Consider the following 115,343-nt stretch of genomic DNA (forward strand, 5'->3'; position numbering starts at 1 on the left):
TCCGCTCTTTCAGGCGGCTTCCCATTTCTTCCGAACCGGGCTGCAAAGGTAGCGATCTTTTTCTTTTCCGCAAATTTATTTTAAAGTAAATTTTTGGCCTTTTCCACTCTCACATTCCCCAGATCCAGCTTTTCATTGCAACCGTTTCCTCCGAAGCGGGATGCAAAAGTAGAAAAAAATCCGCTCCCGGCAAATATTCAATCCCCTTTTTTCCATCCTTTACTGTAAACGCCTGTTTTTCAAGCCGAAAATTTTTAGGGAACGCCAAAACAAAAAGGGCGATCGGGTGTACGTTCGGGAAATCAAAGCCCGCAGGAGCCGGGTAGAAATATAGGGAGCAGGGAGACATACGATGGCCTGATGCTGCAGAATGTTAGCTATTATAGGTTTTGAATCATATATTACACATAGAGAACATATAGGTTACCTAACGGGGCAAAGCTTTTAAGTATTCAGCAGACGCCGTGATTTTTGCTTTCGCCCACGAGCTTTTTGTTTTATGAACCATATAGGAGAGATATATAGAATAGACGGCGTATCAGCGGTAAAAACTAAATACAACGGAAAGGGTTTCGGTATCGTGGTTTTTGGGTTGATGGTGGAATAGGGTTTGTTTCTTCAAATGCTGCGCCATGTAAGGCCGTCCGAGTTAGAAAATACTGCCTGCAGCTGGCAAGCGCAGCATCACATTTCCGGAGGGGCATTTGAAAAAAAGGAGGGGCTGAAGTTCGAGGATAACAGGAACAGCGCTTTCTCAATCAATATTGACCTGTACTTAGCATCACTAATGTACAAGCTCTAACCGGTTCAATTCCATGCTGATCTAATAACTTTTCGAGCTCGAAGTTTTCGGTACCAGGATTGAAAATTACCCGCTTTGGCTTGGTGTCTAGTATATAATTATGATATTGAGGCTGCAAAGCTGGCCCGATATAAAGTGTAACAGTGTCAATATCATCATGGATTACTCCAGGCTTTTCGATCTCGATGCCAGCAACTTCACCTTTTTTGATGCCAACATTGACAAAATCGTGATTGAAGCGCTTTAACATGTGGGCGGCTTTATAAGCGTATCTTGATGGATCTGGTGAAGCTCCTATTATTAATGTCTTTTTCATTTCTTAAAGTTAAGCATTATTAAATTTTGATAACAGCGCAATTTGGCCAGCATGATAAGCGTGGTGTTGTATCAAGCCATTTAACAACTCTGCTTTGGTTATTGCTGAACCTGAAATTGGAGTGATTTCATTTAATGTTTCTGAATCCCATTGACTATCTGAAAATTCAGTACATTGCCTGATAAGTTCTTCATTGGCTACCTTGAAATCAAAAATAATTCTTTCCCACGCTTGAGCAGATTTTGTTTCAGGAATTGGCCAATCTCCTTTTACTGGTTCACCCGATGGAGCGCCCATCAATCTAGAAGTCACTTCTTCTGTCCAAGAGGTAAGGTGAAGTGCAATTTCTGCAATAGAATGTGCTCCGGGAATGAAATGTTCGAATGCATTTTCTGCCAGAACATTATTTAAAATCTGCATGGAATGATTACCATGCCAAGCATCGCCATTAAAGGCCCTTTGCATTTCGTTTAAAATATTCAGCATATCTTAAATAACAAGCCTAGCATTATAATGTTTTATAGCGAGTTTAGGATTGCGTTGGCACAATTAATTCCATCAATAGCGGCTGAAACAATTCCGCCAGCATACCCAGCACCTTCTGCGCAGGGATACAAACCCTTGATCTGAGGATGCTGATAGGATTCTTTATCTCGTGGAATACGAACGGGCGACGAGGTTCGGCTTTCTACACCAACCAAGATTGCCTCATTTGTATAATAGCCTTTCATTTTTTTTCCAAACAATGGCAGTGCGGCTTTTAGACTCTCTGATACGAATTGTGGAAGAATATTATCTAACATTACGCTTTTGGTACCTGGCAAATAAGAATTTCTTGGCAAATCTATCGATAGCTTATTATTAACGAAATCTATCATGCGTTGTGCCGGGGCTACTAGGTTTCCTCCGCCAGCTTCGAAAGCAAGCTTTTCTATTTCCGATTGAAAGTTTAGCATTCTCAGCGGATCATAACCCTGAACATCATCTAAAGTAACCTGAACGACGGTGCCAGAATTTGCAAATGGATTATTCCTTTTTGAAGGCGACCAGCCATTTACCACGATTTCGTTTTCGCCCGTAGCACAAGGTGCTATGATGCCGCCGGGACACATACAAAATGAAAATACACCACGTGCCCCCACCTGCTCTACCAAGCTATAATAAGCAGGCGGCAAAAATTCAGACCGGTTATCGCAGTGATATTGGGCTGCATCGATAATTTCCTGAGGGTGTTCAATTCTTACTCCTAATGCAAATGGCTTTGCTTCGATTAAAATATTCTTTCCATGCAATAATTCATACACATCTCTTGCAGAGTGACCGGTAGCAAGAATGAGATGTTCTGCATATATCTTATCTTCAAAATTTACTTCAATGCCTTTTACTTTACCAAATTCGGTGATGATGTCTGTCATCTGTGTATCGAAGAAAACTTCTCCACCAGCATTTAATATGGTATCTTTTATTGCGGTAATAATGTGTGGCAATTTGTTTGTACCAATGTGCGGCCGAGCATCTATCCTGATATCCTTCTCAGCACCGTGATCAACAAAAACCTGTAATACTTTGTTTATGTCCCCCCTTTTATTAGAGCGTGTATAAAGTTTCCCATCAGAATAGGTACCGGCACCACCTTCTCCATAACAGTAATTTGATTCGGTATTGACCAAACCTTGTTTATTTATAGCTGCTAAATCTCTGCGGCGCTGCTTCACATCTTTTCCACGCTCAATTATGATGGGTTTTAAACCATTCTCAATACATTGTAAGGCGGCGAATAATCCGGCGGGCCCGGCCCCAATAATTAATACAGGTTGTGCATTGCTTACATCTTGATAAGTGATCATTGAGATATCTATTGCAGGTTCTTCATCTATAAAAACCCTGACTTGCAGGCGGAAAATAACCTTTCTGGAGCGGGCATCAATAGAACGTTTCAAAATCTCGAAAGCCTTGATTCGGTTTTCTGCCATTTTTAAGGATTCTGAAAGCTTGTTTTTGATGATTTCATCCTGATCGAGCTGATGAGGAAGAAGCGTAATTTCGATGTCTTTTTGCATATATCATTGCTCAGGTATTTATCCCAAGAAAGTACAAAAATACAAAATCGGAGCAATAAATAGTATTCTGATTGTGCTGTTAAATTATCATATTGCTAGAGTTTTTAGTGATGCTAAAAGCTGTTATTATGACAGTTTGTAACAAAGGCATACAATTTGATATCTAATTTGTAAATTGAATAAAATTTAATTGGAACAAAGACAAAAAACATAAATATGAAAAAATTAGTATTTGGAATTATTGCTGCTGTAATTGCGGTAAGCACTTTAAGCTCATGCGGATACAATAGTATGGTGAGCCTGGACGAGAATGTGAAATCGAAATGGGGAACGGTACAAACACAGTATCAAAGAAGAGCGGATTTGATTCCGAACCTGGTAGCGACCGTTAAAGGTGCAGCAAAATTTGAACAGGGAACATTGACAGCAGTTACCGAAGCAAGAGCAAAGGCAACTCAAATGACTGTTAAAGCAGATGATTTGACTCCTGAAAATATTCAAAAATATCAAGCTGCACAAGGCCAGTTAAGTCAGGCTTTGGGTAAGTTACTATCCATTACCGAAAACTATCCAGAACTTAGGGCTACCCAGCAGTTTAGTGATCTATCTGCCCAATTGGAAAGTACCGAAAACAGAATTACTGTGGCACGTAAAGACTTTAATGATGCCGTTCAACAATATAATGGTAAGATCAGATCTTTCCCTACTAATCTAACAGCAGGGATGTTTGGGTTTAAACCTAAAGGTTATTTTGAAGCAGATGCCACTGCAAAAGACGCACCAAAGGTAGAATTCTAACTATAGGAACATAACATTTCGGGGTAATACGTGTTTAATTGTTTTAACATGTATTACCCTTTTTTACTTCTAAAACCAAAGACATGTCGTTATTTTCAGAGTTGGAACAAGACAGAATTGCAAAGGCCATTGCCGATGCCGAAAAAGCAACCTCGGGTGAAATCAGGATTGCGATAGAAAAGCACTGCCCTGATGATCCGTTTACCAGAGCTACACAATATTTCTCTGACCTGGATATGGACAAAACATCGCGAAGAAATGGCGTTTTGATTTACCTGGCAAATGCCGATCATAAATTTGCGATCATCGGTGACTTAGGGATTAATGCTCTGGTACCGGAAAATTTCTGGGAAACTACTAAAGTTGCCATGACTGCCCATTTTGCCAAAGGCAATTTAGCCGATGGCATAATTGCAGGAGTAGCTTTGGCTGGAGAAAAGCTAGCATTATTTTTTCCTCCTCAAAATGGAGATATAAATGAATTGCCAAATGATATTGTTTATATGGACAACAAAAAAAAAATTAAGAGATGAGAAAAATATTCCTTTTATTTTTATTTCTCTTCACCGCAAGCATTGGCTTTGCCCAGGATTTTCCTGAAAAACCATCTACTTTGGTTAACGATTATGCTGGTGTGCTTTCTATTGAACAAAGAGCGTCCCTGGAGAAAAAACTTGTAGCTTTTGATGATTCTTCCTCCACTCAAATAGCGATTGCGGTATTAAAATCGGTTGGGGATTATGACATTAACGAATATGCAGTAGAATTAGGCAGAACGTGGGGCGTGGGCCAGGGAGGTAAAAACAACGGAATCATGATTGTAGTGGCAGTTGGAGATCGCAAAATTTCCATTCAAACTGGCTACGGCCTGGAGGGGGCCTTACCCGATGTTTACGCAAAGCGAATTATAGATGAAGATATCAAGCCAAATTTTAAAACCGGTGATTACTATACGGGATTAGACCAGGCAACCACAGAAATAATAAATTATACCAAGGGAGAATATAAGAATGATAAACCTCGAACGTCGAATGCATCAAAAAAAGGCGGCGTTGGTAGTATTGCTGTAATTATTATTATTGTTATTGTAGTGATAATCATTATGCGTAAAGGCGGTGGAGGCGGCGGCAGCGAAATTATAGGCGGCCGTGGTGCTTCAAATGCGCTTTTTTGGGCTATGCTTTTCGGAAGCGGAAGTGGCCGAGGTAGCGGAAGCAGTTGGGGTAGCGGTGGCTTTGGCGGCGGTTCTTCTGGAGGTGGCGGTGGATTTGGTGGCTTCGGCGGTGGAAGCTTTGGCGGTGGCGGATCAAGCGGTAGCTGGTAGATTTGAGTTATAGGTTATAGGTTTGGAATACCTGCTTAACTATTGTTACTAGCACCTATTGTTTTTAGGCAATTAAACATTGAATTAAATGTATAGAAAAGACTTAATCACCGCGGAGATACAAAAGCTTGCTGAAGTTTTAGCCCGGATTATGGGGTTGAAATTAGAAGGTAAAATTCGAGACGCTCAAGCAATGTTTGACGAAACAATGGAAAAAAGTTTCACTTTAGCAACCGGAAGCTTAGAAGATACCGATCTAGCTATTTTTAAAAACTGGCTCGAATCGGTAAATTTTGCCCCGGAGAAGCTTGATTCGCTAAGCGAATTTCTATATTATGAACTGGGAGTAAGCGCTGAAAGAAATAAGCTGATCGCCCCTAAACTAAATATGATCTATAATTATTTATCAGATAAACACAAGGTTGTACATTTGGTTAATCTGCATCGACAGAAAACGATTCAACAATATATTTAATTTACGATTTCAGATTGAAGAAATATGAATAAAATTGAAAAGTGGCGAAAGCTCGCTTCTAAATATTTAGTGAAAGAAAAGTGGGCTACGCTAAGGGTAGACGAAGTGATGCTTCCTAACGGAACTGTGAAAGATGATTATTTCGTACTCGAATATCCTGATTGGGCCACTGCGATCGCCTTAACTGAAGAAGGCAAAATGATATTGGTTCGGCAATACCGCCATGCTGCTGATATCGTTTCTTTGGAAGTTCCGGGCGGAGTAATAGATGGAGATGAAGGTCCGGAGGCGGGTGTAAAGCGTGAGTTATTGGAAGAAACTGGTTATACCTTCAAAACCTGCAAACTGGTTGCTGAGCTCTATCCTAATCCGGCTACAGCAAATAACAGAACATTTACTTATGTATTAACAGGCGGGATTAAAACGCATGAACAACATTTAGATGAACACGAAATTCTAAGCGTTGAAGAATATACGATTGATGAAGTAAAACTATTACTTAAGGAAAATAAGATTGCTCAATGTATACATGTGGCTGCAATGCATTATGGTTTAGCTGCGCTAGAGGAGATGAAAGAGGTATAAAACTGCTTTCCATATTTGGGAACCTAGGAATGTAGAAGTACAAAAAAGAGGCCTGATTTTCAAAATGAAACAAGGCCTCTTTTTTTAGTGCTGGATATAAAATATTCTTTGATAGATCTTCTTCCTTAAAACCTGCTTAGCTCATTTTCAATTTCTTCTGGATATCATGAACATAGGCTTTAAATTTCTTATCCGTATCTATTAAATCTTCTACCGTTTGGCAAGCATAAATTACCGTACTATGATCGCGACCACCAAAGAAAGCACCAATAGTTTTTAGTGATGATTTGGTATGGCTCTTTGAAAGATACATTGAAATTTGGCGGGCCTGTACAATTTCCCGTTTCCGGGTTTGCGACTTTACCATATCAACCGGAACCTCAAAATATTCGCAAACCAATTTCTGGATATACTCCATTGAAATTTCTTTCGATGTATTTTTGATAAAATTCTTTAACATTTGTTTGGCTAACGCTAAATCAATCTCTTTCTTATTCAACGTTGCTTGAGCAAGTAAAGAAACCATAGCACCTTCCAACTCCCGAACGTTATTATCAATGTTATGCGCAACGTATTCAACTACCTCACCGGGCAATTCAATTCCATCAGCATACATTTTCTTCCTTAAGATAGCAATACGGGTTTCCAAATCGGGGATCTGCAAATCGGCAGATAAACCCCATTTGAAACGACTTAAAAGGCGCTCTTCCAATCCAGCTAAATCTTTTGGCGCTTTATCTGAAGTCAAGATCACCTGCTTACCAGATTGGTGCAGATGGTTGAAAATATGGAAGAAAATATCCTGGGTTTTCTCTTTACCGGCAAAATTGTGTACATCATCCATAATGATGACGTCCATTGCCTGATAGAAATTCACAAAATCGTTAATGGTATTATTCTTTAATGAATCTACAAACTGCTGGCAAAATTTCTCGCAGCTTACATAAATCACCAGTTTATCTGGCATACTGCGTTTAATTTCGTTACCAATTGCTTGCGCTAAGTGAGTTTTACCTAAACCAACCCCACCATAGATCATCAATGGGTTGAATGATGTACCACCTGGTTTTGCCGCTACGGCATATCCTGCAGAACGAGCTAAACGGTTGCAATCTCCTTCTATATAATTTTCAAAAGTATAATTGGAATTTAATTGTGGATCAACATTTAACTTTTTTAATCCAGGGATGATGAAAGGGTTTTTGATATCCTTATTTATTGATACGGGGATTGGCATTGATTGTACTTTTGCCTCTGCCCCATTTCCATTTGATGGCATGTTGGTGGTATATGGACTACCACTATTGGATGATTTATCAACTACGATATTATATTCCAACCGGCCATCCTCTCCAAGTTGTTTTTTTACTGTTTTACGTAGTAAGCCTACATAATGTTCTTCAAGCCATTCGTAAAAGAACAAACTTGGTACTTGTATGGTTAAAACCTTACCTTCCAATTTAAGGGCTGTGATAGGCTCGAACCAAGTTTTGAAACTTTGGTTCGGGATGTTATCCTTAATAATTTGAAGACAGTTCTTCCACACTTCTGTACAAGTTTTTTCCATTGCGATTTTTATAATTTATTGGTTTACAGTACCGATTCGAATTAAAAGGATGGTCCGTTTCGGGACTACGAATATTGAGAAAATTATCAACATTTTAAACAAAAATCTCAAATAAATCGTAACGTACTGATAAGGAATATGGTAGACTGCTTAATCTCAATTTTTTGTGTTGATAACTATTTATTAACATAGGTTTTCCACATTTCCCTCCATTTGACTCCAATATTCTACCTCGTTTAAATCTCCCTTACAAAAGCAAAATCCAAGCCACTATACCAGATTGTTGGGCGATTTGTTATAGTTTTTGTTTTGGAAAAACCAAAAAGCTGACTATCAAAGCAATTATTTTAAAGTAAATAAATTGACATTAAATTTGCCAGCTGAAACGGAATAAATTGTGGTACTATTTCGCTTTTTACAACATTAGCAAAGTAGATTTCTATTTAATATCCGATGCCAGTTTAGTCATAGAATACGTAGTTCCATTTGTAGCGTTATAGCTGTATAATCGAAAACATACAACCAGACCGAAAGCGCTGACTATATAAAAAGCTCTGGTTTAAAAATGAAGCATCTATTGTTAATACTCTCCAAATACTTTGCGCAAGACATTGGCAATTTCTCCTAATGTTGCATATTTTTCAACGGCATCAATAATGAGCGGCATCAAATTTTTCGTACCGCTCGCTGTTTCTTCCAATGCATTCAATGCTTCAGCTACCACATCGTTGTTACGCTCGCTTTTTAAGCGGTGCAGTTTTTCAGTTTGCAACACGCGAATAGAATCATCAATATTAAAAACCTCTGTTAAACCCTCCTCTTGTTGGGTAAATTTATTTACCCCCACCGAAATCCGCTCACCTGTTTCAATTTCTTTTTGATATTGATAAGATGCACTGGCAATCTCATTCTGCATGTAATCACTTTCTATGGCATTTACCGAGCCACCCATCGCATCGATCTTATCAACGTAACTCCAGGCCGCAGCTTCAACTTCATCAGTCAGATTTTCGATAAAGAATGAGCCCGCTAAAGGGTCGACTGTATCGGTTACGCCACTTTCAAATGCTATTATTTGCTGTGTACGCAAAGCGATTTTTGCTGCGGCTTCGGTGGGTAATGAAAGTGCCTCATCATAGCCATTGGTATGAAGCGACTGTGTTCCGCCTAATACCGCAGCCATGGCTTGGTTGGATACTCTGATTACATTGTTAAGTGGTTGCTGCGCAGTTAACGTTGAGCCGCCCGTTTGAGTATGAAAACGCAACATTTGAGCCTTTTCATCGGTAGCGCCCAGGTCTTTCGTTATCTTTGCCCACATTCTTCGGGCTGCCCTAAACTTGGCAATCTCTTCAAAGAAGTTATTGTGGCAATTAAAGAAAAACGACAAACGTTTTGCAAATACATTAATATCTAAACTCTTATCTATCGCAGCTTTCAAATAGGTTTTGCCATTGGCTAGCGTAAATGCCAATTCTTGTACTGCAGAAGATCCCGCTTCGCGGATATGGTAACCAGAAATAGATATCGTGTTCCATTTTGGCACTTCCTTACTGCAAAACTCAAAAATATCAGTAATTAACCTCATCGATGGCTTTGGAGGATAGATATATGTTCCTCGTGCAGCGTACTCTTTTAAAATATCGTTTTGGATGGTACCAGATATCTGTTTCAAATCTGCTCCCTGTTTTTTAGCTAATGCAATGTACATGGCCAATAAAATTGATGCAGTCGCATTGATCGTCATCGAAGTGGTAATGTTTTTTAATTCAATACCATCGAAAAGAATCTCTATATCTTTAAGTGAATCGATGGCAACACCAACTTTTCCAACCTCTCCATCTGACATTTCATGATCAGAATCGTAACCGATTTGAGTAGGTAAATCGAATGCTACCGACAACCCGGTAGTTCCCTGGGCTAATAAATAATGGTAACGTCTATTTGATTCTTCTGCAGTTGAAAACCCCGCGTATTGACGCATGGTCCATAACCTTCCGCGATACATATCTTTCTGAATTCCTCGGGTAAATGGAAATTCACCAGCCTTTTCTTCCATCGGCTTTGCCGAAGTATAAATCTCCTTAATTTCGATGCCGGAAGTGGTTGTATGTTTGTTATCGCTCATATTCGGTTAGTTCAATAGCCACTTGTTCATTGTTTAACTGATAGCTACTTGTAATATCACTAAATCAATTAATACTTTTTTTAAAATTGATCAACTTCGCAGCTAATCGCTTATCATCAATTTAAAATAGCTTCTGAATATCTTTTTTGACCAACTCTATCGTCAAATCATAGGGATTTTCATCAATGCTGGTCATGTGCTGCAAAATTGCTTTGCTTAGCTCAATACCATTTGCATCAGCAGGTAATCCATGCACAGCATTATTAATCATGGCAATGGTATCATCCTTAAGTTTTCGTACTACATTCCAGGTTACGCTATCTACATAGAGCTGCTGCGAAATGTTGTGTTGATACTCAGACCGTACCTCATTTAAAATTCCGGCTTGCAATGTTCCAATGCCTATCCCCTGCTGGTGGAGGCGTATCAATAAATTAGCAGGATTAATGCGGTCAGTAAAAATGATTAATCGTTCGTGCGCCTGTAAGCGCAACGGTAACAAATGTGCTCTACTTTCCTTATTAAGTTCAATATTTTTTAAGTCGAAAAAACGCTGTATATCGTTCTTTAAAATATAATAAACTCCCATCAAGGCTAAAAAGACACCTGCAAAGAGAATCACTATATCTGTTAAAATCTGTTGAATATTCATACTATTGTTTAAATACGGTAATATTAACCTACCACTAAAAGCAAAAATGTGCATTATTATTTATATTTGTAACAGATAAAATTTAAATAACATGAGCACAACAGTTGATACATCATTTGCACCAGTTACTTTTTCAGAAGGTGCAGCAAAAGAGTTATATAAATTAAAAGATCAGCAGGAGATTAGTGAGGATTATGGTTTACGTGTAGGCGTTGAAGGTGGTGGCTGCGCTGGAATGAATTACGTTTTAGGCTTCGACCAGAAAAAAGAAGGCGATCAGGAATTTTTTATTGATGGCATTAAGGTTTTTATGAACAAAGCACATCAAATGTACCTCATGGGTATGATGATTGACTGGCAAGATGGTTTAAATTCTCGCGGTTTTACATTTGTTAACCCGAATGCAACAAGTACTTGCGGTTGCGGAACGAGTTTCTCAGCATAAATAAAATATTATTGTAACATATAGTGCGGTCCCTTTGTCTAAACATCGGGACTTTTTTTATTTTTACAGGCTTTGTCCGCCAAACGCTTATCGCAATACTAAATGAACTACAGAGAAAACATCAGACTGGCATTAGAATCTATCAAGGGCAATCGCTTACGCACCATGCTTACTGCCCTAATTATTGCCATAGGTTTGATGGCTCTAGTAGGTATTTTAACCACGCTTGATGCTGTAAAGAAAAGTATGACTGATGCCTTTAGTAGCATGGGCGCTAATTCTTTTACGATTAGAAACCGCGGAACAGGAATTAGAATTGGAAACGGAAAAAGACCAAAACCTTTTAAATCTATCCGTTACGAAGATGCTGTTAAATTTAAAAATGGCCTGAATGCCCCGGCAACAGTTGCTGTTAGTGTTTTTGCAAGCGGTGGCTCAACGGTAAAGTATGGTACATTAAAAACAAATCCGAACATTAACGTTCAGGGTATAGATGAGAATGGCTTAGCTTCTCAAGGCTTGAGTTTATCAGAAGGTAGAAATTTCGGACTTTCAGAAGTCGCCATGGGAAGCAATGTGTGCATTGTTGGAGGAGAAGTTATAGAACGACTTTTTAAAGATTCTGATCCGATGGATAAGTTGATCAACGTTGGAAACAATCGTTTCAAAATTATCGGCGTTTTAGCAAAAAAAGGTTCTAGCATGGGTTTTAGTGGAGATAGGGCTGTATATGTACCCCTGCTAAAGGCCAAACAGATTAATGCAAATGCTAATCCATCTTACACCATCACCGTTATGGTATCTGATAATAATGATCAGGAAAATGTAATTGGCGAATCGACCGCGTTATTTAGAAATATCCGTAAAGTAAAAATTGGGGAAGGGAATAATTTTGAAATTACCAAGAGCGACGCCGTTGCGCAAACCTTGTTCGAAAACCTAGCTTTTGTTGCCGTTGGCGGCGTAGCTATTGGTATTATCACTTTACTAGGTGCTTCTATTGGTTTGATGAATATTATGCTAGTAAGTGTAACAGAGCGTACACGGGAAATTGGAATTAGAAAAGCCATTGGTGCAAATCCTCAGGTTATTCGTAGACAGTTTTTGATTGAGGCTGTGGTAATTTGCTTAATGGGTGGGGTATTAGGAATATTCTTAGGCATCGTTTTAGGAAATGTGATATCTTTAGCCATGGGTGGCGCTTTTATTATTCCATGGTTTTTTATTATCGGAGGCTTTGCCCTTTGTGTATTGGTAGGAATCGTTTCCGGATATTATCCAGCAAAAAAAGCCTCAAAATTAGATCCTGTTGAGGCATTGCGATATGAATAAGCCCCAATTTCGGGAGCTGGCTGATTAAATCAACACATTATTTAGCTGATGCTCGCTTAGTAGGCGCTGCATTATTGGAGTATTCAAACTTTCTTCGAGCGCAGCGGCATGTTTTAAATGATGCATGTCGCTTCCAATAAAATCTACCCAATGGTTTTCTGCCATTTCTTCAGCAACTTTTTTGGCTCCAGAACCATAATATCCTGTTAAGGCAATTGAATTCATTTGCAACAAACAACCAGTTTCTTTGATCTGGCTATAATTTTCTAAACTGACGTAGTAGTATGGATACCGCTCGGGATGAGCAAGCACCGGCTTATAGCCTGCATCTTGCATCATTTTTATAGTGTCGAAAAGATTTTGAGGCGCATTGATATAAGAAAGTTCGAAGAGCAAGTAATTACTACCAAAAGTGAGAACTTCTTTTTGCTTAACTTTCTTTTCTAAAGTTTCATCCAGATAATATTCGGCGGCGGCATCAATTTCTAAATCAAGCTGAATTTCTTGTATACCTTTCCTCAAAAGATCTAAATTGCGATTGATGGTATCAGGCGTATTGCGAAAATAATCGGCCATGATATGCGGGGTGGCAATCAGTTTTTTAAATCCTAATGATTTGAATTTTTTAGCCAATAGAATCGAATCGTTTATGGTTTGTGCACCATCATCTATCCCAGGAATAATATGAGAGTGCATATCAGTTCCAATATTTGAAAAGTTAAATTCGGGAACTATTTTTTTCTTCTTAAACAATCCGAACATAGCGATAGATCATGACTTTAACTTAATTCTTTTGGCAAATTCGATGCTTCGGCTGCCGATGCTAATTTAGAAGAATAGATTCTATCGAGCAAATTATTTAAGTTTTCCCTCAAATCAAACTGCAAATCTTCATGCAATTTATTGTACTTGTTAAAGGTTATTGTAACTGTTTTAATGTAAAACGCTGAAAACAAAATCATGTAATCTCTATAGCCAAAAATAGATTTACGGTAATCGAAAGGAATGATATTTAAAATGAAAAGCTTGAGTTCTACTTCTCCAATAGGATCTTTTGTAACCTTGTAAAAATGGTTAACCGATGTGATCATTTTCCGCACTTTAACTAAAGCCTCTTTTGCATTCAGTATTTTAAGTTCAGAAACTTGTTCGGTCGCATCGGTTTTGATTTTTTCTTTGCGGTCTTCCAGATCACTTTCGCTTTCTAAAAGTTTGTAGTGGAGATGTTCTGTGAGCACTTTATCTTTGGCTATTAAACGCAATAAGAGCTTATCTTTTTCTTTGATAGGCAAATCTGTAATGGCCGTTTTTAATTCTTTGTGCTCTGATAATTTCATTTAAAAAAGATTAGCCATAATGTATTTTTCCCACTTCCAAGCCGAACGCATCATTTCATTGATATCAAGATTCACTTTCCAGCCTGATTCATTATTTGATTTTTGCACATCGCCAAAAATCTGTACAATATCACCAGCTCTTCTTGGGCCGATTTTATAGTTAAGCTTTTCACTGGTAACATTTTCAAAGGCTGAATAATTTTCCAAACACATCGTTTGCTGTCTAGGATAAAAATGTTCCGGTAACCAACCCTACATATCCGCTACCAATAACGGCTATCTTGATATATTTTTAAGCTTTTTAAATATATTCGTTTTATCTTGGCCACGAAGATAGGAATTTACAACAATGCTTTTGCTTTACAGATTAGGAATTAGAGTTTACCAGGTGATTATTTTGATTTTTTCGCTATTTAATAGCAAAGCGAAATTATTTATAAAAGGCCGTAAAAACCTTTTTAATGAAATAAAACAACAGGTGGATGCCGGAGAAAAACATGTTTGGTTTCACTTTGCTTCATTGGGAGAATTTGAACAAGGAAGGCCGGTATTAGAAAAACTTTTGGCCCTTTTTCCAGCAAAAAAGATTGTAGTGACGTTTTTTTCTCCTTCGGGATATGAGATTAGAAAAAACTATCCGCTCGCAGATGTTTTTTACCTTCCAATTGACACCGCTCAAAACTCCAAGCGATTCCTGGAATTGATCAATCCAGAGATGGTTATCTTTACCAAATATGAATTCTGGTATTTTTATTTCGAAGAATTAAGAAATCGCAATATTCCACTCTATGTAATCTCGGGAATTTTTAGACCAAACCAAGTTTTTTTCAAATGGTATGGAGGTTTTTATCGCCAGATTTTAAAAGCAGTTTCCTATTTCTTTGTTCAGAATGAGGAAAGTAAAAGACTTTTGATCTCGATTGGATTGGTTAATGCAGTAGTGAGTGGCGATACGCGTTTCGATCGGGTGTATGAAAACGCTAAATCTCCTAAAAAGCTTACTGAAGTAGAAGCTTTCATCGGCAGTTCGCCAACATTAATTTGCGGAAGTACGTGGCTTGAAGACGAAAAATTATTATCGGCTTTACCTGAAAATTATCCTGATTGGAAATTTATTATTGCACCGCATGAAATTCATGAAAGCCATATCGAAAGTATCGAGAAGCAGTTTCCTTTGGGCAGTGTGCGGTTTTCGGTTCTCAATTCCAATAATCGAAGGCCAACCGCCGAATACCAAACGCTAATCGTAGACAACATTGGCATGCTTTCTTCTTTGTATCATTATGGGAAACTGGCTTATATTGGTGGCGGCTTTGGGGCTGGAATACATAATACACTCGAAGCTGCGGCATTTGGTCTACCTGTAATTTTCGGCCCGAAGTATGATAAATTCCAGGAAGCTAAAGATTTGATTGTACTCGGTGCGGCAAAAAGTATTTCTTCTGGTGAAGAGTTACTAACTGCATTCGAATTGTTTGCAGCAAACGAAACTGCTTCGATTGCTGCTAAAAAATATGTAGATGATCAAAAAGGAGCTACAGAAATTATCATTCAGCACATTTTATGAAAACCAAATTTATTGCATTTATCGGGCTTCTATTTGTCTTTCACACCAGCTTCGCTCAACGAATCGAATACACAAAAATTGCACTTGACAGCGTAATGATCGTCACGCCAATAGTTGATGCAGCTAAAAGGGACTATAGTGATTCTAACGTATTTATGCCGAATTAAGTTCAAAAATATCTAAAATGTTGTTCAATGTCATAAGAGAAAAACTTCCAAATACACGGTATGAGCAGGTATCTCATCTTGAAACACTTCCACAAAAAGAATATGTCAACATTACTCATAATTATCTCGCCTGGGCCAGATTGAAAAAAGCAAAAGATTTTTTCGATGCTCCGGCAAGTTTAATTCAACCCAATAGTAGGCATACACTTCACATCGCTTTCTCGGGCTACTATGGACCATCTTCGGAAAATGAAATTTTCGCCAATCTCTTCATATTAGATAACAAAATGAGGAAAATAATCTACTGTGACCTACTAAGCAGGAGCTTTACCGAAATCACAGATCAAAAAGCCGTGACGAAAGCAACCATTGAACTTATTGATAAGTACCTCGCTTATAAGGAAAACTAAACCAAATCAGCCTTAACAATATCATCCACAATTTCTGAAATTTCCTTATCTATAGAGACAATAAACACATCCTTTTCATCGGCTTGCGGTTCTTCCAAAGTATCAAACTGGCTTTGCAGTAAACTACTAGGCATATATTGGTGTGAGCGTTTCGAAATCCTATCAAAGATTAGCTCATAACTTCCCTTCAAATAGATGAAACCCATTTTCGGATTGGTTGTTCTTAGAATATCACGGTATTTACGTTTCAATGCCGAGCACGCAATAATACAAGTGGTTCCATGTTCGGCATGATCATGACCAACCTTTGCGATAAGATCTAACCAATCCAACCGATCTTCATCAGTAAGCGGAATGCCGGCAGCCATTTTATCTACATTTCGTTGAGTATGCAAATTATCACCGTCAATAAATTCAGCGTTGAGGTTTGGGGAAAGGGATTTACCAATAACCGTTTTGCCACTACCAGAAACCCCCATTAAAATGATAAATCTTGCCATTCTTAATTTATTTAATCATCCCGGCAAGTGCCTCAATAAATACCGGACTATCATTTAAACTTTCTACCAACTGAACATGTTCGCCACCTAAAGCTTTAAATTCTTCCTGGTATTCCACTGTAATTTCGTAGAGTGTTTCTAAGCAATCGGCTACAAAAGCAGGACTGAAAACAAGTAACCGTTTTTTTCCCTCAGCGGCTAATTTCTTTAAAACATCGGTTGTGTAAGGCTGCACCCAAGGTTCTTTACCTAAACGAGATTGAAAACAAACAGTATATTTTTCTTTTGGCAAGTTCAATTCGGCCGCAATTAATCTCGCGGTATCATGGCCTTGCGCTGAGTAACAAAATTTATTTGTATCGTTTAATGTCTTGCAGCAATCAGCGCTTTTTAAGCAGTAGTTTCCGGTATGATCACATTTAAGCAATTGTCTTTCCGGTAATCCATGAAAACTAAATAATACATGATCATAATTTGCTACTCCATGACGACGGGCATTTTCTGCGAACAGTTTAATCATCAGCTCATTATCATGAAATGAATTAACAAAAGATATTGGTGGTACAGTTTGCCACTTGCTTACCAGCTCCATCACCAATTGGATAACGGAACCAGAACTCGCTGAAGCATATTGAGGAAACATTGGGATCACTTGAATGCTTTCTACCAAACCCGCCTTCAAGTTTCCCAGCGCCGAAGATATGGAAGGACTTTGGTAACGCATGGCTAACTCCACATGATAATCATCACCTAATCTATCTTGCAACATTTTTGCCTGCAAGCGACTATAATACAATAGTGGGGAACCATTTTCATTCCAAATTTCCTTGTATAATTTGGCTGTTTTAGGGCTACGGAACGGAACAATAATGCCTTTCACCAATAATGTTCTGTTCAACTTAGGAATATCGATTACCCTTTCGTCCATCAAAAATTGATCGAGATATTTTCTAACATCTGCGGTTTGTGGACTATCAGGCGTTCCTAAATTTACCAGTAAAATTCCCTTCTTGCTCATTTAATTATAGAATATGTTTAGTACCGCAAATATCGCCTTTTTGGCGTCAAATATGGTGTTGTAAGTATCAAGATTTGGTAAAAACCTTTGCTGAATTTATTTGGTTTTGTACAATTGCCACCAAGGCATATGCGGCTTCTGATGATGTTCTAAATGATAACCGAAAAAATAGCAGGTAATAAAAGCTATAGAATGATTTTTTTGCAAGGTTGATGCATGATGCTCGTTGTCATGTTCACCTTTATGAGGTACGTAAGTACCGAAATAGAAAAGTTGAAAGGTGCTGAGCAACGATGGCAATACCCAAAAAAGCAGCAAATTTTCTTGTTTCACCCAGATTTGAAGAACATTGAAAGCAACCGCCATGATAACCAACTGAATAATGGTAACGTAGTTCATCATGAAGCTAAAATACCATTTCCAAAAACCATGAGGTGCAAAATCAGGATCATTGACCGTGTGAACGTGATTATGATGATTGTGGTGTTTTGAGTAGAGTTTATTGTAGAAAAAACCTGCGTAAAGAAATACCGATAAATAGCCGAAAAAATTATTGATGTTTTTATTTGCAGATATAGTACCATGCATTGCATCATGAGCCGTGATAAACAAACCGGTGTATAAGTGCATTTGTACAAAAATCATTATATAGACTAATGGATTGTTCCAATTGAAATCCCACCTCAAAAGAAAATACAACGAAATAAACCAGCATAAAATTACGATAGAAGCTACTATTACACCAAGAAACGAGCTTTGATTTTTTCCCACGAGGATACCTTTAGTATGATTTATAGCTGAACTGCAATAATTTAAACAGTTAACATTCAAAAAGGTTATCTAAAAATTTGAATTAGTAGTGCTCCAATGCAACCTTTACCTTTTCCATTAACCACATTGGAGTTGATGTAGCGCCACAAATCCCCACTTTATTATTTGCTGCAAACCAGTTTTGATCCACCTCCTCTACATTGGAAACGAAATAGGAATTATCATTATACTTTTTGCAAACATCATAAAGCACCTTTCCGTTGGATGATTTTTTACCCGAAACAAAAACGATTTTATCATAATTACTTACAAAATTTTCCAATTCTTCGTAACGGTTAGATACTTGTCTGCAAATGGTATCATTTGCTTTAACTTCATAACCTCTGGATATGAGTTCATCTTTAATATGATAGAACTTATCAGTACTCTTTGTAGTTTGGCTATAAAGGGTAAATTTTGAAGGCAGATCTACCTGATCAAGTTCTGCTAAATCCTGGAAAACAATTGCTTTTCCATCCGTCTGGCCTTGCAGACCAATCACTTCAGCATGACCGTGTTTCCCAAAAATCAAAACTTGTTCGTCATCATCATGAGAGTTTTTAATCCTGTTTTGTAATTTTAATACAACCGGACAAGAAGCATCGATAAGGGTTAGATTATTTTCTAAAGCCAATTGGTACGTTGAAGGTGCCTCGCCATGCGCCCTAATTAAAACTTTCTCATTTTTAAGGTTTTTCAAAACATCATGATCGATGATTTTCAACCCTTTTTTAGTTAACCTTTCAACTTCTTCGTCGTTATGGACAATATCGCCAAGGCAATACAGATAGCCTTCACTTTCTAAAATATCTTCGGCCATTTCTATGGCGTAAACCACGCCGAAGCAAAAGCCTGATGATTTATCGATATTGACCTGTAAGTTTAAATTGCTCATTTTATCTCAGGATTAGTTATTTATCGTGGTAATGTCCTCTAGCAGAAATTACAAATACAGTAATAATCTCTTCATCGATTCTATAGACTAACCTATCTTTTTATTTATTTGTCTTGACCAATAGCCAGAAAATTCAAATTTTAATTTTTCAGGTTTACCTACACCTGATGCTGGATGAATACTTAATTCTATAAAAATTTGCTGGTTTTTTTTAATGGCAGCTTTATCTCCTTATTTAAGTATCTCAGTTAATTGCTTTTAGCTTGATCTGTAATGTCTACAAAATACTTCCCCATATATTTTGAACATCCTTAACCCTGGTTAGACGTCCATTTTTTATATCCTCTTCCCCTTTGGCTATTTCAATTATAAATTCAGGACTATAGCTGTTCTCTTTTTTAAAAGTTACATTCAATGCTTGTAACACGCCTCAATAACCAAAAGCTGCTTTTTATTCTTAGGCTGTACGATTAGTGTTTCCATAATATAAAATTACTTAAATAACTTCACAAAATTAAGCAAAAATATTTGTTCCGGTTGTCATGTATAAAACAACAAAAAAAATTAATTGCGAAGCAAACATAGTAACACCAATATATTTCTGTTGTTTTAAACCTAAGGCATAGTAAAACTTAAGCAATATCACAGAAACGATAAACCAAGCCACAAAGTTCTGTCCCGGAATTTCGTGCAGGTCCCAGTGCCAATAATCAAATTTCATGGCTACGGGTTCAATAAAATAATCGAGTGTTACCAGCGCCACAGCACCAAGTAATGATGCGATAATGGTATTTCTAACCTTAAAGTTTTTCATCATCTGGCCGATGCTGAAAATTAAAATCACCCAGTTAACTCCCATCAATAGTGGAACTGCTGCAATTTTATAGCCTAATGTATCTCCGTAATAGTAGCATCCGAAAATTTTACCCGTGTGTACGCCTAAAACTTCTACTAAATAGCCACTGAGGAAAACGCCTGAAACGAATAGCAGTAAACGTTTGACATCTGCATTGTAAGAAAAAATAATCACAGCAAACATCAACAACAAATGGAACGGAACCAATCGAGTAAAATAGGGTTGGGTAGCTGGAATCAGAAAGCCAATCATCCCTACCAAATGGAATATAACAATAATAGCAACTGCAATTCTTTTAATTTTTAAATCGCTTTGATCGTTCTGCCCTTCCATGTGCCTTGTTTAAGAATGTGTTTTTTTATAGAGATTAGTGATATTACCAAAAACAATAACATCTGTAAAGGATGTAAAATCAAATTTATAAAAACATTTTGTCCTGATAAATAAGAGATCATCATTCTACTTAAAATGATTAATGTTATTGGCAAGGCAAGCAGATCAAAGTTAAAGTTAAACAACAATATGATTGGCCCTACAATTACCAAAAGCTGGTAAATTAGTAATATTAAAATGTTATTACCAAAACCTGCAAGCAAATTTTTACTAAAGCCGGAAAGGCACTCAGCAAGGTTTTTATACATGCGGCAATGAATCAGCTGGTTACCTAAGAGTGCTTCTGCTGTGTAATTTGATTGTTTCACCAATTTTATGATCTCTACATCCTCTACAACCTGTTTCTTTACCTGTTCATGCCACTGATTTTCGTGGTAGTTTTTAGCATTGAAAAACATGCATTGTCCACTGGCCGCGGCAAAAGCCGGATTGGCAGAGAATTTAACCAACCGCAGTGGGAGTAAGTTTAACAGGATAAAATGCATTAATGGAACGGTTAGTTTTTCGCCAAGTGTTTTCATTACCTGATTGGTAAAAACACTCAGCAATGCTAGTTGGCCAACCTCCATTCGTTCAATTAAGCTATTTATCAATCCACGTTTTATTGATTCATCTGCATCGAGGAAAAAAAAATATTTTCCAGTAGCTAATTCAGCCAGCTGATAGCAAGCGTAGTTTTTTCCCAGCCATCCCGTTGGAAGCACTTTGCCCTTAACAACCCTGAAATTTTGATTCTTATTGGCGAAGTTTTCAACTAAGTTGTAGGTATCGTCGGTACTATCGTCATCAAGAACAATTACCTCATAATTTTTATAATCCTGGTTGCGAATAGATTCTAGCAAAAGAACTATATTTTCAGCTTCATTTCTTGCAGGAATGAGCATCGAAACCTTATCGTGATAGTGCTTAACTGTTCGTGGCAGCTTCGGATTAGACAAAAAGTTGAATACCGTGACCGAAAACCTAATCACCAGGAAAATTAAAACTGCGTAAATAAAAATTGTCATTCAGTAATTTGTGTTTGTTTAACAAGCGACTGATAGTAATGTTTATTGTATTCGCTTTTTAATAACTGCAAGCTTACATACTCTTCGTTAGTCCAATTTTGCAGATAAGTATAAGCAGAAGGTTTTCGTTTTGAAAAATAGTCAATAAATGTTGCGGCGAACACAACGTTAAGCTTCTTTTTACTGGCATTGATTACCTGCATCACTCCTTTTTCAAATTTGACAGTCTTTTCATGATTCGAATGTAATTTCCCCTGCGGAAAAATAAGAACCAAATTCTGTGGATCATCTAGCAGTTTACCAGCATAATCAAGTGTGGCCAATACATCTTTACCCCTCGTTTCTGGCGCAAAGGCTCCGAGGTATTTTAAAAACCCAACTTTTTTATAGTTATCAGCATTAACCAACACATAAAATTGTTTCTTGAAAACTTTCTTATTGAGATAAAATATAAAAAAACCATCCCACCAACTGAAATGATTACTCAGAATTAGAATAGAAGACGCTGTATCCAATGCTGCTTCATCATATTTAAATGCGGCAAAATCTTTCCTGATGATGAATTGAATATACCAGGAAAAAAAATTAAAAATGATTGTATTCTTTTTGGGCTGATACATGCATGAAAGTTGCAAAAAATTGAGGTGAATTGCAAACTGGAGTGTGAGATATTAATGATTAAAGAGAATATGAAAGGGATAAAGATTAACTTAAGTAAACCCGATCCTCTTCGCCTTCTACATCCATTACCACATCTACATGTTCTTTTAAAATCGTAGCTAATTCTAAGCCAACAAAATCAGTTGCTATCGGGAAAATTTTATGACTTCTATCTACTAAAACTACCGTACGAATTTTTTTATGTGGCGTATTGAGGAATACACCAAGGCCATAGGCCAGTGTTTTACCACTATTGAGCACATCATCAACAATAATTACCACCTTATTTTTCCAATAACTTTCATCCAAATCGGTACTGGCAATTAGCCTACTGCTCTCTTTCTGTAAATCAATACGTAACAAAGTCAGCTTAAAAGGGGAAATTTTCTTCAAAACCTTTTCTAAACGAAGCGCAAGTTTATATCCCCGATCCCAAATTCCAGCCAGTACAATCTCTTTTTCGTTCAAATTATCTTCTAAAATTTGGTAAGCGATACGATCTATCTTTTGTTGGATTTGTTTTTTATTAAGAATAAGTAGTTGCGATGCCATTGTATAAAAAGGTTGAATACAAAAAGAACGATTTTAAGGCTGAAATTCAAACTATTTGAAAAATAATTTCGATTGCTTGCAACGTTTTGGCTATGGATGCGTCTAATCAATAACCAAAAACAAAACCCATGAAGTCATTAATTAAATCATCCGCCTTTTTGTTCATTATAGTGATGAGCTATATGGCAAAGGCACAAGAGTCAAAAAATTATCCCGTAAAAAACTTTAACAGTGTCGGAGTAAGTAGTGGCATAGATTTGTATTTAACTCAAGGCGGTAGTGAAGCAGTTACCATAAAATCGGATGCAGAAACCCTGAAAGATCTTATTGTTGAACAAAACGGCAGTAACATTTCTATCAAATTTAAGGATGGGATTAACTGGAGCGGGATGTTTAAAAACCGAATAATTAAGGCTTATGTGAATTATAAAACCTTAAACGCTTTAGCGGCTTCAGGTGGATCTGATGTTTTCACTCAAAATCAGCTAAAAACCGATAAGTTGGCTATCCAATCTTCTGGCGGATCAGATTTGAAGCTGAATGTAGTTTGTAAGGATTTAACCATCCAATCTAGCGGTGGTAGCGATATCGATTTAACAGGAAAAGCTGAAAATATGAGCATTCAATCAAGCGGCGGAAGCGACATTGATGCTTACGAATTTGTTACGGATTATGCCAAGGTACAAGCCTCAGGGGGTTCTGACGTAAACTTATATGTAAATAAAGGTTTAGAAGCTTCAGCCAGCGGCGGTGGCGATGTGAGTTATAAAGGAAATGCTTCTTTGAAGAAAACCTCAAAGTCAAAAAGTGGCGATGTACACCACGTCAATTAAGAACTTAGTTTAGTTAATGATAAAATTAGCCGCTTTGTGGATGCAAAGCGGCTCTTTTTTAAAACTGATTTTAGATTTTAATTCAACACATCTATAATAATCCTTACACCTTAACCCTCTACCCCTTTTTATAAGGATAATAGATAAAATTAGCGCCTTCGGGTACCACTACAAATACGCACATAAAATCTTCGGGCCTCTTGTAAACCTTTAAAAAAGCTTCCTTTTTATCTTTCTTAATGATCCCTTTTTCTACGAATTCTTCCAAAGTAGAGGCTTGTATTGTCCAATCTGTATTCAACTCTTCTTTATTTAGAATTAACTCTCCAATATTAACCTCATGTTGATGTGCAATAAAAATTGGATGCGCAGAAATTCCCTCCACCATAATTTCTATTGAAACTTCTTTAATGGCATCAGCATAAAATTCAAGGTCCTTTTCTAAACTTACCAGAGGACTCTCCTGCTTTTTCTGCGGTTGTCCACTATCTTCTGGTGTTGCACTTAATAATTCTTCTCTATCCATTTTTAATGTTGAATTTTGAATGTTTGATTGAATGAATTTTAACAAGCAATCTTCACATTCAGTCATTTATCATACACCAATTCTATCCTTTTAATTTCAACAGAACTACATTTTCTACGTGTTGCGTATGTGGAAACATATCAACGGGCTTGATTCGGGCAACGTCATATTTAGCGCTTAACAGTTCCAAATCTCGGGCCTGGGTTGCTGCATTGCAACTTACATATACAATTTTTTCCGATTCCATCTCCAGCAAGCGCTGCACCACATCTGCATGCATCCCTGCTCTTGGCGGATCGGTAATCACTACATCAGGTTTACCATGAGTCAAGATAAATTCTGAAGTTAAAATGTCTTTCATATCGCCAGCGTAAAAAATGATATTATCAATTCCATTCAATTGCGCATTGAATTTAGCATCCTCGATGGCTGTTGGCACATATTCTACCCCAACCACTTGTTTTACATGTTTAGCAATGAAGTTAGCAATGGTTCCGGCTCCGGTATATAAATCGTAAACCAGTTCATCGCCTTTAAACCCTGCAAAATCTCTTGTAATCTTATACAATTCGAAAGCTTGTTCCGAATTGGTCTGGTAAAAAGATTTCACCCCAATTTTGAAGCGGATAGCTTCCTCTCCTGGCAAACCAGAAGGCATTTCTTCGAAAATATGATCGCGACCAGCAAAAACATTGACGTTCTGATCAAAAATAGTATCATTTTTCTTCTGGTTGATGATATACAGAAGTGAGGTAATTTGAGGAAATTCTGTTTTCAGGAAGTTCATTAAGCCATCAATCTGCTCTTGTTCAGGATAAGCAAATACCACTGCAACCATCACCTCTCCTGTGCTAGAAGTACGAATGATCAGATTTCTTAAAACCCCTTCATGATTACGTAAATCATAAAACGATAATCCTTTTTCTAAAGCAAATTTACGTACGGAATTCCTGATGGAATTTGATGGTTCATCTTGCAGATAACAATGTTGAATATCCAAAATTTTATCAAACCGCAAAGGAACGTGAAAACCCAGTGCATTCATATCAAAATCTTCATCCCGCTCCACATCGGTTCTTTCTAACCAACGTTTATTCGAAAAAGTAAATTCTAACTTATTGCGGTAATATCTATTTTTAACAGAACCTAAAATAGGCTCAGCATTGGAAGTATCTATCTTACCCAGTCGCTGTAAAGCTGCCTCCACATTTTTCTGCTTAAACTTCAATTGCGAATCGTAACCCATGTGTTGCCATTTGCAACCGCCGCAAGTTCCGAAATGAGGACAAAAAGGATCGGTGCGCAATGCTGATTTCTCATGCAATTGATCAATAACTGCTTCAGCAAAATTCTTTTTCTTTTTAGTTAAACGAACGTCGACCACATCGCCTGGAACGGCTTTATCAACAAATATAACCAACTCATCGGCTTTGCCTACACCTTTTCCTTCTTCAGCAATATCAATTATATGTACGTTTGGAACTATTGTTACCGTACCTGGTTTTCTTCTACTCATTATTTTGCAAAGATAGAAAAAAGAGGCTAAAGGTTGAAGATAGAAAGGTCAAAGCCAGAAAAACCTAGACACAGGGGTGCAACATTCCACTTGAACAGGAACTGTTACTTTAGAAAATTTGATTTGAAAAAATTATTTCCCAAAAATTTTAAATGCGGTTTCCCAGAAACCTTCAAGCCAATTAAATTTTAGGTCGAACTTTTCATCTACCAATACAGAAAACTCTAATATTTCTTTGCTCATGATAAAAAACCTATCTATTTACACAATAATACAAAATTCATACCGAAAACCATAACGGTATTAGTTAACTTTATGTTAATTTTACATCAGTTGGTTAAAAGTTTATTTGTGCTTCAGATTTTATTCATGTGGCAGGCCTTTAGCTGCAAAGCGGAGAACAATTTTAGTCACAACTGAATATTCTTAGTATATTTCACCTTTTAATTCGAAATGAAAATAAGGATACTTTTCGCTCTTCTTCTTGCGGGATTGGCAGGATTTGCTCAAAATACTACTGACGGCTATTTCATATTAACCAGAAATGGTTTCAAAGAAAAAAACGCTTACGAAACCACAGCTTTTATTGAGAAATATTTTCGCGTTCCTGGAAATAGCGGCTTCAATGCAAGTATTTATTATGTAGAAAACATTCTTAAAAGAGCGGGATTTGTTGCAGAAACACAAAACGAATTAGAGGCACCCCTGACCTACCGAATTGAAAAGCGACCGCTCAAAAACAATACCTGGGAACCTATAGATGCGAGTGTAGAAATTCTTGGAGAACAGCAGCCGTTAATTTCTTTTAAAACCAACCGGAACATGATTCCTATAAACTGCAAATCTACATCTCTTGGTGGCGTTACGGCAGATGTGATATTGGTAAATAATTTAAAACCGCCTGAGTTAGAAAAGCTGGATCTTCAAGGGAAAATTATTTTTTCTGAGAATCATCCAGGGCGATTATTGGCTATTGCAACAAAAGCAGGCGCAATTGGTGTTCTTGGCTATTCCATGCCGAAATATACGCAACCAGAAGTACATCAAACCTCCATACAATTTGGGAGTATGAAGGCCGATAGTGAAGTTTGGACTTTACTTTTATCTTATGCTGCCAAAGAGAAACTTAAGGCGGCTTGTTTAAAAGGTTCGACAAAGTTGAAAGTTAATATTCAAACCAAAATCTATCCTTCGGAAGAATTAACAATTGTAGCAAATGTAAGAGGCGCAGTGAAAGCTAATGAACGATTCGTTTTCAGTGCGCATGTGCAAGAACCTGGTGCTAACGACAATGCGAGTGGCGTAGGCACATTAGCCGAAATGGCCAGACTAACAGCCGAACTTTATCAAACGAAAAAACTTATACCACAACGAACCCTAACTTTTTTATGGGGCGATGAAATTGTATCGACAAAGCGATACATTGTTGAAGATACCACCCGGGCAAAAGGCATTATGTGGGGAATGAGTTTAGATATGGTTGGCGAGGATACCAAAAAAACAGGCGGATCATTCTTGATCGAAAAAATGCCTGACCCATCAGCCATTTGGACGAGAGGAATAGATAAACATACTGAATGGGGCGCTGGCGAAGTTTCGGAGAAGAACCTGTTTCCACATTATTTCAACGATTTTATTTTTGATATCTGCAAAGCTCAAGGAAAATTTGCCAACTGGACGGTAAATTACAATCCTTTTGAAGGAGGAAGTGATCACACCCCATTTCTTCAAAACAAAATTCCAGGATTGCTGATGTGGCACTTCACCGATGTATTTTACCATACAGATAATGACCGATTAGACAAAGTTTCTCCAACGGAAATGAAAAACGTAGGCATTAGCGGATTAACCGCAGCTTACACCCTAATTTCTGCAGATGAAAATACCGCTCTAACCACCGTTAAACAAGTTAAATCTGATGCATTGATTCGTTTAAAAACGGAATTCGAACTCAGTAAAAAAGCAATAACTGAAGGAAAATCGGCAGCCGATGAAAAACACATTTTAGAAGTATGGAGCAAATGGTACGTTGACGCCTTGGCCACTATTAATAAAATGCCAGTTAAAGCTGAAACCACCCGTGTAGGTTCGACAATAAAGTTTGCAACGAATGAAATTGAGAACCAAACAAAAGTTTATCTCGAAGAGTTGAAGTAAGATGCCTGAGCAAAAAGCCATTGTTATTGGAGCAGGAATTGCAGGAATAGCTTCTGCAATTAGATATGCTGTAAAAGGTTTTGATGTAGAGGTTTTCGAAGCCAATGCTTATGCTGGTGGAAAACTCGCTGAAATCAATTTTCAAGGTTTTAGGTTTGATGCCGGTCCGAGTTTGTTTACCATGCCACAATATGTGGATGAACTTTTCCAGCTGGCCGGGAAAAACCCGAAAGATTATTTTGAGTACGAACGCCTGGATGAAGTTTGCAGATATTTTTATGAAGATGGTTTACGGCTAACTGCGCATACTGACGCAAATAAATTCGCCGCGGAAATTGAAGCGAAAACAAAATCTGATGCCAAAGAAATCCATCAGTTTCTTAGAAAAAGTAAAACCATTTATGAAGTCACGAATAAAGTATTTTTACAAAGATCACTTCATAAGATCAAAAGTTATTTGCACTGGGATACGCTTAAATCGGTTTTTCGTTTCGGACAAATCGATGCTTTTAGAACCCAGGCAAAGGCAAACCAAAGCTTTTTTAAAGATGAGCGAATTGTACAGCTTTTTAACAGATACGCTACTTACAACGGTTCAAACCCGTATCGGGCACCTGCGACTTTAAATGTGATACCGCATTTCGAATATCATTTCGGCGCTTTTATTCCAAAAAAAGGAATGTACAGCATTACGACTTCATTGGTAAAGCTAGCAGAAGATCTGGGTGTTAAATTTCATTTTAACTCCAAAGTAAGCGAAGTTGTTTATACCAAAAAGAATGGAACGTTAGTGGTTGAAGGCATCATTTGCAACGAACAAAAAAGTGCTGCGCGAGTGGTTATTTCTAACCTCGACGTTTGGTTTACCTATCGGAACTTACTAAAGAATTTTCCAGCGCCGGAAAAATTATTAATTCAGGAACGGAGCAGTTCTGCCTTAATTTTTTACTTGGGAGTTAAAGGGAGTTACCCAGAACTGGATTTGCACAATATCCTTTTCGCGGGAGACTACAAAGCTGAGTTTGATACCATTTGGAAAGACAAGACCATTTACGCTGACCCAACAATTTACATCAATATCACTTCAAAATACATTAAAACGGATGCTCCTGATGGCTGTGAAAATTGGTTTGTGATGATTAATGTTCCTGCAAACGTTGGCCAAAACTGGGAGGAGTTGATCGCTACTGCCAGGCGAAATATCACCGATAAAATAAAGAGGATTTTAAAAGTTGATATTGGTGAGCTCATCGTAGCTGAGCAAATCCTGGACCCAAGAAGCATAGAATCCAAAACCGGATCTTATCAGGGATCTTTATATGGAAATAGCTCAAATAACCAGTTTGCTGCATTTCTGCGGCATGCAAATTTTAGTTCTACAATAAAGGGGCTTTATTTTTGCGGCGGTAGTGTTCACCCAGGAGGTGGAATTCCGTTGGCACTACTTTCGGCTAAAATAATAGATCAGGATTTAACGAATTAGCTAATTAATAAATAAGCCAATTAGCTAATTTTATTTTTTATTGTTTCTTCCAATTGCTCAGCATCCAGATCAAAAGCATCGACAATTATTCTAGCCTTCATGTAAAAAGGGTTGCGCTCTTCTAACTTTACTTCAATAAAAGCTAAAAGCTCTTCATCGTTCAAATCTTTAATCAATGGTCGTTTTTGGCGGTTATGTAGTCGTGAAACCAGAGCTGCAGGTTCCATTTGGAGGTAAACCGTTGTTCCGTTGGCATTCATCCAATCCATATTATCGAAAAAGCAAGGCAAGCCGCCACCTGTTGCAACCACACAAGTCTTAGGATAATCAAAAGTTTTAAGCATCTCACTTTCAAAATTCCTAAACCCACTTTCGCCAAATTCTATAAAATATTCGGCGATCGTTTTGCCTGATTTGCTTACAATTTCAGCATCCAGATCAACAACAGGACATTCTAACCGATGCGCCAACTGTTTTGCTTTGGTACTTTTACCGCAACCCATATATCCAATGAGGAAAATTAATCCCTCAGCCCTTAAATGGGAATTTGAATTGCTAACCACTAAATCCCCTAAAGGGGACTTCTCCTTTTTATCGTACCCTGAATTTTCATCAGCCATATATAATGTTTAATTTTTTATTTCTTTTTTATGTTGTCGCTATTTCCATCTCGCCTGCGGTTCCCCCTTCGGGGGGTTGGGCGCTAAGCCAATTTTACTCTTGGATCAACGTAAGCATAAAGTATATCTACCAGAATATTGATTACCACAAACACAAAAGCGATAAATAAGATAGAGCCCATGACTACTGGAAAATCTGACATTTCTAACGCAGTTACAGTAGTTCTGCCTAAACCATTATAGCCAAAAATATATTCTACAAAGAAAGAACCGGCAAGCAATGAAGCAAACCAACCCGAAATGGCGGTAATTACCGGATTCATAGCATTCTTTAAAGCATGTTTGTAAATGATTGCGTTTTTACTTAGTCCTTTGGCTCTTGCTGTTCTGATATAATCCTGTGCTAAAACATCAAGCATAGCGCTTCTGGTAAGCTGTACAATGATGGCAAGTGGCCTCAAACCCAGCGTAATCATTGGTAACCAAAGATTTCTTAGTGTTAAAATTTCTCCACTAAAAGGATCGTAAGAATACAGGCTTCCGCTCATTTTCAAACCCGTATAGTCGCTTAATACGAAACCAAAAAGCCAGGCTATGATGATTCCGGCAAAGAAAGAGGGTGCCGAAATACCCAGAATGGCGAAAGCATTGGCAGCTTTATCAATCCATGAATCTTTGTAAACGGCAGACAATACGCCTAAAAACACACCAATAATGGTCGCAAAAATCATTGCGGTAAGCGCTAATACAAAGGTATTTGGAACGGTTTCTGATAAAATTGCCGTTACATCGCGTTTAGTCTGGTAAGAGCTTCGCAGATAAGGCCACTTTAATACCATTGCTTTTTGATCGAATCCGATTAATTTGGCGTAATGATATTTGGCTTGAGTTACACTATCATTGTCCAAAATGCTTATCGGTGAAAGATCATTTACATAAAGTACAAATTGCATGGGCTTTGAACGATCTAAACCAAATTCCTTTCTCACTGCTTCCAGCGATTGAACATCAGCTCGCTGACCCATCGTCATCCGGGCCGGATCGCCCGGCAAAATATTAAAGAGTACAAAAACAACCAATACTACGCCCGCCATTACCAGCAAGCCATACATCAGTTTTTTTATAGCATATGCAATCATTATCTATCGAAATATTTTCGGCTCAGTTGATCAAAGGTAGGCACATTGTGATAGTGCCATTTGTTAATCACTACGCCATTTTTGAGTAACAGAATTCCTGGGTTTGCCCGCACCATGCTTTTCAATGGAACAGCATCAGCGTAAAAAACCTCTGAGAAAAGGTTATTCTTTTTAATAAACGCTTCTGCATCCTGAGCTGAATTTGCCGTTAATAAAACCGTGCGAATATTAAACTGTTGCGTCGCATTTATTGCCAGTGCATTGAGCTTTCCAACTGCAGCCTGGTTGGCATTTTTTAAATCATAAGCAACGAAAATCAAAGTATAGTATGGATTTTCAATGAGCTCTTTTGTATAATCGGTGCCGGAAGCATCAGTAATTTTTAAATCTTTTATCTTCGGCTCATAGCCTTTTTTAACCAGGCGCTGCACCGGCTCACCAACGATTTCCCAATTATTATCTTTCCAAATTTCGGTTTTTAGATAGGCTTTATCGCTCATATCCTTCTCTTCTTTGGTTTTCTTATTTACCAGATGATACATAATTTCATACTCATCTGGTTTTTCGCCTGGCGGAATAATCATTTGAGACGGGATGTGCACTCCCACTTTATACGGTAAAAAATCTATTATCGGTAAAACGTTATAAGTGAAAATTCCAAAACCTAAAGCCACGAGCATGATGAGGATTGCAATATTTCGCTGAATAGCTGGCTTGGTAAAAACTGGTTTAATTTGGTGTTTATTGAAGAAAATAACCAATATCAAAGCGAGCAAAATTAAATCTTTACTGAACGACTGCCACGGTGTAAGCGGTATGGCATCGCCAAAGCAACCGCAACTGGTAACCACCTTAAATGCAGCTGATACGAAAGTAAGTAAGGTAAAAAAAATGATAAGGACAAGTAAACCCCAGGCCACTTTTCTGCTCCAGAAACCTAAAAGAAGCAGTGCGCCAAGTATAATCTCAAGTGTGCAGAGCAAAATCGCAATCCCTGTTGCTGCACCACTCAAAAAATTTAGATGGAAAACTTCAAAATACTCCTGCAACTTATAGCCGAAACCCAATGGATCGTTAGCCTTTATTAGACCTGAAAATATAAAGAGAACACCAACGAAAATTCTTGAAATATTTAAGATTATATTCTTCATCTACTTTACGCCTAGTTTAATTAATGCAAACACGGAGTAGTTTAGCATATCCTGATAGTTTGCTTTTACACCTTCTGAAGCAAGTGTTTGGCCTTCGTTGTCTTCAATTTGCTTTACGCGAAAAACCTTCATCAATATTAAATCAGTTAAAGAACTGATCCGCATGTCTCTCCAGGCTTCGCCATAATCATGGTTTTTTGCAAACATCAGGTTTTTGGTTTCCTCAATCTTTGCATCGAATTGGAGTTCAACCTCGCCGTAAGGCATTTCATTTGGGTCAGTTTCCGATAACTCCATTTGCATCATCGCAATAACGCAATAATTTACAATTCCAATATATTCAGAGATGATGCCTTCGCCTACCAGACTAACTTTTTTCTCCTCTAAAGTGCGGATGCGTTGTGCTTTGATAAAAATCTGATCAGTGATTGAACTTAACCTTAAAATACGCCAGGCCGTTCCATAATCCTTTGTTTTTTTTAGAAATAAAGATCTGCAAACCGCGATCACTTCATCAAATTCTTCAGCAGTATTTGTTTGTATCAAAATCAATAAATTATTAGTTTTAGTGTATTTTTGTCTAGATTGAACAAAAGCTAAAGATACATTTTTATAGCGAAACCCAAATCCCGAAAGGGTTTATTATGTCAGAAAAAAACTTTTTAGAAGCCCAGCAAAGTATAAACGCTAAGGGACGAATAATTGATTTAAGTGAGCCTAAAGTGATGGGGATACTAAACATTACCCCAGATTCTTTTTTCGGTGAAAGCAGAACCAAATCAATTCATGAAGCGCTTTCCAAAGCAGAAAAATTTTTGAAAGAAGGCGCTACGTTTATTGATATTGGCGGATATTCATCGAGACCCGGAGCTGCTGATGTATCAATTGAAGAAGAGTTATATCGCACTGTTTCAGTAGTTGAGGCCATTTCAACCATGCTTCCGGAAGCAGTTATTTCTATCGATACTTTTAGAGCCAAAGTGGCCGAAGAAACTGTTTATGCTGGGGCACACATTGTCAATGATATTTCTGCTGGCGATCTGGACGAGGGAATGTTCGAAATGGTAGCCACGCTAAAAGTTCCATACATGATGATGCATATGCAGGGCACACCACAAACCATGCATCAAAACCCTCATTACGAAAATGTAACCTTAGAAGTCGTAGATTATCTGGCTAAGAAAGTGGCCCAACTTCGAGCACTTAAGATACACGACCTAATTATTGACCCAGGTTTTGGTTTTGGAAAAACACTCGAACACAATTATCAATTGCTTAAGGAAATGGAAGCTTTCAAACTATTTAAACTCCCGGTTTTAGTTGGTTTCTCAAGGAAGGGTATGATTCATAAAGTATTGGGGACAACTGCAGCGGATGCATTAAACGGCACCACGGTTTTAAATACCATTGCTTTGCAAAAAGGAGCTAAAATATTAAGGGTTCATGATGTAAAGGAAGCTGTTGAATGTGTGAAATTGGTCGAAAGGCTTCAGGGTTAATCTCACATATCATACTGAAAATTGTAAACTGATAACTGTTTTAGTATCTTGTGACTGATGAAAGGTTTTGATTTTGATTTTCTTAAGGTATCGCCAACAGATGTAGTAGACATTGTACTTGTTGCAATATTGATTTACTACGTTTACACACTGATACGCAATACGTTGGCGGTAAACTTATTGGTCGGCATGTTTATTATCACAGTTTTTTACTGGATAGTAAAGGCCCTTCACATGGAATTACTCACTACCATCATAGAGAAATTTATGAGCGTTGGGATCATTGCGCTGATTGTTATTTTTCACCCTGAAATCAGACGTTTTCTTTTGCTTATCGGCAAAAATGCATTTCTGCAAAAAAATAAAGCTTGGTGGGGTTACTTATTTGGCCGCAAGGAAATTGAGCGGAATAATTTAACCCGGATAAAACCCATTATCGATGCCTGTAAAACAATGAAAAAAACTCGTACAGGGGCGTTGATTGTGTTTGTAAAATTTTACGACGAACAATTTTTTGCCAATAGCTGTGAGGTTGTTGATGCGAAAATTTCGAAAAGGCTCCTGGAAAGTATTTTTCAAAAAAACAGTCCGTTGCATGATGGCGCTGTTGTGATTTCGGAAAATAAAATTAAAAGTGCCAGTTGTATTTTGCCTTTAACAGATAACGACCAACTGCCTTCTCAATTTGGGTTAAGACACCGGGCTGGTATTGGTGTGTCTGAAACTACTGACGCAGTAGCGGTAATTATTTCAGAGGAGACAGGAGAAATTTCTTATGCCAAACAAGGACGAGTGAGAATGAATGTTTCTTTCGGAGAGCTGGAGAAATTGCTTAATAAAGATTTTTAAGAGAAAAGAACAAAAATTAAAGAGCAAGGAACAAAGAACAAAGATCCAAAAGCTAAAAAAGCTGGTAAAATAAAAGAGCAAGGATTTATAGACATTGAATCTTTAATCCTTACTCTTTTATCCTTGTTCCTAACTAGCAATATTGTTCAAAAGCGCCAATCAGGTTATCTGCAATCATTTGTGCAGGGCGACCTTCAATTTGATGACGCTCGATCATATGAACCAATTTACCATCTTTAAATAAGGCCATTGCAGGAGATGACGGAGGAAAAGGCATCATGTAATTTCTAGCCTGATCTACAGCTTCTTTTTCCATTCCGGCAAAAACTGTTACCAATTTATCTGGATGTTTTTCGTGAGCTGCTGCTGCTCTTGCTGCAGGCCGGGCATTAGCCGCGGCACAACCGCAAACCGAATTCACTACAACCAACACAGTGCCCTCGCCTTTAATGGCTTGGTCAACATCTTCTGCGTTTTTTAACTCTTGAAAACCTACGTTAGTTAATTCCTTACGCATTGGTTCTACTAAATATTCTGGATACATTATCGTTAGTTTTTATTTACAATTTGAATGGTACAAAAATAAGAAAATCGGATGGTATGCACCATCCAATTTATATTTTTAAGGTAAAATTAGCACCTAGTTAAATCCTTTGAAAAATCTATCGTAAGCCTCTGGGTGGGTAATGGCACCAGCTATAATTAACACGAAGAAGATAATAAAAAGTAAACTCAATATCGTCGCAATCATCCCGCAGATTTTACCTGCTTTAGCATTTTTAAATGATGATTCAGTATACATGGTTGGGTTTAAATGATATTTTTTTACATCGCTACCACCAAGTGCCCAGGCAATGATACCAAATATTAGACCGAAAATGCCATAGAAACAACATGCCGGAAGCGCCAAAATCCCTAAAACTAAAGCTACCGTAGCATTTGGAAGATTTTGCTGACCGCCCATTCCACCGAATTGACCAAATGGAGGTGGTTGCTGAAAAGGTGGTGGAGTTATTGGTCCAAAACCAGAAGGAGGAGTGTTAGGTTGTTCTGGTTTATTTAAATCAATTGGATTATTTTGTGGCGGATTTTGCTGTTCTTCTGACATAGTCAAGCGATAAGTTGATGGGTATATATTTTGTAAATGTAGTTTATAAACACAATTGCTGCAATACCTAAAAATGCGAATTTTATTACAGAAGCGCCCAATTTAAAATCGAATTTTAAATGAAATGCGGTAAAGATGATGATGAAAATTAAAGGAATGGTGGCCGGATAATACTTAAATGAAGCAAGGAAATCGCCTTCCAGAAGTGAAACTATAGACCGCTGCAAACCACAACCCGGGCAATCATAACCGAAATAGCTTTTGAAAGGGCAAGCTAAAAGATGGTGGCTTAGCCAATCGATAAAACTAAGTTGTTGAAGGATCATCTAATTTGCCGATAACTTTCAGTTGAGCATCTTTCCATATTTTGTACTTTTCCAGGTCTTTTAAAACTTGTTTATATACTAAATTAAGTACAAAAATATCGTCCATAAAACCTAAAAGTGGAACAAAATCCGGAACGATATCCAAAGGAGAAAGAAAATATATAATTCCTCCCAAAATAGCAACGATAGATCTTTTTGGGATTTCGGTATAGTCGCCGTTTACATAATCTTTTGCCACGCCAAATAGCAAAACCATTTTAGTCCAAACCCCATCAAGATCGCTTTTATTATTTATGGCTTTGCCCAAAGCATCTTTAATTGTGCCACTTGCTTTAGATTTGTCGTTCAAAATCAACGTTGCTCTGTTTTCAGATTTCTTAAAAAAATCTAAAACTCTCTTCCTGTTAAATCTCATAAATAATGCTTTACAAATTAACGTCCAAAAAAGTTAAACCATATGCTATTTAAATAAATAGTCAGCTTCAATTATTTTTGATCAAACAATAAAAGCAATTTTTTATCGAAGGAAATCGGCACCAGCTTATCATTTGCAGTGTCTTCTTCAAACAACTGCCTTTTTACAGGATCAAAGATGAATCTGGCAATGATGGGCATCCGGTCACGATAGCTTTCGTGTAAGTTAAAATCATAGGTTTTGGAATAGCTTTGGGAAGGATCTGTTTTAGGATTTGGGCTAGATTCTAACATTACACCATAAGATGTTCCTCCATTTTTCTTTATCCTTTCGAACAAGCCTTTAGTAAGTTGTTTACATCTGGGCGAGGTTTCTACAATTTTATAAGCGACTTTTGCTTTCTTACTCTCACTAATCTGGACAAATGTTTTTAAACCTGAAGAGGCCAGAAAAAACAAACTCAATATCAGTTGTTTAGCACTCATCATATTTTAAGCTGCTGATGCGTTCATCATCTCAAGAATATCATCAATATATTTTCGCTCATTGGCCAAACGCGGAACCTTATGCTGGCCGCCCAATTTATCCCGGCTTTTTAACCAATTGTAAAAGGTGTTGGCTGGTGCGTTATGCACTGTAGGCCTACACAAAGCCATATCTTTAAATCGTTTGGCATCATAATCAGAATTTACCTCACGCAAAGTACTATCCATTACATCGATAAACTTTTCAAAGTCGCTTGGTTGTTTGTCAAACTCGATAATCCATTCATGACCTCCGGCTTTCTCACCTTCAAAATAAATCGGACCGGCAGTGTAATCCCTAATTTCGGCACCAGTGGCAAGGCAAGCCTTTGTCAAGGCCTGTTCAGCATTATCTATAATTACTTCTTCGCCAAAAGCATTTATAAAATGTTTCGTACGACCAGTAATTTTTATCCGATAAGGAGAAAGTGAGGTGAACTGAATAGTGTCGCCAATCATATAGCGCCATAAACCACCATTCGTTGAGATTATAATCGCGTAATTTTTATGCAATTCAACTTCACCCAATAAAAGTGCTTTTGGATTATCTTCTCCAATGTTTTCCAGCGGAACAAACTCATAGAAAATACCATAATCAAGCATTAATAGCATTTCATCAGAATCATCCTGATCCTGGATTCCAAAAAATCCTTCAGAAGCATTGTAGGTTTCCAGGTAGTACATTTCGTTGGATGGAATGAGCTGTTTAAACTGCTCACGATATGGGGCAAAATTTACGGCGCCGTGGATATAAACTTCCAGATTTGGCCATACTTCCAATAAATTATTTTTGCCGGTAAGTTCTAAAACCTTCTTTGCCAAAACAATGGTCCAGGTTGGTACGCCTGAAATACTGGTTACATTTTCATGAATAGTAGCCTCTGCCATCCTATCCATTTTTACTTCATAGTTATCCATCAATGCGATAGACATATCGGGAGTGCGGTAAAACTCAGCCCAGATGGGCAGGTTTTTAATCAATACTGCTGATAAATCGCCATAAAAACAGTCTTCATTGAGTTGATTCACCTGATGGCTACCACCAAGCACTAAACCTTTTCCGGTAAACATTTGATTGTCTGGGCGATTATTGCAGTAGATGGAAAGCATGTCTTTACCACCTTTGAAGTGGCACTCTTCCAAACTTTCTGCCGAAACAGGAATGAATTTACTTCTATCGCTTGTAGTTCCAGATGACTTGGCAAACCATTTGATATCTGATGGCCACAAAATATTTTGTTCGCCAGCCAGCATTCTTTCAATAAATGGCTTTAATGTATCATAGTTTTGAATGGGAACCCGTTCCTGGTATTGTTGCGGGGTTAAAATAGATTTGTAATCATATAACTTACCCCATTCTGTATTTTCTGCACTATCAATTAAAGTATGAAACCACTCTTGTTGAACATCGTGTGGATATTTCATAAAAAGCTCGATCTGATGGATCCGCTTTTTCATTAACCAGGTAAAAATTGAATTTACGATTGCCATGCTTTATTTTTTTCCACAGATAAACACAGATCTGGCAATGAACCAGATTTATCATCAATTCTCAAAATACTCTTATTTACGTTCATTTTTTTTCAATGGGATTTCAAATATTAAAAATGTGTCTATCCTATATCTCTGCAGTTAATATTTAAACATCAAATTTCTTGCGTTTCAATACGAAGTTAGACCCTAAATATACTTTCCTTACCATTTCGTTTTCTGCCAAAACCTCCGGAACACCTTGCTCTAAAATTTTTCCTTCGAAAAGCAAATAAGCCCTATCAGTAATGGAAAGCGTTTCCTGTACATTATGGTCGGTTATTAGTATACCAATATTTTTATGTTTTAGTTTTGCAACAATGCTTTGAATTTCTTCCACAGCAATTGGATCTACCCCGGCAAATGGTTCATCTAAGAGAATAAAGTTCGGGTTTGCCGCTAAAGCACGGGCGATTTCGGTTCTTCTACGCTCTCCGCCTGATAATAAATCGCCTCGGTTTTTCCGAACCTTGTGTAAGCTAAACTCATTGATCAATTCTTCAAGCTTGTCTCTCTGTTCTTCTTTGGTCAGGTTACTCATTTCTAGAATGGCAAGAATATTATCCTCAACGGTTAGCTTTCTAAAAACAGAAGCTTCCTGGGCCAAATAGCCGATACCTTTCTGTGCCCTGCGGTACATGGCATCTTCCGTAATATCTTCATCCTCCAAGAAAATGCGACCTTCATTTGGCTTAATCAAACCTACAATCATGTAAAAAGAAGTCGTTTTACCGGCGCCATTCGGGCCAAGCAAACCCACAATTTCCCCTTGACTCACATTAAATGAAACATCGTTTACAACAGTGCGTTGCTTATATTTTTTTACCAGATTTTCGGCTCTTAATATCATTCTTTATCAATTTTTAGATAAAAGAACAAAGATCAATGAATAAAGATTGGGCTGTTCATTCCTCATTCTTAAGTCTTGTCTTTTCTCTTTGATCTTTACTTTTTATTCTTTACGCTTTGCTCCTTTATCCTTGCTCTTTTATCCTTGTTCTTTCATCCCTGCTCCTTTATCTTTATCCCTTTAATATTGAGCTGCAATCGCTTTTTATCTCGCCACACATTTTCTTCAATAGTATAACAAACAGAAAATGGCACTTTTGGTTGTAAGAGATTTTGAAATTCAGCCAGACCAAAACCAATGCCTTCAAAAATAAGTGAATTTTGTTGCTTTATATTTATTTTAAGGTGGTTTGCACCTACTGCCATTGCGACCCGATCTGAGTATACGTTATGTGTAATAAAAATCGGAGCCATGTTTTCAGGTCCGAATGGACCCATTTGCGCCAATACGCGATAAAATTTACCGTCAATTTGAGCAAGATCTATTTCTGCATCAATTCTTATCATCGGTGTTAACAATTCATCAGTGATACTTGAAGAAACAATTTCCTCAAATTTATCGGCAAAAGCGGTAACGTTTTGCTCCTGCATGGTTAAACCAGCTGCAAATTTATGACCACCATATTGGTCGAGTAAATCAGCGCAGCCACTTAACGCTTCATACAAATCGAAGCCTACAACTGATCGGCAAGAACCTGCCACATGGCCGTTTGATTTAGTCAAAACGATTGTTGGGCGGTAATATTTTTCTGTTAACCGCGAAGCTACAATGCCAATAACACCCTTGTGCCAATTTTCGTTAAATACGACAGTGGTTTTTCGGTTAATAAGCACCTCGCTTTCCCCTATTAAAGCCAATGCTTCCCGGGTAATATCCTGATCGTATGTTTTGCGCTCTGTATTTTTCAGGTTTATTAGTTCACTCTGCTCTGAAGAATTTCCATCTACCTGGCAAAGCAACATCGCTACGGCATGTTTTGCATGATCTATACGGCCTGCGGCATTTATCCGCGGACCCAAAGTAAAAACAACATCCGTGATGGTGTAATTTTCAGTTTTACCCGAAACCTCCATTAAAGCCCTTAAGCCCTCACATGGATTGGTATTTAATTTTTTTAACCCATAATAAGCTAAAATTCTATTTTCGCCAACTACCGGAACAATATCTGCGGCAATGCTTACCATTACCAAATCAAGATACTGCAGGTAGGTTTCTGTTGGAAGATGATGTTTTTGAGCATAGGCTTGTGCCAGTTTGAAGCCTATCCCGCAGCCTGCCAATTCTTTAAACGGATACTCACAATCCAATCTTTTTGGATCTAAAACCGCTATTGCCTTTGGCAACTCATCACCAGGTAAATGGTGATCACAAATGATAAAATCGATTCCTAAGCCATTTGCATAATCAACCTTATCGATGGATTTTATACCACAATCTAAAGCAATAATCAGAGAAAATCCGTTCTCATTTGCATAATCGATACCCGCGGTAGAAATTCCATATCCTTCCTGGTACCTATCCGGAATATAGTATTCGATGTTTTTTGTGAGTTGAGAAAAGAAACTAAAAGCCAATGCTACCGATGTGGTTCCATCAACATCATAATCACCGTAGATCAGAATTTTTTCGTGAGTTGCTAATGCATTTTCGATTCTTTCTATGGCTTTATCCATATCTTTCATCAAGAATGGATCGTGAAGATGATTTAAATCAGGCCTGAAAAAATACTTTGCCTGGTCAAAATCACAAACATTGCGTTGAACTAAAATTTGTGAAAGCGATTGATCTATATTGAGTTGTTCTGCTAATTTCTTTACCGTGTCATCATTACAATTTGATGTCAGCACCCATCTTTTTTCCATTATATTTGTTTCCGAACAGTAAATATACTTTTTTAATTTAAATCTCTACATTTTGCAAGTTCATACCTTATTCGAAGGCACCTATTCTGTAGATGCCTCAAAAAAATTCATACCGTTTGATTCATCCATTCACAACTATAAAGATCGCCCGGCTTCGTTGTTTATCAACGTCCAACCTTTTCTGGTAGAACTTAAGAATGATTTAGTCCTTTTTGATACCGGTTTAGGTTTCAGTGATGACCATGGCGAACTGATTTTACACAAAAACATCCGGAATGCTGGGTTTGACCCAACAGATGTTACCAAGGTTTTGATGTCGCATTTGCACTACGATCACTCTGGTGGAATGATTCACAAATTAGGCGATCAAACAGAGCTCAGTTTCCCGGATGCAGAATATGTAATCAATCGTGGCGAATGGGAAACGGCATTTAGCAGTACATCAAGCTCTTACCACACCGATATTTTCGAATACCTGCAACGTAATGCACAGCTGAAATTTGTAGAAGGCGATGGAAATCTGGATGAAACTATTGCATTTGAATTTACAGGTGCCCATTGCCCAAACCACCAGGTTTTTCTATTAACTGAGGGGAATCAGAAAGTTTTTTTTGGAGGCGATGTATTGCCAGAACCTGGAGAACTGATTAAAAACTTCATTGCCAAATACGATTTCGATGGCCGCAAAGCAATGGAATTACGAAAGGAATTTGGAAAAAGAGCTGCTGCTGAAAACTGGGAATGTTTATTTTACCACAGCAAAGATCAGGCTACGGGTTTTGTTGATGAAATTGACGGCGGGTTTAGGATAAGATAATTGAATTGTTATCCGTTGGCTGAAGCCAACGGCAATGAAATGCAAGTCGAAAAAACTAGTCACAGGAAAAGCTTAAAGACCAAAGCTGAAAGCTTAAAAGCTAAAGTAAAAGGATTAAAGCCGGCAAAAACCGCTTGGCAATAAATTTCATTGCAGTGAAAATACTTTTGATTAAACCTATAAGGTTTTAAAAACCTTATAGGTTTGAAAAAGATTGTAGCGAATGGCGGGAATAAACTTTAATAATTATACCGCAATTGCTTTCCAGAACCAAGATAGAATTCATAAAAAGTCTACTACAGGCGTGCAAGGATTGCTTCGTAACTCGCTATGAGGATAACAAAAAAAGGTCCCGATAAAATCGAGACCTTTCTTTTTAAAGTCCTCACTTTCAGAGGAGGGTTGGGAGGTTTTATTTCTTAGCTACTAATTTCACGCCGATTTCGAAGTTATCATCAATTGCTTTGTCGCCAATGCTATCGAAGAAAGATTTTGAACCGTAACGAATGTCATATTTAGTTCTATCCACTAAGATTTTACCAGCTAAAGCAGAAACAGTTCCATCTGCATTTACAGAAATAGTTGCAGGGAAAGTTACTGGTTTGGTAATACCTTTAATGGTTAAGTTACCTGTTACATTGTTTCCAGCAACTTTGGTAATTACGAAAGTTGAAGTTGGATATTTCGCCGTTCCGAAGAAATCGTCTGCTTTTAAGTGACCTTCTAATTTCGCACTGCCATCAGCATCTTTAATAGAATTCATATCGATTGTGAAAGTACCACCTGTTACTTTTTTGCCATCAACATTTAAAGTTCCTGATTGCAAAGCGATAGTTCCGTTGTGAGAACCTGTTACTTTTTTACCAATCCAGGTGATGGTTGATTTTGCTGCATCTACAGTGTAAGTAACTGGTTTAATAGTTGTAAAAGCTGATAATGACACAACTGCAACTAACAAAAGGATGGAAGAGATTTTTAATTTCATGTTTGATTTTTTAATTTATTTTGCAAATATAAGTTTAAGATAGAATGTTTGTTATTGATGTATGTTAACTTTTTCAAAAACGATCGATTTATCTGAAAGCACTCTATTGACTAAGGATTGCACTCGAGGTTTAATTAGTTTATTTTAATTTAAAGTTTTTATTTGATAATAATTTAAAAAAATATTGTATTCGGCTTAAAACACATAAGAAAGAAATTTTTCCCTATATTAAAAGAAATAATTCCGTATATTTAAAACAAACATTTGCATATATGTCGATCGCAACTTTAGATAAAAGACAACAGAAAATTTTAGAGGAGATTCCGACTTTAAATGATTTTTCAAAAATTTATTTCTACACCGTACAAAGTAAATTTGATAATGATTTTGTCAAAACTTTAGATAGTATGATCGGACTTAATGATACTATCTTATCTGATTGGTTAAGCATTACACCAAGAACATTTAGGAATTATAAAAAAAATACCGATTTAATACTAAAAGGCAATATTAAAGAACACATTGTATTAATTATTTCATTATATAAACACGGCATAGAGGTATTTGGAGATACCGATAATTTCGAGAAGTGGCTCTCTATGAAAAACCACTTATTGGATAATAAAGCTCCAACTTCATTTCTAGATACTGTTTCAGGGATAAAATTTATTGATAACAGATTGTCGGCTCTTGAATATGGTGAAAATGTTTAACTATGTTAATTTATAACATTAGAAAAGAAAAATACGCCAATAGGTTGGTTGCGTCTGGTATTGCAAACAGATGGAATAGAGATGATGAGTTTATAATCTATACAGGCAGTTCCATAGCATTATCTGCATTAGAATTGATTGCCCATCGAAGCGCAATTAATATTGATCATCAATACAAACTCTTATCGATTAAGGTAAATGCAGATAAAGGTGATGTTTCAGAAATCCAATTAAAGAATTTACCCACAGATTGGAAGAGCGTGAAATCTTATCCTCGACTACAGGAGATTGGGTCTGACTGGTACAAAAATAATAAGAGCTTATTATTGAAAGTTCCATCCGCATTGGTTCAAAACGAGTACAATTATTTAATAAATACCAAACACCCTGATTTTTTAAATAAGGTAGCTATATATTCAATTGAAAATTTTGAATGGGATAATAGATTACTTTAGTTTAAACTTCGTTTGAGGCCGTCAATTAAATATCAAAATAAAACCATGAATCACAGCGCAAAATCACTTCGACCATTTATTGGAGCTAAAAATTTCGAAACGTCAAGAAAATTCTACCGCAATCTTGGTTTTGAAGAAGTAACTCTGGGCGAAAGCATGTCGGTTTTCAAAAGCGGCAACCTCGCTTTTTATCTACAAAATGCCTACGTTAAAGATTGGATAGATAACACCATGATTTTTATGGAGGTGGATAACGTGAATCAGTTTTACAATGAACTTTCAGCGCTTGATTTACCTGCGAAATATGAAAATGTAAAGCTAAGTCCAATCAGAATTGAAAGCTGGGGAAGTGAATGTTTCCTCCACGATCCATCGGGGATTCTTTGGCATTTTGGGGAGTTTAGTTAACTTTTTTATTTCACAATCAAAAGTCGTCTTTTCGACTGAACGTAGTGAAATGGAGAAATCTTTTCACATAGGTTTAATTACAAAAATTTCTCGCCTTCACTCGAAATGACGGGCAAAAAAAATCTGCAAGCTGTATGAAAATGAATTCATAAAACTTGCAGATGATTTATCTAATTAGATTGCCACGTTGGCTGAAAAAGCCTCCTCGCAATGACGAATAGTGAGCGTTACGGCACTATTTCTTCCAAATAACTTTCTACCGGTGGGCACGCACAAATTAATGATCTATCGCCATGGCTATCATTTACACGACCAACTGATGGCCAGAACTTGCGTTCCAACACATAAGGAAGTGGAAAAGCTGCTGTTTGGCGGCTGTAAGCGTGTCCCCAATCGTTGGCGGTAATTACAGCAACAGTATGAGGTGCGTTTTTCAATGGATTATCAACCTTATCAAAAGTTAAATTTTCAACCTGATCTATTTCTTTTTTAATCGCGATCAGTGCATCACAAAAACGATCTAATTCATGTTTAGGCTCCGATTCTGTAGGTTCAACCATTAACGTACCTGCAACCGGGAATGAAACCGTTGGGGCGTGGAAACCATAATCCATTAAACGTTTGGCGATATCAGTAACTTCAATTCCGAAAGCTTTGAATGAACGACAATCTAAAATCATCTCGTGTGCACAACGACCCTGAGCACCTGAATAAAGTACTGGGTAGTGTTGCTCTAAACGAGCTTTCATGTAATTGGCGTTTAAAATCGCATATTTAGTCGCATTGGTTAATCCCTCAGCACCCATCATAGCGATGTAAGCATGAGAAATAATCAAGATCGAAGCTGAACCCCAAGGTGCAGAAGAAACCGCAGAAATCGATTTTCCTTTGTCGATATCAACCACAGCATGACCAGGAAGATAAGGAACCAAGTGTTTCGCCACACCAATTGGGCCCATACCTGGACCGCCACCACCGTGAGGGATACAGAAAGTTTTGTGCAAGTTTAAATGGCAAACATCGGCACCAATATTAGCTGGGCTAGTTAAACCAACCTGTGCATTCATGTTTGCACCATCCATATAAACTTGTCCGCCGTTAGCGTGGATCGTTTCACAAATTTCGATGATGCTCTCTTCGAATACACCATGAGTTGATGGATAAGTCACCATCAAACAAGATAAATTGTCTTTATGTAACTCTGCTTTTGCTTTTAAATCTTCAACATCAATGTTACCATTTTCTAAAGATTTCACAACAACGATTTTCATATCAGCCATTGCTGCAGAAGCAGGATTTGTACCGTGAGCAGATGCAGGAATTAGCGCAACGTTACGGTGGAAATCGCCTCTATCGTGGTGATAAGCACGAATAACCATTAAACCTGCATATTCACCTTGAGCACCAGCGTTTGGCTGTAAACTCATCGCAGCAAAACCGGTAATCTCACTTAACCATTTATCAAGCTCGTTAAAAACCGAATAGTAACCCAAAACCTGATCTGCTGGAGCGAATGGGTGAATACGACCAAAGTGAGACCAGGTTACCGGAATCATTTCTGCAGTAGCATTCAATTTCATAGTACAACTTCCCAAAGCAATCATCGAGTGGCATAGCGATAAATCTTTCGCCTCTAATGATTTGATGTAACGCAACATTTCATGCTCTGAATGGTGCGAATTGAAAATTGGGTGACTTAAGTACGCTGAAGTACGTTGTAAAGCTGATGGAATTACGGTTTCAACATTTTCTACTACCTCAACCTGATCAGCAGCAACTGCTTTTACTTTAGCGAAAATTTTAGCAATTAATGCAACATCTTCAAAAGCAGTGGTTTCATCGATAGAGATGGTAGCCACGTTACCCACATAATTCAAGTTGATTTCGTTATCTAAACAACCTGAATGAATGCCACCTTTTAAGTCCCCTAAATCGAAACGAATGGTATCGAAATAAGCTGAATTTAATTGCTCGTAACCTAAACTTTTTAACGTTGACGCTAAACTAACCGCCAAACCATGCGTACGTTCTGCAATGGCTTTTAATCCTTTCGGGCCGTGATAAGCTGCATAGAAGCCAGCCATAATCGCCAATAATGCTTGCGCCGTACAAATGTTCGAAGTTGCTTTATCTCTACGGATGTGTTGCTCGCGGGTTTGCAAAGCCATACGTAAAGCATAATCGCCGTGGCTATCGATGGTTACACCAATAATACGACCTGGGATTGAGCGTTTATATTCTTCTTTAGTTGCGAAAAATGCTGCGTGTGGACCGCCAAAACCCATCGGAATACCGAAACGTTGCGTTGTACCTACCACGATATCAGCACCCCATTCGCCTGGAGGCGCTAATAAGGTTAAGCTTAAAATATCAGCTGCAACCGTTAATTTAATATTTTTATTGTGTAATTCAGAAGCAAAGTTTTTGTAATCGAAAACTTCTCCATTACCTGCGGGATATTGAACAATCGCACCAAAGAAATCTTCGGTAGCTACGAAATCCAAATGATGGCCGATGACTAATTCAATACCGTAAGGATTAGCTCGGGTTTTTAAAATATCTATCGTTTGAGGAAAAACTAAATCTGAAACGAAATACTTCTTTGCAGCTTGATTTTTACGCGTACTGTATTGCATAAACATCGCCTCTGCCGCAGCCGTACCTTCGTCTAAAAGTGACGCATTGGCAATTTCCATTCCGGTTAAATCGATTACCATCGTTTGGAAATTTAATAACGCCTGTAAACGACCTTGTGCAATTTCGGCCTGGTATGGTGTATATTGGGTATACCATCCTGGATTTTCAAATACGTTACGTAAAATTACACCCGGGGTAATGGTATCATAATAACCCTGTCCAATAAAGCTCTTGAAAACTTTATTTAACAATGAGGTTTGTTTTAAAGTACCCAAATATTCAGTTTCTGAATTCGCCGCAGGCAGATTTAATGGTTGTTTTAACCTAATTGCCGTAGGAACAGTTTGTTCAATCAGCTCATCAATAGAATTTACGCCAACAGCTTGCAACATTTCAGCAGTATTTGCCTCATTTGGTGCAATATGACGATTTTGAAAATCTTCCTTGTAGTGGATATTTAAGCTCATGCAGGTATGAATAATAATTTGCTGCAAAGGTAGGAAAAACGATATTGTATTTTGCTATATATCAGTGTAAAAAAGGTGTCTTATTTACGCTTAAAGGCGACAAAATCGGTAGATTTTAAATTTGTATTTAATGACAAACGTTTGTTCATTCAAGAAGAAATTTCATTTAGTTGGAAAGCAGTAACGCTACAAAATTAAAGTTTGTTCCCGCCATTTGCTACAATCTTTTTTCAGGTTTTCTGTTATGCTGAGGCACGAAGCATCCCTGCCTACCGCAGGCAGGTGTTTCATCGCTTGCAGATGCTTCGTACCTGCCATTAACGTTTTTAACTTTCCGTCTTTGATTGCCTGCGGCAGGCAGGCGATCCCGATTCTTTATCGGGAGAAGCTCCCGAGGAATGCCTTTGGCACAATCTAATTTCTGGAGTTATTTTCTTAAATGAGATTGCTTCGTGCCTCGCAAGGACGACCGTCAGCAAGTCCGGAAAGCTCGCGAGCCGAATTTATCAGGCAAAACAGAGGCTGAAATAAATTCAGCATGACGACTTATAATTCATTTCCTTACTTCTGCACTTTCCAACCTTCATCTTTACTCAACTTCAACTTGTAAGTCTTCGTAATGAAGTTGCTGTTTTTATTGGCGTCTTTATCAAAAGGTTCAAAATCGGTAGTCACCATTTTTAAGGAAACGGTAACCTTAGCTGTGCTCGAATTTACCTGTTCAAAATTTACCGGCTTTTCATCTGCTAAAACATAGGTAACGGCTTTAACAGTAGCTTTATCGGCATCTTGTTTCAAAACCAGCGGACTAGCTTTATCAGTTAAAGTTATTTGATATACGAAACTGCTATCTTTAGAAAGGAACTTCTTTTTCGCTTCTTTTAAATTCAAAGTTACCAATCCTTTACTTGCTAATGATTTGTATTTCCCTAACTCAAACATGTCATTCGTGCTGTTAAACTTAATTTGTCCAAAGTTGAAACGAATGGTTTTATACTCAGGGTTGGCTTTTAAGTAATCTGTAATCACTTCTCCCGCCTCATCTTGATTGATGGTTGTTTTAGTTTTACATCCGGCGAAGCCGATAATTAGAAAAGAGAGAATATAAAGAATTTGCTTTTTCATGTTTTTGTTTTTGCTTTTTAAAGGTATTTATTTTTTATTCTAACCGCAAAGAACACTAAGTTTTTCGCAAAGGAAGAGAAGTAAAAATTTGAGCACCCAGATTTGTAATCTTTGCACCTTGTCTTTGCGTCCTTTACGGTAAAACATCAACGTCTCTTCAAATACTTCAAATTGGGCAACACCATTGCCGACAAGATGACACACACGCCTACCCAACGCAATAATGAAACCTGTTCTTGCAGCACAAAGCCAGCCATCATTACCGCAACAGGCAATTCTGCTGCACTTAAAATTGAGCTCAACGCTGTTCCAATGCGGGGAACACCTTCAGCATAAAATAACGGTGGAATTACTGTTCCGAAAAAGGCAATAATAAGCCCCCATTTAAGCAAAGTTCCGTTTAATGCGCCATTAAACAGAAACGCAGGTGGAAACAGGATAAAGATCAAAATACATGCTCCAGTAATCATTAATGCACTTTTCTGCAGTGGTGGATACTCGTTTCCGATTCTTCCGCTTAACATTAAAAAGCCCGCATAACATACTGCAGCGAGCAAACCAAAGCCGATACCTTTGTAGCTCAAACTTGAAATAGTTGTTTCTAACATACCACTTGCTAAAACTGTTCCACCCAAAACCAAAAGGATCGCTAAAAACTGTAATCCCGTCGGCTTCTTTTTGTAGATGATAAACTCCAGTAAAATACTCATCCAAATAAATTGCATGAGCAAAATGATAGCCACTGAGTTTGGCACAAGTTTAACTGACTGATAATAGAAAATACTTACCAAACCTGTACAAGTTCCAGCTAGAATCATCTTCCATTTAGGTGTAATTAGCTTTATTTCTTGTGCCTTATACTTTGAAGTCCTGCTTTGAAAGGAAAATAAAACCCAAAGAATTACTGCACCAAAAAATGCCTGCGCACCGGTAACATCTCCGAGAGAATATCCATCGTGATAGGCCAATTTTACAAAAGTAGAAAGGATACCGAAACTGCAGGCACCAAAAAAAACAAGGAGAATTCCTTTTAACATGTTACGGGTATAGAAATAATTTTGAGTGAAGGTTTAATTTGTCAGGTGTTTTTTTTTGCCAAGCCAGCCAACTCAAAACCTTTAACTCGTAACTAAGCGAGTTGTTGTAAATATTTTTGAACTGTAGTTTCTAAACCCAAATAAAGCGCATCGCTAATTAAAGCGTGACCAATGGAAACTTCCAATAAACCAGGAATGCTTTGGGCAAAGTAATGAAGGTTGTGCAAATCTAAATCATGACCAGCATTTATTCCTAAATCTAATCTATTTGCGTGGTGTGCAGCTGCGATGTAGTTAACAATTGCTTTTTCTCTATCAGCGTAATAATTATGAGCATAAGCCTCGGTGTATAATTCGATTCGATCTGTACCTGTTTCTGCAGCTCCCTCAACCATTTCAACTACCGGATCAACAAAAATGGAAACGCGAATGCCTTCTTTTTGAAAAACCGAAACCATCTCTTTTAAATACTCTCTATGTTTTATCGTATCCCAACCGTGGTTAGAAGTAATTTGTCCTTCGGCATCGGGCACTAATGTAACTTGTGCCGGTTTATTAGCCAAAACAAGATCAACAAATTTATCTTCACGGCAATTGCCTTCAATATTAAATTCAGTGGCAATAACCGCTTTCAAATCGTAAACATCCTGGTAACGAATATGGCGTTCATCTGGGCGTGGATGCACCGTAATTCCTTGTGCACCGAAACGTTCACAATCTAAGGCAACTTTCACTAAGTCAGGATTATTACCTCCACGACTGTTCCTTAAGGTAGCAATTTTATTGATGTTTACCGATAACTTTGTCATGCAACAAAGATAAGGCTTTGGCTTTGTTAATCTTTAAAGGTTCAAAAAAATTGACTTATTTTTACTCATATTTGCTTTCAGTAAATGAAATCGAAAGACATCACTCTATATAAAATTCTAATCGGAATTATTACTGTAATCAGTTCGCTGGCACTCTTTGGTGGGATTATTGAACCGGATTCTGCGCTATATGCATCAATAGCCAAAAATATGGTTTTGCGTGATGATTGGATTAACATCTACGTTCGCGGTGCAGATTGGCTTGACAAACCGCATTTAACTTTTTGGCTGGCAGCAGCCTCTTTCAAAATTTTCGGCATCAATGCCTTTGCTTATAAGCTGCCTTCGTTTTTGTTTGGTTTGCTCGGAGCAGGTTATCTCTATAAGTTGGCGAAAGACATTTATAACCATAAAACGGGCTTGATAAGTGCGGTAATCTTCCTAAGTTCATTACACATCTTAATATCAACTTTTGATGTAAGGGCCGAAGTTTACATTACAACATTTACTTTGGCAGCGATTTACCATTACTACAAAGCACATTTAGGGTCTTTCTGGCATATCGTTTTTGGTTCACTCTTCGCTGCATGCGCCATCATGATCAAAGGAATCTTTGTTTTGATTCCGGTTTTTGGTGGTTTTATCCTTTATTGGCTCATCACCAAACAATATAAAGAGTTATTAAAACTGAAATGGTGGCTTGCGATAGTGCTAATTCTAGTTTTCATCATTCCCGAACTTTACACCTTGTATGTGCAGTTTGATTTACATCCAGAAAAAATTGTATTTGGAAAAACGGGAGTTTCGGGATTAAAATTCTTTTTCTGGGACAGTCAGTTTGGTCGCTTTTTTAATAACGGACCAATAAAAGGCAAAGGCGATATCTCATTTTTCTTACACACCACCATTTGGGCTTTTTTACCTTGGTCTATCTTACTTTATACTGCGGTAATTAATCTTTTCAAAAAGAAAAACAGAGTTTCTTTGCCCCCCGAAAGTATTATAATCTGGACAAGTGCCGCCATCACTTTTCTGCTTTTTTCACTGTCCAAATTTCAATTGCCACATTATATATTGATTGTTTTGCCACAATTTGCCATGATCACGGCCTTGTATTTACAGAAACTAGAAGGAAAGAGTCTGAAAATATTTCTCGCCGCTCAAACGGTTTTGGCAGTTTTAATTGTAGCGATATTAATCTGCGTTTCGATACTTTTCAAATTCGATTACTTCTTCGTTGCAAACGCCCTGCTAGTCGTTTTGCTATTTTTATCTGTATTATTTTTTCGAGGATTAAAAATTGAAACCATCATTGCCAGAAGTAGCGTGATCTCCATTGGCTTGATGATTTTTCTTTCAGGTTTTTTTTATCCTGCTTTACTCAAATATGAATCGGGAATGGAAGCAGGCATTTGGCTAAAGGAAAACTACCAGAATGCTAAACCTGCAGTATTGATGTATCCTGATGCTTATTCTTTTGATTTCTATGCAAATGGAGAACCTCAGTATTTTTGGGATTTTGAGACATTGAACAAACATAGGACAGATAAGAACATGGTCATTTATGTTTGGGAGCCGGAAATGGAGCGATTGAAAAAGGATTACAATACGCAAATCCTCAAATCATTTGAATACTTTCACATCACAAAACTGACGGGAAAGTTTATTAATTCTAAAACACGCCCTCAGGTTTTAGAACGTTTTTATCTGGTAAGAATACAATAGCATGGAGTTATTTTTTCGCATTCTGAAATTTGGTATAACGGGCTTGCTTGGAATGGCAATTGATTTCGGCGTGACCTGGCTTTGCAAAGAGAAAATTAAAATAAATAAATACGTGGCCAATGCGCTAGGCTTCATTTTCGCTGTCACTAACAATTATCTAATTAATCGCGTTTGGACTTTTCAAAGCACCAACATCCACTGGGGAACCGAGTTTAGCAAATTTATTGTGGTAAGTGTAATTGGATTGGCATTAAACACCGTTATTATATATCTTTTCCACCAACGTAAAAACGGCACAAACTTTTATGTGGCTAAGTTTTTTGCTATCGCGATTGTTTTTGTTTGGAACTTTATCGCCAACCTGATGTTTACTTTTAGGTAACGTTTTTGCCGATAAAATAGAATACCACCAACCAGATTAATCCTTTTATCAGGAAGAATAAAAACCCGATTAAGCCCACACGCTTAAACCATAATTTTAGTTTTTCTTTGTTCATGGCGATGTGGTAAAGATAAAATTTTTGCCTTAAATTAGAAAGATTTTAAATAAGCAAAAGATGAAATGCTCCAGGTTCTTTTATTTTATTATTTCTATTCTTCTTCTCAGTACCAGTTCGAGTTTGGGTCAAACTTTTAAATCTATTAAGAAATACAAGATGGAATATTTTGTAGCGAATAAGGGTACTGAAAAACTAATCGGTATTCGAAGTTTCGCGAATGATGGGCAACGATATTTATTGCTTATTAATCCGCAGACGCTTGATAGCAAAGTTGACCTCGCTTCAAATTATGTTATAAGTAAAACATCATGGACACAGATCTTAACCGAATTTAAAACCAGCCCATACATAAAATCTTTAACTGCAGCTGCCGCAAAAGATTTTCAAATACAAGATGCAGGCATCGATAATGCTATACCAGAAGAACAAGGAATAACATTAACGATTGATCTTTGCCCCTCTCACAAACCCTTAGAAAGAATTATTTTTCAATCGGTATTCGATGAATTTAAAAAGATAGTGCAGCCAGCGCCTCTAGCCATTTCGGTTTCGGGAAAATGGATGCTTAAACACCAGGACGACCTAAATTGGCTAAAAAGTTTGGTCAACAAAAAAGACTTAGATATCACCTGGATAAATCATTCTTATAATCATGAGGTAAACAATCTGCCTCTGGCCGAAAATTTTTTACTAGCACCTGGCACCAACCTGGATACAGAGGTTTTAGAAAACGAAAAACTAATGCTCAAAAATGGGCTGACACCTTCTATTTTTTTCCGTTTTCCAGGTTTAGTTTCCGATAGAAGTATTGTGCAAAAAATTGAAGCTTATGGCTTAATCCCAATTGGAAGCGATGCCTGGTTAGCAAAAGGACAACAAGCAAATAATGGAAGTATTGTGCTTATCCATGGTAATGGAAATGAAGAGCTTGGTGTTAAAGACTTTCTGGAGTTATTGAAAACGAAAAAGGAAGAAGTTATCAGCAAACAATGGCTGTTGTTTGATTTGAGAAAAGGATTGCAAAAAGTATATGAGTAAACGCTATTTATGAAAAGTATCTAAAAACAAATCTTCAACTTTTTTACGAGCCCAAGGCATTCTACGCAAAAAGTTGAGGCTTGATTTAATGCTTTGATTGTTGTTAAAACAGTCGATTCTAATTAGCGACCCTAACTGCTCCCACCCATAATGCGCTTGCAAATCAGTAACGATTTTCTCAAGAGTGATTCCATGAAGAGGATTATTTTTCTGTTGATCGGCCATGCACAAAGCTAAATAAATTATAAAACTATTGCGGATTAAATTGTGAGAGCCAAACCGTTGCATTGCCGCACGAAGGATCATTTACGGTTTGATTTAAAATTTTAAATTGGTTTTTAACCAGCAAGTTGTGGTATTCGTCGGTATCAAGCGAAGCATGGAAAAGATTTTCGCCACCATTTATTCCCCACGCCTCTCCTCTTTTGGTGCCCGAGGTAAATAAAATTATTCCATTTGGAAGGAGATGATTGGCAAATATCTCAAACATTTTCGGCTGATCCTCCGTGGGTAAATGAAAAAAACTATGCCAGGCAATGATTGCATTAAATTTGGTTTCAAGTTTAAGCTTGCGCATATCTTGCAAGAGAAATTCTTCTGACGGAAAATTTTGTTTAGCCAGTGTCAACATTTTTTCACTTGCATCAACACCTGTTACCATAAACCCTGATTGCAGGAAATATTCCATAATAGGTTTTCCGTTTCCACAGCCTAAATCTAGCAGGCTTGCACCCTTTGGTATTAACTCAATAACTGTATCCAAATAACGTTTCTCCATTAAATTACGAGGCCTGTTTTCCCCAAACCAATCGGCAATTTCATTATAAACTTGAAAAACGTTCTTTTTTTCATTCATCACCATAAAAATAAAAGCCCTTAAATTTGCATTTAAGGGCTTTGAAAAACTGAATATTACTTTCCTGCGATCCAGGTATTATTTTCAGGATTCGAATCTGGTAAAACCTTATTTGGATCTAAGGTAACTGATACTATTTCTTCAGTGGTTGGGAAACGCACCAACCAGGAGGTATTTTTCATCCAAACATCAACAGGTACTTTTACAATACTTTTTTTACCACTTTTAGTTTCTACCTGAAGGATAATTGGCATTGGCATTTTTTCCAAATTATTTACACGGATAGAATATCCTGATAAGTTTCCATCTTGTCTAATTTCCTCAACCGAACCAATGGCCTGATCCATTTTCCAGCTATTTAAAAACCAACTTCTCCAAAACCACGCTAAATCCTCACCTGCTGCATTTTCCATCGAGCGGAAAAAATCATAAGGAGTTGGGTGTTTGTAAGCCCAGTTTTTGATGTATTGACGAAACGCATAATCGAATCGGTCCTCACCTAAAATTTCATTTCTCAAAATATCTAGTCCCCAGCCTGGTTTAGAGTATAAGTTAATGCCAATATTTGCCTCCGTCATTCCATCAGGCATTTGCATAATGTTTTCATACTTAGGATTACCGATATAGTTTTTGCCTATAAAGTTCATGTTGGTTGGGCGACCAATATATTCTCCATTATTGAAGTTTTTAGCCGAAATGCCGTTGATAAATGTATTGAAACCTTCATCCATCCAACCGAATTTGCGTTCGTTCGAACCCACAATCATTGGGAACCAGGTGTGACCAAATTCGTGATCGATCACGCCCCAGGCACTGCCTTTTTTAGCCTTCCAACCACAAAAAACAATCCCTGGATACTCCATACCACCAATATTTGTAGCAACGTTAACTGCCATTGGATAAGGATATTCGAACCATTGTTTGGAATAATGTTCGATACTGGCTTTAACATATTCTACCCCGCGGCCATAACCATCAGCTCCATTACTTTCTACAGGTTGCGCAGAAACTGCTAATGATTTTTTTCCACTTGGTAAGTTGATGCGAGCAGCATCTAAAACAAAAGCTTTCGATGAAGCCCAAGCCGCATCGCGGGCATTTAAAATTTTAAACTTCCAGGTTAATTTATCTTTCGCCGGACGAGATTTAGGATCGGTAACCTCCGCCTCAGAACGGATGTGAACTGTTGCATCGCTATTTTTAGCAGCATTCCATCTTTGCAATTGTTGTGCAGTAAAAACTTCTTGTGGGTTTAAGAGTTCTCCAGAGGCCATTAAAATATGGGTTGCTGGTGCTGTTAAAGCCATAGTAATATCGCCATATTCGCAGTAAAACTCTCCACCGCCCCAATACGGTAAAGTATTCCAGCCAATTACATCATCGTAAACACACATGCGTGGAAACCATTGTGCAATGGCATAAATTTCGCCGTTTTTAGTAGTTAAATGACCAGTTCTATCCGATCCTTCTTTAGGAACAGTATAAGAATAGTCGATTTTAATAGTTGCTACATCGCCATTGGCAGCCATCGGCTGATCCAAACGAATCTGCATACGGGTGTCTTCAACAATAGAAGTGAATTTTACTGCCGCAGCTTTTTGAGATACACTTACATTTTGAATTTTGTAACCTCCATCAAATTTTTCGCCTTGCGCACCATAACGACTACGGGCTGGAGTAACTTGTTTGCCACGAGAATCTTCCTTAAATGTATTTTGATCTAGTTGTAACCATAAATACGGTAACTTATCCGGGCTGTTATTCTTATAGGTTATGGTAACTGTTCCGGTAACCAAACTTTTTGCTTCATCCAAATTGGCTGTAATGTTATAATCAACACGATTTTGCCAATACTTTGGCCCTGGGATTCCCATTGCTGAACGAAACTCGTTTCCGTTTTGAGTGTAAAACAAAGGCCCGAAAGCTTCAGCAGGATTGTAATTTGTAGCAGGAGCGGTTTGCTGAGCATTTGCCGAAATAACAAAAGCGCAACAAACAACACACAAAGTGAATAATTTATTAATTTTCATGAGTTTAATAAGTTGTTATTTGATCGTAAAGATAAAAAATAACCACATATAGCGCTATATGTGGTTATAATATTGATACATGAAAGTTTTAGTTACCTAATTTGGCTTTAACTTCGGCAAATCTTGTAGTTTTCTTTGCTGAGGAGTTAATTTTTGCCAAGCAACAAAGGCTTTTGAGATGTGATAATCATATCTGAAAGGTCTTTCTGCTTTGACCGACTCTATTGACGGCCTATAAATGATCATAAAATGTTTGAGATCTTCGCCTTGAAGCTTTGTTAAATCGATAATAGTTTTCTCACTAAAACCAGCGTCAATTTCTTCCTGGTACATTTCTTTTTCTTCTAGCTCGGCTTCTTTTCTTTGCTCCCGCTTGTATTTTCCGTAACCAAGATTCAGGTTTAAACCACCAACTTTATCTTTCATGCGCTTTCTACCTAAATTACCGCCGGTATTAAGTAGCGTGTATTTTTCTGCCAATGGGTCTTTTGCATCTGTAATCTGGCTATTCATTCTCACCCCTTTTACATCAACATCCATCAGGCTGGTCGATTTTACCGGAAGATAAATGCTTCTATTCAATAAGCTGGTTAAGTAAAGCGTATCGGTATGGTAACCAACGGCAGAAAACTCAATTAAATCTCCTACAGAAGCAGGAATGGTGTACTTACCTGTACTTGAGGTGGTGGTTACCTTTTTGCTATTTAAATTTCTGACAGAGACACCTGGTAACGTGAGCGATTTTTTATTGTAATCGAATACAGTACCAGTGGTAATTGTTTGCGCAAAAACACCAACAGGAAGGGCAATTAAAAGAAAAATAATCAGCTTATACATAAATCAAAAGTAAGTATTAAAATGTTCCAAAGCTGTAATTAACAAACTTTAACACTATAACAACTGGATCAGCCAAGTGTTTGCGTATAGCGATCCTCATCAAAAGAAATTAATATTGCTTTACCATCTTTCTCTATAATCGGGCGTTTAATTGCGCTGGTATTTTCCATCAGATAGGCGATCGCCTTATCTTGTGTATCAATCGCAGCTTGTTCTTCTTTCGACAATTTTTTCCAGGTTAATCCTTTTCTATTCAACACCGTTTCCCAACCGAAAACTTTGCTCCAAGAGTTTAGCTTTTCGGCAGTGATTCCTTTCTTTTTGAAATCATGAAATTCGAAATCAATTTGATGAGCCTTTAACCAATCGAGTGATTTTTTTACTGTATTACAATTTGGGATTCCGTAAACGATCATTTGTGTTCTAAATTTTAAGTGAAGTTGGAATGCCGAAGATAATAAAGTGTTGTAAGTTGTACATAATAAGTTTTAGGTTTAAGAGCCAAGTCGCCCAACTTAAAACGTATAACGTATAACTTTCCAAGTAAAAAGTACAACATAAATAGTTCATCACATTTTTACCCCCATCCATCACATTTTAAAAAATTGAAGTGAGAAGAGTTAGTAACATTGTGGTATAAACTACAACACATTATGATTATTCTTTCTGGCGAAGACCCGACAATGAAAACTAAAAGCATCAATCAACTTGAATTTTGGATTTCGACAGCACTTTACGTTCTGGCACTAATTGGCATATGTACGTCTACGAGTTATGGCACCGCAAACGCTTATCGTTTTATCGAAAATCATTTAGAATACAGCAGATTAACTAATTTCTTTCTGCCAGAAATTTTTAAAATAAGCATTCTTTATATCAGCTTCTTACTGATTAACTTTTGCTTTATGCCACAGCTAGCGAGAAAGAACAATGTAGTTTTAAATATCATTCTTACTGTAATGGTCACCGGAGTTTCCGTAATCATTTGGATGGTTGCAAATACCTATTCTCAAGCCGATCGATTGATTGAAGAGGCCGATATTAATCATGCTTACGCTATTTTATTTGGAGAAGCTTTCACCTATATTTTTTTACTCTATTTACTGTTCAACATTTATGCTTATTTCAACGAGAGAGGAATATCATTATTGGAGAAGATTCCATTTTTGAAACGTTTCAAGACAGATATTCTGCTGGAAATTTTCACATCGGCTAAGATATGGCTAATTACGCTAATGGTGTTTGCGGTTGTTTTTTCTCCAACACGCGATTATGAATTTGTGGTGATCTGGCTAATTGCTCCGCCTGTAAATATCTTATTGGCCTTCTATTCAATTTATGAGATCATTCCAGGCCTCCGGAAAAAGGGAAAAAGATTTGGCCGATATTTTTGGGGGAATGTTGTTCTTTCCATACTAATCGTTTTATTACTCTTGATCATGCTTGCAGCCTTCATGAGAAATGGCGATGCATTACCTATAGCACTAATTTTTACTTCTATTAGTCTTGTCTGCATTACTACGCCATTGGCATGGTACATTTATAAACATAAATTTGAGAAACAAACGGAAATCCAAATGCTCAAAACTGAGCTAGGAAAATCGGATGCAAGTTTAAATTTTCTTAAATCACAGATTAACCCACACTTTCTATTTAATGCATTAAATACGCTATTCGGTACGGCACTTCAAGAAAATGCAGAGAGAACGGGTGAAGGCATTCAAAAACTGGGCGACATGATGCGGTTTATGTTGCATGAAAATACACAAGATAAAATTTCATTGACCAGGGAAGTTGAATACCTGAACAACTACATCGACTTGCAAAAACTCAGAACATCGCGTTCTGGCGATATAAGAATTGAAGCGCATATTGAAGAACAACTGAATAGTTTGCAGATTACACCGATGTTATTAATTCCATTTATCGAGAATGCTTTTAAACACGGCATTAGTTTACAGCAACCATCATACATCAAAATGACTTTGCAAACAAAAGAGAGAACGTTATTTTTCGATGTGAGCAACAGCATTTACATTAAGGCAGACAACGATCCGGAAAAATTGAAAAGTGGCATCGGTTTAGAAAACGTAAAGCAGCGATTGGCTTTGCTGTATCCAGAAAAACACGAATTAATTATCCGCGAAAGTGCAAATGAGTTCTTTGTGCATTTAACTCTGCACTTGGATTGATCCTTCGACTACGCTCAAGATGATTTAAAGGTTAAATCGAGAATATGTTTTGATTTGTTTTTTCGTACGGAGGTCACCCTGAGCGTAGTCGAAGCGCCTTTTCTTTAATCAACAAACAGAAACTATAGCAATTATTATTTCAATAAAGGTTTGTATCTTCATTACCAAACAACTCTAAAAGTGGAGCAATACACCGTATATATTTTAGCTTGTTCTGACAAATCGTATTACACTGGCGTTACCAATGATGTCGATAGAAGACTCTATGAACACCAAAATGCAATCAATCCTGAAAGTTACACTGCTAAAAGAAGACCACTAATTTTTAGTATTTTGCGAACATTTTAAGGATATAAACGACGCAATAGCTTTTGAAAAACAAATAAAAGGCTGGTCAAGAAAAAAGAAGGAAGCGCTCATTAGTTCAAATTGGGAACAATTAAAAGAATTATCCCATTGCACAAATATGAGCAGCCATAAAAACTACCAAAAACATTAGGCTTCGACTAAGCTCCGCCTGACAAACGCAAAAACTATGATTGCCATTGCTATAGATGATGAACCCATTGCACTTGAGATTATAAGCTCCCATGCATCAAAAGTTCCTTTTGTAGACTTACAGCAAACTTTTACTGATGCTTTTGAGGCAATTGGATATCTCCAAAACAACAAAGTCGATTTAATTTTTCTGGATATTAAAATGCCCGACATCAGCGGGATAGATTTTTTGAAGAGTTTGAGCAATCCGCCGATGGTTATTTTTACAACCGCCTACACGGAACATGCGATCCAGAGTTTTGAACTTGATGCTGTTGATTATTTGTTAAAACCTTTTTCTCTTTCGAGGTTTTTAAAGGCCTGCAACAAGGCACATGAATTATATAATCTGCGTGGACAGAAACAGGGAGCAAAAAATGAATATATTTTTGTGAAGGATGGTTATGAACAAATTAAAGTTGAACTAGATGAAATCCTGTATGTGGAAGCTTCAGGAAATTACACCCAGATTCAATTAAAAGACAAGCTTTTGAGCTCAAGGATTACCATTAATGATTTGGCAGAACTACTTCCGAAAACTGATTTCATTCGTTGCCATCGGGCATTCATTGTAGCTAAAAACAAAATATCCAAATTTGACCGCAGCCAAATTTGGATAGGAGAAAAAATCATCCCGATTGGGGCAACTTACTCCGGTATTCAACTGCTGTAGTTAAGGTTCAACTGTTACCCTAATCCCTGCAGAATGCGTAGTAAATTCTGGTGCATACATGCTTTGCAACGTCGTAATTCCGTTAGAAAAGTTGCCGGCATGCGTAACCCTGAGTGGGTATTCAAAAACATAAGTTCCTTTGCGTAAATAACTGATAAAGAAATTGGTTGAAGCATCTTTCGTACTTTCATAATAACCTAAACCATCCTGATATTTGAATTGAGAAATCACATTAACCGGCTCAAAACCAGATGATCGCATATCTTTTAGATGAACATATTCCATATCTCTATCACAAAAAATTTCAATCCTCACTTTTAATAAATCGCCTGGAGCTAATTTATTTGAATTTGTTAGTGCGGTAAGCAAATTTCCTTTATCGGTTTGTTTTTGGAGGAATAATTGTTTATTTATTTTCACCCCCGTTGCAGCGGATGTGATTTTATCCAACTGCTCGAAATATTGCCAATAATATGCACCCCAGGCCATACTTTTATTGTTGTTTGTAATTTCTACCTTAGCCATTTCGGGTTTAACATTTTGCCCGGCAATGGTTATTTTTTGATAGCCTGTTCCTGCTTCTCTTTCGGAGTCTGCAATGCCCATTTCGGGGAATGATTTACCGCCGATCACAATCTCCGGTGCTGCTGATTCATTTAATAAATCGTATCCCCGCATCAGTAAAGCATAACTTGCAGCAGCCGTTGCTTTTGTAGTTTTCCAGTCATTGGTCTGCTTATTTTTTAGCAACCAAATTTTCATTTCTTCCACGGAGTGCGTATTTTTTGCCACCTCGTCGAAGGCTTCTATTAACAAAGCTTGCGTTTCAATGGCACTTTGATACCAAAAATATCCGTTGCTATTATCTGCCCAATACATACCCAGTTCATCATGATGCTGTGCCGTTTGTTTTAGTAGTCCTATCACTTTTAGTGCCTCAGCTTCACGCCCATTTCTATAGAGAACTATGGCTGCCTGTGCTTGCTGATAGGGATCTAAATATTTCCATTTCGAAGTAAGTATTTTTAAGAAATAATTAACTGATTTAATATAACTAGGATCATCATTTTTCTGCTTTGCATAACTGCGGGCATATAAATAGTGGAGGGTTAAATAATTAAATCCTTGTCTTTTAAGCTTAAGATCCAAAGTATAATCTTCAATCAATTTAGCATCCAAATAGCCGATAACTTTCGAAAGCATCTGATTCAATTTTGGAAAAGCTATTTCATCGATTAATTTAAGGTGTTTCAGTTGCCCCATACCCATTGCAATGTGTTGGGTGATGTATCGATCTTCCTGCATTCCTGTAAACCATGGAAATGCACCATTGCTAAACTGCATGCTCTCCAATTTCTCGAAATTCGCTTTAAGCTCATAAGTCATCCTGTTCAAATCAAACAAAGTAGCTAAGCGTTTCTTCCGCTCGGTTTCATTATTAGCTTGTCGCACCCATGGCGTTTCTTCCAATAAAATTGATTTTAAAGCTGGGTTTTTCTCCAAATTGGATACTAAAGCTTCGCCATTGTTGATTTGTTGCCAGGATTGGAAAACCGTCTTTATTTTGGGCGATGAATTGATGATGCCTGTTGCAAAACTGTTGGCGTAAAACCTGCTGAATGTTTGCTCGGCACATTCATAAGGATATTCCATTAGATATGGTAGAGCCTGCACCGCATACCAGATCGGATTTGAAGTAAACTCAAAAGTTAAGGCTTGGTTTCTTAATGTTTTCGAATCTCCCGCATGCAGTAATTTATCCATAGTGAAGGTTTTTTTAACACCTCCACGAACGTTTATCGGCATACTTTCAGTTACCAACATAGAATTTGGTAAAACCGGGATGGTCATTTCTTCTCCATCAGCATAATTTTCTGATTGAGCGGTAAGTTTATAAGTAATCGCTCCAATGCCTGGAGGAATGATCAGAGACCATTTTAATGCCTGGTTCCCGTTATTTTTCAATTGAATTTTTTGCTGAACCGCATCCTTATTGCTTACAATCGAGATCTTTTTCCCTGTAATGGCATCTGTCAAATCTAGAATGGCAAAACCACCAATCGGTTTACCAGAGAGGTTATTGAGCTTAGCGCTAAACAAAATAGTATCTCCTTCACGAAAAAAACGTGGTGTATTTGCCGAAATGGAAAGCTTTTTCTGCGTAACCAATTCTTTGGTAATGATTTTTGTTTTGAAATCTTTGGTATGTGCAAAACCCATCATTTTATACCGCGTTAACGATTGTGGAATTGTAAATTCTACTTCAATTTGCCCTGACTGATCGGTTTTCAACTGCGGATAAAAGAAAGCGGTTTCAGTAAAATTGGTACGTGGAATAACTTTAGGCTTTTTAACAGGCTTACCATTAACGATGTAGGTATCCGTCTTCGGATCGTAGCCTTCGATACTCACAAAATCGTAAACTTTATTATCATCAACAGCAATGGCCACTCTCAGCATTTCAGGGGCGGGAGCTCCAGCCCGATCATACGCCACGCTGGTTGTTCCCCGTAATTTGATGGTTGTTACAGGGCCGCTTCCGGCCAACACTTCAACCTCTTCCCTTAAACTGGATACACTACCGGTTACATTTTTCTTTTGTTGGGCTCCGTAGCCTGTAACAACAATCTCATTTAATCCTTGTCTATCCTCCATCAATTTAAAGTCGATTCTTTTAGCTGTTTTAACTATCGCTGTTGCTCGGTGATATCCAATATAACTCACAGTTAATTCATCTCCGCTTTTAGCATCAACACTATAAATGCCATAGGCATCAGTAATTACCCCTTTTTTACCAACTCTTACGGCAACTCCGGGCACGCCATAACCATACTGATCGGTTACAATACCATATACCAAACCATATACCTTTAACGAAGCAAGTTTTTTGGTTGCCACTTCGCTGTTAGATTTTCGATTATTAGCCTCTACTCCAGCCAAATATTGCGTGTAATTATATTTTAAATTGTAGCTATTGAAATCGAAGCCGTAATAATTTATCGCTTCGTATTCTCGCTTCCTTATGTCGTAATAACCACGATATCGGTCTTTGTGCCAGATCTCATTCCCCATTTGTATCGCAGTGAGATTATAGCCCCAGCTGTAAATATTGTAGTTGTATTTAGGCGAAACGATTTTATTCCAGCTCATGGTTTTTAAATCATCCAACGATGCATCATATAAAGACACCACCATTTCAGCCATTTGTTTCTCGCCCTTTTTATCAGTGATTTTTAATTTCCATATATCCTTTTCACCTGGCTGTAGTTTATCTCTGAAACTTGTAAAATTAATATCTAACTCTTTACTTTCATCCACAATGGTGATTACATTCATAGATTGGAATATTCTACCATTTTGAAGTAAGGTAAATTGAACAGCGAAGCCTTCTACAAATTGAGCTTCTGGCTTGATATTTATTACTTCCTGTTTATGGGTTAAATTAAACCAAACCTTCTTTATAACCTGGTCTTTGTAATACACTTCATAGTAAGCCCTGGCATTTGGCAAAATACTGGCAAACCTAAAAACAGCTGATTCATTAGGTGTCACAACGGTCTTCTCCGCTACAAGCCACTCTTTTGCCAGTAAAATTTTCTCGCTTGGACTTTCGTAAATTCGTACAATTTTCTCAACAATGATAGAATCCAGATTCTCATTAAGTGCTTTAAACTTCACCTTATAATATCCCGAAGGAAGTTTAACGCCCTTCATTTCTAAAGTACCAGTACCCTGTTCTACTTTTTGATGCTGGACAAAACTGGTTTTACCTGTCATCCAACTTTCAGGAGTTCCATCATTCTCATATTCATCGTAAGGAAATTGCTTAACAAATTCGGCCCTGCTCAGGTTGTATTTTTCTACTTTACCTAAGGTATTTGGATAAACCACTCTACCCGGATATTCCAGTTTGTACCACTCTACAGTTAATTTGCCATTAATTGGCGCCTTATTTAAATTGGTAATTTCGAAAGCTAGGTTATCCCTCCAGTTGGCAGTAAAGATATTTGCAGGCATATCCACGTTAAGTAAAACATCACTTTTGCCAGCATTAATAAACTGTGATTTGCTTCTTGTTTCGCCATTCACATCAGTGATATCGACATTGATTTGATAGGAATATGCATTAATGCTGGTATTCTCTGCCGCAGCAAAAAAGCGAATGTCAAAAACACCCCCGGCTTTCGTTTCAGTTGTGCCAATAGCTATTTGCTTACTCGGACTGTAACCATAAACACGATCATTGGACGAGAGGATATTTCTGGTAATAACATACTTAACTTTTGCACCAGAAACGGCATAACCCGCAAAACCAATTGCCTTTCCCTGTACAAGTATCGAATCGTTCAACTTGTATTTTTCATTCAATGGATTAAATGATACCTCGAAAGTAGGTCGCTTATACTCCTCTACCTGAACATCAACATTACCATAAGCTGTATTTATGCTCATCCTGCCGTTTAATTTACCCATTGGAATAGTAAACGAACCGTGGAAAGTGCCAAACTCATTCGTAATTTTTGAAGTTTTTTCAATCTCCTTTCTGTTGGCATCATTAAAGGTGATTTCGATAGTTGATTCTTTTAAGATCCGGTTCTTGTCATCCTCAAATTCAAAATAAATTCCTTTATAATAAACGGTTTGTCCTGGCCGGTAAATTGGCCGATCGGTAAATAAAACCACTTTCGACTTAGCAGACATATATTTATAAAAACGCTGGTTAATATCCATTATAACAGTATCATTGCCATAGATGGTTTCAATACGGTTTACCGATGCATTTAGCGAACTCTCTGCAAATCCATTTTTATCTGTGTTTAAAGTTCCCCTGGGTTTATATACATATTTTCCATCCTCATATTCATTATTTTCCTCATTTATAATTGCATTTATTATAGCCTCTCCCGTGGAGCTATTGGAAACAAAATATTGATGATTAAGGATTTTTGTGATTCGATTGGTTACAGCCAGATCGGTAACTTGAAAGGTTAGGTAGTTAAAAACCGCATTATTGCCGGTAGTATTGGCGATGATAACATATTGGCCTTTCTCCAAACCATCTAATTTGTCTATTAAAGTGTGCTCCTGATAATCATCAGTTTCAGGCAAGCTTACCATCCATTCTTTTTGGATTTTATTTGTAGCGATGAATTTCTCATAATCTTCCAGATTGCCAAGGTGAAAACGGTTGGTAATTCTGCTTACCTTAAAAAGCTGTAATGAAATTGCATTCGTATTTTTATACCTAAAACGTATCTGTGCTGGTTTTTTTGGGACTAGAAATTGACTCATCTTAATTTCCAGCATTTTACTTTTTATGTCAGCAGTTAACTTTTCGAAGTTTTTGGCACCATTACTTTTCGGGTAGGCTTTAATAGCCAGGTTGCCCATCGCTAGCAACTCCTTTAAATCTATATCCTGTTTTGGAATTTGAAGATTTCGCATCTCGTATTTTTTCGATGCAAGTTCAAAAAGTACATCGGCATACAGTTCTGATGATTTGGAGAAATTGGCAAGTTTTTGGATCGCTGCATCATAAAGCGCCATTTTATCTTCGCGGGTGCTTCTGGAATAAACGTAATTTAACCGTTTCAGATCCACATCAACTAAAGCACCGATATTATTACTTTCTTGATGGCTGCGGATAAGTTTTTGGAAAATGGCTAATGCCATTGATGCGAATGAAGTCGAATCGTTAGTTGGAAGCTCAATTTTTAAAAATGCCTTATCATCGTCAAACCATTTCACATCATTAAAATCGATTGCATCATCATTTTTGGTAATTTCTATTTGTGCATTTACCAAAACATCTATAGCTCTATGTGCCAGCAAATCATAAAGTGTAGGCCTTAAAAACCTATTTTGTTCATTGCCAATCATCATTTCGCTCAGACTATCAATTTTTGTGTTTTGCAAAATTTTACTTTCTGCAATTGATCCTAAATAATTTTTAGCAGTTTCCTCTAAAAATTTACTGGCTGGCCAGGTTTTTATATCATCACTCAGTTTTAATTCGACATTGGTGCGATTAAGCAGCTGGAATCGATTCTGATCGTAATATCTCCAATAACTTTCGGCTAGTAATGATTGTAAAATACTTTTGGCGGGCTGGTGGGCAGTAAGAACATCCTGTTGTAGCTCTTTATTTATTTTTCCAAACGCATTTTCTTCCAGGTAACCCTGAAATAACATTCGATACATGGTTGCCTTAATGATGACAGCTGTTTCTTGATCTTTTCGGGCTTTTTCGATTAACTTATTTAAGATTGGGATGGCTTCCTTCGGCTTTGTTGCGAGAGCGAGAGAATCTATAGTTTTAAAAGCTGACTGATAATAAGTTTGCTTCTTTTGGGAAAAAACGGATGCGGAATAAAAGCAAAAAGAAATGATTAGCAATAAGATTGGTAGCGTTTTTTTCATAACCGGGGATTTAAACCTTAGATGGAATATTAAAATGGATTCCATAAATTATTTAAACATATATCTGATGAGTTACTAAACTAAACAATTTTGCACTTCCCACTTGACCAAGTTTCGCCGAAAAGCGTAAAGAGAATCTTGAACAAGCACTTGAAAATATTTAAGCGAAACTTTGGCAGTTTGCTTTCGAAGGCTTAAATAGTAGCAAAGCATTAAGCATTTTAAACCTGATCGTAGTGAACACGAAACCCGATTTTTCTATCGGGTGAGTAAAACGGAGAGCGGGACGAACATTTAATTGAAATACTGGTTTTGCTTTCCAAATCAATCAAAATATTTCTTTCTCTGCTTTAAAATGATTTCACGTAGCTCCTTAACGAAAAATCTAGGTTTAAAATCAACTTGCCTTAAATTAAAGTTACAACATTTAAACATTAAGCGCTTTCAACATTAAACGCTTAGCATTATATTTGCCACATGTCTACACAACTAAAAAATCTTTCTGATTTCTCTCATACCACTGTTCCGAATGGAGCGAACTATAAATTTGGAATCATCGTTGCAGAGTGGAATGCCGAAATTACTGGCGCTTTGTACAATGGTGCATTAAAAACTTTGTTGGATAACGGCGTAGCCGAAGAAAACATTGTTTCGTTACCAGTGCCTGGGAGTTTTGAATTAACTGGCGGAGCGGAAATTCTGCTAAGCAAAAGAAGCGATATTGATGCCGTAATTTGCTTGGGTTGTGTTATTCAAGGGGATACAAAACATTTCGATTTTATTTGCGATGCTGTTGCACAGGGCGTGACTAATGTGGGCATTAAATATAGCAAACCTGTTATTTTTGGTGTTTTAACTACCAATAATTTGGAGCAGGCACAAGATCGTGCTGGAGGGAAACATGGTAATAAAGGCGATGAAGCGGCCATTACTGCAATTAAAATGGCCGACTTTTCTGCCAATATTTAAAATTGTGTTTTAATAAACTATTTGTACCTTAGCGCTTTAATCTCCCTATCTAATGAAAAAAGTTGCCATCTTATTATTGGCGGTGTTTTGCACCATTACCATTTTAGAGTCATGCTCTTCAAAACTTTGTCCTGCTTACAGCTCTTACCCTGAAGGTAAACGCAGAAGAAACTAAGATTAAAACATCAAAATTTCATTTTACAGTCATCTGCAGAACTTTATTTAGCTGCCTGTGTTTACGTATAAAACAATATTATTATGACTTGGGTTAACTTAACTTCGATAGATCAGCTTAATGAAATAAAATCAGCAAGCGGATACAGCCTTATTTTTAAGCACAGTACACGGTGCTCAATTAGTTCGATGGCCAAAAGAAATTTTGAATTTAGCTGGGATGTTATCCCGGAGGATACCAAACTTTATTTTCTGGATTTAATCGCCTACCGGGAAATTTCTGCTGAGGTTGCCCATCTTTTTCAGGTTACACACCAGTCGCCACAAATTTTATTAATTAAAGATGGAGATTGTGTTTTGGAAGCCTCACACAGTGATATCTCTGCAGAAGAAGTAGCTGAGGTAATTGTTGCAGCATAATCAAAAAATATTTAGCAAAAAGGGGCGCAACTTTAAAATCTGCGCCCCTTTTTTATTGTTTCCTATCTTAAAAATGTGTTATTTCCAATTTAGAAAGGATAACAAATTTTAGCTAGCTTTTTCTATTTCTAAAACTCTTGATGTTCTCGCTCTGGTTTCTTTGCAAAGTTGAGGATTGTTAGCCAGCTCTTTACCGAAAGTAGGGATCATTTCTTTCATTTTAGCCTGCCATTCATCAGTTGACAAATCGTCTTTGAAACAACGACTCAGTAATTCGATCATAATTGATACCGCCGTTGATGCTCCTGGAGAAGCGCCCAGTAATGCCGCTATAGAACCATCGCCAGCACTTACTACTTCAGTACCAAATTCTAAAATACCCCCTTGTTTTTCATCCTTTTTAATTACCTGAACACGTTGGCCAGCATATTCCAGTTCCCAATCTTTCAATTGGGCTGTTGGTAAATATTCTTTTAAAGCTTCTAATCTATCTTCAGGAGATTGCCTTACCTGTTCAATTAAATATTTAGTTAAATCGAGGTTGTGCAAACCTGCAGATAACATCGGGCGGATGTTATTGAATTTGATCGATTTTGGTAAATCTAAAAACGATCCATTTTTTAAAAATTTGGTAGAAAAACCAGCGTAAGGACCGAACAACAAGGCCTGTTTACCATTAATCATCCTGGTATCTAAATGCGGTACCGACATTGGTGGAGCGCCAACTGCGGCTTTACCATATACTTTAGCATGATGTTGTTTAATGATCTCTTCGTTAGTACATTTTAACCATTGGCCACTTACCGGGAAACCACCAAACCCCTTTCCTTCCGGGATATCAGATTTTTCGAGCAATGGCAATGAACCGCCACCAGCACCAATGAAAACAAATTTAGCAACGCGTTTGCGTTTCTCTTTTGTTTCTAAATCCTTAACTTTTATAACCCAGTTACCTTCTTTGTTCTTCTGCAAATCACGAATCTCATGATTGAAATAAAGACTCACATTGGATTGCTCTTTAAGATGATTAAACATGTCGCGGGTTAGTGAGCCGAAATTAACGTCGGTACCTAAATCCATTTTTGTGGCGGCAATTTTATCACTCTTTTTACGGCCATCCATAATTAATGGTGCCCAATTTTTCACCACTTCCGGATCTTCGGTATATTCCATGTCGCTAAACAAATCACATTGCTGCAAAGCGTCGTAGCGTTTCTTTAAATAATCTACATTCTTTTTGCCCCATACAAAACTCATGTGTGGAATTTTCCGGATAAAATTCTCGGGGTTGGAGATTAATCCTTTTTCGATAAGATAAGACCAGAATTGTTTTGAAACCTCAAAATGTTCGGCAATTTGAACCGCCTTTTTAGTTTCAACCGTTCCATCTTTTTTTTCAGGCGTATAATTTAGTTCGCAAAAGGCAGAATGTCCGGTACCGGCATTATTCCAGGCATCCGAGCTCTCTGCTGCTGCAATATCCAATCTTTCATATATTTCAATACTTAAATTGGGTTCTAATTCTTTTAATAAAACACCAAGTGTTGCGCTCATAATTCCAGCGCCAATTAAAATCACATCTGCGTCAGTTTTACCAACTGTCTTTATCTTTTTTGTCATCTTATTTTAAAGGAGTTACAAATTTAGGATCATTTTAAACATGAAACGAATTTTCGCATATGAAAACTAAAAAATGGCTAAAAAATGTATTTTTATTTGAAACCGGTAGCATTAATTAGCATAATTAAATTGAAACGTAAATTTTTATAGCTAAATTATTAAATCTTCATTAGGATTATATTAGAAATCATAACCCGATAAACAATTGATTTGTTTTTGCCCATCAAACAATGGGTTCTGCATCTATCACACACGAATAATAAAATAAATGCAGCAGAAATTTAGATATTGTAGGCGAATAGTCATCCGAAAAAAACATCCCACTTCAAAAGTATATTTTTATTTAGTTGAAGCGTTTGCTTCTTTTAACGGAGTGTTTAAGATGAAAAATTTAATTCTACTGATTTGCATCATTGTATTTACCGGCTGTTCCGGAGAAAAAACCGACGAGGTTTTACTTCAATTGGATAAAGAAAAGCTTAAGGAAAATATCAATTACGACAAGATCGTGTTTTACAAGTTTGCCAAAATAGCGGTACGTTCAAATGCCGTACTCGATACCAATATGGTGGAATACCAAAAGTTTTCATCACAAACCCGAAACATCTTAAAAACGATGGATCAGCTCGATACCAATAAAAAAAGTATCTCTGTGATGGAGGCGCTGCGACTTTATAATGATTATCGTAAAGTAAAAAAACTGGTCAAAAATACCGACGAAGATGTATTTCCTAGCCTAGTACAAGGTTTTAACATAATGTATGGAGCACCAAAAGTTGACATGAATACTGTTGATCCCAAAGAGAAAACACGCGTTCAGAATATCGAACACGCGATTCTAAGCATGGCGGTTTTAACCACAAGAGACTTAGGTCAGCCGTTTGCCTTGTATGAATGTTCAAAAACACAACCAGAGCTTTTGGACGATTCGGAGATTAAAACGCTTTTAGAGTTTGTTCGAGGCTTCCTTTTCTTTGGCAACAACCTTTATTACTTATCCGAAGATGGTTTATCTCGCAATATTAAATGGCTTGATAAAAATGAAACTATTCCCATGCCATATACTAAAGCTTTTTTTGGCTGGAGAAATTTGAGCGATGCACAAGCACATACCGCTTTCCATGGAATGAACTACCTTTTTAGAGGGTTTGATAGAATGCGAATGGAAAGAAAAGTTGATGAAGAAAGATCTTTGGAGGATTTTGACTCTTTCGTTAAGGATATGAACAAGCTTGGCTTAGAAACTGAATTAGTTTGGTTGGTGGATGCCTATCTGAATTTGAAAAGAGAAAAGCCGGAGAAGGCAATTCCGGCTTTAGAAAAATTAAAAACGAGTCCTTTATTTTCTGACAGTGAACGTGAGGCCATCCAAAAAACCATCGATTATGTTAAAGATCGTGAGCCGGATGCTGCTTTGAAAGGCGTTTATGACAAAGCATTTATGGCCAGGCTGGCTTCAAAGTATATGATTTCAGTATTAGCGAAAATTAATTGGGAGAAAGTGATGAGAGAAAACAATGTTCCACACACAAAGGAAATCTTTGCGAACATCAATAAATTCAAAGAAATGTCTAATGCGGTAAGCCAATATACTCAACCCTCTACTATTGAAAACGGCAAAAAGGAAATCACTAAAAAGGGCAGCGAGTTATTGGATAAGGCAAAGTCATTATGGTAAAACAATTTTTAAAAGGACGTTTTCAAGTGCTGAATTCTAAAAATTTAATTATCAACAGCTAAACCTTTCCTGAATTGCTCGCTTTGCAACCAAACATTACAACAGAACAACATTTCGATATTACAACATTTCAATCCTAATCCTTAACTTTGCGATATGATTGATTTACCGGTAGTACCTGCTGTAACTGAAGTTAAACGTAAACCCGATTGGTTGCGTGTAAAATTGCCTGTTGGAAAAGAATATGCACAAGTTCGCAGTTTGGTAGATACACATAAGTTGCACACCATTTGCGAAAGCGGAAATTGCCCTAATATGGGTGAGTGTTGGGGAGCTGGCACAGCAACTTTCATGATTTTAGGTAACATTTGTACCCGAAGCTGCTCGTTTTGCGCAGTTGCAACCGGCCGTCCTTTAGCGGTTGATGTTGATGAACCTAACCGTGTAGCCAATTCTGTAAAACTAATGGGCGTAAAACATTGCGTTATCACATCAGTAGATCGCGATGATTTAAAAGATGGTGGCTCAATTATCTGGGCAGAAACATTACAGGCCATACGTAAGGAAAGCCCGATTACAACGCTAGAAACATTAATTCCTGATTTTAAAGGTCAGTGGGATAATTTATACCGGGTATTGGAAGAACGCCCTGAAGTGGTGTCGCACAATATGGAAACTGTAAAGCGCTTAACGCGACAAGTGCGTATTCAAGCGAAATACGATAGAAGTTTAGAAGCACTGAAACGAATTTCAGAATTCGGTTTAAGAACAAAAACAGGCATCATGCTTGGGCTAGGTGAAACTGAGGAAGACATCTTTGAGGCCATGGATGATTTAGTTGCTAATGGTGTTCATATTTTAACACTAGGTCAATATTTGCAACCAACCCGCAACCATCACCCGGTTGTTGATTGGATTCACCCTGATACTTTTGCCATGTATAAAGAAGTTGGTTTATCTAAAGGTTTAAAGTATGTAGAAAGCGGCCCGTTGGTACGTTCATCATATCATGCTGAAAAACATCTTTTCCCAATTGAAGGAATTGCTTAGTATCCAGTTTTTGCCAGGCTCAAAAATGTTTCCAAAATAGCATTCCTTGCGGGAATTGATTATAAAAACATTTTTTTGGTTTTGCTGTTGTGTATTGTATCTTAGTAACCAATAGTGACTGCATATAAAAAATTAACCCTAACCGAGCCTGAACTTGTTCTCGCCCTGCATTCGAAAGATCCTGCGGTGTTGAAGACCTTGTATAGCATGTATTCCTCTGCACTTTACGGTGTTATTTCACGCATTATTACCCATACTGAGTTAGCGGAAGATGTTTTACAAGAAACTTTTGTGAAGATATGGCAATCTGCAGCACACTACGACAATACCAAAGGACGTTTGTTTACCTGGATGATGAATATCGCCAGAAATTTATCTATTGATAAACTCCGTTCTAAAGACTTTAAGAATTCACTTAAAAACCAAGATATAGAAAATAACGTAAGTTTCGTTGATGAGCAAAACAAGGTGACTTTTAACCCGGACATACTTGGAGTAAAGCAACTTGTAGAGAGCCTGAAACCAGACTTACAAGCAGTTCTCAATTTAGTTTATTATAAAGGCTACACGCATGTGGAAGCCGCAGAAAAGTTAAATTTGCCATTAGGTACGGTGAAAACCCGTATTCGCCTGGCTATTATTGAATTGAGAAGGAGTTTTAATTGAACGTGGAAAATTTAAAAGCATATATCGAATCTGGAGTACTTGAATTGTACGTTTTAGGTGATTTATCGCCGGAGGAAGCGTTACAGGTAGAGGAAATGGCAGCTCAATATCCTGAGGTTAAAAGTGAGTTAACCGCCATTGAGATTGCCATGGAAAGTTATGCTATGGAAAATGCTGTAGCGCCATCTGCAGATATAGAAACCAAACTATTTGAAAAATTAGGATTAGGAAAAAATGAAGGAGTAGAGGCAATGTCTACAATCCCAGCCTACACTGAAGAAGCCAAAGTAGTTAAATTGGATAACAGTGATAGTAAAGTTAGAACATTACGTTTTGCATTGGTTGCTTGTGTTGCGTTATTGATTATTAGCACTGGAGCACTTTTCATCACCTATAATAAATTAAATGCTGCTCACGATCAAATAGCCAGCTTAAATCTCGATAAAGAAAAATTTGCCGGGGTAGTGAGTAAGCTTGAGTTTGAGAACAAAGGTTTGGATAATATGGTGGCCATGAACGACAGTAAAGAATGGACAATCATTCGAATGGCTGGACAGGCTTTTAGTCCTAAATCTAAAATGAATGTTTATTGGAACAAAAAGGATAAAAGTGTATTGATCAACTATGTTGCTATGGATTTACCAAAAGCCGACGCTGAACACGAATATCAGCTTTGGGCATTAGTAAATGGCAAGCCAGTTAGCTTAGGCGTATTTGGAAAAACAGATTCTACTTCAACAGAAGCCTTACAGAAAATGCAGGCCATACAAGAAGCTCAAGCCTTTGCTGTAACACTTGAACCAATGGGCGGAAGCGTTAACCCAACTATGGAAAAACTAGCTGTAATGGGTGGAGTATAAGTAAATCTGGTTACAAAATATATAAATCCCGGCAATCAAAAATTGTCGGGATTTTTTTTATTACTTACGATTTTGAGCATACTTTACTTCTTCGTAAGGCTGCACCAAAACCCAACCTTCACCAAAAAATTCCAGCTGAAACGATTCTCCACTTCCCCTCCCGATAAAAGAACCAAAAGTTAAATTCGTTTTAATATTAGGTGATAAATTTTCTGACCAAGCTACCGTTGCATTCGGATCGGTGTATACAGGTTGATTAGCACTTACACGCAACAAAATTGGTTCGCCATGTGTGGTAATTGCAATATAACCACTTCCAGATAATTTGACCTGGAAAAGGCCTCCACTCATCATCCCTGCCACACTTTTCAGCATTTTAATCTCATTTTTGATGGTATCTTCCAAGGCTAAAACATCGTTGCCATTCACAAAAATCGACTCGTTTTGAAGTTTAATGATCTTCACTTTTTTGCCCTCATCAGCCAAATAAAGTTTGCCTGTACCGGCTGCATGCATCAATGATGTACCTTCTCCAGAAATGGCTTTCTTTAATAATCCACCAAGGCCTTTACTTAACAAACCTTCGCGTTTAAAATCTACATTCCCAATATAGGCCACCATGGAGCCTGCCTTGGCCATAATTTTTTGATTTTTTAAGTTTACCTCCAGCATTGCTGGCTTTTCCAATTCGAAAAAATCATTTTCATTTGGGTTCTCTGCTGATTCTTGTATAAGTTCATTAAGGGTGTATTCTCTTTTTTCCATTGGTGATTAGATTTATTTATTTTGATCATTCGGTTATTTTTAGAATTAGTCAATTCTTAAGCCAAAGGATGATAATTATAACAGCAGCGATTTTATTTCTTTAGGCACTTGCATGGCCACCTGCGAGGCGGTAACTACAATCCTTGAATGAGCTAAACTGCTTCCCGCCAAACCGTGAACGTAGCAGGCCAAAACTGCGGCATCGGCAGATGTGTATTTTTGAGAAATAAAAGCTACAGTAATCCCTGTTAAAATATCGCCCATACCACCTTGTGCCATAGCCGAATCGCCGGTTGGATTAATATAAATTTTGCCATCGGGAAGGCAAATAAATGTAAACTGATTTTTGAGTACGATGATTATCTTACCTTTTTGCGCTCTATTTTTAGCTGTTTCTATACGTTCCCACCAAGTTTCGTGATCTCCAAATAGCCGATCGAACTCTTTCATATGAGGAGTCAAAATACTATTTTCAGGCAGCTTGTCTATCAAATCAGGCCTTTCACCTAAAATATTCAAGGCATCAGCATCTATAACTAAAGGCTGATTACTGGCCATTAAACTTTCCAGCAGCCGTTCGTTTTCTGTAGAAATACCTAAGCCTGGTCCAATTGCAATGGCCTGGTATTTAGCTGGGTTTTCAATTCGTGTATATTCATCTCTTGGCAAAGCCATTACTTCTGGCAATACCGTATTAAGGGCTATCAATCCGCTTTGCGGAATACATGCAGTAGTTAAACCCGCTCCGGCATACAAACAAGCCATTGATGAAAGTATGGCTGCACCCATTGTGTTAACATTCCCGGCAATAATTAGCGCATGTCCGTAAGTGCCTTTATGACTGAATGATTTCCTTGGCTTAACAATTGCCCGGATATCTTTCTCTTCCAACAAATGGAAATCAGAATCTTGGCCCTGAATAAAACCCTCATCCAACCCAATATCAACAACCTCATATTTTTCTGTAGCTAAAGCCGATTCTGGGAAAAAGAAATTGATTTTTGGCCGCTGAAAACAAATGGTTTTATAAGCCTTGATCCCCCGGTAATCGGCTGAAATTTTCCCCTCTGCCGGAAAGCCTGTAGGAACATCAACAGCATAGATTTTTTTATTAAGTTTATTAATACTCTTAGCCAGTTCGGCATATTCTCCCTCCAAAGGTTTGTTTAAGCCAGAACCTAAAATGGCATCAACGATAATATCAGCTTTCACATTTCCTAGACCGGCCGCAGTGTTGATGATTGTTTTCCTGCATTTCGATTCATCTAAACGCTGTAGGTTGATTGCATAATCATGGCTTTGCTTACTGCTAAAGTTAACAATATAAACACGCACATTTTCGCAGCCGTTGTTGCAAAGCAAATGGGCTATCGCCAGTCCATCACCTCCATTATTACCCTTACCACAAAATACGGCGATACTTTTATTGGCATCAAACTCGTCCCTTAAAAAGGTTTGAACGAAAGCACGAGCAGCTTTCTCCATTAAATCAATCGATGCTATTGGCAACTTGGCAATGGTGAATTCATCAGCCTTGCGCATTTGGGCAGAAGTAAGCAGTGTTTGCATATGACTAATATACCATTATAAGCGCTAATGAAAAAGTTTAAGCTTTGATTGATTATTTAAAAACATGGCGAAAAGATAATTACAGGCTCATATACCTTTTATCAAACTTTAGCGTTTTCTATTGAATTAAATTAAACTCTAATCAAATGAATCAAAAACCATCGAATGCATTTGTGGCTGCGGCCTGGATTGCATTGGGCATTGGAATGATAGGCTTTATTGTTGGCCTATGGCGTTCTGACATGCTTCTTAATGAAAAAGGATATTATTTTACTGTATTGATGTTTGGTCTTTTCGCCGTAATCTCATTACAAAAAGCTGTTCGCGATAAATTGGAAGGTATTCCGGTAACGGAAATCTACTATGCTTTAAGCTGGTTTTCAACATTATTAACCATTACCTTATTGGTAATTGGATTATGGAATGCCACACTTTTACCCAGCGAGAAAGGATTTTATGCCTTTGCCTTTCTGCTTTCGCTATTTGGTGCCATCACGGTACAGAAAAACACGAGAGATAGCCAAATTTTTAACAAAAGTCAGGATTTGCATTAACTCATTAACAGCGCCGATACCTGAAAAGATCGGCGCTTTTTAATTTAAGTTAAAACCGGAGCACCCAATTGGCCTTCAAATTCCAACAGCTTCTTTTTCGCCTTAAAGTGAATATCGGTAATCACGTCAGCATAATCAGCCATCGCCTGGAATAGTACTTTGAGCTCCTCGTCGAAATATAAATCTGCACCAAAATACTTGTAATCATACTTCAAATATTCTTCAAAGCGAAGTTTCACTTCCTCACTTAAACCTTCATAATCTTCATCAGCAAGAATGGAAAGTATGCTCTCCTTAAATTTCTTTTCTTCTTTTTTTACCACAACCATATTTTTTTTAATCACATTAAACGGTGTGGTGCTGTGCATAAATGAGGTTGCATTTACCAAATCAGCATAAACAACTTGTTGGAGTTTGAACTTTTCGGCTATTCTTTGATAGCACATTGCTAAAACCTGGAATTCAGGAGCGAGCTTTTGCCTAAAAGACGCATGGCGGAAAAACTCGAAAATTTTCATATCCAAATTCTCTAGTTCTATCTTCTTATTTTCAATCTCCGAATTCAAATAATCAATCATAGCCCTACAATCAGCTTTCGAATATTTTTGGCCATTGTAATTGAAGGTCTTTATATCAATCAAACCAGAATCTATTCTATCAATTGTATTCCAATCAGCTTCAAGGGCATTCAATTCATAAATTAAAGTCAAACTCTTATCTCCAAACAGGAGATCAAAGCCTAAATCAGTATCAGGTATTGATTTTTCAAAATCACTTTCGGTGTACTTTATATAGGGATTTCTATAATCGAAGTACTCATTAAATAAATCTGGGAAAGAATTTTGTTTGGTTTGGCTTATAAAATCTTGCTCAAAATCTTCCTTTTCCTGATCAATAGGCTCTTCCAAATAATTCACATTAACAAACATTTTATCGGTTAGCTGAGCCGATATCTGGTCTTTGTTTACCAGCAAATTTATCGCAAGGCCAGTTTGGCTATTCTTTAACTGACCGTTAATTTGTGCCAGTTTAACTACTCGGTCTTCAGTTTCTGGATGCGACGAATACAAGTGACTAAAACTGAGTTTTGATTTATTAAACCTATTGTAGTAACGAAGATTTACTTCTGGGAATTCGTTTTTAACGGGCAATTTATTCACTTTCGCCAAAAAATTCATTGCAAGTATTTGCTGCGGAAATACATTAGTTGTTTTAATATTTGCCTCGATTTTTCTATCATAGTAACTTAATACCATATCCAGAGCTTGATTGGCCAACTGCATACGCAACAATGAATCAATTAAGGGTTTCGAACCCACAACATGAGCGGCTATGGCATCTGCGTGATATTCCATCTCATGAGAAAGTTTAGAGTAATTTGCGTTAAGTACGCCATAAACCCAAACTAAAATTTGCTGCATTAAGCCAACAATTTTATCAGATAGCAAAACAAATATCCCAAAATATGAGGTTGAATCAGCTATCTTTCTGGCCACCTGGTTATAACTTTCATTGTCATATAAGATATCATGAATAATGCGATTCACATTATAAACATAGCTTCCAATCTTTAGACTTTTTTGCGAAAAATGACCAAACTCGTGTGCTAATATAGCCCTCAATTCATCTACAGTTGTTGTATTAATTAAACCGACACCGATTTGCAGGTTTTTTCGAATTGGAAAAAACATGCTCCAGAAGTTAGAGTCGTAGAAAACTGCTGCATTTACTTCGCTTGATAGATATACCTTCTTCGGAAAATCAGTATGAACATCCTCTACTATTTCATCAATCATTTTAAATAACTGCGGCTCTTCATCTCGAGTGATTTCCACCAAATGCGATCGATCCATTTTATTGCTCTTAAACATAAATTTGATTAAGAAAAACAATATTAAGAAGCCAAAACCAATCATGCCTAATCCTAACATTAGCGTAAAGATATTTACATAAAACTCAATCAATTTTACCCCTAAATAACCGCAAACTATGGTGAGCGCTATAGAAATAAAAATTAAGAAAGCATAGGTAAATACAAATAAGGCGATTGCCCAAACTGATCTTACAGCTGATTTTCTGAAATTTTCAGAGGGTTTGAGTGCGTATTCCAACATGAAATATATTTTGATGCCTGCAATATAATCAATTGTAATAAATGCTAAAATTTCTTTAACTGCATAGTGCTTTGTCTTTATTAAACGGATATCTCTTTAAACAAACACTGATATATTCTGAACCTTTTTTTTGAGTCCAATCTTGATTTTAAAAAATAAAAATTGCTACATTAACCGATTCCACTATTGATTATTATTCCCTTTATTTTGTGGTAAAAAAATATTTATGTCTGATAAAATAATTATAGGCGTTACAGATTGTAGCAAATTCGATATTTACAGCGACTGGGTTTTATCCTACAATGAAAATGTTCAAGTCATCCAGCTGGGTTATAAATTGAATAATTTTGAGGAAATAGAAAAATGCCACGGCATTGTACTAACCGGCGGTGAAGATGTTCATCCGAGGTTTTACAACATGCCAGAGTATTTCCCGTATTGTTACGAAGATGATATTGATGAGAAACGCGATGAGTTTGAATTTAAGGTTTTGGAATACACCGAAAAAAACGGTATTCCAGTTTTAGGAATTTGCCGCGGAATGCAGGTTGGAAACGTATTTTTTGGCGGAAATTTAATTCCGGATATCCCAACGTGGGGAAAATTTAACCATTCGAAAATGCCTGATAAAAGCGACCGTTATCATGAAGTCATCGTTAACCCCTCCTCATGGTTAAGTGGCATTATAAATACTGATAAAGGTTTGGTAAATAGCAATCACCACCAAAGTACCGATCGCACAGGAAAGGGCTTAGTTGTTAGCGCGATATCTCCTGATGGTGTTACAGAAGCCATGGAAAGATTTGATCCCGAAGCAAAATCATTTCTTCTCTTTGTACAATGGCATCCCGAAAGATTAAAAGATCAGCAAAGTCCTTTCAGCAAAAATTTACATGAGGCATTCATTAATGCGATTAAAATAAATATTAACCACAGATAACCAAAAGGGTACCATTTGAGAGGACAGCGTATAAATTGTATTAAATAATACTGCTTGTAAAAATCTTTTTTAATAAATTGCGGATTAACACTTATTCGGTTAAACTGCAATTTAATATTAATGAAAAAGATTTTCCTTATCGTTTCCGCCATCGTTTTTGCAACAAATATATACGCTCAGAGTATTATAGGTGAACCTGAGGTTTCTGAGGGCGATAGTCCGATTTTACAGGCTCAAATCGCCATTATTCCTGAACCAGTTTCTTTGATGAAAAAGGCAGGAACCTTTACACTACCGGAAAACGTCAGCATTTTAGCATCAAAAAGCGAAGGTTTGCAACAATCTATTGCTTTATTATCAAAAAGAATTGAAACTGCTACCGGCAAGTTTGTCAGCAATGTCACCACGGCAAATCATCCTACCATTAAGTTAATTCTCAATACCGAAAATGAAAATCAACTCGGACCTGAAGGCTATAAGCTGAATGTTAATCCAACTCAAATTGTGATTACGGCCAATAAACCTGCGGGTATATTTTGGGGTGTTCAATCTCTAATTCAACTTTTCCCTGTTGAAATTGAAAGCAAGGAATTGACGAAAAATATAAAGTGGAAACTACCCTGTGTTGATGTTGTTGACTATCCAAAATTAGGCTGGCGAGGACTGATGTTTGATGTAGCCCGTCACTTTTTCACCAAAGATGAAGTGAAGCAGTTTATCGATCAAATGGTTCGTTATAAATTCAATTTGCTGCATTTTCATTTAACGGATGATGAGGGCTGGAGAATCGAAATTAAGGGTTTACCAAAATTAACAGAAATTGGGGCCTGGAGTGTTCAGAAAACTGGCACTTTTGGCGATTTCATTCCACCAGCGGCAAATGAACCGCGAACTTATGGTGGCTTCTACACCCAGGAAGATATTAAAGAACTGGTTCAATATGCACAAGATCGATTTGTAAATATTATGCCCGAAATAGATGTTCCAGGGCACAGTTTAGCAGCAATTGCTTCTTATCCTGACCTTTCTTGCACGCCTGATGCAGTGAATTATAAAGTGCGATCCGGAGAAAAAATAATGGATTGGAGTCGCGGCGCACCCCCAACGGCTTTAGTAGACAATACACTTTGCCCTGCAAACGAAAAAGTTTATGTTTTTCTCGATTCGGTGATTACGCAAATTGCAAAACTTTTCCCCTTTGAATATATCCACTTGGGAGGAGACGAAGCCCCTCATAATTTTTGGGAAAAGAACGACCAGGTGAAAGCATTAATGCAGCGTGAAGGCTTAAAAACCATTCCACAAGTTCAGGCGTATTTTGAAAAACGAGTAGAGCAAATTGTAGTTTCAAAAGGCAAAAAATTTATGGGCTGGGATGAAATTTTAGAGGGTGGTGTTTCGCCAACAGCCTCGGTTATGAGCTGGAGAGGCTTAAAATATGGTATAGAAGCCTCAAAAGATAAACACAATGTAGTGATGAGCCCAACAGATTTTGCTTATCTGGATTACATGCAGGCAGATCAAATTACCGAACCGAAAGTTTATGCTTCTTTAAGGTTAAACAAGGCTTACCAATTCAACCCTATTCCTGCCGGAGCCGATCCTAAATACATTATTGGTGGGCAAGCAAATCTGTGGACGGAACAGATTTTTAATTTCCGCCAAGTGCAGTATATGCTGTGGCCACGTGCTTTTGCAATCTCAGAATCAATTTGGAGCCCGATTGAAAAGAAAAACTGGACAAATTTCATCTACCGTACTGAAGAACACTTCAAGCGCCTTGATCTTGCAGAAATCAAATACTCTCCTGCCATTTATGATCCTGCCTTTACAGTGAAACGAAGTGCTGATAAACAACTGATTATTGAGCTTACCTCAGAAATCGACGGTCTGGACATTTACTACAGTTTTGATAACTCGAGCCCCGATCGCTTCTATCCAAAATACACTGGAGCTTTAACCCCACCAAAAGATGCCAGTATGCTTCGAATTATTACCTACAAAGGTAAGGAGCCAGTGGGTAGGTTAATTAGCATGCCAATCGCCGAATTGCAAAAAAGGAGCAGATAATGGGCAGAGAAATTGAAAGAAAATTCCTGATTAAGGCGTCTGAATGGGCCAAACTTGACAAGCCAGGTGGGAAACATTTGAGACAAGGCTATTTGGTTAGCGCTCCCAATAAAACCATTCGGGTACGTACCACTGACGACAAAGCGTGGATAACTATTAAGGGCATTTCTGTCGGTGCCTCCAGATTAGAATACGAATATGAAATTCCATTAGGTGAAGGATTGGAACTACTGGATAATTTCGCCGAAGCAGAACTTGAAAAAATAAGATATGAAATTCATCACCAGGCCAAACTTTGGGAAGTTGATGTATTTTTAGGCGACAACAATGGATTAATTGTGGCGGAGATCGAATTAGATTCAGAAGACGAGAAATTCGAATTACCAGAATGGGTAGCTGAAGAAGTTACCCAGGAAAAAAAATATTACAATTCAAATCTAACTAAACACCCATTTAAACTCTGGAAAATTAATGTTCAAAAATAAAATCCATAATTCCTCTTTCAATTAAACGCTATTCCTATATTCGTTTTTACAAAAATCATCCTTGTTTAATTTCAGAAGCCGGACATCCCAAATTTCCGGTTTCAACGGTAAAAAATATTAAACATAATAATAAAAAAAAGGATGAAAACAACTAAATTTTTGACGAGTATGGTTATCGCCGCTACATTGTTTTTTGTAACGTGTAAGCCAAAAGATGCAGATTTACAAGCTGAAATTCAAGCCAAAGAAGCTGCCGGCATCATTGTGACTGTAGCAAAAGGCGATGTAACTTTAACAGGCGAGGTTGCTGATGATGCTGCAAAAGCAGAAGATATTGCCAAAGCAGAAAAGGTGTTAAATCGGTAATCAATAGCTTAACAATTAAACAAGAAAAGCCTGTTGTAATTGGTGAAGATCCAATTTTAACTAAAAATGTTGCTGATGCCACAAAAAATTTTTCCAACAGTTAAAGATGGCGTTGTTTTGCTTACAGGCGAAATCAAAAAGGCTTCACTTATTACATTAATGCAGCACCTAAGCGCATTAAAGCCTAAAAAACGACAAAAAATTAACTGTAAAATAATTTTACCATCGGCATTAGAAGATAAATATAAAGCATTAACCGACGCTGCAACTGCAGCTGGTATAACTGATTTGGCTGTTCGCGAACAAGATGGAATCTTATGCATCAATGGAACAGCAGCTGATGGCGCTACAAAAGATCATCTATGGGAAGTGTACAACGAAATCGATCCTAATTTTACATCCGGTGATTTGGTTTTGAACGTAAATGTCAGCATAGATGCAGCAGTTACGCATGCAAAAGTGATCACACAGAGTAGCAATTTAAATATACGCAAAGAGCCTGAAACAAACCAACCAATTGTTGAAAAGCGGCACATGATGAAATCATTACACTTGTTAACATAAGTAAGGATTTGTGGTGGCTTGTACGAACAAAAATGGTGAAGAAGGCTATTGTTACGCACAATATTTAGAAGCTCAGACCTAAATTTCAAGTTTAAAAAGAAAATCCGCAGCATGTAAATGTTGCGGATTTTTTCGTTTTATCTCGTAATAGACTCAAACGATTTTGATGCATGATCTATCTGGAAAGTGGCACCGATGAAATTCCATTATTAGGCTTAATTATTGATTTTAACTCTACATCAAAAACTAATGGTGTAAAGGGATTTATAGACCCGCCTCCGTTTTCGCCATAGCCTAATTTAGATGGGATAATTAACTTTATTCTACCGCCCACGCCAATTAGCTTAATACCTTCAGCGAAACCAACAGGTAATTGATTTAGCACCAAAGGGCGAGCAGCATATTGTGCCGAAGGAGAATAAATTCCAGCATCTTTCGCAATTCTAGCATTCGAAGTATCAAAAACATTGAGTTTACCATCTGCTTTTTTATTTGTAAACTCACCGGTATAATCTACTAAAATAGTATCAGATGGCGCGGCCCTTTCTGCATTTCCAGGTCTCTCAATCAGATAGCTTAATCCAGACGGCGTTGTGTTCATTTTCAAATCATTATCTGCAATATACGTTGCAATTTTTGCTGATTCATTTTCTTTATTTCGCTTAACCAAGCCTTCGTATTCCGCTTTGTAAAACGCTCTTTTTTTATCTTCAAAAACCGAATCAGTTTCATTAGCAACCTTATGCAAAACCTTTTCAATTTTCACCGTAATGGTTGCATAATTGTTTTGAGCTGCTAATGGCTTGGGTTGGTCGTTGTATTTGGCTAATGAATCTAAATTTAATTTAAACGAAGCACTATCTCCTTCGCCCAAAAGCTTTAGCGCAGCTACTAAATCTCCCTTAAATTTAGATTTTGTGACCGTAAAAAACGGCGGACGCTCATTATCATAAGTATTTACCAAAGTAGAATCGCCATCCTTCGTATCAATCATTTGGATAACGTTGAACTTTACTAAATCCCCTTCCTCAATTTTGGGCTTTCCTTCATTTTTATAAATTTTATAGGTCATGTCACCCTCGCCCTTTTCAAATTTATTGCAAGCAGACAAACCTAAAACGGCTGCAAATAAAATCACTAATCCTTTTTTCATTGCTATATTAAATTGATGTTGCCAATGCAACCTTCCCTTAGTTTTGATATCGCGTTTAAACACAAAAATCTTGCCCAATATCATGAGCAAGATTTTTATGAATAATAAATTTTATAAATTCTTATTGAACTGCAGGCATTGCTGGTGCACTTGGTGCCGGAGCGGTACCTTTTTTAATATCAGTAATTTCGATTTCGAAAACAATTGGGCTGTAAGGCATAATACCAACTTGTGGTGCACCTTGTTCGCCATAACCTAATTTCGAAGGAATGATAGCCATGATTTTTCCACCTTTACCAATCAATTGAATCGCTTCAGTAAAACCTGGAATTGTGGATCCGATAGCCATTTTAGTTGGACCATATGGTCTACCTGCCTGGAATTTACCTTCTTCTTTAGCTGTTTTTTCGTCACTTGTATCGAAGATTGGATATTTACCTTTGCTATTTTTCTTTGTTACTCTACCAGTATAGTTTAAGGTAACAGTATCCCCTAGAGCAGCTCTTTCAGCGTTTCCTGGTGCTTTGATAATATATTGCAGGCCACTTGCAGATGTAGTAGTTTTTAAGTTATTATCAGCGATGTAAGATTTTAATTTACCTTCTTCAGCATTTTTCTTTTTGTCAGCATTTGCTTTGAAGTCAGCCTGAAAAAATTCACCAGCTCTTTTGTTGAAAGTAGAATCAGCTTCGCCAGCTTTTTTAGCAAATACTTTTTCGATTTTTACTGTAAAAGTAAGGTATTTATCATTTTTGAATTGTTCTGGCTTAGGCTGTTTGCTATAAAAAGCCATAGTATCCAAATTCACTTTAAACGTTGCGCTATCACCTTCACCGAACATGGTTAAAACATCATTCATGTCACCCGCGTACATTTTTTTCTGTACAGGAAAAACCTGAGGATTCTCCATGTCATAAGTACTACCTAAAACTGAATCTTTATCGTTTTTCTGAATAAAATTCATTTTAACGATATCACCTTCCTTAATTTTTTCTTTTCCTTCAGAATCGTGAATAGTGTATAATAAACCACCCGCACCCTTTTTTTCTTTGTTACAAGCCGCTAAACCTAGAGTTGCTGCTAAAAGAACAATTATTCCTTTTTTCATTTTTATAATTAAACTTGTTTTTATTTGGTTTCTTGCTTTATGCAATTAATTGATTTTTATATTCTTCTAATATCGACTTGAACTCATTTACCACTTCGTTCAAAGGTTTTTCTGAAGCACCGCCAGCAGCATTTCTATGTCCGCCGCCATTGAAATATTTCTTGCAAATTTCATTGGCCGGAAAATCGCCGGTTGATCTTACTGACAATTTTACCTTATCTGATCTTTCAACTATTAAAGCAGCCAGGCGAACGCCATTTATCGATAACGCATAATTTACTACGCCTTCCGTATCGCCAGTTTCGCTTTTAAAACGCGACAACTCTTCTTTAGTAACCGAGATGATTGCGGTATTGTATTCTCTAATTACTTCTAATTTATTTGATAAGCAATAACCCAAAAAACGTAAGCGATCTTCACTTGCATTATCATATACTGCCTGATGAATTTTCCAATGTTCGGCCCCAAGATCGATCAGATCTGCTGCAATGCGATAAACATTTGATGTTGCCGATTCAAAACGAAATGAACCAGAATCTGTCATTATGCCTGTGTATAAACACGAAGCCACATCTTTATTAATCCCCGCTTTATCTTCCAGTTGATTGACGATAAAATCGTAAACCAGTTGTGCAGCAGCGCAAGCATTGATATCCCAATGACGGTAATCGTCGAAATTTTCAGGCTCTAAGTGATGATCAATCATTACCTTTTTAGCTCCTGCAGCCCGAACTAATTCGCCAAGTTCGTTAATGCGACTTAACGTATTAAAGTCAAGACAAAAAATGATGGAAGCTTCATCTACCAATTTAGCGGCCTTTTCCTGCTCTTCGGTAAAAATAATTACATCGCCATTATTTGGCATCCAATGCAAAAAAGTTGGATAATCTGTTGGAGTAATTACTGTAACATGGTGTCCTTTTTGAATCAAATATCCATATAAACCTAATGATGAGCCCATCGCATCGCCGTCAGGTTTGTGATGTGTTGTAATCACAATTCGTTGTGGCGTAGCCAACAGGGATTTTACTTCAGTTAATGTTAACATATATTTTTTGCGCTGCAAAGCTAAGTAAAAATTAATATTAATATCGGGTATTTAACGTTATCCTTTTAATATTCATCAATTAAAACGTATTTTTGCAGAAAATTTCATATCAATACAATGAGCACTAACAGAACTTTTACAATGATCAAGCCTGATGCTGTTGCTAACGGCCACATCGGATCGATCATAAATGACATTACCAATGCAGGTTTCAAAATCATCGCATTAAAATATACTAAGTTAACCGATGAAACTGCTGGCCAGTTTTATGCCGTTCACGCTGAACGTCCGTTTTACAAAGATTTGGTAACCTTTATGTCTTCAGGCCCTATCGTTGCTGCGATTTTAGAAAAAGATAATGCAATTGAAGATTTTAGAAAGTTAATTGGCGCTACTAATCCAGCTGAAGCGGCTGAAGGAACTATCCGTCAAAAATATGCTAAATCAATTGATGCAAATGCAGTTCATGGATCGGATTCTGATGAGAACGCAGAAATTGAAGGTAACTTCTTCTTCAAGGCAGACGAGCGTTTCTAGTCTTTAAAAAAAAGAAAACTATAATGAAACCTCGATTTTCGGGGTTTTATTGTTTTATCTATTTTGTATCTTTCAGCCTTAAAATAATCCATCCAACTCAGCGTTGGGATATTAACACTATTTTCATAATGAAAAAATTTTTATTGGCGGTATGTATTTCAGGTATCGCTATTTCGGCAAATGCGCAAACCAAAGCTGTAGCAAAGAAGCCTGTAGCTAAAAAAACCATAGCCACTTCGAAAACCCTTCCAGGTACAATAGCATTAAAATCTGGTTTAGATTCTACCAGTTATGCTTTTGGAACATCAATGGGCACTAGTTTAAAATCTACCGGTTTGTCAACCCTAAACTACGAAGCCTTGTTAAAAGGTTTGAAAGACGCTTTTGCAGGCGGCAAAGTGGCATTAACGCAACAACAAGCGCAGCAATGTATTAATGATGCGATCACAAGAGCATCAGCAGTAAAAACAATGGCAGAAAATGAAGCTAACAAAATTAAATTTGCACCCATGATAAAAGAAGGACAAGAGTTTTTAGAAGAAAACAAGAAACGTGCTGGCGTTCAAACAACTGCCAGTGGTTTACAGTACGAAGTTTTAACTGCCGGAACCGGCGTAAAACCTACAGCTACCGATTCAGTTTTAGTTCATTATAAAGGAACCTTATTAAACGGTAAACAATTTGATAGTTCTTACGATAGAGGTGAACCAATTAGCTTTCCTTTAAACAGAGTTATCCCGGGGTGGACTGAAGGTGTTCAATTAATGCCTGCTGGTTCGAAATATAAGTTCTTCATTCCTTATCACCTGGCTTATGGCGAACGTGGTGCAGGAGCCGATATCCCACCTTATAGCGCTTTAATTTTTGAGGTAGAGTTGTTAAAAGTTAATGGTAAATAGCCTTAATTAAAACTTTATGTAATGATTGATGTTAGGATATACATAATTAACATCAATATGAAAAAGATATTACCTATAGCACTAATCGCATTTTTATGCACTACCTTAAGCAGTTGTGAACTTGTTGGAGGTATATTTAAAGCCGGCGTTTGGTCGGGTGTCATTATAGTTGTAGTAGTTGTTGCACTACTCATCTGGATCCTTGCCAAAATATTTGGCGGCGGAAGGCGCTAGTTTTCAGTCTTGAGTCTGAAGTCCAGAGGCCTAAGTCAAAGCTTAATAATGAGGGCTGGTAAATTAAATTTGCCAGCCCTTTTTGCTACATTGTGATTATGAAAATTTTCGATCTCCAACCTATTACCATTACAGAGTATATTTTTAATGAGCAACATTTAGCAGATAGCTACAATAGCCAAAGCGGCTCCTAGGGATTTGATTTTCAATGTATGGTTGTTGATTCTCAAAAAAAAATGATTATTACTTTTGAAATTCTTCATTCGATAGGTGATGTTGAATATGAAGAAGAAATTTTCCTGACGGATGACCCAAACGAGCTCCTTATTGTGGGATCCTCAACTGTTGGAGAGGGTGCAGGAGAGGTGTTAATGTCATACAAGAGCTCCTGTCAGTTTAACCTTGAAAATGAGGGTTATGATGCAGACGTGTTATCATTAACAGAACTTTTAACCGAGTATTATGCACATACTCAAAAATTCCTAGACGAGTATGGCTTCAAATCCCTGAGATTACAGAGAGCGGCTTTATTGCCTCATGATATAGAATCGAACGCTAGGTGCGCAATTGAAAATTTAAAGGGAAATAATATGTATGAATTTTGATGTAGTAAGTTCTCCAATAAAAGTGGCAATATTTATTAATTGCTGTTCCTATAGAAAAACCATTTCGGTAATCACTTGACTACCTGCATGCTCGTTCAATTTTTGAATTATTCCTTGGCGCACCATTACCAACTCATTTTTGATTACCGATGATTCGATTCTAATAAAAAGTTTCTTATCATGAATATAAATCTGAGTAGTTCTATTGGCAATAGCAGTTCCCATAATTTCAGGCCAAATAGCTAAAATAGAGGTTTCGTCAAACTTACGGCGTAAGCGATACACGTCGAGCATTTTGCTAACGGCATCTTTCATAGTTAAATCATTAGGTTTACGCATTTTTTATTTGTCCCTCCTCCACTTCAAACAAAGTTACATCAACATCTATGTTTTCAAAAATCGATTTTACCCTTTCTTTACCCGTATCGGTAATAAATATTTGACCAAAATCGTGGTGAGAAACCATTTGCATCAATTTTTGTACCCGGCTATCATCCAATTTATCAAAGATATCGTCCAGCAGAAGCAAAGGTTTAAAACCTTTATTTTTTGCCAGATAAGCGTATTGTGCAAGCTTTAAAGCAATCAAAAAAGATTTCTGCTGCCCTTGCGAACCGAATTTTTTCAGGGGCATCCCGCTGATTACGAAAGCCAATTCATCTTTATGAATTCCAGTAGTAGTTCTTTCTAAAACCCGATCTTTTTCTACTGATTTTGCCAACAACTCGTTAAAACTGGAATCGTTTAGTTGCGACTGATAATTAAGTTCTACAGTTTCCTTATTTTCTGTAAGGTAGATATAATATTGATTAAATAGCGGAATAAACTGATCCATAAATGCTTTACGGATAGCAAAAATTTTATTGCCTGCCATTACCAGTTGTTCGTCTAAAATCTCCAACAAAGCTGGATCGTACTTGCGGCTGATGGCTATCTGCTTTAAAAATGCATTCCGATTTAAAAGAATTCGATTATAAGAGATAAGCTGATCCAAATAATGTGAATCGGTTTGAGAAATTACATTGTCGATAAATTTCCTCCGTTCCTCACTCCCTTCCATAATCAGGTTTACATCATAAGGTGATACCATCACCACTGGAAAAAGGCCAATGTGATCAGCTAGCTTATCATATTCCTTTTTATTACGTTTAAACTGCTTTTTCTGATTGCGTTTTACTCCGCAAGAAATCTTTTCATTTTTGCTGCTTCGATCAAAATCTCCCTGAATCATGAAAATTTCCTGGCCAGTTTTGATCTGTTGCCCATCAATTGGATTAAAGTAGCTTTTGCATAGGCACAGATAATGAATTGCATCGAGCATATTCGTTTTGCCTGAGCCATTGTTACCTGTGAAAACGTTTACCGTATCCGAAAATTGGATATCGGCATCGTTATAGTTTTTAAAATTTAGAAGCGTAATATTCTTTAACCACATAAATATAGCGCAATTTACCGTTTTTTACCCTCTAAATAACTAATGTTTAATTAAATACTTCAAAATAAAGATTGATTCTTTGATTGAAAAATGTATTTTTGCAATCTTAAATTTTTTAAACAAACATGTCTACAACAGATAACCAGACAATTCAACCTATTAAAAAAGGTTCATTTTTACAGGAAAACACTAAGAGCTTATTATTTATAGCAGGTGCTGTAGTTTTATTAATCTTAGTATATCTTTGGTACCAAGGTGTGTATTTAAAAGACCGTGCTGAGGTAGCTGCAAGCAAAATGTTTAAAGCTGAACAATTTATCGGTGTAGATTCTTTATCAAACAAAGCGATTAAAGGTGAAGGTGGATATCCAGGTTTAGAACAAATCGCAAAAGAATACGACAACACAAAATCGGCTAATTTAGCCAATTTATACCTAGGTGGAATTTATCTGCGCAAAGGCGATTACAAACAAGCTATTGAATCGTTAAGCAAATATAGCGCTACTGGCAGCCCAGTTGCAGATCCATTGGCTTTAGGATTACTAGGAGATGCTTATAGCGAATTGAAAGATTATAAACAGGCTACTACTTACTATAAGAAGGCTTCAGATAAAGCAAGCAAGTTTACTTCTCCAATGTTCCTTAAAAAATTAGGACTGGTTTCAGAAAATCAAAAAGACTTTAAGGGTGCTGTTGATGCTTACACAAAAATCAAAACACAATATCCTGAAAGCGCTGAATCACAAATGATTGACGCTTATATTGCCAGAGCTCAGGAACAAGTGAAGTAATCATTAACCAAAAACATATCAAAAAGGCCATCGAAAGATGGTCTTTTTTTTTGGGAAAATTCGCCCTCATTCCCAATAATAACTAATGAGCAATATTATTACTGGGATCTGGCGAGAGAAATTATTTTAGGAATCGGGTAACTAATTGATTCCATTCTTCTTCCAAAGAGATATCTGGACGAGTTTCTTTGGCTCGTGCATACCAGTAATCGGCATTCCAGATGTCACCTTCTTTTCGATGCAAATATGCGTGTACCAAAGATGCTGAAGCACTATTAAGATGATCTACTTGTTTATGTGCATTATCCCAATCTCCCTTCCCATCGTACCAGAGTGCTTTCAACTCAACATTAAGTTGCGCTGGCGGCTGACCGGTTTTTAGAGATTGTTTAAATTCAGAAAGCGTCATAAGAATTTTTTATTCTATTTATTAAAAGCAGTCATCGTGTGAGCAGGCCCAATAGTAACAAAACTCTTAATCAAGTCTACACTTTTATCTATTAAGGCTGGGAGTTCGAGCTGCTCATTTTTATCGAACAAACCCAGCACAAAATCAACCTGGCGACCCTTTGGGTAATCGCTACCGATTCCAAACCGAAGGCGGGCATAATTTTGTCCGCCACAAACTTCTTCAATACTTTTTAGCCCATTGTGGCCAGCACTCGAACCTTGAAGTTTAAGTCGTAATTTTCCTAACGGAAGCGCAAGATCATCCACGATCACCAAAACATTTTCTGGAGTAATCTTCAACTCTTTCATCCAATAGTTTACAGCCTTCCCACTCAAATTCATAAACGTAGTGGGTTTGATTACATAAAGTTTTTTTCCTTTGAAACTTACTTCCGAATAATAAGCTAAACGGATGTTGTCAAAGCTACCATTTAAGCTCTTCACCAATTCATCGGCAATATCAAAACCTACATTGTGACGAGTATGAGCATATTCTGGTCCGATATTTCCTAAGCCAACGATGAGATATTTCATGTGTGCAAATGTAAAAGCTTAAAGCTGAAAGACCAAAGATAAATACAGGATGTATGATATTTAGCGGAATAAAGGAAATGGACAGTGGGAAATGGAGAATAGAGGCAACAAAATAGCAGCATATTTAAAAATTTTGAATAAAAAAAACGGCTCGATTTGCATCGAGCCGTTTCTTAAAATCAAGAGAACTTGATTATTTTTTACCTTTAGCAGCTTCAGTTTCTGCTTGTTTTAATGCTCTAGACATTGCAACAGAAACGATAGTATCTTCAGGAGTGTTAGTAATTACGAATCCGTCAACTTTTAAGTCGCGAACACGGAATAAACTACCAACTTCTAATTTATCTAAGCTTACTTCAACGTTTTGTGGCATGTTAGCTGGTAAAGCTTTAACGCGAAGTTTACGTAATTTCTGAATTAATTTACCCCCCATTTTAACACCTGGAGAAGTTCCTGTTAATTTAACTGGAATTTCCATCACGATTTCTTTCTCGTCGAATAACTGAAGAAAATCGATGTGCATTAACACGTCGGTAAGTGGGTGGTATTGAGTGTCTTTAACGATAGCTTTAGTTTTAGCACCGTTCACATCAATTTCCACAAAATTTACTTCCGGGGTATAAATAACATCTCTTAAATCAGCAATAACTACAGCTAAGTGTTGTTGCTCTTTTCCACCATACAATACCGCCGGAACTTTACCTTCGTAACGAAGTTCCTTGGCATCGCGTTTCCCTACGTTCTCTCTTGGAGAACCGCTAATTGCGATTGTTTTCATTTTATTTATTTAATTAGTAGTAAGTATTTAGTATCAAGTATCAAGACCTTAAGCCTTCAACCCTCTACCTTTTTATTAATTAGTATAGGTATCGAGTATTAAAACTTAGCCTTAAACCCTCTCTACCTTTTACCTATTTTTAAACTCTAAACAAGTCACTAATCGAGCCATGTTCGTTTACATTAGCAATTGCTCTTGCAAATAAACTTGCTGTACTTAGCACTCTAATTTTCGGACTTTCAATTCTTAAAGGAATAGTATCCGTAACAATTAATTCAGTTAACACCGAATTTTCAACCGTTTCTACTGCTTTGCCTGAAAGTACAGCATGTGTACAAACCGCTCTCACACTTGCAGCACCATTTTCCATAATCAAAGCCGCAGCTTTTGATAAGGTTCCGGCGGTATCGCAAATATCATCAATCAACACTACATCCTGCCCGGTTACATCTCCAATAATCGACATTGATTCGATCTCATTAGCACGTTTACGGCGTTTATCGCAAATAATTACCTCTGCATTAAAAAACTTTGCAAAAGTACGGGCCCGGTATGAGCCACCCATATCTGGCGACGCAATAGTTAAATTAGGTAGATTTAAACTTTTGATATAAGGAACAAAAATTACCGATCCATCTAAGTGATCCACCGGAATATCGAAGAATCCTTGTATTTGTGCCGCATGTAAATCCATCGTCATGATGCGGTGGATACCTGCAGATTTTAATAAGTTAGCTACCAATTTCGCACCGATTGCTACACGAGGTTTATCCTTTCTATCCTGACGGGCTAAACCATAATAAGGAACAACTGCAGTAATATAATGTGCTGAAGCTCTTTTAGCGGCATCAACCATTAGCAAAAGTTCCATTAAATTATCGCTGGGCTGATAAGTAGATTGGATTAAAAAAACATCGCAGCCGCGGATAGATTCATCAAAAGAAGGTTGAAATTCGCCATCACTGAATTTGTGAATGGTAACATCACCAAGTGGTTTGCCGTAACTTTCAGCAATTTTAAGTGATAGTCCTCTTGAACCTGTTCCGGAAAATAACTTTACCGGGTTAAACTGCAATGGCATGATCCGTGTAGTTTACGGTTAAAAAAAATCGGATCATGTCATTTTACAAACACGATCCGACATTAAAATTTTCGTTGTCCGACCTGGATTCGAACCAAGACAAACGGTACCAAAAACCGTTGTACTACCCTTATACTATCGGACAATCTTTCTCGAGAACGAATCCTCGAAAGGGAATGCAAATGTAGGAACCTTATTTTAATTTTGCAAGAGTGATTTTAAAATATTTTTAATTTCTCTCCTACTGTTCCTTCTTGCGTTGCAAAGATAAAAAAATCATCATATCGCATGCAACATTTTATTTTTTTATACGACTTTTTTAAGTGAGGACCACCTAAATCATTTATTATCAAAGACTAAATTTTACTATGAACTACGCTAAAATTAACACCATTACGGGTTGGCTATGCTTTTTAGTTGCCGCTACAGCCTACATTCTAACTTTAGATCAATCGGTAAGCTTTTGGGATTGTGGCGAATTCATCGCCTCTGCCTTCCGGATGCAGGTGGTTCATCAACCTGGCGCTCCTCTCGTTTCCATGGTTCAACGGCTATTTTCTACTCTCGCTTTCGGCGATAAAACGATGGTTGCATACTTCATGAATTCAGCATCTGCATTGGCAAGTGCCGGCACCATTTTATTTTTATTCTGGACAATTACTGCCTTGGCCAAAAAAACCATCATCAAAAACGGCGAAGAAATCAATACATCAAAAACCATCAGCATTATTGGCGCTGGCTTAGTTGGCGCTTTAGCCTATGCATTTTCAGATAGTTTCTGGTTTTCGGCAGTAGAGGCTGAGGTTTATGCCATGTCATCGCTATGCACAGCGATAGTTTTTTGGGGAATTCTGAAATGGGAATCGCAAGCCCAGGACGCCAAAGCAGATAGGTGGTTGCTTTTCGTGGCGTATATCATGGGCCTATCTATTGGTGTGCACTTGTTAAATCTATTAGCCATTCCGGCTTTAATCTTCGTGTATTACTTCAAGAAATATCCAAAACCAAGCTGGCAAGGCATTCTCAAAGTTTTCATGATATCAATTGGTACTTTGGCCTTTGTTCAGTTCGGAATTATTCAATACCTGATCTCCTCTGCTGCAAACTTCGATTATTTCTTTGTGAACAACCTCGGTTTAGGTTTTGGAACAGGTATTTTGTTTTTCGCTATTTTGGTTATTGGTAGTTTAAGCTATGGGATAATTTACTCTATCCGCAAGCATAAAAGAGCAATGAACTTAATTGTGCTTTTTACCACGCTGTTGATTTTTGGCTACAGTTCATTTGCCATTTTAATCATTAGAGCACATGCGAAACCAAACCTTAACAACACCAATCCAGAAAATGCTTTTAACTTTTTGAGTTATGTAAACCGATCCCAATACGGCGATCGTCCGCTACTTTACGGCGAAAATTACAACTCTGAGAAAATCGACATCAAAGAAACCGGGCAGCTTTACAGAAAAGGAAAAGATAAATATGAATCTGCCGGCACTAAATCAGAATATGTTTTTGCTGATAAAACATTGGCTCCGCGGATGTATAGCGATAAAGCTGAACATGCTAATTTCTACAAAAACTACATGGGTTTTGATGATTCCCATAAGCCAACTTTGAGCGATAATTTAAGTTATATGTTCTCTTTTCAAACCGGCCAAATGTACATGCGTTATTTTATGTGGAATTTTGTGGGTAGACAAGATAATGAAGACGGACAGTTGGGCGGGCGAAACGGTGCCTGGTTAAGCGGCGTTAAACCACTCGATGCATTAAGATTGGGTAATCAAACCAATTTGCCACCATCTATTACCGAAAACAAAGCCTACAACAGGTTTTTCTTTTTACCATTGATTATTGGTTTAATCGGAGCCATTTGGCATTTCAAACGTAACCAGAAAGATGCAGGTATTATCGGATTGCTTTTCGTTTTCACAGGCGTGGCCATTGTAATTTACCTCAACTCGGTGCCTATCGAACCACGTGAAAGAGATTATGCCTATGTAGGCTCATTCTACGCTTTCGCAATTTGGATCGGACTCGGCGTATTTGGTTTGAAAGATTGGGTTTTCCAGAAGCTTTCGCCAACCAAGGCAAGCATTTTCGCTTCTTTAATTGCCCTTTTATCCGTTCCTGTACTCATGGCCTCACAAGGCTGGGACGACCACGATCGTTCTGAAAGCCACCTAGCACATGATATGGCTGTGAATTACTTAAAATCATGTGCGCCAAACGCTATTCTTTTTACCTATGGCGATAACGATACCTATCCAGTTTGGTATGCTCAGGAAGTCGAAAATGTTCGTCCCGATGTACGGGTAGTAAATTTAAGTTTGTTTACTGCCGACTGGTATATCGATGGAATGAAACGGAAGCAAAACCAATCTGCACCGCTGCCGTTAACTATAAAACCTGAACAATATGTAGCCGGAACGCGGGATGTGATGTATTACCAAGATTATAAAATTGCACAACCAGTAGAACTGAAAGATATTTTGGAAGTTTTGCTCTCTGATAATGATCAAGACAAGGCAACCATGAGCGACGGTTCGAAATACAATATATTGCCTACAAAAAACTTAAAACTAACTGTTAATCCGAAGCAGGTTTTAGATACTGGAACAGTGCCAAAAGAAGATGCGGGTAGAATCGCGAGCGCCATGGAGTGGACTTATGAGGGTAATTATGTAAGTAAAGGCACTTTGGCTCTATTCGATCTTTTAACGCACAACAATTGGAAACGGCCGATTTATTTTACAAGTGCCATGCCGAAAGATCAATACCTTGGTTTAGACAAATACCTTTACACCGAAGGGCTCAATAAGCGATTGCTTCCGTTAAAACCAGATCATTTGGAAACTGAAAATGATGAATTAATCAATCCAAAGCCAATGTTTCATAATTTAATGAGCGTTTATGGCTATGGAAACATTAAACACGCCAACCACCTGGATAGACAATCGGCAGATGATGTTACTTATGTTTCGAATATGTTTGGTGGATTAGCAAGCACACTGATTAATCAAGGCAAAACCATCGAAGGCAAACAAGTGGTGAACAAATATTTTGAGGTCATTCCAGAAAAATTTTATACCATGCGCCAGGTAGTAAGTTCATTTTATATTACTGAAAGCCTTTATCGATTAAACGATTTGAACAGAGCTAACCAAATGATAAATAAATCAGCAAGCCACATTGATAAGGAGCTTACTTATTTGGCTGATGTTTCTGAAAGCAAAAGCCAACTAGTATCCGAGCAAAATGTCCGCATTTACCTTACCTATCTTGCCCAGATGGTGCGGTTGACAGAAACATTTAAACAAAAAGAATTAAGCAAAAAACTGGAAGATCAATATAATAATCTAATCGGTCGCTTCAGTCCATTTGCTTCAAGTTAGGTTATCATCTTTCAAAAATGAACTCCGTAAACAAGATTTTCAATCTAGTTTACGGAGTTTTGTATTTATTGAAATTAAAAGTTGATTAAAATAGTGAATACAAATGATAGCTAAGCCGTTAAAATTTGTTAAATCAATCCAATAATTTACCTGTTTTATCGACTAGAATAGTTAATTTCGGCAGCATTTTTATGTGAAAACATTTTTTAATATCATCAAACAACCCAATGAATTATTCAAAAGTCAATAATATAGTCGGCTGGATCTGCTTTTTAATTGCCACAATAACTTACGTTTTAACTCTTGAACCATCAGCAAGTTTCTGGGATTGCGGCGAATTTATCGCCTCAGCATTTAGAATGCAGGTTGTTCACCAACCAGGAGCACCATTATTTTTGATGATTCAACGCTTCTTTTCTGTTTTCGCCGCAGGAGATTTAACCAGAATTGCTTACTGGATGAATATTGGCTCGGCTATTTGTAGTGCCGCCACCATCCTATTCTTATTCTGGACCATCACCGCTTTGGCCAAAAAAACAGTTTTCAAGGCTGGAGATGAACTGACCACTGGGAAACTGGTCAGTATTATGGGTGCTGGTGCTGTAGGGGCCTTGGCTTATACGTTTTCTGATAGTTTTTGGTTTTCAGCAGTTGAATCTGAAGTTTACGCGCAATCTTCATTGTTTACAGCAATCGTTTTTTGGGCAATTTTGAAGTGGGAAGCCCATGCAGATGAACCAAAAGCCGACCGTTGGCTACTTTTCATAGCCTATATCATGGGTTTATCAATCGGAATTCACTTATTAAACTTACTTACCATACCAGCCTTAGCTTTTATTTATTACTTTAAAAGAACAGGCAAAGCCACAACTTCGGGAATTGTAAAAACTCTAGCAGCTGGTATTTTAATTTTGGCGGTGATCCAATACGGAATTATCCAGTACCTGGTTTCATTTGGTGCTTACTTCGATTTGTTCTTTGTGAATACTTTAGGATTAGGCTTCGGAACCGGTGTTTTATTTTTCGCTGTTCTAGTGATTTCAGCGTTGGTTTGGGGGATTCGTTACTCCATTAAACACCAAAAGAAGTTATTAAACTTAGGCTTAATTTCTACTGTATTAATCATTTTCGGTTACGCTTCTTTCTCAATGATTATCATCAGAGCCAAGGCAGACCCGAACTTAAATAACAGTGCTCCGAAAGATGCATTCTCTTTCTTAAGTTACTTAAATCGTGAGCAATATGGCGATAGACCTTTAGCTTATGGCCCAAATTATAATTCGGAACGCACTGGAATTAAAGAAGGCGGAAAAACAATCTGGAGAAAAGGAAACGAAAAATACGAGAAAGCTGGAGTAAAAACCGATTACGAGTACAATAACAACACTTTATTGCCGCGTATGTATAGCGACGATGCTAGACATGCTGCCTTTTATAAAGAATGGATGCGTTTAGATGATGCCAAAGTTCCAAACTTGGTTGATAACGTAGGCTTTTTATTCAGTTACCAAATTGGTTATATGTATATGCGTTATTTCATGTGGAATTTCGCTGGTCGCCAGAACGATGAACAAGGCCAAGGCAGTGGCCACGAAGGAACCTGGATTAGTGGGATTAAGCCAATTGATGCCATGTTAAGGGGCGATCAAACCAATTTGCCACCATCTACAGTGGATAACAATGCTTATAACCGTTTCTTCTTTTTACCATTAATTATGGGAATTATTGGGGCATTATGGCACTTCAAACGCAACCAAAAGGATGCTGGCGTAGTGGCATTATTGTTCTTTTTTACAGGCATTGCCATTGTTTTATATCTAAATCAAAAACCTTTAGAACCTCGTGAACGCGATTACGCCTATGTAGGATCGTTCTATGCTTTTGCCATTTGGATCGGTCTCGGTGCCTTGGCCATAAAAGAATGGGTATTTAAAAAGCTATCAGCAACAAATGGCGCTGTGGCGGCAACCGTAATTGGGTTATTGGCCGCTCCGGTAATTATGGCGCAACAAGGTTGGGATGATCATGATCGTTCTACCAAGATGGTTCCGCATGATATTGCCTTAGATTACTTAGAATCTTGCGCACCAAATGCCATCCTGTTTACTTATGGCGATAATGATACTTATCCGCTTTGGTATATTCAGGAAGTAGAAAATGTGCGCCCGGATATTCGTATAGTTAACTTAAGTTTGTTTGATACCGATTGGTACATCAATGGCGCTAGAAAGAAACAAAATGAATCTGCACCGCTTCCAATTACAATGAAACCAGAGCAATATGTTCAGGGTGAGCGTGATGTAATGCCATACGATGATTATAAAATTGCTGGTGCGGTAGAATTGAAAAACATTGTGGATCTATTATTATCAAATGATGATAATGATAAGGTTGCGATGCAGGATGGCACTAAATCAAATTTCTTACCTACTAAAAACTTCAAAATTACAATTGATCCTAAACAAGTGTTAAGCACAGGTACAGTTAGCGCAGCCAATGCTTCGAAAATTGTTCCTGAAATGACCTGGACTTTCAACAAAGGTTACGTTACAAAAGGTACACTGGCGATGCTTGATATTTTGGCGCATAATGATTGGAAACGTCCAATTTATTTTGCTTCAACCGTTCCTTCTGAACAATACAATGGTTTAGATAAATACTTGTATAGTGAAGGTTTAGCATTACGTTTAATGCCTTTACAACCTGATACAACAACATCTGAAGAGAGAGCAGAACAATTAAATACACCTGTATTGTACAACAACGTAATGACTAAATTTAAATGGGGTAACATGAAAAATGCTACTTATTTAGATCCACAATCATCTGACGACACCTTTATCTTCACTAATATTTTCAGTAACCTAGCCGGAAGTTTGATTAAAGAAGGTAAAACTACTGAAGCTAAAAAAGTGGTAGATAAGTATTACGAAGTAATGCCTCAAAAATTTTATGGCATTCGTACGGTGGTTGTTAAATTCTACATGGCTGAAAACTTGTACAAGCTTGGTGAAACCGCAAGGGCCAATGAAATCCTAACTCAATCTGGCGATTATATCAATAAAGAGTTGACCTATCTGGCGGATCTTTCTGCATCGAAAGGTTTGACAGGATCACAAAATGTGCAAACTGGACTTTACTATCTGGATAGAATGATTAGAACGGCTAAAGCGAATGGGCAAACCAAAGTAAGCACACAGCTCGAGAAAATATTTACTGGTTTAGAGGCAAAGTTCTCAGCCTATTATTCGCAGCAAGGGCCACAGTAAATTAGTTTACAAAATACACTCAAGCAGCTGCATTTCTTTGTAGCTGCTTTTTTATGGATTATCGAGTGGTTTCGAGGCCTGCGGTCATTTCTAATGAGCGCATTATAGCTTTACGATTCTATCGTAAAATACGATTAGCTATTTACGCGCTGGTTTGGAAACGAGCGTAGGAGTGTATGAACGGGGCAAACAAAACGAAGGTGTCCATGAAACCAATAATCCAAAAAAAATCCCGTTGAGCGATGCCAAACGGGATTTAAAATTTATTTTTTAATGATTATTCATTAACAACGCCCATTTCACAGAATTTTTCAATTCTTTGCTCAATCATTTTATCAGTTTTCAACTTACCTAAAGCGGCCAAATCTTTTATAAGGTATTCTTTCAGCGTTTGCCCCATTAATTCAGGATCTTGATGAGCACCTCCAAGTGGTTCTGGAATAATTCCGTCGATTAATTTGTTGCCAAACATATCATCAGAAGTTAACTTCAAACATTCAGCAGCTTTTTCTTTAAAATCCCAGCTTCTCCAAAGAATTGATGAGCAAGACTCTGGTGAAATAACCGAATACCAGGTATGCTCAAGCATATAAACTCTATCGCCAATACCAATACCTAAAGCGCCGCCAGATGCACCTTCGCCAACAACAATACAAATAATGGGCACACGAAGCACCGACATTTCTAATAAGTTGCGGGCAATTGCTTCACCCTGACCACGTTCTTCAGCTTCCAAACCAGGATATGCACCCATCGTATCGATAAAAGAAACTACAGGTTTGTTAAACTTCTCTGCCAGGCGCATTAAACGTAAAGCTTTGCGGTAGCCTTCGGGGTTAGCCATACCGAAATTACGAAACTGGCGTTCTTTGGTGTTTTTACCCTTTTGGTGCCCGATAACCATCACGGTTTGACCGTTTATGGTAGCAAAACCGCCGATAATGGCCTTATCATCTTTAACTGTCCTATCTCCATGTAGCTCAATAAAATCATCACAAATCATGCTGATGTAATCGAGTGTTTGCGGACGATCGGGATGGCGGCTCATTTGAACCTTATTCCAACCAGTTAAATTTTTATATAAATTATTGGTGGTTTCTTCTAATTTGCCATCAAGCTCGTCTAACGTGGCAGACATGTCTACCTTAGTTTTATCGGCAACTTGTTTAACCTTTTCTATCTGCTGAACTAAATCGGCAATAGGTTTCTCAAAATCGAATGATGTTTTTATTTGCTGCATAATTGAACCACAAAAATAAGTAATTATTTTTAGTTTGCGGTCAACAGTTTTTCTTTACCATTCAATGGGTCTAGAAAACGAGTATAAACAATCGAATTGATTTGAAAAGCAAGGGCGCCAAAGAATAGCAGAGGTCCCGCCCTGCTCTATCTTCTACCCATAAAGAATCGATATCTGGCCGATCGGGTTTAGGTTGCAACACCTGAATAAAGATTGACGAAGATCATAAAACGTTCCTAACGGAACAAAATAATTATCACACCTAATTTGCTACCTTTTCGTCCCGCTGGGACGAAAAGGTAGCAAGAAACAGTTATTTGCGGTCCATAGACTTAGCGTTAAAACAAGAAAAAAAGTGAATTGGTTATCTAATTTGTAAGCCATCTTTGGTAAGATTAATAATTAATATCGCTGGGTACTATTCCTGGAATCTGGATATTTATCGCTCAAACTTTCTTAGGCTTGATTGCAGCGAAAATACTTTTTTGATGATTTCTGATTTTCCACAACAATTACACAAAAAAGATTGAAGCGCAGGACCAACATGAATAGCTATACTGGCTTGGCGCTTCAAATAATTTTATTGTAGACCGATTAAACCCCTGCACATTGATCTTAAAATCCCTAAATCCTAAAAAATCCTGGTTAAAACTTTGCCGCTTCACCTGCTTTTGGTAATGCTTTTTTGATGAACTCCCGAATGTGATTATTGGAATTTTTCAAGTCCTCTTTACGCAGGTACATCATGTGCCCGCTACGGTAGCCTTCCCAACTCATGCGATCTTGAAATTTGCCCGCAGCATCTAATTGCCACATGCTGTATTTTGCATTGAAATAGTCGCAAGCACCATCGTAATAACCCGATTGCACCAATAAATGTAAATAAGGGTTTTGCGCCATCGCCTGACGAAGGTTGTCACCGGTTTGGTCGCCACTTCGATCCCATGGATAAACCGGGCCAAACATGTTATACTTTAAATCGGTTTTGTAATTCAGCTCGTTGCGGATGTACATGTTAATTGCAGGCGTGAAAGAATGTAGCCACGAAGTAAGCTCAGCATTATAATCCGGACCCTCACCTGCACTCATTTTATCGATTCCGCGATAGCGCGAATCTAAACGGCCAACAGTAAAACCCTTGTCTCTCATCAGTTCTTTCCAGAAAAAATTAGTTGGCACATTTAAGTTATAGTCTATTATTACTTTTTCTGATAAGCCAGAATAGCGAGCCATTTTCGCTGCTATAGCTTTCTTTTTTTCACCACTCAACATGCTGCCTTGAGAAATTGCGGGAATCACCTCATTAATGGTGAAGCTTTCTACTTCGGGTAACATGGCTGTTAAATCTTTTGATTGCAAATCCTGAGGCAACAATTTGTGGTACCAGGCGGTCGCCGCGAAGTAAGGCAAACGTAAAGCCGCTTCAACTGGCCCGCCACGCTCTATTCCCAGTTCTGTTGGAGAAACCAAAACTACCCCATTTAGATACATCCACTGGTTATTTTGAAGCTCTAGAGCCAAACCTGAAACACGGGTGGTTCCGTAGCTTTCACCAATTAAGAATTTCGGAGATGCCCAGCGGTTGTTTCTGGTTACAAAAGTATTGATCCATTCTGCCAGATATTTGATATCAGCTTTTACACCAAAAAATTTATTGGTTGGAATATCCTTACTTACTGCTCGAGAGTAACCCGTGTTTACCGGATCGATGTAAACGATATCTGCAACATCCAAAATAGAGTAAGGATTTTCCTTGTAGCCATATGGCTGAACCGGGTAACCTTCATCATCGATGTTTAACACCACTGGGCCAGTGTAAGCAATGTGCATCCAAACTGAAGCAGAGCCTGGACCACCATTGAAGGAGATTACCAGCGGTCTTTTATCGCGGTTAGAAACATCACTTCTTTCGTAATAGGTATAAAATAAGCCAGCTATGGGTTTTCCATCCTCATCCCAAACAGGAAGGGTGCCAGTAGTTGCTTTGTAGGGAACTGCCTTCCCATCGATATTTACAGAATGATTGGTAATCACCGAACTTTCGACCTTTATAGTCCGTTCACTAGCTATTGATTTCGGCTCTTCTTTTACGGTAACCTGGGTTGAGGTAATGGTTTCTTTTGACTGGTTTTTTTTTGGGTTTTGCTGAGCATAAGTAGCTATGCCTGCAAGTAAAAACATGCTTAGTAAAAATCTGGATTTCATTTCGTTGAGTTTGGTTCATAAATATCAAGTTAAACTGCCGTTAATCAAAAACCTCATTAGAAATGTTACTCAAAAAAACCGGTGCCAAAATAAATGACACCGGTTTTCAAAGCTTTAAGTCTGTTTATTTATCCCACCAAACTCTTCCAACCAATTTATCGCCACCCGGAACCGCTGCTGACGCTGTTTTGTAATTCGCAGCATTAGATACGCCTTCTATTAAAGGATAAGGGAACCTTCGTGGAATTGAGCCGCCTGTATTGGTGTTTGGGTAAACAATTGGAACCAGTGCAGGTAATCCAGTTCTTCTCCAGTTCGACCACGTTTCGTAAAAATCCAACATGGTAATGGTGTGCGCCCAATATTGCGTTGAAATCATTTCTAAGCCATTAGCTGCAACATAGGGATGAGCAGTTAAATAGGTAGCAGCATCGCCGGCAGTTAAAGCCATCGATGGATCAAACTGAGATAGATAAGTCATTGCGGCGGTAACGCCAGCATTATAGTGTGCAGCTGCCGAGCCACCAATATTGAAGCGTTGTGCGGCTTCTGCCCAAAGTAATTCAGTTTCGGCATAGGTAAGAATAATGGTATTTCCATCTCTTTTTAACATGCCTGGATTAGGAGAAGAATAATCGGTAAAATCGGTATAAGAAGCATCCTGACGGACATCTCTGCCTGCAATACCACTTAAATCTTTACCATTTGGCATCCCTTTTTGAACCGATGCAGTTGTAATAAAAGCAGGATTCAGGTTTGGCTCTCCCTTTAAATCATCTCTTAAAAATAATTTTGTAACAGCTACCTTGCTTAGCCTAGGATCGTTATTAGTTTTTAAGTAATTGATAAAAGTACTGCTCCATCGAGTATAATAGTGCTCCTGACCACCATCGCCCAACAACACCTGTGCAGCTCTATTTTGAGTTACCCGGCCACCGTTAGCATCATGTTTAAATAAGGCGTTATCGGCATCGCCAGTCATGGTTTTACCAACAGCTTTTGTAATATAGCTTTGCGCTAAAGTTGCATCAGCTTTCGTTAACCTCATCGCCATGCGCAACATTAAACTGGCAGCAAAACGCTTCCATTTGTTTACATCACCACCATAAACCAAATCGCCCGTTACTGCATCACCACCAGCTGTAAGCGCTGTTCCTGCTTCATCAACTTCTTTTAAAAGATCGGCATAAATAGCCTGCTGTGAATCATATTTTGGATATAAATTTCCGGTATAATATCCTTTACCAGCATCTAAATACGGTATATCGCCATACAAATCTGTCAACCGTTGAAACATTAGTGCTTTCCAGATTCTACCAATTTGATGTACGTTGTTGTACTGCGCTTTCCCTTTGGTAAACTCAACCAAGTCTGCTGTATATTTTATTTGATCAGGATAAGCTTTTTCCCAATAGGCGGCGGTGTAGCCCTCATTCAGCATGTATTTATCACCAGCCCAATACCCAATTACTGATGACATGCCCTGCATCATTGTTGAGGCATAAATCAGGTTGCCACGCCAGGTTTCATAAGCAAAATCTACACTGCCCGTATAATTCAATTGGGCTGTTGATAATAAATAATTTGGATTAAACTGTTCTTGATTTACCGATAAAGGGTCTGTATTAATTTTCTCGAAGTTTTTAGTACAGCTTGTTATTAGCGCCAGGCCTGATAATAGAAGTGGTACGTATAATTTTATGATCGTTTTCATTTTCAATTCTTTTTAAAGATTATAACTTAACACTTAAATTTAAACCATAGGTACGCACCGGCGGAACGCCCCCGAGTTCCATCCCAGGAATGGTTGCGTTATAGCTAGATTCGGGATCGATATTATCGGTTTTCTTCATTAAGATGAACAGATTACGCCCTACAAAACTTACGTTTAAGCTTTTAATTCTGTTATTAAAAACCTTTGCTGGAAAGTTATACCCCAATATAAATTGACGGAACTTGATGAAACTGGCATCTTGCACAAACTGTTTGGAAACATTGTTGGCGTAAGTGCTATAATAATTTGCTGCACCAATACCCAATTGATCACGGTTTTCTAAGGTAGCTTGGTGTAAACCAAAAACATAGCCATAATAATCTGTTGCTGAGAAGATTTTACCACCCCATTTCCCATCGATTAAGAAAGAAAGATTTACGCCTTTATAATTAAATTCGTTATTCCAGCCGGCAGTCCATTTATGATATGCAGAACCATAGTCTTTTAATTCTCCTCGTTGTGGAACACCATTAGTATCTCTTACAATGTTTCCATTTGCATCGTACTGAAAATCGTAAGCCATGATTTGTGCAATAGGCTTACCTTCTAGATTTTGAAGAAAACCCACGTTACTCCGTGACGTTGCCAAACCCTGCGATGCCGTTCCAGGAGCAAGCGTGAGTACCATATTATTATTACGAGATCCGTTGATGCTTGATGTCCAGCTAAAATCCTGATTTTTTAATATCACCCCAGAAACCAATGCTTCAATACCCCGATTTCTTAACTGACCAATGTTTAATACCGCACCATTGTATCCTGTTGTGGTAGAAGTGGGCACATCGATAATTTCATCTTTTGATTTTTTGTTGTACCAGGTGAAATCAACATTTAACCTATCTCCGAAAAATCTCAACTCCGTTCCAACTTCTAACTCGGTTGCACTTGATGCAAATAAAGAAGCGTTCGGAATTGCGCCGTTGACAATATTACCCAGTGGATTATTGTTGATGGACTCGCTACGTAAATTGTAATACAATTGCGTTTGGAAAGGACTAGTAGCCTGACCAACTCCAGCGTATCCTGCTCTCAACTTACCAAAGCTTAAGAAAGATGGTTTCCACAATTCTGAGAAAACAAATGATCCGCTAACTGCAGGATAGATTGTATATAATTTATTGTCTCTTCCAGGAGTTGCCAATGTAGAAAACCAATCACTGCGGGCACTTCCTGTTAAGTATAAAATATCCTTATAAGTAACTTCCAGAGTACCATAGATGGATTGTGTTTCCTGATCTTGTTTATAGGCAGAAACAGATTTTCCACCCGTATTGGCCAAAGTATAAATTCCGAAAAGCTGGAAATTCGCACCACTATTGGTTATCCCTTCACTATGTGTTCTACGGTAACTAGCGCCAATATTGGGCGTGATAGAGATATCATCAATTTTGAATGATTTACCAATTAACCCATCCACATTGATATCAGAAAATTTACTGCTCTGTTCGGTATATCCTCCGTCAGCATCATAGGCGGTGCCAGATGGCGTAACTGCAATGTACGTATCCTTATAAGAATCTCTTCCGGCTCTGGCTTGCAAAAACAATCCATTATCAAAAGTATATTTAGCACTTACCGAACTTAACAAACGTTCTCTATTGGTATCATGAATAAAATCGTTTGCAGCGAACCAAGGATTTGTAGCATACGGATTGCCTGTATTGTAAGAAAGTTCATTTCCATCGGGCTTTTTGCCTGGCTGTAATGTGGCTATGTTTACACTCGTTGGCAAAAATGCTGCATTATAATTGGCGTTACCTGCCCCATCTGATAACATCGGGCGGTTTTTTGCCTGCTCCAAAATGTAGTTGACACGGGCATCAATCACCAGGTTTTTAATCGGATCGAATGTGCTCGACAAGGTAAAGTTTTGTCTGTTTAAGCCTGAATTTGGCACCACCGAACGATTCGTTAAATCACTTGCAGATAAACGAATTACTCCACCTGTAAACGATTTGTTCAAAGCCAAAGTGTTTGTCCAGCTGCCACCAGTTCTGTAAAAGTCTTCGATATTATCTTGCTGTGCTGAATACGGCCTGCTTACCCCATCAAACTGAATTACGCTTGATCCATCAAGAGGTGCACCCCAACTCGAACTTCCTGTAGAAGCCGCAGCCAATTGTGTGGTAGGTTTCTGTCCGTTTACCCCCTGACCGTAAACATATTGCCAGTTGGTTCTGTCCATTACCTGCTCTGCAACATAATTACTGCTAAACTCAATGCTGTTTCCTTTACCACTTTTCGTGGTGATCAAGATTACCCCTGCTTTCGCCCGGTTGCCATATAACGCTGATGCTGCAGCTCCTTTTAATACTGAAATGCTCTCGATATCGTCAGGATTGATGTTGCTAATGGCATCTCCCAAATCTGGTGCGTTATCGTATTGTCCCCCATTGTTTCCAATACCGATGGTACTTTTATATCCTACCGGCGAGTTTTCCATCGGTATCCCATTAACCACATAAAGCGGCTGACTTGATGGACCCATGCTTGAAACGCCACGAATAGTGACATTGGTAGCTGCTCCCGCTCCTCCTGAAGTTCCGGCAATATCTAAACCCGCAACTTTACCTACTAACGAATTGGTGATGTTATTTTCTCTGGCTTGCGTTAAAGTTTCGCCGGAAAGCTGCGTAACCGAATAACCAAGTGCCCTTCTTTCTTTCTTAATACCCAGTGCAGTTACCACTACATCAGTAAGTTGTTTGGTATCTTCAACCAATGTAATACTGATCGTCGTCTGGCTTCCGATAGAAACTTCTTTGGTTTGAAAACCCGCATAAGAAACGACTAAAACAGCGTTTTCTGGTGCATTTAAAGCAAATTTGCCATTAATATCGGTGGAGGTTCCAATTCCTGTTCCTTTAACGCGAACGCTTGCACCCGGCAATGCACCTCCTGAGGCATCTTTGATTGTGCCAATAATTGGTACTTCTTTATTCCTGCTAATGACGATCAAACCACCATCAGAAACAGAATATTTCAGGTTCGTTCTGTTTAAAATAGCGGCTAAAACATCAGTAACCAAAGTATTGGTTACGGTAATGCTTACATCTTTATTTACCGGGACATAAGAAGCGCTATACACAAAGTGGTAGCTGCTCTGCTGTTCGATAATCTGTAAAACCTTACCTAATTTCGTTTTCTTTACATCAAGTGATATTTTTTCCTGGGAAAACACCGATGCAGAAACATTCAGGCAAGTAATGAAAACCATAATACAGGCCAATTTCATTAGCAAAATGAATTTTAAGAGCTTCCGGCGAAGCGGATGCTCTTGCAGTAAGTAATAATAAATCATATTTTTGTTTTTTTTGGTTGCATAAGTTCTTGGCAGCAATCTGTTTGCGCATAAACTGCCATTAATTAATCAAAGAAGAAATATTAAGGGCGGTGCTCCAACACCGTCCTTTTTTATCCTTATTTTGAGATGATCACCTCATTTCCTTTTATCTCATATTTAAAATATTCTACGTTTTGTAATGCTGAAAGAACTTGTTCAATGGTTTCGTTGCTGAATGTAGCAGTGAAACGATATTTTTCAACTTCGTTGTTGGTAAACTTGATTTTTACATTGTACCATTTTTCCAAAACAGCTTTGATTTCCTCAAAATCCTGATCGTAAATTTCAATGCGATTTTTAGTCCAGGCGGTTTCTACAATTGTGCTGTCTTTTATAACGGTATAATGGTTTATTGCGATTTCTGGTCGTGCCAGCGACGGCTTTGATAACTTGGCTTTTTTTATCGATGGTTGGGTTTTGTAAAATGTTACCTTTTGGCTTGGTTTCAAAGTAATTGTACCTCCATTGCCATTTGCGGCTTCCATTGTAATCAACCCGCGGATCAAAGTCGCTTCGGAAGTGATTTCATCTGGATAAGATTTAACGTTAAATGCTGTACCCAAAACATTGATATCAAAATCGGAAGTATGTACTTTAAAAGGTTTTTCTTTATTATGAACGACATCAAAAAAAGCTTCGCCAACAAGGTTTACTTCTCTTTTATCATGATTAAATCCTTTAAGAATTGAAAGTGTACTTTTTGCATTTAGCAAAACTACCGTTCCATCCTGTAGCTTGATTTTTTTTCTTTCGCCGCTTTTTGTTGCCCAGGTGAACACTTCCTGTGTGGATTCGCCGCTCTTAAAATTAAGATAGCTTAAATAAAGTAAAGTGGCAGCTAAAGCTACCACAATGGCCGCAGCAATTTTTAGCCATAAAAAAGACTTTATTTTAGCACTCGTCTCCTGTTGTGGAAACATCTCTTGCTTAAAAGACTCTACTTTTAAATTTAACTGGCGTTTGTTTCCGCTCAAAATCACATATAATTTCTTCGCTTCGGCAATTACTTCCGCCTGCTCCGGGTGGGCATTAATGTATTTCTCCCAATATCCAACACAAAGTTTGTCTGTTCCAGCGCAATATTGCTGAAATGTAGAATCGACAAGGAAATCTTCTGCGTTGAACTTACTTCTATCAACCATTGTTGTTTGCCTTTTATATATCAGTGCCTAAAAGTTTAATCTTTTCCTAAAGAAATTTCAACTTTTTTAGAAAATTCAGAATAACTGGCCTCTGCAGGCTTGAAAACAGGAAATAAAATTGCGGGATAAAGTGATTCTTCGATAATTTTTATTATTATGGAACGATGAAATCTTGGAACGCTGTGAAATGATCAGAAAAGTTCTCTCCACTACGTTGCGCTTCGGTCGAGATGACGGACAGAGGAACACCTGTCGAGATGATGGACGGTTGAGCGCTTCTTGAGAAGACCAGCGGCGGGCTTTCATTGAAATGCAGCAGGTTAATCTTTGGTTGAGGAACTGCGACGAAGCTAAGCTTGGCTTAATATGCGAAGTAGCAATCTTATTTATCCCTTAAACTCTTTCCTCAATATTTTTAGCGCATCATAAATGGTGTTGTAAGCCGTTTTAATACTTTGGCTCGTTTGTTCAGCAATCTGCTCGTAGCTTAAACCCTCAAAAAACTTTAAATGAATCAGTTGTTTCTGACGAAAAGTGAGTTTCTCAAGCGCGTTTTTGAGTTGGTGTTTAACCAGTTCATCGCTTTGCATCTTTACCATAAACTCCTCATAACTCATTTCCATCCAATCTCCATCGGCACCAGCGTTCGAAAGTGCGTCGTTAATTTTACGTTTTCGCTCGAGGATTCGCAAGAGTTTGCGTTTTAAAAAGGTTCGAAGATATGCCTCTACATTATCTACCCGATTGAGTGTTTCATGCTTTTCCCAAATGGTGGTAAAAACCAGATCCGTAGCCTCGCTGGAAGTATCTGCATCGGCACAAACCCGAATTCCAAAATTTACGAGTGGATAATAAAGAGTTCGGTAAAGATCAAAAAACGCATCTCTGTCGCCAGAACGAAGTCGTTCCCATAACAGGTGATGCGTTAATTTTTCGTTCATTTAGGATGAGTTGTTGTTAAAACAATATTAACTAAAAACATCAAGATTATTAAGACAGAAGCCGCAGATTTACAGATATAATCGAATTAAAGTGCAAAAAGGCAGCTTCGAAATGAAATTATAAAAGCGCTATTTCAACTCACTTTTACTGAAAATATGATATTCGCCTGGAGCCAAAGTCGCCGTGTAAGCGTTAGAAGACAAGTTAATGTTGCTACCAACTGCATCAAACCACGATCCGGAAGATCCGAAATCAATGTTTGCAGTTTGATTAACTACATCAAAGTTGCCAACAACAATTACCGTATTCGAATCCTCTATAAGCTTGATATATTTAGTCCCTCCAGCTAAATTATAACTTGAATTTGCCGTATTAAAAATAGAGTTGTTCTGTTTCAAACGTATAAATTTTGCATAGGCATCAAACAGCGTCTTCCGGCTAGGATCGGCGAAATATTCCCATCTGATGGGTTTCTCGCCAGTTCTTCCATTGAAATCGATACTGACATCGTAGCCCAATTCGCCGAATTGCCACACCATTTTGGGCCCGGGAATAGCCAATAGAAAAGCTGCCGCCATTTCTTCTCTTTTTAAAGAGATAGCTAAATTGCCTTTGATTGAATAAGCACCAGCGGCATTTCCATAGGTGAAATTTTTAAAATTTAAGCGCTCTTCATCGTGACTTTCACCATAGGTAACCAGGTTCTCTGATTTTGAAAAACCATGATTGGCATAAAATCCCCATTGGAAATTGGAATTCCCTAACCAGCCCATGGTGGCTTCATTTATGTTGTAGTTTATGTTGTTCCAAAGCATCATCCCATCGTCAGCCAACACTTTTTCTTCTGTCGAATCAGCAAAATGTTCCAAAATAACATAGAAATTATTAGGGTCGATGCTTTTGATATAGTTATTGTATTCTTTCCAAATCGCAATTCTGCTTGCATCATAAGCACTCATGTTAGCATCATCTGTAGAAATTTTTTGGGTGAAGCCTTTTGACAAATCAAATCTAAATCCATCAATTTTGTATTGCTGCATCCAGAATTTCATCACATCTTTCGAAAACTTTTTGGTTGCTGCACTTTCATGATTAAAGTCGTAACCTACATTATACGGATGTTTCGCATCAACATTAAACCATGGGCTATTTAAAGTAGGTTTCGAATTATCAAAATACATTTGTACCATTGGCGATTGACCAAAAGAATGATTCAAAACGAGGTCTAAAATCACAGCAATTCCTTTTCCGTGACACTCGTCGATAAAGTTTTGCAATGCCGTTTTGCTTCCATAATATTTATCCGCAGCAAAGTAAAACGAAGGATTGTAACCCCAGCTTAAATTTCCTTCGAACTCGTTTACCGGCATTAATTCGATGGCATTGATGCCTAAAGTTAATAAGTAGTCGAGTTTGGTTAACGTAGAAGCATAGCTGTGATCAGTTGTAAAATCGCGGATCAGCAGTTCATAAATAACCAAATTGTTTTTTTCGGGTCTAGAAAAGCTTGCATTTTTCCAGGTGTAAACCGGTTGATTAGCCTGCATCACACTCACAATTCCCGTAGTTTTTCCTACCGGATAAGCTTTCAGATTTGGATAAACAGTTGCAGATATATACTTGTCATTATCCGGATCAAGCACTTTTTCGCTGTAGGGATCGGCAACCTTTAATTTGCCATCAATAAAAAATTGATAAGCATACTCGGTATCAGGATTTAGGTTGTCTACCTGAATCCACCAGGTGTTACCATCTGCAGTTTTTTTCATCACCGAAGCCGTTGCAGACCAATCATTAAATTCACCAATAAGTGAAACTGAATTTTTCCCAGGCGCATAAAGCGTTACATTTGCCGAAGTTCCGTTGTTAATGAAAGCCACACCATCTTTTGCGCCCGCAGGTAAATCTACCGAGGGTTGGGTCGGAATTTCTGTTCCGCTCTCTGTTGAAGATTTTTTGCACGAGGTATTAAATGCTGTAACCAGCAGTAACAGGTAAATAATTTTTTTCATTTGGTTAGGGATTAAGGGAGTTTTACCATCGAGCACACAGAGCGTTTAACAGAGCAAAATATTCAACTCTGTTTACTTTCTGAATTTTCTTTTTGTTCTCTGTGGTTACAAATTATTTGCAGAGTTATTAGACCGATCTATTTTCTTCAATAGCCAGTTCTGAAGCTAATGTTTCATCTGTTTTCTTCGGCTCTCTGATAAATAGATAACAAATAATAGCGGCTAAAATCATTAATACGCCACCCAACTGAACCGCTAAAAGCCTATCATTATTTAAAACATTACGCATTAACCAGCCGAAACCCAGTGATGCAATGATCTCAGGCAAAACGATGAAGAAATTAAAGATCCCCATGTAAATACCGATTTTATCTTTTGGTAAAGAACCACTGAGCATGGCATAAGGCATTGAAAGAATACTTGCCCAAGCGATACCAACACCAGTCATACATAGGTAAAGCATATTTTTATCATGTACCCAAGCCACGCTGATTAATCCAAGTGCCCCACAAAGCAAACAAATGGCATGAGTTGTTTTTCTGCCCAATGCATCAGCGATTTTAGGTAACACCAATGCAAAGAGGAAGGTAATAACGCTGTAATAGGCAAGGGTTAAACTACCAAAATCTGCTCCCTGGGCATATACAGGATCGGCAGCATCTTTGCCACCAAAAACATTTACCGCCACTGCTGTAGTGTAATAAAACCACATTAGAAATAAGCCTGGCCAAGTAAAAAATTGTACAAGAGAAACAATTTGCATACGCTTAGGCATGTTGCTTAACGCATGAAAGATCTCTTTTGCACCACCTAAAAAACCACTGCTGTTTTCCTTCAACTTCTCTTTAAAATCGGGATCTCGTGGTGGATATTCTTTGGTGGTAAAAACCGTCCACAATACTGCGGCGAAAAAGAAAAATGCACCGATATAAAAAGAGAATTTTACATTCTCGGGAATCTGACCTTGAGCCGCTGTATTCTGTAAATCAAAAACATTGTTCATCAACCAAGGTAAGGCCGAAGCTACACTTCCACCTAAACCGATCATCATGCTTTGCATAATAAAACCGCGATTTACCTGGCTATCTGGCAATTTATCGGTAACAAAAGCACGGAAAGGTTCCATCGCAATATTGCCAAATACATCTAAAACCCAAAGTAAGCCCGCTGCCATCCACAAAGCGCTGCTGTGTGGCATA

At 37.6% G+C, this 115,343-nt stretch carries 110 protein-coding genes (1 of these 110 running past the window's edge); 43 read left to right on the top strand and 67 right to left on the bottom strand.

The genetic code is table 11. The features are described 5' to 3' along the window. Positions 1 to 758 precede the first annotated feature (758 nt). The 3 genes from OQZ33_RS15155 to OQZ33_RS15165 are packed head-to-tail and all read right to left on the bottom strand — an operon-like array spanning position 759 to position 3,178. The gene (locus tag OQZ33_RS15155; RefSeq protein ID WP_265799914.1) at positions 759 to 1,118 is read right to left on the bottom strand and encodes a CoA-binding protein; all 360 of its coding nucleotides are present in this window, start codon (positions 1,116 to 1,118) and stop codon (positions 759 to 761) included. A gap of 9 nt (positions 1,119 to 1,127) precedes the next feature. Continuing rightward, positions 1,128 to 1,604 carry a DinB family protein gene (locus OQZ33_RS15160; protein ID WP_265799915.1) on the bottom strand — a complete coding sequence of 159 codons (477 nt, stop codon included), beginning with the start codon at positions 1,602 to 1,604 and terminating at the stop codon, positions 1,128 to 1,130. Positions 1,605 to 1,636: 32 nt separating this feature from the next. Then, the gene (locus OQZ33_RS15165) at positions 1,637 to 3,178 is read right to left on the bottom strand and encodes an NAD(P)/FAD-dependent oxidoreductase (protein WP_265799916.1); all 1,542 of its coding nucleotides are present in this window, start codon (positions 3,176 to 3,178) and stop codon (positions 1,637 to 1,639) included. A gap of 216 nt (positions 3,179 to 3,394) precedes the next feature. Between OQZ33_RS15165 and OQZ33_RS15170 the strand changes: the two genes are divergently transcribed. The 5 genes from OQZ33_RS15170 to OQZ33_RS15190 all read left to right on the top strand — a co-directional run bounded on the left by OQZ33_RS15170 (position 3,395) and on the right by OQZ33_RS15190 (position 6,360). Then, positions 3,395 to 3,976 (top strand): LemA family protein, encoded by a 582-nt coding sequence (locus OQZ33_RS15170; RefSeq protein ID WP_056852010.1) that lies wholly within the window; start codon positions 3,395 to 3,397, stop codon positions 3,974 to 3,976. Positions 3,977 to 4,059: 83 nt separating this feature from the next. Beyond that, positions 4,060 to 4,509 (top strand): TPM domain-containing protein, encoded by a 450-nt coding sequence (locus OQZ33_RS15175; protein WP_265799919.1) that lies wholly within the window; start codon positions 4,060 to 4,062, stop codon positions 4,507 to 4,509. Further along, on the top strand, positions 4,506 to 5,300 hold the full coding sequence (locus OQZ33_RS15180; RefSeq protein WP_265799920.1) for a TPM domain-containing protein: 795 nt from the start codon (positions 4,506 to 4,508) through the stop codon (positions 5,298 to 5,300). Before OQZ33_RS15175 ends, OQZ33_RS15180 begins: the two co-directional genes overlap by 4 nt. A gap of 88 nt (positions 5,301 to 5,388) precedes the next feature. Further along, on the top strand, positions 5,389 to 5,775 hold the full coding sequence (locus tag OQZ33_RS15185) for a hypothetical protein (protein ID WP_265799921.1): 387 nt from the start codon (positions 5,389 to 5,391) through the stop codon (positions 5,773 to 5,775). Between the two features lie 24 nt (positions 5,776 to 5,799). Then, a complete protein-coding gene (locus OQZ33_RS15190) occupies positions 5,800 to 6,360 on the top strand; it encodes an NUDIX hydrolase (RefSeq protein WP_265799923.1) in 561 nt (186 codons plus the stop codon). A gap of 136 nt (positions 6,361 to 6,496) precedes the next feature. Here OQZ33_RS15190 and dnaA read toward each other — a convergent pair whose 3' ends face one another. The 3 genes from dnaA to OQZ33_RS15205 form a co-directional block, all read right to left on the bottom strand. Continuing rightward, entirely contained in the window at positions 6,497 to 7,927 is a 1,431-nt protein-coding gene (gene dnaA / locus OQZ33_RS15195; RefSeq protein ID WP_056852006.1) for a chromosomal replication initiator protein DnaA, read from the bottom strand. A gap of 580 nt (positions 7,928 to 8,507) precedes the next feature. Continuing rightward, positions 8,508 to 10,055, bottom strand: coding sequence for an acyl-CoA mutase large subunit family protein (locus OQZ33_RS15200; RefSeq protein ID WP_265799925.1), 1,548 nt, complete (start codon positions 10,053 to 10,055; stop codon positions 8,508 to 8,510). Positions 10,056 to 10,176: 121 nt separating this feature from the next. Next, positions 10,177 to 10,707, bottom strand: a complete 531-nt coding sequence (locus tag OQZ33_RS15205) for a hypothetical protein (RefSeq protein WP_265799927.1) — start codon at positions 10,705 to 10,707, stop codon at positions 10,177 to 10,179. A 91-nt stretch (positions 10,708 to 10,798) separates the two neighbouring features. Here OQZ33_RS15205 and OQZ33_RS15210 point away from each other — a divergent pair, with 91 nt between their 5' ends. Together OQZ33_RS15210 and OQZ33_RS15215 are read left to right on the top strand one after the other, a co-directional pair. Continuing rightward, entirely contained in the window at positions 10,799 to 11,152 is a 354-nt protein-coding gene (locus tag OQZ33_RS15210) for a HesB/IscA family protein (RefSeq protein ID WP_010601380.1), read from the top strand. 102 nt (positions 11,153 to 11,254) lie between these two features. Beyond that, on the top strand, positions 11,255 to 12,484 hold the full coding sequence (locus OQZ33_RS15215) for an ABC transporter permease (protein WP_265799929.1): 1,230 nt from the start codon (positions 11,255 to 11,257) through the stop codon (positions 12,482 to 12,484). A 24-nt stretch (positions 12,485 to 12,508) separates the two neighbouring features. Here OQZ33_RS15215 and OQZ33_RS15220 read toward each other — a convergent pair whose 3' ends face one another. The 3 genes from OQZ33_RS15220 to OQZ33_RS15230 are packed head-to-tail and all read right to left on the bottom strand — an operon-like array spanning position 12,509 to position 14,028. Then, on the bottom strand, positions 12,509 to 13,246 hold the full coding sequence (locus OQZ33_RS15220) for a tyrosine-protein phosphatase (protein WP_265799931.1): 738 nt from the start codon (positions 13,244 to 13,246) through the stop codon (positions 12,509 to 12,511). Positions 13,247 to 13,263: 17 nt separating this feature from the next. Continuing rightward, positions 13,264 to 13,821 carry a hypothetical protein gene (locus tag OQZ33_RS15225; RefSeq protein WP_265799932.1) on the bottom strand — a complete coding sequence of 186 codons (558 nt, stop codon included), beginning with the start codon at positions 13,819 to 13,821 and terminating at the stop codon, positions 13,264 to 13,266. Further along, a complete protein-coding gene (locus OQZ33_RS15230; RefSeq protein WP_265799933.1) occupies positions 13,822 to 14,028 on the bottom strand; it encodes a hypothetical protein in 207 nt (68 codons plus the stop codon). Positions 14,029 to 14,170: 142 nt separating this feature from the next. On the opposite strand from OQZ33_RS15230, the gene OQZ33_RS15240 reads away from it, so the two are divergent. The 3 genes from OQZ33_RS15240 to OQZ33_RS15250 are packed head-to-tail and all read left to right on the top strand — an operon-like array spanning position 14,171 to position 15,965. After that, positions 14,171 to 15,388, top strand: coding sequence for a 3-deoxy-D-manno-octulosonic acid transferase (locus OQZ33_RS15240; RefSeq protein ID WP_265799934.1), 1,218 nt, complete (start codon positions 14,171 to 14,173; stop codon positions 15,386 to 15,388). After that, entirely contained in the window at positions 15,385 to 15,555 is a 171-nt protein-coding gene (locus OQZ33_RS15245; protein ID WP_265799936.1) for a hypothetical protein, read from the top strand. The genes OQZ33_RS15240 and OQZ33_RS15245 overlap by 4 nt, the downstream gene beginning before the upstream one ends. 17 nt (positions 15,556 to 15,572) lie before the next feature. Then, complete coding sequence (locus OQZ33_RS15250) at positions 15,573 to 15,965, top strand: hypothetical protein (RefSeq protein ID WP_265799938.1); 393 nt, start codon at positions 15,573 to 15,575, stop codon at positions 15,963 to 15,965. Here OQZ33_RS15250 and OQZ33_RS15255 read toward each other — a convergent pair. The 10 genes from OQZ33_RS15255 to OQZ33_RS15295 form a co-directional block, all read right to left on the bottom strand. Further along, positions 15,962 to 16,465: a gluconokinase gene (locus OQZ33_RS15255; protein ID WP_265799939.1), complete on the bottom strand. Its 504-nt coding sequence runs from the start codon at positions 16,463 to 16,465 to the stop codon at positions 15,962 to 15,964. The genes OQZ33_RS15250 and OQZ33_RS15255 overlap by 4 nt on opposite strands. A gap of 7 nt (positions 16,466 to 16,472) precedes the next feature. Beyond that, the gene (gene hemH, locus OQZ33_RS15260) at positions 16,473 to 17,483 is read right to left on the bottom strand and encodes a ferrochelatase (RefSeq protein ID WP_265799940.1); all 1,011 of its coding nucleotides are present in this window, start codon (positions 17,481 to 17,483) and stop codon (positions 16,473 to 16,475) included. Between the two features lie 96 nt (positions 17,484 to 17,579). Further along, the gene (locus OQZ33_RS15265; protein ID WP_265799941.1) at positions 17,580 to 18,254 is read right to left on the bottom strand and encodes a fatty acid desaturase; all 675 of its coding nucleotides are present in this window, start codon (positions 18,252 to 18,254) and stop codon (positions 17,580 to 17,582) included. An 82-nt stretch (positions 18,255 to 18,336) separates the two neighbouring features. Then, positions 18,337 to 19,188, bottom strand: a complete 852-nt coding sequence (locus OQZ33_RS15270) for a 4-hydroxy-3-methylbut-2-enyl diphosphate reductase (protein ID WP_265799942.1) — start codon at positions 19,186 to 19,188, stop codon at positions 18,337 to 18,339. Positions 19,189 to 19,275: 87 nt separating this feature from the next. After that, positions 19,276 to 19,404, bottom strand: a complete 129-nt coding sequence (locus OQZ33_RS24335) for a type II toxin-antitoxin system YoeB family toxin (RefSeq protein WP_323670579.1) — start codon at positions 19,402 to 19,404, stop codon at positions 19,276 to 19,278. 61 nt (positions 19,405 to 19,465) lie between these two features. Continuing rightward, positions 19,466 to 19,615, bottom strand: a complete 150-nt coding sequence (locus OQZ33_RS24525; protein ID WP_416338757.1) for a DUF2683 family protein — start codon at positions 19,613 to 19,615, stop codon at positions 19,466 to 19,468. 87 nt (positions 19,616 to 19,702) lie between these two features. Further along, positions 19,703 to 20,377 carry a carotenoid biosynthesis protein gene (locus OQZ33_RS15280; RefSeq protein ID WP_265799943.1) on the bottom strand — a complete coding sequence of 225 codons (675 nt, stop codon included), beginning with the start codon at positions 20,375 to 20,377 and terminating at the stop codon, positions 19,703 to 19,705. Further along, positions 20,347 to 21,444 carry a glycosyltransferase gene (locus tag OQZ33_RS15285; protein WP_265799944.1) on the bottom strand — a complete coding sequence of 366 codons (1,098 nt, stop codon included), beginning with the start codon at positions 21,442 to 21,444 and terminating at the stop codon, positions 20,347 to 20,349. The genes OQZ33_RS15280 and OQZ33_RS15285 overlap by 31 nt, the downstream gene beginning before the upstream one ends. Next, positions 21,441 to 22,064 (bottom strand): 1-acyl-sn-glycerol-3-phosphate acyltransferase, encoded by a 624-nt coding sequence (locus OQZ33_RS15290; RefSeq protein WP_265799945.1) that lies wholly within the window; start codon positions 22,062 to 22,064, stop codon positions 21,441 to 21,443. Before OQZ33_RS15290 ends, OQZ33_RS15285 begins: the two co-directional genes overlap by 4 nt. 85 nt (positions 22,065 to 22,149) lie before the next feature. Then, entirely contained in the window at positions 22,150 to 22,656 is a 507-nt protein-coding gene (locus OQZ33_RS15295; protein WP_265799947.1) for a phosphoribosyltransferase family protein, read from the bottom strand. A gap of 128 nt (positions 22,657 to 22,784) precedes the next feature. Between OQZ33_RS15295 and OQZ33_RS15300 the strand changes: the two genes are divergently transcribed. Then, positions 22,785 to 23,489: a head GIN domain-containing protein gene (locus OQZ33_RS15300; protein ID WP_265799949.1), complete on the top strand. Its 705-nt coding sequence runs from the start codon at positions 22,785 to 22,787 to the stop codon at positions 23,487 to 23,489. 118 nt (positions 23,490 to 23,607) lie between these two features. Here OQZ33_RS15300 and OQZ33_RS15305 read toward each other — a convergent pair whose 3' ends face one another. From OQZ33_RS15305 to OQZ33_RS24340, 3 genes are all read right to left on the bottom strand, one after another. Next, positions 23,608 to 24,015 carry a hypothetical protein gene (locus OQZ33_RS15305; protein WP_265799950.1) on the bottom strand — a complete coding sequence of 136 codons (408 nt, stop codon included), beginning with the start codon at positions 24,013 to 24,015 and terminating at the stop codon, positions 23,608 to 23,610. 82 nt (positions 24,016 to 24,097) lie between these two features. Continuing rightward, on the bottom strand, positions 24,098 to 25,531 hold the full coding sequence (rlmD, locus tag OQZ33_RS15310) for a 23S rRNA (uracil(1939)-C(5))-methyltransferase RlmD (protein ID WP_265799952.1): 1,434 nt from the start codon (positions 25,529 to 25,531) through the stop codon (positions 24,098 to 24,100). A gap of 132 nt (positions 25,532 to 25,663) precedes the next feature. Then, on the bottom strand, positions 25,664 to 25,774 hold the full coding sequence (locus OQZ33_RS24340; RefSeq protein WP_056851986.1) for a hypothetical protein: 111 nt from the start codon (positions 25,772 to 25,774) through the stop codon (positions 25,664 to 25,666). Positions 25,775 to 25,984: 210 nt separating this feature from the next. Between OQZ33_RS24340 and OQZ33_RS15320 the strand changes: the two genes are divergently transcribed. Continuing rightward, complete coding sequence (locus tag OQZ33_RS15320; RefSeq protein ID WP_265799955.1) at positions 25,985 to 27,688, top strand: M28 family peptidase; 1,704 nt, start codon at positions 25,985 to 25,987, stop codon at positions 27,686 to 27,688. Between the two features lies 1 nt (position 27,689). Next, complete coding sequence (gene crtD / locus OQZ33_RS15325) at positions 27,690 to 29,171, top strand: 1-hydroxycarotenoid 3,4-desaturase CrtD (protein ID WP_265799956.1); 1,482 nt, start codon at positions 27,690 to 27,692, stop codon at positions 29,169 to 29,171. A 20-nt stretch (positions 29,172 to 29,191) separates the two neighbouring features. Here crtD and OQZ33_RS15330 read toward each other — a convergent pair whose 3' ends face one another. The 4 genes from OQZ33_RS15330 to OQZ33_RS15345 form a co-directional block, all read right to left on the bottom strand. Beyond that, positions 29,192 to 29,791, bottom strand: a complete 600-nt coding sequence (locus OQZ33_RS15330; RefSeq protein ID WP_265799958.1) for a shikimate kinase — start codon at positions 29,789 to 29,791, stop codon at positions 29,192 to 29,194. 83 nt (positions 29,792 to 29,874) lie between these two features. Next, on the bottom strand, positions 29,875 to 30,930 hold the full coding sequence (locus OQZ33_RS15335; RefSeq protein ID WP_265799959.1) for an ABC transporter permease: 1,056 nt from the start codon (positions 30,928 to 30,930) through the stop codon (positions 29,875 to 29,877). Continuing rightward, entirely contained in the window at positions 30,930 to 32,081 is a 1,152-nt protein-coding gene (locus tag OQZ33_RS15340) for a BT_3928 family protein (protein WP_265799960.1), read from the bottom strand. The genes OQZ33_RS15335 and OQZ33_RS15340 overlap by 1 nt, the downstream gene beginning before the upstream one ends. After that, positions 32,082 to 32,624 (bottom strand): DUF1599 domain-containing protein, encoded by a 543-nt coding sequence (locus tag OQZ33_RS15345; protein ID WP_265800071.1) that lies wholly within the window; start codon positions 32,622 to 32,624, stop codon positions 32,082 to 32,084. It lies immediately after the preceding gene. A 101-nt stretch (positions 32,625 to 32,725) separates the two neighbouring features. Here OQZ33_RS15345 and folP point away from each other — a divergent pair, with 101 nt between their 5' ends. Both folP and cdaA read left to right on the top strand, forming a co-directional pair. Further along, positions 32,726 to 33,580: a dihydropteroate synthase gene (gene folP / locus OQZ33_RS15350; protein ID WP_265799961.1), complete on the top strand. Its 855-nt coding sequence runs from the start codon at positions 32,726 to 32,728 to the stop codon at positions 33,578 to 33,580. A 57-nt stretch (positions 33,581 to 33,637) separates the two neighbouring features. Continuing rightward, positions 33,638 to 34,429 carry a diadenylate cyclase CdaA gene (gene cdaA, locus OQZ33_RS15355; RefSeq protein ID WP_010602775.1) on the top strand — a complete coding sequence of 264 codons (792 nt, stop codon included), beginning with the start codon at positions 33,638 to 33,640 and terminating at the stop codon, positions 34,427 to 34,429. A 133-nt stretch (positions 34,430 to 34,562) separates the two neighbouring features. Here cdaA and OQZ33_RS15360 read toward each other — a convergent pair whose 3' ends face one another. The 8 genes from OQZ33_RS15360 to recJ all read right to left on the bottom strand — a co-directional run bounded on the left by OQZ33_RS15360 (position 34,563) and on the right by recJ (position 41,044). Beyond that, the gene (locus OQZ33_RS15360) at positions 34,563 to 34,973 is read right to left on the bottom strand and encodes a BrxA/BrxB family bacilliredoxin (protein WP_029275606.1); all 411 of its coding nucleotides are present in this window, start codon (positions 34,971 to 34,973) and stop codon (positions 34,563 to 34,565) included. A 96-nt stretch (positions 34,974 to 35,069) separates the two neighbouring features. Next, positions 35,070 to 35,537 carry a CCC motif membrane protein gene (locus OQZ33_RS15365; RefSeq protein ID WP_265799965.1) on the bottom strand — a complete coding sequence of 156 codons (468 nt, stop codon included), beginning with the start codon at positions 35,535 to 35,537 and terminating at the stop codon, positions 35,070 to 35,072. A gap of 2 nt (positions 35,538 to 35,539) precedes the next feature. After that, positions 35,540 to 35,863 (bottom strand): DUF2752 domain-containing protein, encoded by a 324-nt coding sequence (locus OQZ33_RS15370; protein WP_265799966.1) that lies wholly within the window; start codon positions 35,861 to 35,863, stop codon positions 35,540 to 35,542. Beyond that, positions 35,844 to 36,278 carry a YkvA family protein gene (locus OQZ33_RS15375; protein WP_265799967.1) on the bottom strand — a complete coding sequence of 145 codons (435 nt, stop codon included), beginning with the start codon at positions 36,276 to 36,278 and terminating at the stop codon, positions 35,844 to 35,846. Before OQZ33_RS15375 ends, OQZ33_RS15370 begins: the two co-directional genes overlap by 20 nt. A gap of 71 nt (positions 36,279 to 36,349) precedes the next feature. Then, positions 36,350 to 36,766 carry a hypothetical protein gene (locus OQZ33_RS15380; RefSeq protein ID WP_265799968.1) on the bottom strand — a complete coding sequence of 139 codons (417 nt, stop codon included), beginning with the start codon at positions 36,764 to 36,766 and terminating at the stop codon, positions 36,350 to 36,352. A gap of 3 nt (positions 36,767 to 36,769) precedes the next feature. Beyond that, the gene (locus OQZ33_RS15385) at positions 36,770 to 38,293 is read right to left on the bottom strand and encodes a GH3 auxin-responsive promoter family protein (protein ID WP_265799970.1); all 1,524 of its coding nucleotides are present in this window, start codon (positions 38,291 to 38,293) and stop codon (positions 36,770 to 36,772) included. Between the two features lie 148 nt (positions 38,294 to 38,441). Beyond that, entirely contained in the window at positions 38,442 to 39,182 is a 741-nt protein-coding gene (gene lptB, locus OQZ33_RS15390) for an LPS export ABC transporter ATP-binding protein (protein ID WP_056851974.1), read from the bottom strand. 152 nt (positions 39,183 to 39,334) lie between these two features. Beyond that, positions 39,335 to 41,044 (bottom strand): single-stranded-DNA-specific exonuclease RecJ, encoded by a 1,710-nt coding sequence (gene recJ, locus OQZ33_RS15395; protein ID WP_265799971.1) that lies wholly within the window; start codon positions 41,042 to 41,044, stop codon positions 39,335 to 39,337. A gap of 52 nt (positions 41,045 to 41,096) precedes the next feature. Here recJ and OQZ33_RS15400 point away from each other — a divergent pair, with 52 nt between their 5' ends. Beyond that, the gene (locus tag OQZ33_RS15400; protein WP_265799972.1) at positions 41,097 to 41,861 is read left to right on the top strand and encodes an MBL fold metallo-hydrolase; all 765 of its coding nucleotides are present in this window, start codon (positions 41,097 to 41,099) and stop codon (positions 41,859 to 41,861) included. A gap of 412 nt (positions 41,862 to 42,273) precedes the next feature. Here OQZ33_RS15400 and OQZ33_RS15405 read toward each other — a convergent pair whose 3' ends face one another. Next, positions 42,274 to 42,846, bottom strand: coding sequence for a YceI family protein (locus OQZ33_RS15405; RefSeq protein ID WP_265799974.1), 573 nt, complete (start codon positions 42,844 to 42,846; stop codon positions 42,274 to 42,276). Positions 42,847 to 43,118: 272 nt separating this feature from the next. On the opposite strand from OQZ33_RS15405, the gene OQZ33_RS15410 reads away from it, so the two are divergent. The 3 genes from OQZ33_RS15410 to OQZ33_RS15420 are packed head-to-tail and all read left to right on the top strand — an operon-like array spanning position 43,119 to position 44,422. Further along, entirely contained in the window at positions 43,119 to 43,559 is a 441-nt protein-coding gene (locus OQZ33_RS15410) for an MbcA/ParS/Xre antitoxin family protein (protein ID WP_265799976.1), read from the top strand. Positions 43,560 to 43,561: 2 nt separating this feature from the next. Then, on the top strand, positions 43,562 to 44,014 hold the full coding sequence (locus OQZ33_RS15415; RefSeq protein ID WP_265799977.1) for an RES family NAD+ phosphorylase: 453 nt from the start codon (positions 43,562 to 43,564) through the stop codon (positions 44,012 to 44,014). A 45-nt stretch (positions 44,015 to 44,059) separates the two neighbouring features. Beyond that, entirely contained in the window at positions 44,060 to 44,422 is a 363-nt protein-coding gene (locus OQZ33_RS15420) for a glyoxalase (protein WP_265799978.1), read from the top strand. 227 nt (positions 44,423 to 44,649) lie between these two features. Here the strand turns inward: OQZ33_RS15420 and gcvP are convergent, their stop codons facing one another. From gcvP to OQZ33_RS15440, 4 genes are all read right to left on the bottom strand, one after another. After that, a complete protein-coding gene (gcvP, locus tag OQZ33_RS15425; RefSeq protein ID WP_265799979.1) occupies positions 44,650 to 47,526 on the bottom strand; it encodes an aminomethyl-transferring glycine dehydrogenase in 2,877 nt (958 codons plus the stop codon). A 561-nt stretch (positions 47,527 to 48,087) separates the two neighbouring features. Beyond that, positions 48,088 to 48,651 (bottom strand): hypothetical protein, encoded by a 564-nt coding sequence (locus OQZ33_RS15430; RefSeq protein WP_265799981.1) that lies wholly within the window; start codon positions 48,649 to 48,651, stop codon positions 48,088 to 48,090. A gap of 146 nt (positions 48,652 to 48,797) precedes the next feature. Further along, positions 48,798 to 49,688, bottom strand: a complete 891-nt coding sequence (locus OQZ33_RS15435; RefSeq protein WP_265799983.1) for an EamA family transporter — start codon at positions 49,686 to 49,688, stop codon at positions 48,798 to 48,800. A 92-nt stretch (positions 49,689 to 49,780) separates the two neighbouring features. Continuing rightward, on the bottom strand, positions 49,781 to 50,497 hold the full coding sequence (locus tag OQZ33_RS15440; protein WP_265799984.1) for a pyridoxine 5'-phosphate synthase: 717 nt from the start codon (positions 50,495 to 50,497) through the stop codon (positions 49,781 to 49,783). An 84-nt stretch (positions 50,498 to 50,581) separates the two neighbouring features. Between OQZ33_RS15440 and OQZ33_RS15445 the strand changes: the two genes are divergently transcribed. Together OQZ33_RS15445 and OQZ33_RS15450 are read left to right on the top strand one after the other, a co-directional pair. Continuing rightward, complete coding sequence (locus OQZ33_RS15445; RefSeq protein WP_265799985.1) at positions 50,582 to 52,222, top strand: ArnT family glycosyltransferase; 1,641 nt, start codon at positions 50,582 to 50,584, stop codon at positions 52,220 to 52,222. 1 nt (position 52,223) lies between these two features. Next, complete coding sequence (locus tag OQZ33_RS15450; protein ID WP_265799986.1) at positions 52,224 to 52,604, top strand: GtrA family protein; 381 nt, start codon at positions 52,224 to 52,226, stop codon at positions 52,602 to 52,604. Here the strand turns inward: OQZ33_RS15450 and OQZ33_RS15455 are convergent. Next, a complete protein-coding gene (locus OQZ33_RS15455; protein ID WP_260300610.1) occupies positions 52,597 to 52,719 on the bottom strand; it encodes a hypothetical protein in 123 nt (40 codons plus the stop codon). The two genes, OQZ33_RS15450 and OQZ33_RS15455, sit on opposite strands and share 8 nt — an antisense overlap. Positions 52,720 to 52,878: 159 nt before the next feature. On the opposite strand from OQZ33_RS15455, the gene OQZ33_RS15460 reads away from it, so the two are divergent. After that, positions 52,879 to 53,760, top strand: coding sequence for a polysaccharide deacetylase family protein (locus OQZ33_RS15460; protein WP_265799987.1), 882 nt, complete (start codon positions 52,879 to 52,881; stop codon positions 53,758 to 53,760). 3 nt (positions 53,761 to 53,763) lie between these two features. On the opposite strand, the gene OQZ33_RS24345 is transcribed toward OQZ33_RS15460, so the two are convergent. From OQZ33_RS24345 to OQZ33_RS15485, 5 genes are all read right to left on the bottom strand, one after another. Beyond that, positions 53,764 to 54,066: a VF530 family protein gene (locus OQZ33_RS24345; RefSeq protein ID WP_323670578.1), complete on the bottom strand. Its 303-nt coding sequence runs from the start codon at positions 54,064 to 54,066 to the stop codon at positions 53,764 to 53,766. Continuing rightward, the gene (locus OQZ33_RS15470) at positions 54,011 to 54,616 is read right to left on the bottom strand and encodes a class I SAM-dependent DNA methyltransferase (RefSeq protein WP_265799989.1); all 606 of its coding nucleotides are present in this window, start codon (positions 54,614 to 54,616) and stop codon (positions 54,011 to 54,013) included. The genes OQZ33_RS24345 and OQZ33_RS15470 overlap by 56 nt, the downstream gene beginning before the upstream one ends. A 56-nt stretch (positions 54,617 to 54,672) precedes the next feature. Beyond that, positions 54,673 to 56,646 (bottom strand): M1 family metallopeptidase, encoded by a 1,974-nt coding sequence (locus tag OQZ33_RS15475; RefSeq protein WP_265799991.1) that lies wholly within the window; start codon positions 56,644 to 56,646, stop codon positions 54,673 to 54,675. A 96-nt stretch (positions 56,647 to 56,742) separates the two neighbouring features. Further along, on the bottom strand, positions 56,743 to 57,483 hold the full coding sequence (locus OQZ33_RS15480; RefSeq protein WP_265799992.1) for a hypothetical protein: 741 nt from the start codon (positions 57,481 to 57,483) through the stop codon (positions 56,743 to 56,745). Positions 57,484 to 57,551: 68 nt separating this feature from the next. After that, on the bottom strand, positions 57,552 to 57,899 hold the full coding sequence (locus tag OQZ33_RS15485) for a Spx/MgsR family RNA polymerase-binding regulatory protein (RefSeq protein ID WP_265799994.1): 348 nt from the start codon (positions 57,897 to 57,899) through the stop codon (positions 57,552 to 57,554). A 237-nt stretch (positions 57,900 to 58,136) separates the two neighbouring features. Between OQZ33_RS15485 and OQZ33_RS15490 the strand changes: the two genes are divergently transcribed. The 3 genes from OQZ33_RS15490 to OQZ33_RS15500 all read left to right on the top strand — a co-directional run bounded on the left by OQZ33_RS15490 (position 58,137) and on the right by OQZ33_RS15500 (position 60,885). Continuing rightward, entirely contained in the window at positions 58,137 to 59,675 is a 1,539-nt protein-coding gene (locus OQZ33_RS15490) for a sensor histidine kinase (RefSeq protein WP_265799996.1), read from the top strand. A gap of 180 nt (positions 59,676 to 59,855) precedes the next feature. After that, a complete protein-coding gene (locus OQZ33_RS24350; protein ID WP_265799998.1) occupies positions 59,856 to 60,023 on the top strand; it encodes a GIY-YIG nuclease family protein in 168 nt (55 codons plus the stop codon). 187 nt (positions 60,024 to 60,210) lie between these two features. After that, positions 60,211 to 60,885, top strand: a complete 675-nt coding sequence (locus OQZ33_RS15500) for a LytR/AlgR family response regulator transcription factor (RefSeq protein WP_265800000.1) — start codon at positions 60,211 to 60,213, stop codon at positions 60,883 to 60,885. Here OQZ33_RS15500 and OQZ33_RS15505 read toward each other — a convergent pair whose 3' ends face one another. Next, complete coding sequence (locus tag OQZ33_RS15505; RefSeq protein WP_265800002.1) at positions 60,886 to 67,305, bottom strand: alpha-2-macroglobulin family protein; 6,420 nt, start codon at positions 67,303 to 67,305, stop codon at positions 60,886 to 60,888. 477 nt (positions 67,306 to 67,782) lie between these two features. Between OQZ33_RS15505 and ribH the strand changes: the two genes are divergently transcribed. Continuing rightward, positions 67,783 to 68,274: a 6,7-dimethyl-8-ribityllumazine synthase gene (ribH, locus tag OQZ33_RS15510; RefSeq protein WP_265800004.1), complete on the top strand. Its 492-nt coding sequence runs from the start codon at positions 67,783 to 67,785 to the stop codon at positions 68,272 to 68,274. Positions 68,275 to 68,532: 258 nt separating this feature from the next. After that, positions 68,533 to 68,868 carry a bacillithiol system redox-active protein YtxJ gene (gene ytxJ, locus OQZ33_RS15515; protein ID WP_265800005.1) on the top strand — a complete coding sequence of 112 codons (336 nt, stop codon included), beginning with the start codon at positions 68,533 to 68,535 and terminating at the stop codon, positions 68,866 to 68,868. 108 nt (positions 68,869 to 68,976) lie between these two features. Here ytxJ and OQZ33_RS15520 read toward each other — a convergent pair whose 3' ends face one another. Further along, complete coding sequence (locus tag OQZ33_RS15520) at positions 68,977 to 70,488, bottom strand: malate:quinone oxidoreductase (RefSeq protein ID WP_265800006.1); 1,512 nt, start codon at positions 70,486 to 70,488, stop codon at positions 68,977 to 68,979. Between the two features lie 382 nt (positions 70,489 to 70,870). On the opposite strand from OQZ33_RS15520, the gene OQZ33_RS15525 reads away from it, so the two are divergent. The 4 genes from OQZ33_RS15525 to OQZ33_RS15540 all read left to right on the top strand — a co-directional run bounded on the left by OQZ33_RS15525 (position 70,871) and on the right by OQZ33_RS15540 (position 74,742). Beyond that, complete coding sequence (locus tag OQZ33_RS15525; protein WP_265800008.1) at positions 70,871 to 72,166, top strand: hypothetical protein; 1,296 nt, start codon at positions 70,871 to 70,873, stop codon at positions 72,164 to 72,166. 156 nt (positions 72,167 to 72,322) lie between these two features. Then, on the top strand, positions 72,323 to 73,216 hold the full coding sequence (gene lipA, locus OQZ33_RS15530; protein ID WP_265800009.1) for a lipoyl synthase: 894 nt from the start codon (positions 72,323 to 72,325) through the stop codon (positions 73,214 to 73,216). A gap of 114 nt (positions 73,217 to 73,330) precedes the next feature. Further along, positions 73,331 to 73,882: an RNA polymerase sigma factor gene (locus OQZ33_RS15535; protein ID WP_265800010.1), complete on the top strand. Its 552-nt coding sequence runs from the start codon at positions 73,331 to 73,333 to the stop codon at positions 73,880 to 73,882. A 2-nt stretch (positions 73,883 to 73,884) separates the two neighbouring features. After that, positions 73,885 to 74,742, top strand: a complete 858-nt coding sequence (locus OQZ33_RS15540) for an anti-sigma factor (RefSeq protein ID WP_265800011.1) — start codon at positions 73,885 to 73,887, stop codon at positions 74,740 to 74,742. Between the two features lie 60 nt (positions 74,743 to 74,802). On the opposite strand, the gene OQZ33_RS15545 is transcribed toward OQZ33_RS15540, so the two are convergent. After that, positions 74,803 to 75,507 carry an AIM24 family protein gene (locus OQZ33_RS15545; protein ID WP_265800012.1) on the bottom strand — a complete coding sequence of 235 codons (705 nt, stop codon included), beginning with the start codon at positions 75,505 to 75,507 and terminating at the stop codon, positions 74,803 to 74,805. 75 nt (positions 75,508 to 75,582) lie between these two features. Then, positions 75,583 to 77,076, bottom strand: a complete 1,494-nt coding sequence (locus OQZ33_RS15550; RefSeq protein ID WP_265800013.1) for an NAD(P)H-hydrate dehydratase — start codon at positions 77,074 to 77,076, stop codon at positions 75,583 to 75,585. Between the two features lie 146 nt (positions 77,077 to 77,222). On the opposite strand from OQZ33_RS15550, the gene yiaA reads away from it, so the two are divergent. Then, positions 77,223 to 77,630 carry an inner membrane protein YiaA gene (gene yiaA / locus OQZ33_RS15555; RefSeq protein ID WP_265800014.1) on the top strand — a complete coding sequence of 136 codons (408 nt, stop codon included), beginning with the start codon at positions 77,223 to 77,225 and terminating at the stop codon, positions 77,628 to 77,630. A 44-nt stretch (positions 77,631 to 77,674) separates the two neighbouring features. On the opposite strand, the gene OQZ33_RS15560 is transcribed toward yiaA, so the two are convergent. Further along, positions 77,675 to 79,744, bottom strand: coding sequence for a M48 family metallopeptidase (locus OQZ33_RS15560; protein ID WP_265800016.1), 2,070 nt, complete (start codon positions 79,742 to 79,744; stop codon positions 77,675 to 77,677). A 226-nt stretch (positions 79,745 to 79,970) separates the two neighbouring features. On the opposite strand from OQZ33_RS15560, the gene OQZ33_RS15565 reads away from it, so the two are divergent. The 5 genes from OQZ33_RS15565 (at position 79,971) to OQZ33_RS15585 (ending at position 84,169) form a co-directional block, all read left to right on the top strand. After that, positions 79,971 to 80,684, top strand: a complete 714-nt coding sequence (locus tag OQZ33_RS15565; protein ID WP_265800017.1) for a gamma-glutamyl-gamma-aminobutyrate hydrolase family protein — start codon at positions 79,971 to 79,973, stop codon at positions 80,682 to 80,684. Between the two features lie 120 nt (positions 80,685 to 80,804). Continuing rightward, on the top strand, positions 80,805 to 82,754 hold the full coding sequence (locus tag OQZ33_RS15570) for a beta-N-acetylhexosaminidase (protein ID WP_265800018.1): 1,950 nt from the start codon (positions 80,805 to 80,807) through the stop codon (positions 82,752 to 82,754). Then, entirely contained in the window at positions 82,754 to 83,239 is a 486-nt protein-coding gene (locus tag OQZ33_RS15575; RefSeq protein WP_265800020.1) for a CYTH domain-containing protein, read from the top strand. The genes OQZ33_RS15570 and OQZ33_RS15575 overlap by 1 nt, the downstream gene beginning before the upstream one ends. A 141-nt stretch (positions 83,240 to 83,380) precedes the next feature. After that, positions 83,381 to 83,605, top strand: a complete 225-nt coding sequence (locus OQZ33_RS15580; protein WP_265800021.1) for a BON domain-containing protein — start codon at positions 83,381 to 83,383, stop codon at positions 83,603 to 83,605. Positions 83,606 to 83,680: 75 nt separating this feature from the next. Beyond that, positions 83,681 to 84,169, top strand: coding sequence for a hypothetical protein (locus tag OQZ33_RS15585; protein WP_265800022.1), 489 nt, complete (start codon positions 83,681 to 83,683; stop codon positions 84,167 to 84,169). Between the two features lie 175 nt (positions 84,170 to 84,344). Here the strand turns inward: OQZ33_RS15585 and OQZ33_RS15590 are convergent, their stop codons facing one another. The 3 genes from OQZ33_RS15590 to OQZ33_RS15600 form a co-directional block, all read right to left on the bottom strand. Then, positions 84,345 to 85,322, bottom strand: coding sequence for an FKBP-type peptidyl-prolyl cis-trans isomerase (locus OQZ33_RS15590; protein WP_265800023.1), 978 nt, complete (start codon positions 85,320 to 85,322; stop codon positions 84,345 to 84,347). Between the two features lie 121 nt (positions 85,323 to 85,443). Next, on the bottom strand, positions 85,444 to 86,430 hold the full coding sequence (locus OQZ33_RS15595; protein WP_265800024.1) for an FKBP-type peptidyl-prolyl cis-trans isomerase: 987 nt from the start codon (positions 86,428 to 86,430) through the stop codon (positions 85,444 to 85,446). A 37-nt stretch (positions 86,431 to 86,467) separates the two neighbouring features. Further along, the gene (locus tag OQZ33_RS15600; RefSeq protein WP_265800025.1) at positions 86,468 to 87,478 is read right to left on the bottom strand and encodes a DHH family phosphoesterase; all 1,011 of its coding nucleotides are present in this window, start codon (positions 87,476 to 87,478) and stop codon (positions 86,468 to 86,470) included. A 117-nt stretch (positions 87,479 to 87,595) separates the two neighbouring features. Between OQZ33_RS15600 and OQZ33_RS15605 the strand changes: the two genes are divergently transcribed. The 3 genes from OQZ33_RS15605 (at position 87,596) to OQZ33_RS15615 (ending at position 89,753) form a co-directional block, all read left to right on the top strand. Next, complete coding sequence (locus OQZ33_RS15605; RefSeq protein ID WP_265800026.1) at positions 87,596 to 88,015, top strand: nucleoside-diphosphate kinase; 420 nt, start codon at positions 87,596 to 87,598, stop codon at positions 88,013 to 88,015. A 128-nt stretch (positions 88,016 to 88,143) separates the two neighbouring features. Continuing rightward, complete coding sequence (locus tag OQZ33_RS15610; protein WP_265800027.1) at positions 88,144 to 88,914, top strand: FKBP-type peptidyl-prolyl cis-trans isomerase; 771 nt, start codon at positions 88,144 to 88,146, stop codon at positions 88,912 to 88,914. Between the two features lie 470 nt (positions 88,915 to 89,384). Beyond that, on the top strand, positions 89,385 to 89,753 hold the full coding sequence (locus OQZ33_RS15615) for a hypothetical protein (protein WP_265800028.1): 369 nt from the start codon (positions 89,385 to 89,387) through the stop codon (positions 89,751 to 89,753). 48 nt (positions 89,754 to 89,801) lie between these two features. Here the strand turns inward: OQZ33_RS15615 and OQZ33_RS15620 are convergent, their stop codons facing one another. Then, positions 89,802 to 90,092 (bottom strand): DUF721 domain-containing protein, encoded by a 291-nt coding sequence (locus OQZ33_RS15620; protein ID WP_265800029.1) that lies wholly within the window; start codon positions 90,090 to 90,092, stop codon positions 89,802 to 89,804. Next, positions 90,085 to 91,188 (bottom strand): DNA replication/repair protein RecF, encoded by a 1,104-nt coding sequence (recF, locus tag OQZ33_RS15625; protein ID WP_265800030.1) that lies wholly within the window; start codon positions 91,186 to 91,188, stop codon positions 90,085 to 90,087. Before recF ends, OQZ33_RS15620 begins: the two co-directional genes overlap by 8 nt. Positions 91,189 to 91,313: 125 nt before the next feature. Between recF and OQZ33_RS15630 the strand changes: the two genes are divergently transcribed. Continuing rightward, positions 91,314 to 91,979, top strand: a complete 666-nt coding sequence (locus tag OQZ33_RS15630) for a tetratricopeptide repeat protein (protein WP_265800031.1) — start codon at positions 91,314 to 91,316, stop codon at positions 91,977 to 91,979. 121 nt (positions 91,980 to 92,100) lie between these two features. On the opposite strand, the gene OQZ33_RS15635 is transcribed toward OQZ33_RS15630, so the two are convergent. The 4 genes from OQZ33_RS15635 to OQZ33_RS15650 form a co-directional block, all read right to left on the bottom strand. After that, the gene (locus tag OQZ33_RS15635) at positions 92,101 to 92,388 is read right to left on the bottom strand and encodes a hypothetical protein (protein WP_265800032.1); all 288 of its coding nucleotides are present in this window, start codon (positions 92,386 to 92,388) and stop codon (positions 92,101 to 92,103) included. A gap of 14 nt (positions 92,389 to 92,402) precedes the next feature. Then, positions 92,403 to 92,963, bottom strand: coding sequence for an aminoacyl-tRNA hydrolase (gene pth, locus OQZ33_RS15640; RefSeq protein ID WP_265800033.1), 561 nt, complete (start codon positions 92,961 to 92,963; stop codon positions 92,403 to 92,405). A gap of 193 nt (positions 92,964 to 93,156) precedes the next feature. Beyond that, positions 93,157 to 93,741 (bottom strand): 50S ribosomal protein L25/general stress protein Ctc, encoded by a 585-nt coding sequence (locus tag OQZ33_RS15645; protein WP_056851931.1) that lies wholly within the window; start codon positions 93,739 to 93,741, stop codon positions 93,157 to 93,159. 139 nt (positions 93,742 to 93,880) lie between these two features. Further along, positions 93,881 to 94,822 carry a ribose-phosphate pyrophosphokinase gene (locus tag OQZ33_RS15650; protein WP_056851930.1) on the bottom strand — a complete coding sequence of 314 codons (942 nt, stop codon included), beginning with the start codon at positions 94,820 to 94,822 and terminating at the stop codon, positions 93,881 to 93,883. Positions 94,823 to 95,190: 368 nt separating this feature from the next. Between OQZ33_RS15650 and OQZ33_RS15655 the strand changes: the two genes are divergently transcribed. Both OQZ33_RS15655 and OQZ33_RS15660 read left to right on the top strand, forming a co-directional pair. Further along, complete coding sequence (locus tag OQZ33_RS15655; protein ID WP_265800034.1) at positions 95,191 to 98,217, top strand: DUF2723 domain-containing protein; 3,027 nt, start codon at positions 95,191 to 95,193, stop codon at positions 98,215 to 98,217. Positions 98,218 to 98,444: 227 nt separating this feature from the next. Next, positions 98,445 to 101,486: a DUF2723 domain-containing protein gene (locus OQZ33_RS15660; RefSeq protein ID WP_265800035.1), complete on the top strand. Its 3,042-nt coding sequence runs from the start codon at positions 98,445 to 98,447 to the stop codon at positions 101,484 to 101,486. Between the two features lie 277 nt (positions 101,487 to 101,763). Here the strand turns inward: OQZ33_RS15660 and OQZ33_RS15665 are convergent, their stop codons facing one another. The 8 genes from OQZ33_RS15665 to OQZ33_RS15700 form a co-directional block, all read right to left on the bottom strand. Next, on the bottom strand, positions 101,764 to 102,726 hold the full coding sequence (locus tag OQZ33_RS15665; RefSeq protein WP_265800036.1) for an acetyl-CoA carboxylase carboxyltransferase subunit alpha: 963 nt from the start codon (positions 102,724 to 102,726) through the stop codon (positions 101,764 to 101,766). Positions 102,727 to 103,371: 645 nt separating this feature from the next. Further along, positions 103,372 to 104,931, bottom strand: a complete 1,560-nt coding sequence (locus OQZ33_RS15670) for a S10 family peptidase (RefSeq protein WP_265800037.1) — start codon at positions 104,929 to 104,931, stop codon at positions 103,372 to 103,374. A gap of 124 nt (positions 104,932 to 105,055) precedes the next feature. Then, a complete protein-coding gene (locus tag OQZ33_RS15675; RefSeq protein ID WP_265800038.1) occupies positions 105,056 to 106,645 on the bottom strand; it encodes a SusD/RagB family nutrient-binding outer membrane lipoprotein in 1,590 nt (529 codons plus the stop codon). A gap of 19 nt (positions 106,646 to 106,664) precedes the next feature. Continuing rightward, the gene (locus OQZ33_RS15680) at positions 106,665 to 110,006 is read right to left on the bottom strand and encodes a SusC/RagA family TonB-linked outer membrane protein (RefSeq protein WP_265800039.1); all 3,342 of its coding nucleotides are present in this window, start codon (positions 110,004 to 110,006) and stop codon (positions 106,665 to 106,667) included. A 119-nt stretch (positions 110,007 to 110,125) separates the two neighbouring features. After that, on the bottom strand, positions 110,126 to 111,190 hold the full coding sequence (locus OQZ33_RS15685; protein ID WP_265800043.1) for a FecR family protein: 1,065 nt from the start codon (positions 111,188 to 111,190) through the stop codon (positions 110,126 to 110,128). A gap of 386 nt (positions 111,191 to 111,576) precedes the next feature. Beyond that, on the bottom strand, positions 111,577 to 112,131 hold the full coding sequence (locus tag OQZ33_RS15690) for an RNA polymerase sigma factor (protein ID WP_265800044.1): 555 nt from the start codon (positions 112,129 to 112,131) through the stop codon (positions 111,577 to 111,579). A gap of 129 nt (positions 112,132 to 112,260) precedes the next feature. Beyond that, on the bottom strand, positions 112,261 to 114,144 hold the full coding sequence (locus tag OQZ33_RS15695) for an alpha-amylase family glycosyl hydrolase (RefSeq protein WP_265800045.1): 1,884 nt from the start codon (positions 114,142 to 114,144) through the stop codon (positions 112,261 to 112,263). Between the two features lie 127 nt (positions 114,145 to 114,271). Then, positions 114,272 to 115,343 carry the 3' portion of an MFS transporter gene (locus tag OQZ33_RS15700; protein ID WP_265800046.1) on the bottom strand. It continues 305 nt past the right edge of the window, so only the last 1,072 of its 1,377 coding nucleotides appear in the window; its start codon lies beyond the right edge, outside the window; it ends in the stop codon at positions 114,272 to 114,274.

It is taken from the genome of Pedobacter sp. MC2016-05 (assembly GCF_026239735.1).
Lineage (GTDB): Bacteria > Bacteroidota > Bacteroidia > Sphingobacteriales > Sphingobacteriaceae > Pedobacter.

Coding starts and splice junctions, on each gene's coding strand:
- OQZ33_RS15680 (WP_265800039.1), bottom strand. CDS start 110,006: ATGATTTATTATTACTTACTGCAAGAGCATCCGCTTCGCCGGAAGCTC.
- OQZ33_RS15630 (WP_265800031.1), top strand. CDS start 91,314: ATGTCTACAACAGATAACCAGACAATTCAACCTATTAAAAAAGGTTCA.
- OQZ33_RS15435 (WP_265799983.1), bottom strand. CDS start 49,688: ATGTTAAAAGGAATTCTCCTTGTTTTTTTTGGTGCCTGCAGTTTCGGT.
- OQZ33_RS15480 (WP_265799992.1), bottom strand. CDS start 57,483: ATGTATAAGCTGATTATTTTTCTTTTAATTGCCCTTCCTGTTGGTGTT.
- OQZ33_RS15575 (WP_265800020.1), top strand. CDS start 82,754: ATGGGCAGAGAAATTGAAAGAAAATTCCTGATTAAGGCGTCTGAATGG.
- folP (WP_265799961.1), top strand. CDS start 32,726: ATGTCAGAAAAAAACTTTTTAGAAGCCCAGCAAAGTATAAACGCTAAG.
- OQZ33_RS15560 (WP_265800016.1), bottom strand. CDS start 79,744: ATGTTGGAATACGCACTCAAACCCTCTGAAAATTTCAGAAAATCAGCT.
- OQZ33_RS15455 (WP_260300610.1), bottom strand. CDS start 52,719: ATGAACAAAGAAAAACTAAAATTATGGTTTAAGCGTGTGGGCTTAATC.
- OQZ33_RS15370 (WP_265799966.1), bottom strand. CDS start 35,863: ATGATCCTTCAACAACTTAGTTTTATCGATTGGCTAAGCCACCATCTT.
- OQZ33_RS15180 (WP_265799920.1), top strand. CDS start 4,506: ATGAGAAAAATATTCCTTTTATTTTTATTTCTCTTCACCGCAAGCATT.
- OQZ33_RS15685 (WP_265800043.1), bottom strand. CDS start 111,190: ATGGTTGATAGAAGTAAGTTCAACGCAGAAGATTTCCTTGTCGATTCT.
- yiaA (WP_265800014.1), top strand. CDS start 77,223: ATGAATCAAAAACCATCGAATGCATTTGTGGCTGCGGCCTGGATTGCA.
- OQZ33_RS15255 (WP_265799939.1), bottom strand. CDS start 16,465: ATGGCAAGATTTATCATTTTAATGGGGGTTTCTGGTAGTGGCAAAACG.
- OQZ33_RS15245 (WP_265799936.1), top strand. CDS start 15,385: ATGAAAACCAAATTTATTGCATTTATCGGGCTTCTATTTGTCTTTCAC.
- OQZ33_RS15410 (WP_265799976.1), top strand. CDS start 43,119: ATGTCGATCGCAACTTTAGATAAAAGACAACAGAAAATTTTAGAGGAG.
- OQZ33_RS15360 (WP_029275606.1), bottom strand. CDS start 34,973: ATGTATCCAGAATATTTAGTAGAACCAATGCGTAAGGAATTAACTAAC.
- OQZ33_RS15665 (WP_265800036.1), bottom strand. CDS start 102,726: ATGCAGCAAATAAAAACATCATTCGATTTTGAGAAACCTATTGCCGAT.
- OQZ33_RS15610 (WP_265800027.1), top strand. CDS start 88,144: ATGAAAAAATTTTTATTGGCGGTATGTATTTCAGGTATCGCTATTTCG.
- OQZ33_RS15590 (WP_265800023.1), bottom strand. CDS start 85,322: ATGAAAAAAGGATTAGTGATTTTATTTGCAGCCGTTTTAGGTTTGTCT.
- OQZ33_RS15270 (WP_265799942.1), bottom strand. CDS start 19,188: ATGAGCAATTTAAACTTACAGGTCAATATCGATAAATCATCAGGCTTT.
- OQZ33_RS15655 (WP_265800034.1), top strand. CDS start 95,191: ATGAACTACGCTAAAATTAACACCATTACGGGTTGGCTATGCTTTTTA.
- OQZ33_RS15440 (WP_265799984.1), bottom strand. CDS start 50,497: ATGACAAAGTTATCGGTAAACATCAATAAAATTGCTACCTTAAGGAAC.
- OQZ33_RS15650 (WP_056851930.1), bottom strand. CDS start 94,822: ATGCCATTGCAGTTTAACCCGGTAAAGTTATTTTCCGGAACAGGTTCA.
- OQZ33_RS15675 (WP_265800038.1), bottom strand. CDS start 106,645: ATGAAAACGATCATAAAATTATACGTACCACTTCTATTATCAGGCCTG.
- OQZ33_RS15525 (WP_265800008.1), top strand. CDS start 70,871: ATGAAAAATTTAATTCTACTGATTTGCATCATTGTATTTACCGGCTGT.
- pth (WP_265800033.1), bottom strand. CDS start 92,963: ATGAAATATCTCATCGTTGGCTTAGGAAATATCGGACCAGAATATGCT.
- OQZ33_RS15660 (WP_265800035.1), top strand. CDS start 98,445: ATGAATTATTCAAAAGTCAATAATATAGTCGGCTGGATCTGCTTTTTA.
- OQZ33_RS24345 (WP_323670578.1), bottom strand. CDS start 54,066: ATGATCCTTCGTGCGGCAATGCAACGGTTTGGCTCTCACAATTTAATC.
- OQZ33_RS15210 (WP_010601380.1), top strand. CDS start 10,799: ATGAGCACAACAGTTGATACATCATTTGCACCAGTTACTTTTTCAGAA.
- crtD (WP_265799956.1), top strand. CDS start 27,690: ATGCCTGAGCAAAAAGCCATTGTTATTGGAGCAGGAATTGCAGGAATA.
- recF (WP_265800030.1), bottom strand. CDS start 91,188: ATGTGGTTAAAGAATATTACGCTTCTAAATTTTAAAAACTATAACGAT.
- ytxJ (WP_265800005.1), top strand. CDS start 68,533: ATGACTTGGGTTAACTTAACTTCGATAGATCAGCTTAATGAAATAAAA.
- OQZ33_RS15365 (WP_265799965.1), bottom strand. CDS start 35,537: ATGTCAGAAGAACAGCAAAATCCGCCACAAAATAATCCAATTGATTTA.
- OQZ33_RS15190 (WP_265799923.1), top strand. CDS start 5,800: ATGAATAAAATTGAAAAGTGGCGAAAGCTCGCTTCTAAATATTTAGTG.
- lptB (WP_056851974.1), bottom strand. CDS start 39,182: ATGATATTAAGAGCCGAAAATCTGGTAAAAAAATATAAGCAACGCACT.
- cdaA (WP_010602775.1), top strand. CDS start 33,638: ATGAAAGGTTTTGATTTTGATTTTCTTAAGGTATCGCCAACAGATGTA.
- OQZ33_RS15305 (WP_265799950.1), bottom strand. CDS start 24,015: ATGGATAGAGAAGAATTATTAAGTGCAACACCAGAAGATAGTGGACAA.
- OQZ33_RS15170 (WP_056852010.1), top strand. CDS start 3,395: ATGAAAAAATTAGTATTTGGAATTATTGCTGCTGTAATTGCGGTAAGC.
- OQZ33_RS15220 (WP_265799931.1), bottom strand. CDS start 13,246: ATGTTCGGATTGTTTAAGAAGAAAAAAATAGTTCCCGAATTTAACTTT.
- OQZ33_RS15185 (WP_265799921.1), top strand. CDS start 5,389: ATGTATAGAAAAGACTTAATCACCGCGGAGATACAAAAGCTTGCTGAA.
- OQZ33_RS15415 (WP_265799977.1), top strand. CDS start 43,562: ATGTTAATTTATAACATTAGAAAAGAAAAATACGCCAATAGGTTGGTT.
- OQZ33_RS15155 (WP_265799914.1), bottom strand. CDS start 1,118: ATGAAAAAGACATTAATAATAGGAGCTTCACCAGATCCATCAAGATAC.
- OQZ33_RS15335 (WP_265799959.1), bottom strand. CDS start 30,930: ATGATTGCATATGCTATAAAAAAACTGATGTATGGCTTGCTGGTAATG.
- OQZ33_RS15175 (WP_265799919.1), top strand. CDS start 4,060: ATGTCGTTATTTTCAGAGTTGGAACAAGACAGAATTGCAAAGGCCATT.
- hemH (WP_265799940.1), bottom strand. CDS start 17,483: ATGAGCAAGAAGGGAATTTTACTGGTAAATTTAGGAACGCCTGATAGT.
- OQZ33_RS15550 (WP_265800013.1), bottom strand. CDS start 77,076: ATGCAAACACTGCTTACTTCTGCCCAAATGCGCAAGGCTGATGAATTC.
- OQZ33_RS15330 (WP_265799958.1), bottom strand. CDS start 29,791: ATGGCTGATGAAAATTCAGGGTACGATAAAAAGGAGAAGTCCCCTTTA.
- OQZ33_RS15200 (WP_265799925.1), bottom strand. CDS start 10,055: ATGAGCGATAACAAACATACAACCACTTCCGGCATCGAAATTAAGGAG.
- dnaA (WP_056852006.1), bottom strand. CDS start 7,927: ATGGAAAAAACTTGTACAGAAGTGTGGAAGAACTGTCTTCAAATTATT.
- OQZ33_RS15380 (WP_265799968.1), bottom strand. CDS start 36,766: ATGATGAGTGCTAAACAACTGATATTGAGTTTGTTTTTTCTGGCCTCT.
- OQZ33_RS15570 (WP_265800018.1), top strand. CDS start 80,805: ATGAAAAAGATTTTCCTTATCGTTTCCGCCATCGTTTTTGCAACAAAT.
- OQZ33_RS15385 (WP_265799970.1), bottom strand. CDS start 38,293: ATGGCAATCGTAAATTCAATTTTTACCTGGTTAATGAAAAAGCGGATC.
- OQZ33_RS15690 (WP_265800044.1), bottom strand. CDS start 112,131: ATGAACGAAAAATTAACGCATCACCTGTTATGGGAACGACTTCGTTCT.
- OQZ33_RS15600 (WP_265800025.1), bottom strand. CDS start 87,478: ATGTTAACATTAACTGAAGTAAAATCCCTGTTGGCTACGCCACAACGA.
- OQZ33_RS24340 (WP_056851986.1), bottom strand. CDS start 25,774: ATGAGCAAAGAAATATTAGAGTTTTCTGTATTGGTAGATGAAAAGTTC.
- OQZ33_RS15485 (WP_265799994.1), bottom strand. CDS start 57,899: ATGATCGTTTACGGAATCCCAAATTGTAATACAGTAAAAAAATCACTC.
- OQZ33_RS15420 (WP_265799978.1), top strand. CDS start 44,060: ATGAATCACAGCGCAAAATCACTTCGACCATTTATTGGAGCTAAAAAT.
- OQZ33_RS15430 (WP_265799981.1), bottom strand. CDS start 48,651: ATGAAAAAGCAAATTCTTTATATTCTCTCTTTTCTAATTATCGGCTTC.
- OQZ33_RS15545 (WP_265800012.1), bottom strand. CDS start 75,507: ATGGAAAAAAGAGAATACACCCTTAATGAACTTATACAAGAATCAGCA.
- OQZ33_RS15565 (WP_265800017.1), top strand. CDS start 79,971: ATGTCTGATAAAATAATTATAGGCGTTACAGATTGTAGCAAATTCGAT.
- OQZ33_RS15285 (WP_265799944.1), bottom strand. CDS start 21,444: ATGACAATTTTTATTTACGCAGTTTTAATTTTCCTGGTGATTAGGTTT.
- gcvP (WP_265799979.1), bottom strand. CDS start 47,526: ATGAGCTTAAATATCCACTACAAGGAAGATTTTCAAAATCGTCATATT.
- OQZ33_RS15470 (WP_265799989.1), bottom strand. CDS start 54,616: ATGAATGAAAAAAAGAACGTTTTTCAAGTTTATAATGAAATTGCCGAT.
- OQZ33_RS15615 (WP_265800028.1), top strand. CDS start 89,385: ATGATTATTACTTTTGAAATTCTTCATTCGATAGGTGATGTTGAATAT.
- OQZ33_RS15490 (WP_265799996.1), top strand. CDS start 58,137: ATGATTATTCTTTCTGGCGAAGACCCGACAATGAAAACTAAAAGCATC.
- OQZ33_RS15635 (WP_265800032.1), bottom strand. CDS start 92,388: ATGACGCTTTCTGAATTTAAACAATCTCTAAAAACCGGTCAGCCGCCA.
- OQZ33_RS15580 (WP_265800021.1), top strand. CDS start 83,381: ATGAAAACAACTAAATTTTTGACGAGTATGGTTATCGCCGCTACATTG.
- OQZ33_RS15205 (WP_265799927.1), bottom strand. CDS start 10,707: ATGAATATTCAACAGATTTTAACAGATATAGTGATTCTCTTTGCAGGT.
- OQZ33_RS15520 (WP_265800006.1), bottom strand. CDS start 70,488: ATGACAAAAAAGATAAAGACAGTTGGTAAAACTGACGCAGATGTGATT.
- OQZ33_RS15595 (WP_265800024.1), bottom strand. CDS start 86,430: ATGAAAAAAGGAATAATTGTTCTTTTAGCAGCAACTCTAGGTTTAGCG.
- lipA (WP_265800009.1), top strand. CDS start 72,323: ATGATTGATTTACCGGTAGTACCTGCTGTAACTGAAGTTAAACGTAAA.
- OQZ33_RS15585 (WP_265800022.1), top strand. CDS start 83,681: ATGCCACAAAAAATTTTTCCAACAGTTAAAGATGGCGTTGTTTTGCTT.
- OQZ33_RS15250 (WP_265799938.1), top strand. CDS start 15,573: ATGTTGTTCAATGTCATAAGAGAAAAACTTCCAAATACACGGTATGAG.
- OQZ33_RS15295 (WP_265799947.1), bottom strand. CDS start 22,656: ATGGCATCGCAACTACTTATTCTTAATAAAAAACAAATCCAACAAAAG.
- OQZ33_RS15460 (WP_265799987.1), top strand. CDS start 52,879: ATGGAATATTTTGTAGCGAATAAGGGTACTGAAAAACTAATCGGTATT.
- OQZ33_RS15605 (WP_265800026.1), top strand. CDS start 87,596: ATGAGCACTAACAGAACTTTTACAATGATCAAGCCTGATGCTGTTGCT.
- OQZ33_RS15670 (WP_265800037.1), bottom strand. CDS start 104,931: ATGAAATCCAGATTTTTACTAAGCATGTTTTTACTTGCAGGCATAGCT.
- rlmD (WP_265799952.1), bottom strand. CDS start 25,531: ATGAGTAGAAGAAAACCAGGTACGGTAACAATAGTTCCAAACGTACAT.
- OQZ33_RS15240 (WP_265799934.1), top strand. CDS start 14,171: ATGCTTTTGCTTTACAGATTAGGAATTAGAGTTTACCAGGTGATTATT.
- OQZ33_RS15375 (WP_265799967.1), bottom strand. CDS start 36,278: ATGAGATTTAACAGGAAGAGAGTTTTAGATTTTTTTAAGAAATCTGAA.
- OQZ33_RS15320 (WP_265799955.1), top strand. CDS start 25,985: ATGAAAATAAGGATACTTTTCGCTCTTCTTCTTGCGGGATTGGCAGGA.
- OQZ33_RS15620 (WP_265800029.1), bottom strand. CDS start 90,092: ATGCGTAAACCTAATGATTTAACTATGAAAGATGCCGTTAGCAAAATG.
- ribH (WP_265800004.1), top strand. CDS start 67,783: ATGTCTACACAACTAAAAAATCTTTCTGATTTCTCTCATACCACTGTT.
- OQZ33_RS15160 (WP_265799915.1), bottom strand. CDS start 1,604: ATGCTGAATATTTTAAACGAAATGCAAAGGGCCTTTAATGGCGATGCT.
- OQZ33_RS15695 (WP_265800045.1), bottom strand. CDS start 114,144: ATGAAAAAAATTATTTACCTGTTACTGCTGGTTACAGCATTTAATACC.
- OQZ33_RS15500 (WP_265800000.1), top strand. CDS start 60,211: ATGATTGCCATTGCTATAGATGATGAACCCATTGCACTTGAGATTATA.
- OQZ33_RS15340 (WP_265799960.1), bottom strand. CDS start 32,081: ATGAAGAATATAATCTTAAATATTTCAAGAATTTTCGTTGGTGTTCTC.
- OQZ33_RS15290 (WP_265799945.1), bottom strand. CDS start 22,064: ATGTATCAGCCCAAAAAGAATACAATCATTTTTAATTTTTTTTCCTGG.
- OQZ33_RS15165 (WP_265799916.1), bottom strand. CDS start 3,178: ATGCAAAAAGACATCGAAATTACGCTTCTTCCTCATCAGCTCGATCAG.
- OQZ33_RS15505 (WP_265800002.1), bottom strand. CDS start 67,305: ATGAAAAAAACGCTACCAATCTTATTGCTAATCATTTCTTTTTGCTTT.
- OQZ33_RS15645 (WP_056851931.1), bottom strand. CDS start 93,741: ATGAAAACAATCGCAATTAGCGGTTCTCCAAGAGAGAACGTAGGGAAA.
- OQZ33_RS15475 (WP_265799991.1), bottom strand. CDS start 56,646: ATGAAAATTAATAAATTATTCACTTTGTGTGTTGTTTGTTGCGCTTTT.
- OQZ33_RS15300 (WP_265799949.1), top strand. CDS start 22,785: ATGAAGTCATTAATTAAATCATCCGCCTTTTTGTTCATTATAGTGATG.
- OQZ33_RS15280 (WP_265799943.1), bottom strand. CDS start 20,377: ATGGAAGGGCAGAACGATCAAAGCGATTTAAAAATTAAAAGAATTGCA.
- OQZ33_RS15445 (WP_265799985.1), top strand. CDS start 50,582: ATGAAATCGAAAGACATCACTCTATATAAAATTCTAATCGGAATTATT.
- OQZ33_RS15215 (WP_265799929.1), top strand. CDS start 11,255: ATGAACTACAGAGAAAACATCAGACTGGCATTAGAATCTATCAAGGGC.
- OQZ33_RS15225 (WP_265799932.1), bottom strand. CDS start 13,821: ATGAAATTATCAGAGCACAAAGAATTAAAAACGGCCATTACAGATTTG.
- recJ (WP_265799971.1), bottom strand. CDS start 41,044: ATGGAAAAAAGATGGGTGCTGACATCAAATTGTAATGATGACACGGTA.
- OQZ33_RS15405 (WP_265799974.1), bottom strand. CDS start 42,846: ATGAAATTAAAAATCTCTTCCATCCTTTTGTTAGTTGCAGTTGTGTCA.
- OQZ33_RS15450 (WP_265799986.1), top strand. CDS start 52,224: ATGGAGTTATTTTTTCGCATTCTGAAATTTGGTATAACGGGCTTGCTT.